Source organism: Pseudonocardia sp. D17 (genome assembly GCF_036984265.1).
GTDB classification, from domain to species: Bacteria; Actinomycetota; Actinomycetes; order Mycobacteriales; family Pseudonocardiaceae; genus Pseudonocardia; species Pseudonocardia benzenivorans.
Genome location: NZ_BPRG01000141.1, coordinates 151624 through 265006, shown reverse-complemented (window position 1 = coordinate 265006; position 113383 = coordinate 151624). Strand labels below are relative to the sequence as shown.

The following is a 113383-nucleotide window of genomic DNA, read 5'->3' as shown; positions in this document are numbered from 1 at the left end:
TTCGTCACCGGCGAGACCCTGCACGTCGACGGCGGCCAGGGCGCGGGGCACTGACGCCGGTCGCGTGCCCCGGCGGTACCGGTCGGGGCCTGCTGCGCGCAGCCTGGTGGGACCGACCACCCGGAGGACCGCCGTGTACGTCCCCGCCCACTTCGCCGCCACCGACGACGACGTCCGGGCCCTGCTCGCCCGTCCGGGGGCCGCCGACCTGGTCACCGCGGGCGAGCACGGTCTCGAGGCGACACTGCTGCCGTTCGTGCACGACCCCGGGCGCGGCGGACCCGGGCCGACCGGTGATCGCGGACAGGTCGAGGCCGACGGCGATCACGTCGACCGGGCGCCGTCGGGTGACATACGGTCCTGGGGTGGCGATCGTCGAGTCGGTCAACGTCGGTGAGGTCCGGGCGATCGCGGCGAAGTCCGGACGGACGGGCATCGACAAGCAGCCCGTCGTCGGGCCCGTGCGGGTCGACGTCCCCGGGCCCGCCGGCAGCGGGCTGGCGGGCGACCACATCTGCGACGTCCGCCACCACGGAGGTCCCGAGCAGGCGGTCTACGCCTACGCGCGCGAGGACCTCGACCGCTGGGAGCCCGAGCTCGGCCCGCTGCGGGCAGGGATGTTCGGCGAGAACCTGACGGTGCGCGGCGTCGAGGTGACCGGCGCGGTCGTCGGCGAGCGGTGGCGCGTCGGCGGCACGCTGCTGCTCGAGGTGTCGGTGCCCCGCATCCCGTGCAACACCTTCGCCGTGTGGCTCGACCGCCGCGGCTGGGTCCGGCGGTTCACCCAGGAGGGCCGTCCGGGCACCTACCTGCGTGTCCTCGTGCCCGGGCCCGTCCAGGCGGGCGACGCGATCGTGGTGGAGGACCGCCCCGCGCACGGCGTCACCGTGGGAGCGACGTTCCGGGCGTTCACGACCGAGCCCGAGCGCCTCGCCGCGCTCCTGGCCGTCGAGGACCTGCAGCCCGACGTGCGGGCCCGCGCCGCCCAGCGGGCCGGCGTCCACACCGCCTGACGGCCGACGGCCCCTCCCCGCGGGTGCAGGAAGGGGCCGTCGGGACGAGCCGGGAGATCAGCGGACGTCGTACCGGTCCAGGTCCATGACCTTGGCGAACGCGGCGACGAAGTCCTGCACGAACTTCTCGCCCGCGTCGTCGCTGGCGTAGACCTCGGCGACGGCGCGCAGTTCGGAGTTCGAGCCGAACACCAGGTCGGCACGGGTGCCGGTCCACTTGACCTGGCCGGACGCGTCGCGCGCCTCGAAGGCGTCGTCGTCACCGGCCACCGACGACCACGCGGTCTCCATGTCGAGGAGGTTCGTGAAGAAGTCGTTGGTCAGCGTGCCGGGCCGGTCGGTGAGCACACCGGCGGTCGAGCCGCCCGTGTTGGCGCCCAGCACGCGCAGGCCGCCGACGAGGACGGTCATCTCCGGCGCGCTGAGGTTCAGCAGGTTGGCCCGGTCGACCAGCAGGTACTCGGCCGGCAGCGTGTGGCCCTTGCCGCGGAAGTTGCGGAAGCCGTCGGCGGTGGGCTCCAGGTGCGCGAACGACTCGACGTCGGTCTGCTCCTGGGTGGCGTCCGTGCGGCCCGGGGTGAACGGGACGGTGACGTCGTACCCGGCGTCCTTGGCCGCCTTCTCGACCGCCGCGACGCCGCCGAGGACGACGAGGTCGGCGAACGAGACCTGCTTGCCGTACGAGGACTGGATGCCCTCGAGGCCCCGGATGACCAGGGCGAGCTCGTCGGGGTCGTTGACCTCCCAGCCGCGCTGCGGCTCGAGGCGGATGCGGCCGCCGTTGGCGCCACCGCGCTTGTCCGAGATGCGGAACGACGACGCCGCCGCCCACGCCGCCTTGACCAGCTGCGACACCGACAGGCCCGAGTCGAGGATCTTCGCCTTCAGGTCCGCGACGTCGGCGTCGGACAGGGTGTAGCCGTTCGCGGCGGGCACCGGGTCCTGCCAGAGCAGCTCCTCCTGCGGCACCAGCGGGCCGAGGTAGCGCTCCTTCGGGCCCATGTCGCGGTGGGTGAGCTTGTACCAGGCGCGGGCGAACGCGTCGTAGAACTCCTGCGGGTTTTCCAGGAAACGACGCGAGATCGGCTCGTAGATCGGGTCGAAGCGCAGCGCGAGGTCGGTCGTCAGCATCGAGATCGGCCGGTTGAGCTCGCCGGTCTCCGGGTCGGGGATCTGGTTGTCGCCCGAACCGGCCTTGGCCACCCACTGGTTGGCCCCGGCGGGGCTCTGGGTCAGCTCGTACTCGTAGCCGAACAGGTTCTCGAAGAACTTGTTGCTCCACTGCGTGGGCGTCTGCGTCCAGGTGACCTCGAGGCCCGAGGTGATCACGTCGCGGCCCTTGCCCTTGCCGAAGCCCTGCTTCCAGCCCAGGCCCTGCTCCTCGATCGAGGCGCCCTCGGGCTCCGGGCCGACGTTGTTGTCGACGTCGGGGTTGGCGGCGCCGTGCGCCTTGCCCAGGGTGTGGCCACCGGCGATGAGCGCGACGGTCTCCTCGTCGTTCATCGCCATCCGGCCGAACGTCTCGCGGATGTCGCGGGCGGCGGCCAGCGGGTCCGGGTTGCCGTTGGGGCCCTCCGGGTTGACGTAGATCAGGCCCATCTGGACGGCGCCCAGCGGCTTCTCCAGCTCGCGGTCACCGCGGTAGCGCTCGTCGCCGAGCCAGGTGCGCTCCGGACCCCAGTAGACGTCCTCGTCGGGCTCCCAGACGTCGGCGCGCCCGCCGGCGAAGCCGAACGTGGTGAAGCCGGAGACCTCGAGCGCGCGGTTGCCCGCGAAGACCATCAGGTCGGCCCACGAGATCTTCTTGCCGTACTTCTTCTTCACCGGCCACAGGAGGCGACGGGCCTTGTCCAGGTTGCCGTTGTCCGGCCAGCTGTTGAGCGGCGCGAAGCGCTGCATGCCCGCACCCGCCCCGCCGCGGCCGTCGTCGACCCGGTAGGTACCGGCGCTGTGCCACGCCATGCGGATGAACAGGCCCGCGTAGCTGCCGAAGTCGGCAGGCCACCAGTCCTGCGAGGTGGTGATGACCGCGTCGACGTCGGCGGTGAGCTCGTCGAGGTCGAGGCTGTTGAACGCCTCGCGGTAGTCGAACTCGCCGCCCATCGGGTTGGCGACCTCGGAGTGCTTGCGCAGGATGCGCAGGTTCAGCTGGTTCGGCCACCAGTCACGGTTGCTGCCACCCTCGGTCGGGTGCGACAAGCGGCCGTGCGCGACCGGGCACCCACCGGCCTCCTCCTCGTTCATCTCTCCAACAACGGCGTCGGGCTTGTCAGACACGGGGTTTCCTTCCGAGATCAGAGATCGCTCACGAACTCTTGGTGGTGGAGCAGTCGGGGCACAGCCCCCAGTACACGACCTCGGCCTCGTCGATCGTGAAGCCGTGGTCGTCCGAGGCGGTGAGACAGGGCGTCGTGCCCACGGCGCAGTCGACGTCCGCGATCGAGCCGCAGGACCGGCACACGACGTGGTGATGGTTGTCCCCGACCCGCGACTCGTAACGCGCCAGCGACCCCGAGGGCTGGATGCACCGGAGCAGCCCTGATGTGGTGAGCACCCGGAGCACGTCGTAGACGGCCTGGTGGGAGACGTCCCCCAGGTCCTCGCGTACGGCCCCGATGATCGAGGCCGTGTCGGCGTGCGGATGCCGGTGCACCGCGGAGAGCACGGCCAGCCGGGGACGCGTGACCCGGAGGGAGGCCCCCCGGAGCATGCGCTCGTGGTCCGGTGTCGTCGGCACGACGGGCAGCCTGGCCTAGATTCTGGAATGAGTCAAGAATGTTGCGGTGAACTCTCTCCGAACGAGTGCCGACGCATCAGGATCACGCTGCGCGCCTTGAGGTTACGGCCCGCACCGGACCTCGCGGACGAGTGCCCCGCGACTCAGCGGATTCGCCCCAGTACCGCCGCCAGCTCGTCGGGCATCGACGCCATCGGCTGGTGCGACGACGCCAGCCGTTCCACGTGGTCGGCCGCCGCGGCCCACTGCTCCTGGACAGGGGGCGGCAGCGCCTGGTCGTTCTCGCAGACGATGTACGTCACCGGGTGTGTCCGGTCCGGCGCCGCACTGGGGGTGCTCACACTGGCGGCCGACTGGGACACCATGCGCCGCAGCTCGGCCTCGGCCCGGTCCTTCTCGACATCCGCACAGAGCGTCTGCCGGACCAGCTCGAGATCGTCGACGGCCCGCGCCGTCCCGTCCGGCTCCGCGACCAGCCACGAGGGCAGCTCGCCGCCGAACAGGTCGACCATCGACTGTCCGCGTGCGGGCCACGCCGCCGCGAGATACACGCTGTGGGCGACGTCCGGGTGGTCGGCGAGCTCGGTGAGGAGCATGCCCGCGTACGAGTGCCCGACCAGGACGACCGGCTCGCCGGCGCTCTCCACGTGCCGGCGGACGACGGCCACGTCCTCGGCGAGCCCCCCGAGCGCCGCGGGGTCGCGCCCCGCGCTCGGCAGCTGCTCGACGACGTCCACCTGGTGGCCCGCCTTCTCGAGGAGGCCTGCGACGTCGTCCCAGTACCATCCGCCGACGAACCCTCCGTGCACGAGGACGTAGCTGGTCATCGGGCAAGAGTGACGTAGGTCACCAATAGCGACAATGGGTCGATGGGCCCCATGGCGGGGCCGACCGGGCATCCGGGCCGGCGTCGGCACAGGCGTTCACGGACCCATGACGGAGGGCGCGCGATCGCCGACGCCACGGCACCCGGCGTCATGGCACCCGACGCCGGCCCGGCCGGGACTTTCGACCCGAACCCCGCTGCACCGGGCACGACCCGGACGTACGGTGATGTGTGCTCGTCCAGCCGATGGCCTCACTGACCGACCTCGCGCTGGGGCTGTTCACGCTCTACCTCGTGCCCCGGCTGCCCCGAGACGTCGACGGGGCGCGGTACTGGCGCGCCGCGTTCGTCTGGGCGGCGATCACCGCCCTGGTGGGCGCCGTCTACCACGGCTTCCTCGTCGACCTGCCCCGGATCGGCGGGATCACCTGGGCCGTCATGAGCACGATGGTCGTCGTCGTCATGTCGTTCATGCTGGCGGCGTCGGTGATCCAGGTTCTCGGCCGCAGCCGGGCCGTCGTGTTCTGGCCGCTGCGGCTGCTGGGCGTCATTGCCTACCTCGTCTTCGCCGCCACCGGCAACTCCAGCATCACGGCGATCATGATGTGCGAGAGCATCACGATGGCCTGTGTCATCGGGCTCTGGGTCTGGGCGTGGCTGCGCGGGCACCCGGCGGGCCGTCCGATGCTGGTGGCCATCGGGGTGAGCATCGCGGCCGCGATGCTGCGCCTGGTCCCGGGTGCGGCGGCGCTGGTGGCGCTGGACCCCGACTCCGCCTACCACATCGGGCAGATCGTCGGGATGGTGCTGCTGTACCGCGCCGTCGCGCAGAGCGGACCGCCGCCCGAGGCCGTCGACGGGACCGGGTCCGGACGGGCGTCCGGGCCGGACGAGCCGTCGCCCACCCCGGCCGACGGCCGCCACCGGCCGGCCCGGTGGATCAAGGTGCCGCAGGTGCGGCGACACGGCTCCTGACGCGCGGACACAGCCGGGCCGCGCCCCGCGCACCGCACTCACCGGATCAGCTGCACGACGTAGGCGGTCGCGAGCCCGACCGCGAGCAGACCGAGCACGATCCGCAGCCCGGCCTCCGGTACGTGGGGCTGCAGGCGCGCTCCCAGGTAGCCGCCCAGCAGACCACCCGTCCCACAGAGGAGCCCGACGGTCCACACCGGCGCGACCGGGCCGTCGGAGACGAGCGACAGCACGCCGTACGCGCCGACACCGGCGACGGACGTCACGAACGTGCTCGCCAGCGCCGCCGGCGCCACCTCGACGACCGGCAACCCGAGGCCGACCAGGATCGGTCCGAGCAGCGACCCACCGCCGATGCCGTAGATGCCACCCACGACGCCGACGAGCAGGCCGAGGCCGGTGATCGTCCGTCGCCGCGGCGGCGGCCGCGACACGCCCCGGCGGGGACGGCTCACGAGGAGCCACAGCCCCAACGGCAGCAGCAGGCCGGCGGCCAGGGCCCGGAAGACACCGGCCCCCGGCGCGGCGAGCACCCGGACCACGGCCCCGATGACCACCCCCGGCACCGTCCCGGTCAGGAGTTGGAGCGTGAGCGGGCCGCGGAGCCGACCGGTGCGATGGTGGCGCAGCAGCGCACCCGGCGTGGACACGACGTTGTACATGAGGTTCGTGGGTGTCACGGCCGGGCTCGGGATGCCCAGCAGGTCGAGCTGGATCGGGAGCAGGAAGACCGCCCCGGACACACCGACCGGTGTCGTCACGACCGCCACGGCGAACCCTGCCGCGAGTGCACCTGCAGCGGTCGGCCAGTCGATCACGGACGGCATCGTGCGCGTCGCGACGTCGCCCTGTCACCTCGCTGCCGTGGCCATGACCTGGCATCTTCGGACCTGCGCCCGGCGTCGCTCCGAAGATCCGTCCGATCGCGTCCGCGCACGACGCAACTCCGACTCGAGCAGGTCGCCGACCTGCTCGGGATCAGGAGCGACACCCGTGCGAGCGGCCGCTCACCACCGGCCCCGCCGCGGCGGTCACGGCCCGGGTTCCGCCGTCCTCGGGTCGGACCGGGTGAGACCGGCCTGGAGATCACGGACGATCATGCCGATCCGGCCCGACGAGAGCAGCCCCGGCCCGAGAGGGCCCGACCGGTTCTCGCCGACGGGCGGCAGGGACCGCAGCGCGGCCCGGACCTCCGCGGTCATGTGGGTGAGCTGCCAGCGGACTTCCTCGTCGACGGCGTCCGGCCGGTCGGGAGCAGCCAGGCCGACGGCGTTGGCCGCGTACGCGGCGGCGCCCAACGCGTGCGCGCCCATGTGGGCGACGGCCACCGCTTGACCGGCGGCCCGGGCGGCGGCAGCCGCCGCGGGCGCCGTCACCTCCCCGGCCGGCACACCCCCGACGAACCGACGGCGGATCTCGTCGGCGGTGTCGAGCTCTCCTCGGGCGAACGCCCGGGCGCGGGCGATGGCGGCGCGCGGACGCTCGTCGGCCGGGGCGGCAGCCTCGAACAGTCCCAGAACACGCTCGGCGCAGTCGGCGGCCCACGCGGCGACACGGCGTCGGTCGGCCTCGCTCAACGTCTGCGGAGATCGCACGAGCCGGACTCTACGTATCTCGCCGGAGACGCCGCGTCCGTCCGGTGAACCTCGCCGGCTCGGGCGTCGCGCCGCGACCCCGGAAGGCCGGCGGCGGTCCGGCAGGCCGCGTGGAGATCAGCACCCGGCACCGTTCGCCGGTGTGCGTTGCCGGGTCCTGGCCGCGCCCGACCGCTTCGAGGCTCGGGCGATCCGCCCGGTCAGCACCGATTCCGGTGACTGCCGCGCCGGCAGGGGGCGGGTTATCCGGGTGCGGGCGCCGGGGTGCGGGGTCGAGGATCGGGGCGTGCACATCGAGTTCGCGAGGCGCGAGGGCGGGGGGTCTCTGGCCACGATCGACCGGCCGGACGGGGTCCGGCTGCTGCTGACCTCCTACGACCGGGCGAACAGCGTCCCGCACGATCTCGCCCACTTCGTCACCGAACGAGACCTCGGCCTGCGGCGGGGGTTGTGGGGAAGCATCGCCGACGGGGCGCTGTTCGACAGCGTGCAGTTCATCGCCGGTAAGCGGCGGCACGACGACGCGGCCCGATCACGGGCGGTCCGCCGGGCCAACGCGGACGAGCTGGCTCTCGTCGAGGTCCTGGTCGGAGCGATGTGCCGCGGCCTACCGATGGCTGACGCCGCCGCTGCACGCGAGATCGGGCGTGCGTGGTCGAGCGTCCGCGACTCACCGTGCCCGTTTCCGCCCGACCGCAGGACCGCCGCCGTCAACGAGCTGCGACGGCTCGGGCTCCTCTTCGGACAGCTGGACGCCTCCGCCACCCTGGCGCTCGACTGGCCCACCGCGCCGGCCGCCAGGACCGGTGGGCGACGACGGCGCCGCTGACTTCCGTCCACCGGTCGGAGCCGCACGCCCGACCCCGACCGCATCCGGCAGCGGGCCCGGTAGCCGGGCCCGCCGGCCGGGCGGCGCAGACGGCGGCGTCTCGACGGGAGAGAGACCACGATCAGTCCGTGAAGCGCCCGTGACCACCCAGGTTCCCGGGACCCACGAGAACGGCCCCTGAACCGCGTTTCCGCAGTTCAGGGGCCGTACCCACAGGGTGTGGCAGGTGAAGGATTCGAACCTTCGTAGGCTAAGCCGACGGATTTACAGAACACTGGCATTGTGGCTCTGACCTGCGACGAAGCCCCGCACCCCCGCGTTGCGTCCGTGCATAGTCCGCGGGCCTGTCTTTCGCCCTCACACGCTGGGTCCTGGTGCTGATCTCCTCGCGGCGCGGGTTCCACCCCTTCCGGCCCGTCGGTCGGGGTGCAAGGCACGCTGTCCCGCCTTGTGCCCCGGCCGGCGGGCCGGTAGCCGTCTCGGCGTGCCGTGAGGAGGTCAGCACCCCGCCGCACCCGACTGATCTCGGAGCGGTGCCGGGTTCGGGCGGAGCCCGTTGCGTTAGTCCTCACCATTCAGCCTGCGTCCGGGACAGCGAGAAGCCTGCCGTCAAGAACGCTTCCCTTGGCCGGGCAGCCCGCCCGAGACTTCCGACCAGTTGCGAGGAAGTTCGCCACTCTTCATCCGCTTCCTTGGAGCCCTCCGCGGCGGCGCGGGTTCTTTGACACTCAGCGACGTCGGAGCGACCTGCCCCCACGTGCGCGTGAGCACCTGCAAGCGCTCGGCCCTCGTGAGCACGTCCTTCCAGCGCGGGTCGCCCGACTTGCTTGCCCGACGTGATCCCCGAACCAGCTCTTGGACGGCGACGAAGCTCCTCCTCCGCGCACGGTGCTGCCCCTTGCTCAGGTCGGCCGTTGGCGTGCTGGCCTCGACCTGGCCCTCGACGCGATCGAGCACGGCCAGCGCCTCGTCGATCGTGGGGAGCGGCAGCATCTCAGATCGCGGACTGCTGCCCATCTGCCGATCGTCCCATCTAGGTGCGCAAACGGGCTAGGGCACGACTTGGGCGGGCCGGTGTCCGCGCGGGCCGGAGGCAGGAGCGCGGGCGCCGGGCCGCCCGACGGGGCGGGCCCGCGCCGCCGGAGGCGGCGCCTTGATCTTCTAGAGCCAGATTCGGCAGGATAGCGCGGAAGTCCGGAGCCACAGGTCCGTCGCATCAACCGAACGCAGAGGAGGCGACGTGCGATTCTACCGACGAAGCTACGGTAGCCGCGTCTACTCCGACGATTACCCGTTTGTGGTCCTATATGAAGACGACTGGGACGATTTTCGATTCAAGACAACGTTTGGCGTCGAGGTATGGCTCGGAAAAGACGACGTCGCTTCTTTAGGTGAGGTTAAGATTCTTGACCTGAACCAGCCTCCCGAGGGTGGCAAGGTTCGCATCCCTGAGGAATTCACGACACTTGGGTCACAGTTCGTCAGCCTAGGACAGGCATACACCTACTACGAGACTGTTCAATCCTTGGGCGCCGGAGTCTACGAGTCGTTCCTCGTCGGACTCCAAGACGTAATCTATCTTTCACAACAGCGAAGTGCCGCAGAGCAGCACCGCGGGTATCAAGTTTCGCTCCTGCGTAATGGCAGCGCCGTCCGCGCCCTTCAGGATTCGCCAAAACTCTTCTTCCACGGCTCAGACTACGGCGTTCGAGAGCTCACGAATCTGAGTTTCCGCTTCGTCTCTCAAGTCGGCGGGTCGGAGTTTGAAATTGATTTTGATTTCGGTGGAAGCAAGTACCTTCCCAATCGACTGAACGCGATCATCGGCTATAATGGAGTTGGCAAGACCACACTTCTCGCCAATCTCGCTATAGTATCAAGTGCTGACCAAAGCGAACGCGACAAAGAGCTACACCGCGAGCGCCACGGCCACTTTCCAGGCAACGAGGACCTTGCCTTCGGATCGACGATCGCGATCTCCTACAGCGCATTTGATACGTTTGAGCTTCCTGGCCGCACACAGGACGAACAGGCGCGGGTGAAAAAGCGTGGCGAGCTGTTCGGATATGCTTACTGCGGCTTACGTAAGGTCGAGATCGAACCGTGGAGGCCGAGGTCAATAGAGAAGCGGGCCCACACTATTGTTCGACGTACGACTTCCCTTAAGAACAGCGACGAGATCAGCGAAGAGTTCCAGAGTGCGCTCGCTCGATCCCATAAAGACTCAGTGCGCCGCGGAATTCTTCAACTTGCACTGGACACTCTTAGCCTAGAGCCTTCGTTTAGTAAAGTTGCTCTACGGGTCTTCACGCAGAATGAATCGACAACCGACGACATACTTCGTGAGCTCGATCGCCTGAGCACCGGCCACAAAATTGTCCTTAACATTGTTGTCCAGCTCATTGCGCATCTTCAGGAGCGATCTCTGGTCCTGATCGACGAGCCGGAGTCGCACCTCCACCCCCCTCTCCTTGCTGCCCTACTAAGAAGCGTTACTGTTGCCCTACAGCAGCGTGACTCATTCGGCGTCATTGCCACGCACTCACCGGTCGTGCTGCAAGAGATTCCGCGCCAGTTCGTGCGAGTTCTCGAACGGTACGGCGAACTAACTCGTGTGAGCTTGCCCGAGAATGAGACATTCGGCGAGAATGTCGGCTTTCTGACGCGCGATGTCTTCAATCTGGATAGCTCTCAAACTGATTATCACCGAGTTCTAGACTCGCTAGCGCAAAGATTCCCCCTGGAAGAGATCGAAGACATGTTTGGTGGGCGAATGAGTTCGCAAGCTAGAGCTTACGTCGTCGGCAGAATTCAAGGCCGCAAACAGACTTGATCCCGCTGCCGAGGCCGAGTCGCGACTACAGCGCCGACTACGAGGCCATCTCTGCACGCCGAAAGTCTCCTGAGGTCCGCGCTCAGTTGACTGCGGTAGCCCCCCAGGTCAAATCTGCGTATGCGCGGTACGCGGCCAGCATCGACAACTACACGTCGGGATTGTCGACTGCACCAAAGTCAGTGAAGATTGCGCTTCGCTCAAACTTCGACCTACTCGACACAGGTGCATCGTTCGAATTCATTCGCAACCAGCTCCTCGCGGAGGCTAGTGGCAGATGTCCGCTCTGCGCTCAGGGGACACCTGCATCGCTAGATCACTTCCTTCCCAAGGAACATTTCCCCGAACTATCGGTTCTGCCCTCGAACCTGATCCCAGCTTGCGAGCGCTGCAATCGACTTAAGCAGGATAAGCGACACGTTCCGGGTGGCCCCAGATTTCTTCACGCATACTTTGATCGCCTCCCCAATGAAGAGCTTCTCGTCGCCGCAGTAGACACCCGGAATTCTGTGACGGTGCAGTTCGAGATAGTGCACAGTAAGCACGGCGTGGACAGGAAGACGCTAGCCGATGTGCGCTATCACTTCCAAGAACTTAAGCTGGGAAAGTACTATGAGAGCGAAGCTAATGTCGAGCTGTTCGACAGACTAGCCGCTATACAGATGTACTTCGACGCAGGCGGAGAGGAAGCAGTTCAGGCGTATCTCGGCACTGAGCATCGAAGTTGCCTTGCAAAGCGCGGACCGAACTATTGGCGTACCGCGTTCTATCTTGGACTGTCCCGGAGCGACTCCTTCTGTTCCGGGGCGTTCCAGCAGCTGGTCTAGCGACTTAGCCAGTCGACTCGAACTCTCAACTAAGAGAACCGAACAGTCGCGATTGTCTTATCGTCGTGCCGCTTCGCTCGCGCCATCACAAGTCCGTCAGGATCAAAATCGCGCTCCCAGGCGTGTATCTCCTCAAGAAGGTGATCCAAATCCGACTCACTATATTGAGCGACCAAGGACCAGTCACGACGAGACCAATTTAGATAGTTCGACGCTCCATCGGTCGCGAGAACAGCCCAGTCGATCGAGTCCCTATCAACTGAAACCAAGATTCCGTTTTTAGCTGCGGAGGGAAGCGTCTCAGCTATCCAGTACCCACCTTCGACATTGCGCGAACGGCGTTCAGCTCGCTGTAGCGCTGCTAGCGCAACACGATGTTTGTCATCATATCCGTAGCCAGCTCGTAGGCGATCGCGATAGCGTTCCCGCTCAGGCTGACCAACTGCGGCGAGGCGCTCGTCCGACAACATCTGCGTAGCAGTAGATCTACCATAGTAAATCGGGGTATCGCCGAGAACATATAGGTCGATAGCGTTCTTACGTACCCGCAGAACGGATACGGTACTCGACGGTGACGCTCCCGGCTTGAGGCGAAGTTCCGTGTTGGCCTTTGCGATGGCGGTAGCAACCGCATCAGACACCGTGACGTGGTCACTTTTACTAAGTGAAGCCGTGAGGAATTTCCCGAGGGTCTTCACGTATGCGACCGGGGAGACGTCGACGGGCTCGAACGCGCTGGCGCCGTCGAGTAGGACCACACCGAACGGGGCGACGATCGCGAGGTCGGCGTAGTCGGCGCTGTCTCCGCCGGGGCGCCCGCAGACGGTTACGTCCATGTCGGCCTCACCAGGCCAGCGGGCCGGTCACGATCTCGCTGCCGGTGACCGTCGTGCCGTCGAGGTCGCAGCGCACGATCATGCTGAACGACTCGGTACCGTGGCCGGCGAACAGCTCGGGCAGGTGTCGACCGAGGTAGTGCACAACGCCACCAGAGCCGGGGCTGTGGATGCCGGCGATGTGCACGACGATCCGGTCGCCGTCGTGGCGGCGGGACAGGTACCCGATGTCCGCGGCGCCGGCGGGGTCGTCGCCCATCGGGGAGCCGTGCCGCTCCCCCGTCGTCTTGTCGACGATCCACCAGCGGCCGTCCTCGCGGACCATGGCGAGTCGCGGGTCGGAGTCGAGCAGTTCGGCGCCGATCGGAGCGGACTTGGGGCCGCAGATGATGACGACGTCGCCGTCGGGGATGGTGGTCGCGTCAGGTTCGATCGTGAACGGTTCGGCGGCCAGGGCGACCGTGGCGAGTAGGGCTTCGGTGGCCTGCTGGGTCGCGAGGTCGGCGGCGTCGACGTAGGTGCGCATCCGGTCGTCGGTGCCCACCCGCAGCGGGACCCCGACGGAGACGGGACCGACGCCGAAGAACGCGCGTTCCTTGGCGGGCGCACCGGAGCGGATCTGCGTGACTCGGCCCTTGGTGATACCGAGGGCGGTCGCGATCTCGGTGTAGGTCAGGCCGGCGCTGCGGTGGGCTTCCTCGATGGCCTCGCGGCGCAGTCGGGCCAGCTCGGTCGCGCGCTGCTGGTAGATCGCCATGAGCGCGGTGGCGCGCTTGCCGCGCCGGATCGGGTCCGGGTCGCGGCGGACGTCGTCGAAGTCGTCGAGGCCGGACACGCCGCCGAGTTTAGGGGGCCTTGACAGGTTCGCGCATCCCACCCTATCTTGATGTTTATTCCCCCTATACTACTCGCGGGTCAGACCGCCCGGCGAGTTTAGGGGCCTAAACGAAGGTGATGCAGATGGCGATCAAGAGCAGGTTCACCGTCACGATGGGCGACGTCTTCCCCCACGGCGCCTACGTGGTGTCCGAGGTCGAACCGGTCCGCGACTTCGACAAGTCCAGCGCCGGGCGTCCGGTGCAGCAGACCGACAAGGAGTCGGGCCTTCCCGTCTGGTCGGTCTCGGTCCTCGACGCGGACCCTGAGGCGCGTCGGGCGGACAAGACGGTGGTCGTGAAGATCGCCGCCACGCACCAGCCGGTGCCCCCGGAGGCGGCCGCCGGTCTTCCGTTCCGGCCGGTCGAGTTCGACGGTCTCACCGTCACCCCCTACGTCGCGGAGAACGGCGGACGCCCCCGCGTGGCCTACAGCTTCCGCGCGTCTGGGATGCGCGCGCCCGGCAACCACGGTGCGAAGCCGGCGCCGCACAAGGCCAACCAGGACGCGGCCTGACCCGTGATGCCCGGTGGGGACGAGCCGGAGAAAGGCCGGCTCGTCCCCGTTCTCCCTCGATCCGCGGATGCCCTGGCAGGCAACAGATTCCGGAAGGACATCGACCCTAGATGAGCACCCACACCACCCACCAGCACCACCGGCCGGATGACCAGCCACCGGTCGCCGACCGCGTCACGGCTGCCCTCGACGAGCTGACCGCCCGGTTCTCCGCGGTCGCGTCCGAGCGGCCCGACTCCGACCTCGCGCACGCGGTCCGCGCGGATCGGTTGGCGATGGTCTGCGCCCGACGCGCTGCCTGGTGGCAGCTGTTGATGGCCCGCCGGCACCGCGCGGGCATGTCCATGCTGTTCACCCGCGCCGTCATCCACGCCGCGAACCAGGAGCAGGACCGCGCCCGGTTCTGGCGCGACGCCGCCACCGACTGGCGCGCCCGCGCCGAACGCCGCCCCACCTCCGACGCCGCCGGGGCGATGTCGAACCACCACGACCTCGGGATCGCGTCATGAGCGGCCGTGAATGGCGCGCTGCCGCAGCCTGCGCCGGGGGTGTGGACCCGGAGCTGTTCTTCCCGCTCGACCTCGACCCCACCTCCCCGGCCGTCGCCACCGCCCGACAGGTGTGCGCGGGCTGCGGGGTGCGGGCGTTGTGCTTCGACGACGTCATGGGCTGGGAGGACCCGGCCCGCCGCTGGGGCGTCGTCGCCGGGTTCACCCCCGACGAGCGCACTGTCCTCGCCACCCGCTCCGGGACCGTCGTCGTGCTCCGCCCGACCGTCCGGGGCGGTGCCGCCGCATGACCGCCAAGCCCATCCCGGTCCGCTGCGAGGTCTGCCGGGCCGTCCTGGTCGATCGACCGGACCCGCGCCGGCGCCGCTGCGCCGATCACCTCGATCAGCACCCGTTGTTCCCGCTCTCGGCCGTGCCCGGCCGTCGCCGCACCGGAGGTTCCCGATGAGCCGCAAGGACTGGACCGCTCCCGCACCGCTGGAAGTCGAACGCCCCCGGCTGCCCTGGTGGGTCATGCTCCCGAGCAAGGCACTGTTCGTCGCGGCGCCCGTGATCGTCGGCTACCTCGCCGTCCGCCTGGTCGACCTCGTCGCGCGTCGGGTCTACCGCTACCCCGTCACACTCCTCGGTCTGGCGGCCGCGCTGTGGTTCGGGCTCACCGCCTCGTGGTGGTGGGTCGCTCTCGCCGTCGGCCTGGTCGTCGTCGCTGCGGCGGGGTGGCGGTGGCAGTGGCCGGACTCGTTCGACCGGATCGCCCGCCGGCAGATCGCGTCGGAGTGGCGCCGCGCCTGGGTCTACGGGCGGGTGTGGAGGCGCACGACCCGGTTCGCCAATCTCGTCCGCAAGGCGGGCTCGACCCACTACTACCCCCGCATCCGCCGCGTCCGCGCCGACGGCTGGCGCGATCGCGTCTCAGTTCGCCTCCTCCACGGGCAGAGCCCGGACGAGTTCGTCGCCCGCGCCGAATCGCTGGCCCACTCGTTCGGCGCCATGTCGTGCCGGGTGCGTCAGGACAAGCCGCGCCGCATCCGGCTCGATCTCATCCACTCCGACCCGCTGCGCGGCCCGATCGCGCCACCGGCCCTCGTCGAACTCGCTGCGGACGTCGACCTGCGCAAGGTGCCGGTCGGCTCGATCGAGACCGGACGCCCGTGGAACGCCCGCCTGCTCGGCAACCACCTCCTCGTCGTCGGCTCCACCGGCGCCGGCAAGTCGTCGGTGATGTGGTCGCTGCTGTGGCACCTCGCCCCGGCCATTGCTGCCGGACAGGTGCAGGTGTTCGGCATCGATCCCAAGGGCGGCATGGAACTCGGGCGCGCACCGCACCTGTTCGAGCGCCTGGTCTTCGACAACGGGTCCGACGCCGTCGACCTGCTCGACCATGTCGCCGGCCTCGTCCGGACCCGTGCCGACCAGCTCCGCCGCGCCGGTTCCGCCGCCTGGTCTGCTGCGTCCGGGACGCCGTTCGTGCTCCTGGTCGTCGACGAGCTCGCCGACGTCGTCGCCTACCAGTCCGACCGCGCCCTGAAGACCCGCGCCAACAACGCGCTGCAGGTCATCACCTCCCAGGGCCGCGCGCCCGGTGTCTGTCTGCTCGGGCAGGTCCAGGACCCCCGAAAGTCCGTCCTGGACTTCCGCCACCTCTTCCCGACCAAGATCGCGCTGCGCCTCGACGAGGCCGACCAGGTCGACCTCGCGCTCGGCGACGGCGCTCGGACCCGTGGCGCTGCCGCGCACGAGATCAGCGAGGACACCCCCGGCGTCGCCTGGACGACGACCGACGGACGCAAGGCAGTCCAGCGCGGCCGCGCCTTCCATCTGACCGACTCCCACCTCACCGAGCTGAACGGGTTCCTGAGTTCTGGCCGGCCGACTCCGCTCACCCTCGCTCCGACCGGCCCCGCCGAGCCCACCGACCCGCCCGCCCTCGGGGAGGCCGCGTGACCACCACCGAGGCGCCTGCCCCTCCACTGGTGACGCTGCCCGATGGGCCGATCGACCAGTCGACGCTCTCCCGGGCGCAGAAGGCCCTCCTGGCGCTGTCCGACGACGTCGCCGCCCAGCTCGCCGAGGACCACGGCGTCTGCGTCCGACCGATCGCCCTGCGCCGCATCGAACTCTCGACCGGCCGGGTCGACGTCGTCCCCGTTCCCTGCGGGTCGACGCGCGAGGACAAATGCCGCCCGTGTGCGGAGAAGGCGCGGCGGCTGCGGATGGTCCAGTGCCGGCAGGGCTGGCACCTCGAGGACGAACCGATCGTGAAGCCAGCTGATCCGACCGACGCGCAGAAGGACCTCATGGCGGTCCGCGCTGACCTGCACGCCGCGCACGCCCTCGCTCGGGAGGCCGGGGACGACACCGAGTGCGAGAACATCGCCGACGCCGTCGCCGAGATCGACACCGAGTTGCGTGCCCTCGGGGTTCGCGGCCGACTCGCCCCGCTCGACGGCCCCGACCGGCTGCCCGTCAAGCGCTCGACCCGCCGCCGTCAGGACGCACCGAACCTCCCTCGTCGGCCGGTGGAGAACCGCACCGTGGGCACCGTCTACGGCGGGCGCTACCGGCCGTCTACGTTCCTCACGCTCACGCTCGACTCCTACGGCCGGGTCGACAAGAACGGCGCCGCGCTCGACCCCGACCGCTACGACTACCGCCGGGCCGCCCGCGATGCGATCCACTTCCCCAAGCTGCTCGATCGGTTCTGGCAGAACACCCGCCGCTGTGTCGGATGGGACGTCCAGTACTTCGGCAGCGTCGAACCACAGCGCCGCGGGGCGCCGCACTTCCACGCTGCGATCCGGGGCACGATCTCCCGCGCCGAACTCCGCATGATCGCTGCGGCGACGTATCACCAGGTGTGGTGGCCTCCCCACGACCACCAGACCTACACCGGAGACCACGTCCCCCGTTGGGACGCCCTCGCCTCCGCGTGGATCGACCCGGACACCCGGGTTCCGCTCCCGACGTGGGACGAGGCGACCGACCCCGACGCCCTCGACGCCCCGGCGCACACGGTGACCTTCGGGGAGCAGGTCCACGTGAAGGGCATCCTCGGCGGCACCGAAGAAGCCGGGCGCCACATCGGCTACCTCACGAAGTACCTCACCAAGTCCGTGGGCCAGGCCGCCGGCCTCGACGACACCGCGACCACGCGGCAGCGCGCGCACGCCCGCCGCCTGGCCGCCGAGCTGGCCGTGACGCCGTGCTCTCCGCGGTGCCCGATCTGGCTCCTGTTCGGCGTGCAGCCCAAGGGCTCCCGGTCGTCGATGGTCCCCGGCGTCTGCAAGGGCAAGGCGCACCGACCCGAACACCTCGGCATCGCCGGACGCCGCGTCCTCGTCTCCCGCAAGTGGTCCAACAAGAGCCTCGCCGACCACCGCGCGGAGCGGTCGACGTTCGTTCGGCAACTGCTCGCCCGCGCCGGGGTGCAGCCGGCGTACGCCGTGGATGACGGGCCGTTCGAGTGGGAGACCACCAAGGCCGGCGACCCCGACGTCCCACCCCGACCCGTCCTCCTGCTCCACGCGATCCACCAACGCCAACGCTGGCGCGCCGACTACGACGCCGCCGTCCTGGCCACCACCGAGCCCGACCCCGACTGTTTGGCAACCGAGAGCGAGGCAGCATGACCCGCGCCGCGAAGATCGTCCGGACCGTCGTCGAACAGCTCACCGTCGACCAGCTCTGCGACGAGCTGCAGATCGCCCGGTCGACCTTCTACCAGTGGCGGCAGGTCGGGAAGGCGCCTCGTTGCGTCCGGCTCCCGAACGGTGCGATCCGCGTCCGTCGCGACGATCTCGACGTTTGGCTCGCCGCGCTCACTGATGCCGCATGAGCGACCGGGAGATCAGCTACGACGTCCGCGTCTGGGGAGTCTCCAAGCGGCCGTGGGCGTCCGGCGCCATCACCTACCGCGTCCGCTGGGTGGTCGCCGGCCAGACCTGGCACGACAGCTTCCGCACCCGCGCCCTCGCCGACAGCTTCCGCTCGGAGCTGCTGAGCCTGTCCCGCCAGGGCGAGCCGTTCGACGTCGCCACCGGACAGCCGGTCTCGCGGCTCCGCGTCGTGATGCCCTCGCAGAGCTGGTACGACCATGCCTGCGCCTACGTCGACATGAAGTGGCCGCACGCCGCGGGCAAGAGCCGGCAAGGGATCGCCGACTCCCTCGCGACCATCACGCCGGCACTCCTGACGTCCACGAAGAGCCGGCCCTCGGTTACCTCGATGCGGGCCGCTCTTTACGGGTGGTCGTTCAACGCTCGACGCCGGGCAGCCGGGCCACCGGACGAGCATCTACGACGGGCCGAACGCTGGGTAGCGGCCAACACCCGGCCGGTCTCCGATCTAGCCGACCCCGCCGTCCTGCGGCCGGCCCTCGACGCTCTCGCCCTGCGTATGGACGGGAAGCCGGCCTCTGCCTCGACCGTCAGCCGCAAGCGCGCGATCTTCTACAACTGCGTCGAGTACGCCGTCGAGCTGGGCCATCTGACCGGCAACCCCATCGCCTCGATCAAGTGGCGCGCTCCCAAGATCACCGAGGCGGTGAACCCGCGCGTCGTCATCAATCACGGCCAGGCCCAGGCGCTGCTCGCCGCTGTTCGGCAACTGCGCTCGGGCCCGCCGCTCGTAGCGTTCTTCGCGGTCATGTACTACGCGGCCCTGCGCCCCGGTGAGGCCGTGGACCTGCGCAAGGACGCGCTGTCGCTGCCCAAGTCGGGATGGGGTGAGCTGTACCTGAGCACCTCGGCGCCCTCGGCCGGCCGATCGTGGAGCAAGACCGGGACGCGTCGCGAGCCTCGACAGCTCAAGCACCGTGGCACCGAAGAGGTTCGCATCGTGCCGTGCCCGCCGGCGTTGACGACGATCCTGCGCGACCACCTGGACGAGCACGGCACCACGCCCGACGGCCGGCTGTTCCGTGGAGTCCGCGGCGGCCCTCTCTCGGAGAGCCTGTACGGGCGCCTGTGGGCCAAGGCCCGCGTCGAAGCACTGACCGACGAGGACACCGCCTCGCCGCTCGCGCGCCGACCCTACGACCTCCGACATGCGGCCGTGTCCACATGGCTCAACGGCGGTGTCCCTGCGCCTCAGGTCGCGGCCTGGGCCGGCCACTCGGTCGACGTCCTGCTCCGCGTCTACGCCAAGTGCATCGCGGGCCAGGACGACATCGCCCGCCGTCGGATCGAGGAAGCGCTCGGCGATGGCCGTTCATGATCGCGACCGCGTAGCGACCACGAACACCCGTAAACAGGGGTCCGGAGCCGGACACACCCGGACAACAGCAAAACGGCCCCTGAACCGCGTTTCCGCAGTTCAGGGGCCGTTCTCACAGGGTGTGGCAGGTGAAGGATTCGAACCTTCGTAGGCTAAGCCGACGGATTTACAGTCCGCTCCCTTTGGCCACTCGGGCAACCTGCCGGGGTGCGCTGGGCGCGGTCAGAAGGATACGACAGCACGTGATCGGCCCCCGCACAGGGGGGCCGCAGGAGGAGGTGCTCATGGCCGACCCGTCGTTCGACGTGGTGAGCAAGGTCGACCGGCAGGAGGTCGACAACGCGCTCAACCAGGCCGCCAAGGAGCTGTCGCAGCGCTTCGACTTCCGTGGGACCGGCACCTCGATCGCCTGGTCCGGTGAGGAGGCCATCACCCTGGAGTCCGAGACCGAGGAGCGCCTCAAGGCCGCGGTCGAGGTCTTCAAGGAGAAGCTCGTCAAGCGCAACATCTCGCTGAAGGCCTTCGAGGTCGGCGAGCCGGCGGTGTCCGGGAAGACCTACAAGGTCAGCGGCAAGATCCTGCAGGGCATCGCGTCGGACAAGGCCAAGGAGATCAGCAAGGCCATCCGTGACGAGAAGTTCAAGGGCGTGCAGGCCCAGATCCAGGGCGACCAGCTGCGGGTGTCCGGCAAGAAGAAGGACGACCTGCAGGCCGTGATCGCGCTGTTGAAGGGCAAGGACTTCGGCATCGCGCTGCAGTTCACCAACTACCGCTGACGCCCGGGCCGGCCGGCGATCACGCCGGCCGGCCCGCCGGCGTCAGAAGTTGATCAGCGCGATCCCGGTGACGACGACGGCCGCCGCCGCGATCCGCGACCTCCCGAAGCCCTCGCCCAGCACGAGGCTGCCGATGATCGCGCCGAAGACGATGCTGCTCTCCCGCAGCGCGGCGACGGCGGCGGTCGCACCGCTGGTCTGCGCGTAGAGCACGAGCCCGTAGGCCACGAGGGACACGACGCCACCGAGCAGGCCGCGCGACACCGTCGACATGCCGGCGGTCGCGACGGCCCGCCTGCGCACCGCGACCGCGACCAGCGGCAGCCACGGGCCCTGCAGCAGGAACATCCAGGCCGCGTAGCCGAGCACGTCGGTCGCCGCCACGGCCTGCGCGTCGACGACCGTGTACGACGCGATGCACACCCCCGTCGCGACCGCCGCGCCGATCGCGGGCAATTGGCGGCGCGAGGGGCGCCCGCCGTCCAGCGCGAGGCTGACCAGACCCGTCGAGATCACGAGCACGCCGACGAGCTGCCACGTCGGCAGGCTCCGGCCGAGCAGGGTGACCTCCACGAGCGCGACCAGCCACGGCGCCGTCCCGCGCGCGATCGGGTACACCTGGCTGAACTCGCCGAGCTGGAAGCTCGCGAGCAGCATCAGGTTGTAGACGACGTGCAGTGCCGCCGAGGCGAGGACGTACGGCCACACCCACGCAGGCGGCGGCCCGAGGACCATCGCCGCCGCTCCCCCGACGACGGTGTACGCGAGGCCGATCAGCCCGAACCCGACGAGTCGGTCGGACACGGTGTGCGCCATCGCGTTCCATGTCGCGTGCAGGAGCGCGGCGAACAGGGTGATGGCGACGAGCGGGCCGGTGAGGGCGGGCGAAGCGGCTGCGGCCATGCGGGCTCCCGGGCGTCGGTCCCGCCGGGGCGGGCACGTCGGATCGGAGCCCTCCGGGCTTTTGTCCCATCAGGTCTCGGCGGGCCGTGCGCGAGCGGCGGACCCGTCGTGGCGCCGCTCGGTCCAGACCCGGAACGCCCTCGTTGTCGGTCGTGAGGCGGGCGGCGGCGGAACCCTGGGCGCAACCACGTGCTGGTCCGGACCGTAACACCCTGGGCCGCAGGCCGCCGGGCGCCGACACCGGGCCGCAACACCGGGTCGCCGTGCGCCGGGTGCCAGGATGCGGCATGCGCATCGGGATCGCCCACCACTTCGGCTGGGCGGTCGCGGTGGCGGCCTCGGACGACCACCGGGTCGCCGACCGCCGCCGGATCGAGCTGGTCGAGCCCGGAACGCCGGTCGCGCCGGTGCACCACGACGGCGCCGGCCTCGACGACGCCGCGCTCGCCGAGATGCTCGCCGTCGTCCGGGCATCGGCGGCCAGGGCCACGGCACGGGCGCTCGACGCGATCGCCGCGGCGCTGGACGAGCCGGTGGTCTCGCTGTCGCTGCGCGCGTGGCCGGCCGGCTTCCCGACCGACCTCGCGACCGTGCGCCGCGCGCCGTACGAGTCCCGTGCCGACTCGGTCATGTACCTGCAGGTCCTCCACGCCGCGGCACGCGATCGCGGCTGGGCGGTGCACCTGTTCGACGCGAAGGACGCGCAGCCGCGGGCGGCGGCGCTCCTCGGCGACCGCGCCCACGACGTCCTGCACGGCCCCCGGGCCACACTCGGGCCACCGTGGACGAACGACCATCGGCTGGCGCTGGCCGCCACGGTGCTGGCCGCGCACCAGGGGGATGCCGGCGACCTCCGGCCCTAGGGGCCTCGCGCAGCTGGCCCGGGTCCTCCGCCACCCCCGACGACGCGCCGCGCGGGACGCTCCCGATCCGTGCCGCGGCGGCGAGCACCAGGCCGCGGGTGGGGCCTGCACCACCCCCGTCGCGGGGGGTGGCGCCGAGCCGATTCGGGGGGCTTCACCAGCGAATCCGGACGCTCACCGGGCGACCCTTTCCTGTGTACGAGGCACGGCGCGGGAAGGGGACGTCATGACCGGGACTACTGCCCGCTGGATCGTCGCGCGGCTGGCGTTCGTGGTGGTCGCGGCGTGCATCGCGCTGTACGTCGGCAACGAGGCGATGGCGTTCGGGCACATGGTCACCCACATCCGGCACGCGCACCCGCACTCGCACTCGGCCACGCACACACCCGCTCACGACCCGGCGACGCTCGTCGCCGTCGAACAACCCGATCCCGCCGACTGTGCCGCCTCGCTCGGCACCCTGCGCACGGGCGGCGACGGTCGCGCCACGGCCTGCGTCGCACCCGCCCACGGCGCGGTGACCCCGCACCGCTCGACGACGAACGTCGCCGAGGGCCGCGCCCGCTGATCAGGGTGGGGTGTTGGGCCGGAACAGCGAGCCGGGTTCCTCCGGGTCGTCGACCGCGCCGGGCCCGCTGCGTTGCCGCGGCACCTGCGGCGGGTCGCCCGCCGGGGGCTGCGGGGTGGGCGGCGCGGGCACGGGCCGCCGCGCCGACCGACGCCGGTCGAGCACCAGCAGGACCAGCCCGGCGACGACGCACACCGCGGCGATGACCAGCCAGGCGGTGAGGCTCACCCGACACCCCGGACGGCCACCGGGCGGGCCCGGCGTGGTCGGGAGGTCGGTGTCGTCATCGTCGCAGGGTCCGTCCGAAGGACGGGGCGGTCAACCGGAACGCGCAGGTCGTGGGCCGTCCGGCCGTCGTGCGCTGCGCCGATCGGCCGCTACGTCGCGATCGGCGCCTCCCTGCGGTGGCAGGCGCGGGCGTAGGCGGCGGGCGTCATCCCGATCGCGGCGGTGAAGTCGCGGATGAAGTGCGACTGGTCGAAGTAGCCCAGCTCGGCGGCGACCTCGGCCCACGGCCGATCGTGTTCCTCGGCCAGCCGGGCGGCGGCCTCCTGCAGCCGGTAGCGGCGCAGCACCCACTTCGGGCTCACCCCGACGTAGCGGGCGAACAGCCGCTGCAGCCGTCGAGACGGGATCGCGAACCGCGTGGTGACGTCGTCGACCCGGGTGGTCGTGCGGTCGTGCAGCAGGTCGGCCACGATCCGCCCGACGAGCGCGACGTTGGGGTCGGGCTCCGGCCACCGCGCCCGCAGGAACGCCTCGACCTGCGCGACGAGCTCGTCGACCGGGCCGGTCATCGACGCGGCGAGCGCCGCCGCGGGCGGGCCCCACAGCTGCTCGGCGAGCATCCCGGAGCCGGTGAGCGCGGAGACCGGCGACCCGAGGAAGGGCAGGAACGCCCCCGGCCGGAACTTGGTCCCGAACACCCGGCCGACGCCGCGGTAGGTGTAGGTGAACCGGTCGAGCCCCACGCCCGCGACGCTCAGCACCCCGCCGTCGAGCACCAGGTTGACGCAGGGGTGCGGCAGCAGCGTGACCGACGCGCTGCGCCCCTCCGGCAGCTCCCACGTGACCAGCCAGTGCCGCTCGACGAGCGACGCCAGATCGGGCGCGGGCGGGAACCTTTCGAGTGAGAAGTCGACGTCGCGCACGCCGAGCACGCCGTACTCGGTCGTGGTCGAGACGGTCGCCGGGTCCACCGGCACAGCATGGCCCACCGCACCGACGGTTTGCTGCGGAGGCGCGGGCTCACCGGCTCGGCGTCAGCTCCGGGATCTCGAGGTGACCGAGCGGCGGGCCGATCGACCGGGCCCTCGCGACGAGGTCGGACGCCTCGCGGCCCTGCGCCACCGCGATCTGCGCGAGCCGGGCGGCGGCCCACGACGCGAAGAGGGTCAGCGAGTCGCCGGCCACCCGGCCGGACTCGGTGAACTGGGCGCAGGCGCCGTCGAGGTCGCCGCGGGTCTGCAGGGCGATGCCGAGCGCGCGGTGGGCCGTGGCCGTCCAGCCACGGTGGCCGAGCGCGCGGGCGACGTCGAGCGCCTCCCGCGCGGTCGCCTCGGCCTCGTCGGTGCGGCCCGCCGCCGACAACGCCTCGGACCGGTGCCAGCAGGCGTAGGCGACGCCCTCCGGCGAGTCGAGCTCGCGCGCAAGCCGCAGCGCGGCGTCGGTCTCCGCGAGCCCCTCCTCCGGACGGCCCAGGAACACCAGACCGTGACCGCGGGTGGAGCGCGGGGTGACCACGCGCAGCAGGTCGCCCGATCCGGCGAAGAGGTCGGCGACCCGCCCGAACAGCTCCACCCCCTCGGCGATCCGGCCGTCGAGGAACGTGGCCATCGCCCGGCCGTCGAGGATGCGGGCGACGCCCTGTCCGTCCCCGAGCTCCTGGTAGAGGACGAGGGCCTGCTCGGAACGCGCGGCCGCCCGCTCGGCACGGCCGAGGTTCATGTCGAGGATCGCGGCCGTCTCCAGGGCCAACGCCCTCGCCGCGGGATCGTCACCGGCCTCGACGAGGGCCAGCTCTGCGAGGTCGGCCGCCGCCCACGGGTCCCGCGCGCCCGACGACAGCATGGCCAGCCGTGCCCGGCGCCGGGACCGGTCGGTGGGCGCACCCGTCAGCGCGGCGCGCAGGTCGCCGGCGGCGCCGTCGATGTCGCCGTGGGCTGCTCTCGCGGCCGCCCGGTACTCGTGCAGCTCGGCCGCGACGGCACCGCGCGGCTGCAGGCGCAGCCCCGCGTCGGCGAGTGCGGCCGCCTCGCGGGTCGCGTGCGCGTCGAGGGCGGACGCGGCGGCGCGCGCATAGGCGAGGGCGGCGGCGCCGGTGTCGCCCGCCTCCCGGTGGTGCCGCGCGACGTCGGACGGGTCCGCCTCGGCCGCCTCCAGCGCGCGGGCGAGCAGCCCGTGCAGCCGGCCGCGGTCGGCGCGGTCGAGACCGGCGACGACCGTCTCGGCGACGAGGTCGTGCGCGGTGGCCCAGCCCATGTCGCCCAGGCGGAGCAGGCCGTCCGCGGCCAGGGCGGCCAACCGGTCGAGGACGTCGCGGCCGTCGGCACCCAGCGCCGCGGCGACGGTCCCCGCGGGCACCTCCCGACCTGCGATCGCCACGAGCGCGAGCAGATCGGCGTCGCGGTCGCGGTACCGGGCCGCGCGGCGGGCGATGCCACGCCGCTGCCCGGCCCTGGCCAGCTCGCCCGCCCGGCCCGCGGCGTCCGGCGCGGTCGGCCGCCAGCGCCCGCCCACCTGCACGACGTCGCCCGCGGCGGCGAGCCCGCGGAGCACCTCGACGACGGCGAACGGCGTGCCGTCGGTCCCGTCGGTCAACGCGCGGACCAGCGCGGCGTCGTCGACCAGCCGTTCCAGCGCTGCCGCGCCGAGCGGGCGCAACGTCATCACGGGCAGGCCGCGGGCATGCCGGATCCCGTCGAGGGCGTCGCCGTCGATCTCGGCGGGCCGGAACGCGAGCACCGCGGGCAGCGTCGGGACGCGGGCGAGCACGGAGCCGAGCAGGGCCAGGCTGCTCGGATCGGCCCACTGCAGGTCGTCGACGAGCAGCGGCGCGCCGGCCGCCGTCAGCAGGCGCAGCCCGCCGGCGAGCAGGAGTGCGCGCCGGGTCTCGCCGTCCAGGACCACCGGCGGGCCCTCGGGGACGGGCAGGAGCTCGGGCAGCAGCTCGGCGAGGGCGTCGCGGACGCGGGCGGGCAGCGTGTCGACGATCCCCGCGTCCAGCGACACCGCCTCGCGCAGCAACGACCGCGCGAGACCCCACGTCTCCGTGCGCTCGGCCAGGTAGGCCTGCCCGGCGACGACGGGGACCCCGAGCGTCCGCGCCAGCTCGGCGAGCAGCCGCGACTTCCCCGCACCCGCTCCCCCGGCCAGCCCCACGACGCGCCCGGCGCCGAGGGCCGCGCGCAGCCGCCCGAGCTCGTCGTCGCGCCCGACGAAGGCGGTCCGGCCCACGGGCTCCCCCGCGGGGCGCCGGCGCCCCCGCCCGCCGGGCGACGGCACGCCGACACCCTTGCGCGCCAGGCGTTCCCGCAGCGACGTCACCGCGTCCGACGGTGCCACCCCCAGCTCCGTGCCCAGCGCCCGGCCCAGCTCGTCGAGGCGGGCGAGCGCACCGGCCCGGTCCCCGACCGCGGCGAGGGCCTCGGCCAGCAGGAGCGTCGACGACTCGCGCAACGGATCGGCGGCGACCGCGTCGGCGGCGTACCGGGCCGCGTCGCCGGGAGCGCCGACGGCGAGCGCTGCGCGCGCGGCGCCCTCGCAGGCCTCGACGTGTGCGCGCCGCAGCCGGTCGCGGACGCGTTCGGCCCAGTCGGCGTAGGCGTCCTCCGGGAGCGGCTCACCCCACAGCGCGAGCGCGGCGCGGTAGCGGTCGAGCGCCTCGCCGGGCCCCGTCGTGCGGGCCGCGGCGACGTGCCCGAGGAACTCGGTGACGTCGACGGTGCAGCGGCCCAGCGCGTACCCGCCCGCCCCGGTGAGCACGACGCCCGGGTCGCCGACCGCGCGCCGGGCCCGGTTCACCAGCACGCCGAGGTTCCCGGGCGGGTCGGCCGGCAGCCGCTGCGGCCAGAGCGCGTCGGCGAGCACGTCGTGCGGGACGAGGTCGCCGTCGTGGACGGCGAGCACGCGCAACATCGTCCGGACCTTGCGGCCGCCGAACGCCGCGGGCGCCACCTCCGCGCCCTCGCGATGCACCTGGAAGCGCCCCAGCAGCTGGAACCGGACACCGGGCGTCACGGCCGACATCGTCCTCGCGTCGCGCGACCGCCATCAGCCGCCATCCGGTTGCAAGGTCGGTACGCGAGGGTCGGCGCCCGGCCACCACCGAGGCGGCCACCACCAGGGAGGACGAGATGAGCCACGAGCAGCAGGACTTCGCCGCCCCCACCGAGACCCGGGAGTTCCCCCACGGCAGGCTCGACCTGCTGCGGGTCGCGGGCGCCGACATCGGCAGGCTGACGCTGCAACCCGGCTGGCGCTGGTCGACCGACGTCCGGCCGATCGCGGGCACCGAGCTGTGCGAGGCGCCGCACTTCCAGTACCACGTCAGCGGGACGCTGCGGGTGCGCACGGCCGACGGCACCGAGTTCGACGCCGTCGCGGGCCAGGTCACGGCGCTGCCGTCGGGACACGACGCCTGGGTGGTCGGCGACGAGCCCGTCGTGGTGGTCGACTGGTGGGGAGCATCCGACTACGCACGAGGTGAGTGACATGCAGGCAGCCGAGATCTACCGACGGGCGAGCGCCGACTTCGCGGCCCGCGTCCACCTCGCCGAGGGCCGTTGGGGCGCACCGACCCCCTGCCCCGAGTGGGACACGCGCGCCCTGGTCAACCATCTGGTCAACGAGGAGCGCTGGACCCCGCCGCTGCTCGGCGGCGCGACGATCGAGGAGGTCGGCGACCGGTTCGACGGCGATCTGCTGGGCGCCGACCCGATCGCGACGTTCGACGAGGCCGCGGCGGCGGCGCTGGCCGCGGTGGAGGCCGTCGACCCCGAGCAGCCGGTGCACCTCTCGTTCGGCGACCGGCCCGCCCGCGAGTACGTCACCCAGCTCGCCGCGGACCACCTCGTACACGCCTGGGACCTGGCGCGGGCGCTGGGCGAGGACGAGAAGCTCGACGTCGGCGCCGTCGACGCGGTGCTGGCCTGGTTCGGCCCGACCCAGGGCCTCTACCGCGAGATCGGCGTCATCGGACCCGAGACGCCCGTCGGCGCCGACGCGAGCGCGCAGGACCGGCTGCTGGCGATGTTCGGGAGGACGCCATGACCCCGCACCCCGACGGCGCCGCGGCCCTCGCCGCGGTCGCGCGCTTCAACGACGCGTTCGACCGCCGCGACGTCGACGCCGTCATGGCCGCGATGACCGTCGACTGTGTGTTCGAGGACACCGCACCCCCGGACGGCACCCGGCACGTTGGGCAGGAGGACGTGCGGGCCGCGTGGGAGAAGCTGTTCTCCGGCCCGGGCACGTTCACCACGGAGGAGGTGTTCGCCGCGGGCGACCGCGTCGTCGCGCGCTGGCGGTACGAGTGGGGCGACGGCCACGTCCGTGGCGTCGACGTCTTCACCGTCCGGGACGGCCTGGTCGCGGAGAAGCTGGCGTACGTGAAGGGCTGACTCGCCCCGCCCGTCAGCTCCGGCGGGCCATCTCCTCGAGGCGCCGGATGCGGTCCTCGATCGGCGGGTGCGTCGAGAACAGCCGGGCCATCTGCTCGCCCGCGCGGAAGGGGCTGGCGATCATCAGGTGCGACTGCGAGACCAGCTGCGGGTCGGGCGGCAGCGGGGCCAGCTGGGTGCCGCGCTGGAGCTTGCGCAGCGCCGACGCCAGGGCGAGCGGGTCGCCGGTGAGCTCGGCGCCCGACGCGTCGGCCTGGTACTCGCGGCTGCGGCTCACGGCCATCTGCACGACGGCCGCGGCGATCGGCCCGAGCAGCGCGAGCAGCAGCGTCGTGAAGACGCCGGGCCGTTCCTCGTCGCCGCCGCCGAAGAGTCCCGCGAACATCGCCATGTTGGCCAGGAAGCTCACCATCGACGCGAGCGCGCCCGCGACGCAGGAGATCAGGATGTCGCGGTTGTAGACGTGGCTGAGCTCGTGGCCCAGTACCGCACGCAGCTCGCGTTCGTCGAGCAGCTCGAGCAGGCCCGTCGTCGCGCAGACGGCGGCGTGCCGGGGGCTGCGACCCGTCGCGAAGGCGTTGGGCGCGCTGGTCGGGCTGATGTAGAGCTGCGGCATCGGCTGGCGCGCGGCGCCGCTGAGCTCCCGGACGATCCGGTACATCCCCGGCGCCTCGGGCTCGGTCACGGGCCGCGCGTGCATCGCCCGCAGCGCGAGCGTGGCCGAGTTGAAGTACGCGTAGGCGTTCATGCCGAGCGCGACGAAGACCGCGACGACCAGGCCCGTGCGCCCGAACAGCGACCCGACGAGCACGACGATCGCGCTCATCGCGCCCAGCAGCAGCGCGGTCTTCAGCCCGTTCATGTGCCTGTGCACGGCCCTTGCGTCCCTTCAGCGATCCGGTTCCACTGGTTGAACGGACAAGGGCCGGCCGGCGTTCCGCGGCGCCCGGGTCAGGGGTTCACGGGGCGCAGCCCCGGCTCCGCGCGCGCGGCGTCGACCTCGGCCCGGCGGCCCGCCTCGAAGTGCTCCTGCGGCACGACGATGAACAACGCCTCGGCCTCGGCGGCCAGCGGGCCGTCGGCGGCGCCGAGCCGACCGGTGGCGCTGACCCAGAGCTTGCGCCCCTCACGCCGGTCGAGCCGCGACGTCACGTGCAGCCGGGTGCCGACCGGGATCGGCCTGCGGTACTGCGTGGTCAGCGAGGCCGTCACCGCCGGCTCCTGGAGGAAGACCTGCAGTGCGCCCATGACCTCGTCGAACACCGCCGCCACGAGGCCGCCGTGGACCAGCCCCGGCGCGCCCTGGTGCTCGGTCGTGACCTCGAAGACCGCGGTCAGCGTGAGGTCCTCGCCGGCGACGATGTCCAGGTGCAGGCCGTCGACCCCGGTGCCGCAGGCGAAGCAGTCGACGTGGTGCTCCCCGAGGTGCCGGCCGGGCGCCGGGGCGTCGGGATGCGCGACGGGGCGTGGCGTGGCAGAGGTCTCGATCGTCGAACCGGGCACCATCGGACGGTAACCCGCCGGGCAGGATGTCGGCATGAGCACCGACGCCCACGCCGAGATCCGGACCGAGGTCACCGACCGCGTCGCCGTACTGACGCTGTCCAACCCGTCCCGCCGCAACGCCCTCAACCTGGACCTCTCCCGCAAGCTGGTCGACGCGGTCCACGCCGCCGAGAGTGACCAGGGCGTCGGTGCGATCGTCGTCACGGGCGAGGCGCCCGCCTTCTGCGCGGGCGGTGACCTGGCCGAGCTCGCCGAGGCCGACCACGCGGTGCTGCGTGAGGTGTACTCGGGCTTCCTCGCCGTGGCCAACTCGCCGCTGCCGACGCTCGCCGCGGTCAACGGCGCGGCCGTCGGCGCGGGGCTCAACCTCGCGCTGGCCTGCGACGTCCGGCTGGCCGGCCCCACGGCGCGGTTCGACACCCGCTTCGCCCAGCTCGGGCTGCACCCGGGGGGCGGCTACACGTGGATGGTGCAGCGGGCGCTCGGCGCGCAGGGCGCCGCGGCGATGACCCTGTTCTGCGACGTGCTCGACGCCGCCGAGGCGGAGCGCGTCGGGCTGGTGTGGCGCCGCTACGAGTCCGACGAGGCCCTGCTCGCGGGCGCGCTCGAACTGGCCGGCCGCGCCGCCGCGGCCGACCGGGGCCTGATCACGACGACCAAGTCCACGTTGCGGGTCACCGCGGACCTCACCCACGCGCAGGCGACCGAGGTCGAGGTCCGCGCGCAGGCCGTCACCGTGAACTCGGACGATTTCCGCGAACGGCTCACGGCGCTGCGGTCCAAGATCAGCACGCGGTAGCACACCGGACACGCCTGTGACCTCCCCTCTGCGAGGGGGACATCGGGGGGGTTGGGGAGTTAATCTCGGGTGACGGAATTCCCCGAACCCGAGGACTGACCTCGACATGACGACAGGCGACATCGACGTCGGTGACATCCCGCATTCTTCCGACGTCCCAGCGCCCCAGACCCGTGACCGCGTCGTCATCCGGTTCGCCGGCGACTCGGGCGACGGGATGCAACTCACCGGTGACAGGTTCACCTCCGAGACCGCGACGTTCGGCAACGACCTGTCGACGCTGCCGAACTTCCCCGCCGAGATCCGGGCCCCTGCCGGGACCCTGCCGGGGGTGTCGTCGTTCCAGCTGCACTTCGCGAACTACGACATCGTCACCCCCGGCGACCGGCCGGACGTGCTCGTCGCGATGAACCCGGCCGCGCTCAAGGCCAACATCGGCGACCTGCCGGCCGGCGGCATCCTCATCGTCAACACCGACGAGTTCACCAAGCGCAACCTCACCAAGATCGGCTACGACGCCGATCCGCTCGAGGACGGCTCGCTGGAGCCCTACCAGGTCCACCCCGTCGCGATGGCCACGCTGACCCGCGGCGCGCTGGAGGAGACCGGGCTCTCCAAGAAGGACGCCGAGCGCGCGAAGAACATGTTCGCCCTCGGCCTGCTCTCCTGGATGTACCACCGGCCCAGCGAGGGCACCGAGCGGTTCCTGCGCGAGAAGTTCGCCAAGCGTCCCGAACTGGCCGAGGCCAACATCCTCGCATTCCGCGCCGGACACGCCTACGGGGAGACGACCGAGTCGTTCGCGGTCACCTACGAGGTCGCGCCCGCGAAGCTGCAGCCCGGCACGTACCGCCAGATCACCGGCAACACCGCGCTGGCGTACGGGATCGTCGCCGCCGGCCGGGTCACCGGCCTGCCGGTGTTCCTCGGCTCCTACCCGATCACCCCGGCGTCGGACATCCTCCACGAGCTGTCCAAGCACAAGGCCTTCAACGTCACGACGTTCCAGGCCGAGGACGAGATCGCCGGCGTCGGCGCCGCCCTGGGGGCGAGCTTCGGCGGGTCGCTCGGCGTCACCACGACGTCGGGTCCCGGGGTCGCGCTCAAGTCCGAGACGATCGGCCTGGCCGTGGCGCTCGAACTGCCGCTGCTGATCGTCGACGTGCAGCGCGGCGGTCCCTCGACGGGGCTGCCGACCAAGACCGAGCAGGCCGACCTGCTGCAGGCCATGTTCGGCCGCAACGGCGAGGCCCCGCTGCCGATCATCGCCCCGCGCAGCCCCGGCGACTGCTTCGACGCGGCGATCGAGGCGGCCCGGATCGCGGTCACCTACCGCACCCCGGTGATCCTGCTCTCCGACGGGGCGCTGGCCAACGGCTCGGAGCCGTGGAAGGTGCCCGACGCCTCCGCGCTGGGGACCGTCGACCCGAACTTCGCGACCGAGCCGAACGCCCCGGACGGGTCCGACGAGTTCTGGCCCTACCTGCGCGACGCCGACACCCTGGCCCGGCCGTGGGCCGTGCCGGGCACCCCCGGGCTCGAGCACCGCATCGGCGGCCTGGAGAAGGCCGACGGCCGCGGCTCGATCAGCTACGAGCCCGACAACCACGACCGCATGGTCCGGCTGCGCGCGGAGAAGATCGGCGGCATCCGGGTCCCCGACGCGGAGGTCGACGACCCGAGCGGCGACGCGGACGTCCTCGTCGTCGGCTGGGGCTCGACGTTCGGCCCGATCGTCGCGGGGGCCCGCCGGGTCCGCGGCATGGGCCACAAGATCGCGACGTTGCACCTGCGCAACCTCAACCCGTTCCCGGCCAACCTCGGGGAGCTGCTGCGCAGCTACCGCACGGTGCTGGTGCCCGAGATGAACCTCGGCCAGCTCGTCATGCTGCTGCGGGCGCGCTACCTCGTCGACGCGCAGTCCTACACCAAGGTGTCGGGCCTGCCGTTCAAGGCCGAGGAGCTGCAGGACGTGTTCCTCGGCTACCTCGACGGCAGCCATCCGTCGTCCGGGGAACGCGGCCCCGCCCCACAGGGAGTGGACGAATGACCGACCAGCAGATCGCGCCGGCGCTCGGCGCGCTCGTCGACCTCGGGCTGCCCGGGATCGGCGGGCTCGACAACGTGCCCACGGCCGAGCATCCCCAGTCCGCCAAGGACTTCACCTCCGACCAGGAGGTCCGGTGGTGTCCCGGCTGCGGCGACTACGCCGTGCTCGCCGCCGTCCGGTCGTTCCTGCCGACGCTGGGGATCAAGCGCGAGAACACCGTCTTCATCTCCGGCATCGGCTGCTCGAGCCGCTTCCCGTACTACCTCAACACCTACGGGATGCACTCGATCCACGGGCGGGCCCCGACGATCGCCTCGGGCCTGGCCATCACCCGGCCCGACCTGTCGGTCTGGGTCGTCACCGGCGACGGCGACGCGCTGTCCATCGGCGGCAACCACCTGATCCACGCGTTGCGCCGCAACGTCAACCTCAAGATCCTGCTGTTCAACAACCGGATCTACGGGCTGACCAAGGGCCAGTACTCGCCCACCTCGGAACAGGGCAAGGTCACCAAGTCCACGCCCATGGGCTCGATCGACCACCCCTTCAACCCGATCTCGGTGGCGCTGGGCGCGGACGCGACGTTCGTCGGCCGGGCGATCGACTCCGACCGCAAGAACCTCACCGCGGTCCTGGGCGCGGCCGCCGCGCACCGCGGCACCGCACTGGTCGAGATCCTGCAGGACTGCCCGATCTTCAACGACGGCAGCTTCGACGTCCTGCGCAAGGACGACAAGGAGAACCGCCTCATCCCGCTGACCCACGGCGAGCCCATCCGCTTCGGCCCCGCGGCCGAGGACGGGCTGGGCACGCACGCCGTGGTGGCCGACGGGCTGACGCTGAAGGTCGTCGAGGCGGCGTCGGTCGACCCGTCGCGGATCCTCGTGCACGACGCGGGCAACCACGAGCTGGCCTTCGCGCTGTCGCGGCTGTCGGACCAGGACCTCAACCACACGGTCACCGGCATCTTCCGCGACGTCAACCGCAGCACCTACGACGACGCCGCCCGCAGCCAGGTGGCCGCCGCCAAGGAGAAGGGCTCGGCCGACCTGCAGTCGCTGCTCAACGGCCGCGACACCTGGACGGTCGCAGGCTGATCCACTCCTGCCGACGTCGGGCGCGTCTCCTCGGGGGGCGCGCCCGACGTGCGTCCGGGGTGGGCCCGCGCTCCTCGTCAGGCGTCGTGCGAGGCGGCGGGGCCGCGGTCGTTGTCAGGCGTCGTCCGCGGGACGGCGCGCGTCCGCGGGCTCGGGGCCGGCTTGCTCCCGGGGCCGTCCGACGCCCAGCTCGTCGAGGGCGCCGAGCGCCGCCTCGGCGCTGCCCGGGCGACCGCCGACGGGACCGTCCCAGGCGTCGAGAGCCGCGAGGGCCGAGCCGGGCCCACCCGGCGGCTCCGGCGTCGGCGTGGGTCGCGCGGTCACCGGCCGCGCGAGGCCCCGCGAGGGCGTCGTCGGGGCGGCTGCGGTCCAGCCGTGACCGAACGTCGCCCGACGACGCACCGCGCGCCGGGCCGGCACCACGAACGCCACCCACGTGACCGCCGCACCCAGCAGGAACGCCACCAGGCACAGGAGCCAGACCTCACCGAACAGCCACGCCATCCCCGACCTCCTACCCGACGCCGATCTCGACCCGCCTGCTCGCTGCCGGGGTGGGCAACGGGTCGGCGTCGCCCACCCCGCGGGCGCTGACGCGGGAGGGGTCGACACCGCTGGCGCGCAACGCCTCCGCGACCGCCTGCGCCCGTTGCTGCGACAGCGCCAGCGCCACCTCGGCCGGGCCGGGGGTGTCGGCGGCGTGGCCGGTCAGCCGGACCCGTACGTCGGGATGCGCGACGAGCCACCGCCCGACGCCGGCCACCGTCTCCGCGGCCGCGCCGTCGAGCACCGCGCTGTCGGCCGCGAACGTCACCGGCGCAGCCGCGACCAGTGCCGCCAGCTCGGCCGCGGCTCCCGGCGGCGCGGGTGCCGGCAGCCCGTCCGGTACGCCCGGGGCCGCCTCGACCGACCGCACGCCGGCGACCCCGGCCACGATCTCGCGGGCCCGGTCGACGGCGCCCGAGGGGACCTCGGTGAGCGCGACGTCGCGGCCCGAGACCGCGACGCGGACCCCGGCGAGCCCGGCCGCGGTCAGCGCCGCCGACGCGCGGGAGCCGACGTCCTCCCCGATCCGCGGACCCGGCCACAGCAGCGCGACCCCCGCCAGCACCGCGGGAACCAACACCACCGCGGGCAACCACACCGAGAGGAACCGCCCGGAGCGCGCGGCGTGCGAGCCCATCGAGTCCCAGTCCTCCCGCCGGCCGTCCGGGTGACGGCGCTCACGCGCATCCCACCATGTCCGGGTTACGACGACATCACGCTCCGCTGTCGTCGGCGTCCTGTCGGTTCCGTTCCTCCCGCGGTTCTCGTTCGTCCACGACGGCCGGCCCCGGGCCGGGCAGGGTGGCTCGCATGAGCAGCGTTCTCGTCGTCGGAGCCGGGGTGATCGGGCTGACCGCCGCCGTCACCCTCGCCGAGGCCGGCCACGACGTCACCGTCCGCGCCGACCGGCCTCCCCTGGAGACGACATCGGTGGTCGCCGGGGCCCTGTGGGGGCCGTCGTTCCAGGAGCCGATGGCCGACACCCACGCCTGGACCGTGCACTCGCTCGGCGTCTTCCAGGAGCTCGCCACCGACCCCGCGTCCGGCGTCCGGCTGATCCCCTCGTTGTCGGTGAGCGCCGTCCCCGGCTTCGACGAGATCCCCCCGCAGGCCCGGATCATCCCCGACCTGCGCGCCGTCGACCCGGCGGCCGTCCCCGCGGGCTTCACGAGCGCCGCGCGCGCGACGCGGAGCGGCTGGGGTCCGCGCTCGTCGTGCACGACTACGGCGACGGTGGCAACGGCGTCAGCCTCTCCTGGGGTTGCGCCGCCCGCGTCCGCGAGCTGGTCGAGGGGGGTGGGCCGCACCGGCTGAGAGGCCGCCCGAGCACGCCCGGGTCCGGCCGGTGACCGGCTTCACGACGGCGCGGCACCCACCCGGATGTTCTGATGGACCGGTGAGTTCCGACGCCCCGCCCGGTCCCCGCGGCGGTGCCGTCGCCACCCGGCTCGACGGCAGGGGCATCGCCGCGGCGGTCGTCGCGAACACGCTGTGGGGGCTGCTCCCGGCGTTCTGGGCCGCCATGGCCCCCGCGGGCCCGGTGGAGATCCTCGCCCAGCGCATCGTGTGGACGACGCTGATCATGTTCGGGGTCCTGACCTTCGTGCACGGCTGGGGCGAGCTGCGCGGCCTGCGCGCCCGCACCTGGTCCGCGATCGCCACCGGCGCGCTCCTCATCACCCTGAACTGGGGCGGGTTCATCGTCGCCGTGCAGCTCGGGTGGGTGCTCGACGCCGCGCTCGGCTACTTCGTCAGCCCGCTCGTCAGTGTGCTGCTGGGGGTGTTCGTGCTGCGGGAGCGGCTGCGGCCCGCGCAGTGGGTGGCGGTCGCCGTCGGCGCGGTGGCCGTCGCCGTCGTCGCGATCGAGAACGGCCGGATCCCGTGGATCGCGATCGTGCTCTCGGTGTCGTTCGGCCTCTACGGGCTGATCAAGAAGACGGTGCCGGTCGGCGCCACCGCGGGGCTCACCGCCGAGGGCATCGTGCTGGGCCCGATCGCACTCACCGTCGCCGTGGTCCTCGTCGTCACCGGGCACGGCACCTTCGCGACGCACGGCGCGGGCCACGCGGCACTGATGGTCGCGTCCGGGTTCGCGACGGTGGCTCCGCTGCTGCTCTACGGCATCGGGGCGCGCCGCGTGCCGTTGACCGTCACCGGCCTGCTGATGTACGTGAACCCGGTCCTGCAGTTCCTCTACGCCGTCGTCGTGGCGCACGAGGACATGCCCGCCGGCCGCTGGATCGGGTTCGGCCTGGTCTGGGTGGCTCTCGCGGTGTTCAGCGTCGACATGCTGCACACCGACCGCCGCCGACGCGCCACCGCCGCCTCGCCGCCGCGTGACCAGCGGCGACCGCGGTCGCGCGCCGAAACGGCACGCCTCCGGCGCTCGTGATCAGCCCGTGCGTTCGACGACGTAGGCCGTGAGCGTGGCCAGTGCGCTGGTCGCCGCGCAGTCGGGGAGGATCGCGAGCTGCTCGCGGGAGGCCTCGGCGTAGCGCGCCAGGGTCTCGCGCGAGCGGTCGAGCCCGGGGCCCGTGCGCAGGAGGTCGAGCGCCTCCTCGACCTCGGCGTCGTCGCTGATCGGGCGCGCCAGCAGCTGCCGCAGCCGGCCGGCCCGCGGCTCCTGCAGCGCGTAGAGCATCGGCAGGGTCTGGACACCCTCGCGCAGGTCGGTGCCAGGGGTCTTGCCCGAGTCGTCGGAGGGCGACGCGATGTCGATGACGTCGTCGGAGATCTGGAAGGCGGTACCGATCGTCGCGCCGAAGCGGCGCAGCGACTCGGTCTGCTCCGGCGTGCAGCCGGAGAACATCCCGCCGTAGCGCCCGGAGGTCGCGATCAGCGAGCCCGTCTTCTCGGCGACGACGCGCAGGTAGTGCTCGACCGGGTCGTCGCCCTCGGCCGGGCCGCGGGTCTCGCGCATCTGACCCGTCACCAGCTCGGCGAACGTCTCGGCGATGATGCGCACCGCGTCGGGCCCGAGGTCGGCCACGAGCCGCGACGCGTGCGCGAACAGGAAGTCGCCGGTGAGGATGGCGACGGTGTTGTCCCAGCGCGAGTTGGCGCTCTCCGCGCCGCGGCGCATCGTGGCGGAGTCCATCACGTCGTCGTGGTAGAGCGTGGCCAGGTGCACCAGCTCCACGACGGCCGCCGCGGTGATCACGTCGTCGTTGTCCGGATTCGGGCCGACCTGCGCCGAGAGCAGCGTGAACAGCGGCCGGAACCGCTTGCCCCCGGCGTCGATCAGGTGCAGCGACGTCTCCGCGACGAAGTGGTAGTCGGCCTGCACCTCGCGGTGCAGGAGGTCTTCGACCCGCTTCAGGCCGTCGGTCGTGACGGCGGCCAGTACGGGGTCTCCGACCTCGACTCCCGCGACGATGTGCGTCTCCACCCCTTCAGCCTACGAAGTCATCCGACGAACGGGCCGCCCGAGGCCATCCCGAGCGCCAGCGACGGGACGATGCCCAGCAGCAGCGTCACAATGACACCGAGGGTGATGGCGGCCGTGGTGAAGGCTCCGGGGACGGTGACGGTGGGCCCGTCGGGCGCCGGCTCGTTGAAGTACATGAGCACGATGACCCGCAGGTAGAAGAACGCCGCCACGGCGCTGGCCACCAGCGCGATGACCACCAGCGGGGCCATCCCGTCCTGGAGGGCGGCGGAGAACACCGCGAACTTCGCCGTGAAACCGCTGGTCAACGGGATTCCTGCGAGCGCGAGCAGCAGGAACGACATCACCCCCGCGAGTAGCGGTGATCTCTTCGCCAGCCCTGCCCACTGGGACAGGTGCGTGGCCTCGCCGTCGGCGTCGCGGACCAGCGAGATGACGCCGAAGACCGCGAGCGTGGTGAACCCGTAGGCCAGCAGGTAGAACAGCGTCCCGGAGACGCCCTGCTCCGTGATCGACATCGCACCGAGCAGCAGGAAGCCCGCGTGCGCGATCGACGAGTACGCGATCATCCGCTTGACGTCGGTCTGTGTGAGACCGAGCACGGCACCGATCACCATGGAGACGATCGCCACGGCCCACAGCACGCCGCGCCACTCCCAGCGGGTGTCGCCGAACGCGACGAAGAACACGCGGGTGATCGCGCCGAACGCGGCGACCTTGGTGCAGGCGGCCATGAACGCCGTGACGGGCGTCGGGGCGCCCTGGTAGACGTCCGGCGTCCAGGTGTGGAACGGACCGACCGAGCCCTTGAACAGCAGCCCGACGACGAGCAGCGCGAGTCCGCCGAACAGCAGCGTGTCGGAGCGGTCGGTGCCGGCGGCGGCCTGCGCGATCGCGGTGAGCCGCACCGAGCCCGCGTAGCCGTAGAGCAGTGCCAGGCCGTAGAGGAAGAACGCCGACGCGAACGCGCCGAGCAGGAAGTACTTGACCGCCGCCTCCTGCGAGAGCAGCCGGCGCCTGCGCGCCAGCCCGCACATCAGGTACAGCGGCAGCGAGAGCACCTCGAGACCGATGAACATCGTCAGCAGGTCGTTGGCCGCGACGAAGGTCATCATGCCGCCGAGCGCGAACAGGGCGAACGGGAAGACCTCGGTCTGCATCGTCGGCGCGGTGCCGGGCTCGCCGTAGTCGCGGTCGTCGTCCGCGGCGCCGCCGACCCCGGCCGAGCCGCTGGTGCCCGTCCCGCCACCGGCGACGGCCGCCCTGGCCACCGACGACGCGATGAACGCCCCGCCGGGCTCCACCGAGCGGTCGGCCAGCAGCAGGATGCTGCCCAGCCCGAGAATCAGCAGCGTGCCCCACAGGAACAGCGTCGGCTGGTCGACGGCGAGCGCGTCGCCCAGCGTCGTCAGGCCGGTGGGGCTGCCGCCCGCGTAGACACCGAGGGTGATGCCCGCCGCGGCGAGCACGACGAGGCTCAGCGCGACCTGGACGGGCCAGCGCTGGTGCCGGGGCAGGAACGCCTCGACGAGCACCGCGACGCAGGCGCCGCCCAGCACGATCAGCACCGGCGCGATCGCCGCGTAGTCGATCGCCGGCGCCGAGATCGGCGCGGGCGCCTGCGCGAGAAGAACCGGGGTCACCGGGACACCCCTCCCACCGGGTCGGCGAGACCGACCTCGGACATCGTGGCGGCCGCCGTCGGGTTGATCACGTCGAGCACCGGCCCGGGCAGGAAGCCCAGCACCAGGATCAGCACGACGAGCGGCGTCAGGACCCCGATCTCCCGCTTGGACAGGTCGGGGAAGCCGGTGGCGCCGCGGTCGGCGGCGACAGCCGGGTCGATCATGGTGCCGGGGCCGTCGCCACGGCCGCCGCCGAGCGCGGCGAGCACGGCGTTGCCGCGCAGCGGGCCCTGCATCGTGCGCTGGTACATCCAGAGCACGTAGAGCGCCGCGAAGATGATGCCCACCGTCGCGAGGATCGTGTAGACGGGCTGACGCGGGAACGAGCCCAGCAGCACCAGGAACTCGCTCACGAACGAGTTGGTGCCCGGCAGCGCCAGCGACGACAGCCCGGCGAGGAGGAACACCCCGGCCAGCAGCGGCGCCACCTTGTGCACGCCGCCGTAGTCCCCGACGAGCCGCGACCCGCCGCGGGCGATGACGAGCCCGACGACGATGAACAGCATGCCCGTCGAGATGCCGTGGTTGACCATGTAGAGCACCGAGCCGCTGAACGACTGCGTCGAGAAGGCGAAGATGCCGAGCGCGATGAAGCCGAAGTGCGCGATCGAGGTGTAGGACACGAAGCGCTTCATGTCGGTCTGACCGACGGCCAGCAGCCCGCCGTAGAGGATGCCGATCACGGCCAGCGTCAGCACCAGGGGCGCGAGCTTCTGCGAGGCCAGCGGGAACAGCGGCAGGCAGTAGCGCAGGAAGCCGAACGTGCCGACCTTGTCGAGGACGCCGACGAGCAGCACACCCGCGCCGACCGGTGCCTCGGCGCCGGCGTCGGGCAGCCAGGTGTGGAACGGCACCAGCGGCGCCTTGATCGCGAACGCGACGAAGAAGCCGAGGAACAGCCAGATCTGGGTGCTCTCCGGCAGCGACGCCGCCATCTTCTGCAGCTCGACCCAGGTGAACGTGCCCTGGCCCAGCTTGTTGCCGCTGACGACGTAGAGCCCGATCACCGAGGCGAGCATGATCAACCCGCCGAGCAGCGAGTACAGGAAGAACTTCACCGCGGCGTACTGCCTGCGCGGGCCGCCGAAGCGCCCGATCAGGAAGTACATCGGGATGAGCATCGCCTCGAAGAACACGTAGAACAGGAAGACGTCGGTCGCCGCGAAGACCCCGACCAGCAGGCCCTGGGTCGCGAGGATCAGCGAGAAGAACCCGCCCTGCGTGCGCCCCTCCGGGAGCTTCTCGTTCCAGGAGAACGCGAGCACGATCGGCACGAGCACCGCGGTGATCGCCAGCATGACGAGCGCGAAGCCGTCGATGCCGAGCGCGAAGCGCGTACCGAACGCCGGGATCCACTCGACGGAGAGCTCGAGCTGGAACCGGGCGCCGTTCTGCGCCGCCGGCACCGAGTACGCGAACCACGTGATGACGACGAGCACCAGCTCGACGACCGAGACCACGACCGCGGACCACTTGGCCGTGGCCTGGTCCTTGATCGGGCCGACCAGCGCCGCGCCGACGAGCGGCACGAGCAGCAGGACGACGAGAAGCACGGAGCCCCCACTCATGCGAACCTCACCGCCAGCAGCGCCGCGATGACGAGGACGGACCCGCCGAGCATGCTCAGCGCGTAGGACCTGACGAAACCGGTCTGCAGCCTGCGCAGCCGGCCGGACGAGCCGCCGAGCGTGGCGGCCGTGCCGTTGACGATGCCGTCGACACCCTTGTTGTCCAGGAACACCAGCGCCCGGGTGAGCCAGACGCCCGGCCGCGCGATCAGTGCCTCGTTGATCGCGTTGGCGTAGAGGTCCCTACGGGCGGCCTGGACGGGCAGCGAGACGTGCACCGGACGTTCGACCGGGGTGGGCCGGCGGCCGACGAACAGGTAGGCCAGCAGCACACCGAGCGCCGAGAGCCCGAGTACCAGCCACGGGACGACGGCGTGCGGCATGCCCCCGCCGGGGGACTCCTCGAGCGGGCCGAGCGTCGGCGTGAGCCACGTCGCGAGCCGGCCGCCCTGGGTGAGCAGGAAGCCCGCGAACACCGAGCCGATGGCCAGCACGATCATCGGGCCGGTCATCGCCGGGCCCGCCTCGTGCGGGTGGTAGTCGTGGCCGTCCGGGGACTTGATGTCCTGCCAGCGCTTCTTGCCGAAGAACGTCATGATCATCAGTCGCGTCATGTAGAACGCGGTCAGACCCGCGGCGATCGCCGCGACGAGCCCGAACACCCAGCCCTGCCAGCCCGGCTGGCCGAACGCGGCCTCGATGATCGCGTCCTTGGTGTAGTAGCCGGACAGGAACGGGAAGCCGATCAGCGCGAGGTAGCCCAGCCCGAACGTCACGAACGTGATCGGCATGAACCGTGCGAGGCCGCCGTAGCGGCGCATGTCGACGTCGTCGTTCATGGCGTGCATGACCGAACCGGCGCCGAGGAACAGCCCGGCCTTGAAGAAGCCGTGCGCCAGCAGGTGCGCGATGCCCAGCGCGTAGCCGGCCGGCCCGAGCCCGACGGCCAGGATCATGTACCCGATCTGACTGACCGTGGAGTAGGCGAGCACCTTCTTGATGTCGTCGTAGGCGCAGCCGATGATCGCGCCGATCAGCAGCGTGATCACCCCGATGAGCGCCACGACCAGCCTGCCGTTCGTCGACAGGTCGTAGATCGGGTTGGCGCGGGCGATGAGGTAGACGCCCGCGGTGACCATCGTCGCCGCGTGGATGAGCGCCGAGACCGGCGTCGGGCCCTCCATCGCGTCCGGGAGCCAGGCCTGCAGCGGGAACTGGCCGGACTTACCGCAGGCACCCAGGAGCAGCAGGATCGTGATCGCCAGGACCGTGCCCGGCGGGACCTCGCCGATGCGGGCGAAGACCTCGGTGTACTGCGTCGTGCCGAGGTTCTGCCAGATCAGGAAGATCGCCAGCGCCAGCCCGACGTCGCCGACGCGGTTCATCAGGAACGCCTTCTTGGCGGCCGTCGCCGCGGAGGGGCGGTCCTGGTAGAAGCCGATCAGCAGGTAGGACGCGAGACCGACGCCCTCCCAGCCGAGGTAGAGCATCACGAAGTTGTTGCCGAGGACCAGCACGAGCATCGCCGCGACGAACAGGTTCAACTGCGCGAAGAAGCGCCGCCGGCCGGGGTCGTGGCTCATGTAGCCGGTCGAGTAGATGTGGATCAGCGCACCGACGCCGGTGATCAGCAGCACGAACGTCAGCGACAGCGGGTCGAGCCGCAGTCCGAAGTCGACGTGCAGGCCGCCGACCGACATCCACTCGTAGACCGACACCTCACGGGTGCGCTGCGCCGGGTCGAGCGAGGTGGTGTCGAGGAAGATCAGCAGGCCGACGACGAACGCCGCGACGACCGTCAGGACGCCGAGCCAGTGGCCCCAGCGGTCGGCGCGCCGTCCGGCGAGGAACAGGATCAGCGCGCCGAGGGCCGGCAGTACCACGAGCAGCCACGCGAGCGAGGCGACACCGCTCGCAGCCGCGACTTGCCCCGCTTCGGGGAGCTGGGTGGGCACGGGGAGCTCCTAGTACTTGAGCAGGTTGGCGTCGTCCACCGAGGCGGACCGGCGCGTGCGGAAGATCGACATGATGATCGCGAGCCCGACGACGACCTCGGCCGCGGCGACGACCATGACGAAGAACGCCATGACCTGGCCGTTGAGCTGGCCGTTGATCCGCGAGAACGTCACGAGCGTCAGGTTCACCGCGTTGAGCATGAGCTCGATGCACATGAACACGACGATCGCGTTGCGGCGCACCAGCACACCCACGGCGCCGATGGCGAACAACAGCGCCGAGAGCAGCAGGTAGTACGTCGGGGTCATCGGTCACCGTCCTGCGAGGGGGTACCGCCGGTGAGGGCGTGCGGGTCGGCGGGCGCCTGCTCGATCTCCTCGACGGGCGTCGACTCGATGATGTCGGAGAGCGACTCCGGGGCGACCGAACCGTCGGGGAGCAGGGCGGGCACCGCGACGGAGTTGGCCGTCGCGAACACACCGGGGCCCGGCAGCGGCGAGACGCGGGCGTGCTCGCCGCGCAGCCGGGCCAGCACCGTCGCGCGCTGGCCGCGCTTCTCGTGCGACTTCGTCTGCGCGTGCGCGAGGACCATGGCGCCGAGCGCGGCGGTGATCAGCAGCGCCGACGTCAGCTCGAACGGGAGCAGGTAGTCGGTGAAGATCAGCCGGCCCAGGCCGGGCAGGTTGTTGTTCGATCCCTGCAGGTTCGCGCCGAGGCCGGCGGGGGTGACCGAGGTCAGCGACCGGGCGACCGCCGCGACGAGCAGGAGGGCGAGTCCCAGGCCCAGCAGCAGGCCCGCGATCCGCTGTCCGCGCAGCACCTCGACGACGGAGTCGGAGCTGTCGCGGCCGACCAGCATCAGCACGAACAGGAACAGCATCATCACGGCGCCCGTGTAGACGATGATCTGCACGAACCCGAGGAACGGCGCCTGCTGGACGATGTAGAGGATGCCGAGGCTCAGCATCGTCATGACGAGGAAGAGCGCCGAGTGCACGGCGTTGCGCGCGAACACCATCCCGAGCGCGCCGCCGAGCGCGACGATGCCGAGGATCCAGAAGGCGATGGACTCGCCGAGCGTCATCGGCCCGCCGGAGTCGGCGGCCGCCTGCGCGAGCGTGGTGATCATCGGACCTGCTCCCCGACAGGGTCGTTGTCGATCTTCTCGCCGGCCGCGGAGGCGCGGGCGAGCTTCGGCCCCTGCACGTAGTAGTCCTGCTCGTCGTCACCCAGGCGCATCGGGTGCGGCGGCTGCTCCATGCCGGGCAGCAGCGGCGCAAGCAGCTGCTCCTTGGTGTAGATCAGGTCCTGCCGGTTGTCGTCGGCGAGCTCGTAGAAGTTGGTCATCGTCAGCGAGCGCGTCGGGCACGCCTCGATGCACAGCCCGCAGCCGATGCAGCGCAGGTAGTTGATCTGGTAGTCGGCGCCGTAGCGCTCACCCGGGGAGTAGCGCGCCTCCTCGGTGTTGTCCCCGCCCTCGACGAAGATCGCGTCAGCCGGGCAGGCCCAGGCGCACAGCTCGCAGCCGACGCACTTCTCGAGGCCGTCGGGATGCCGGTTGAGCTGGTGGCGGCCGTGGTAGCGCGGGGCCGCCGGCGGGAAGTCCTCCGGGTACTCCTCGGTGACGACCTTCTTGAACATCGTCGAGAAGGTGACGCCGAAGCCCTTGAAGAAGTCGACGAACTCGGACATCTACTCGTTCTCCTTCCCGTGCTCGCCGGCGGCGACCGAGGCGGGCTCGCGGCCGGCCGCGGGGGCGACGGGCCGGGTGCGCGCACGTGGTGGCGTCGGGACCGAGAGGTCCAGTGGTGGCACCGGGTAGTCGGAGCCGAGCTCGATCGGCTCCGGGTCGGAGCTCTTGCGGTCGGGCACCAGGAAGGCGACGACCAGTACGACGGCCAGCACGATCCCGCCCGCGACCAGCAGGGTCGGGACGTCGCCCGCCGGGCTCTGCCGCCACGCCCGGACCGCGAAGATCAGCAGGATCCACAGCAGGCTCAGCGGCACCAGGCACTTCCAGCCCAGGCGCATGAACTGGTCGTAGCGCATCCGGGGCAGCGTCCCGCGCAGCCAGATGAAGACGAACAGGAACGCCAGCGTCTTCACGATGAAGGCGAGGAACTGGAACCAGCCGTTGTCGAAGCCCGACCAGATGTGGCCGAGCCACGGGATCTGGCCGCCGCCGAGGAACAGCGTCGTGGCCATCGCCGAGACGGTCACCATGTTGACGTACTCGGCCAGGAAGAACAGCGCGAACTTCAGCGACGTGTACTCGGTGTGGAAGCCGCCGACCAGCTCGGACTCGGCCTCGGGGAGGTCGAACGGCGCCCGGTTGGTCTCGCCGACCATCGAGATCACGAAGACGACGAAGCTCGGGATGAGCAGCCACACGTACCAGCCGCCGCTCTGCGAGGCGACGATGTCGGCGGTCGACATCGAGCCGCTGTAGAGGATGACGGCGACGATCGACAGGCCGAGCGCGATCTCGTAGGAGATGACCTGCGCGGCCGAGCGGAGCGCTCCCAGCAGGGAGTACGGCGAGCCGGAGGCCCAGCCGCCGAGCACGATGCCGTAGACGCCGATCGACGAGCACGCCAGCACGACGAGCACGCCGACAGGGAGGTCGACCAGCTGCAGCACCGTGCGCTCGCCGAAGATCGAGACCTCACCGCCGAACGGGATCACCGAGAAGGCGATGAACGCCGGGATGCACGAGATCGCCGGGGCGATGAAGTACACCCGCTTGTCGGCGAGCGTCGGCATGATGTCTTCCTTGAAGGCCAGCTTCAGGCCGTCCGCGAGGGACTGGAGCCAGCCACCGGGCCCGACCCGGTTCGGACCGGGACGCTGCTGCATCCGGCCGACGACCTTGCGCTCCCAGTTGATCATGAAGAGCGTCAGCACGACGCCGAGCGCGAAGAGCCCGACGACCTTGATGATGATGATCCAGATCGGGTCGTCGGCCAGCAGCTGCTGGGTGGGGGTCACGCCGCACCTCCGTCAAGGTTGCCGGCGCCGGTGACGCCGACCAGGTCGCCGTGGCCCGCGCCGAGGACCGAGCGGACGCCGGGAGCGTCCACCGGGTTCGCCGGGAGCCACACCACGCCGTCGGGCAGGTCCGCGAAGGCGACGGGCAGGGTCACCGCACCGCGGGCGGTGCGAACCGTGGCGGGCGCACCCTCGGCGAGGCCGAGCCGCTCGGCCGTCGCGCCGTTGACCCGCACCACCGCGGGCCGGGCCGTGCCGGCCAGGTGTGGCTCGTCGATCGACAACGAGCCGCTGCCGACGAGCTGGCGCCACGTCGCGAGGACCGCCTGGCCGTAGCCGGGGGCGGCCGCGTCGGCCGCACCGACCGTCGGCACCGCGCCGGACGCGGCGACCGACCCGAGCCGGGCCATGTCGCCGCCCGCGGCGGCCGAGGTCTGAGTGAACAGGTCGACGTCCATCTCGACGGCCAGGGTGTCGAGCACCCGGCAGTCGGGCAGCACGCCCGTCGCGTCGAGGGTGACGCCGAACTCGCGGCGGCGGCCCTCCCAGTTGACGTAGCTGCCGGCGCGCTGCACGTCGGGCGCCACCGGGAGCACGACGTCGGCGAGCTCGGTCACCGCCGACCGCTGGATCTCCAGGCTGACGACGAAACCGACCGCCGCGACGGCCTCCAGCGCCGCCGCCGGGTCGGCCAGGTCGTGCGGGTCGACCCCGCCGACGACCAGGGCCGACAGCACGCCGTCGGCCGCGGCGGCGAGGATCTCGTCGGCGTCGCGACCGGGCTCGGCCGGGATCGTCCCGGCCGCCAGGCCCCAGGCCTGCTCGACCTCGGCGCGCGCGGCCGCGTCGGTGACCGCGCGGCCGCCGGGCAGCAGCGTCGGCACGGCTCCGGCCTCGAGCGCGCCGCGGTCGCCGGCCCGGCGCGGCACCCACGCGATCTTCGCGCCGGTGCGCGTCGCGAGCTCCGCGACCGCGGAGTAGAGGCCCGAGACCTCGGCCGCCCGCTCGCCGACGAGCACGACCGCGCCGGTCGCGCTCAGCGCGTCGACGAGCTCACCGCCGCCCGCGGCCAGCTCGCGCAGCACCGCGGCCTCGCCGCCCGGCACTGCCGGGATCAGCGTCGCCTCGGTCTTCTCGACGCCCGGGGTGCTCCACTGGCCCAGCTGGAACACGCGCTGGCCGTGCTTGCGGACGGCCTTGCGCAGCCGGAGGAAGACGACCGCCGCCTCCTCCTCCGGGTCGAGCCCGACGGTGAGCACGGCCGGAGCCGCCTCCAGGGCCGAGAAGGTCACGCCGGTCTCCGGCGTCGTCCCGACGACGGTGGCCGCCAGGAACTCCAGCTCCTCCGCGCTGTGCGGGCGGGCGCGGAAGTCGACGTCGTTGGTGTGCGCGGCGGCGCGGGCGAACTTGGCGTAGGCGTAGGCGTCCTCGACGGTCAGCCGGCCACCGGGGAGCACCCCGATCCCGCCCTCGGCCCGCGCGGCCAGCAGGCCCTCGGCCGCGACGCGCAGCGCCTCGGTCCACGACGCCTCGGCCAGCACCCCGTCGGCCCCGCGGACCAGCGGCCGGGTGATCCGCGCGGGCGAGGTGAGGTAGCGGAACGCGAAGCGGGTCTTGTCGTCGATCCACTCCTCGTTGACCTCGGGGTCGTTGCCCGCGAGCCGGCGCATGACGGTGCCCCGCCGGGAGTCGGTGCGGATCGCCGCGCCGCTGGAGTCGTGCTCGGTCACCCCCGGTGTCGACACCAGGTCGAACGGGCGGGAGCGGAACCGGTACGCGGCGCTGGTGAGCGCTCCGACCGGGCAGATCTGGATGGTGTTGCCGGAGAAGTAGGACTGGAACGGCTTGTCCGCGGCCACCCCGATCTGCTGCTGCGCGCCGCGCTCGAGCAGCTCGATGAACGGGTCGCCCGCGATCTGCTCGGAGAACCGGGTGCAGCGCTGGCACAGGACGCAGCGCTCGCGGTCGAGCAGCACCTGCGTCGAGATCGGCAGCGGCTTGGGGAACGTCCGCTTGGTCTCGACGAACCGCGAGTCGGTCCGGCCCGTCGACATCGCCTGGTTCTGCAGAGGGCACTCGCCGCCCTTGTCGCAGATCGGGCAGTCGAGCGGGTGGTTGATCAGCAGCAGCTCCATGACGCCCTGCTGGGCCTTGTCGGCCACCGGCGACGTGTGCTGGGTCTTCACCACCATGCCGTCGGCCACCGTCATGGTGCAGCTGGCCTGCGGCTTGGGCATCGGCCTGCCGCCCATCTCCACCTCGACCAGGCACTGCCGGCAGGCACCGGCCGGCTCGAGCAGCGGATGGTCGCAGAACCGCGGGACGATGATGCCGAGGCGCTCGCACGTGCGGATCAGCAGCTCGCCCTGCGGGGCGTCGACCTCGATCCCGTCGATCGTCAGCCGGACGTGGCCCTCGGGAACGGGCCTGGTCTCGCTCTTCTCGGGAGAGAGAGTCACGCGCTCGCTCCAGTCAGGTCGGCCAGCTGCTCCGGACGGGCCACCGCCGGCTGCGCGGCGATCAGGTCGAGGAACTCCTGGCGGAAGTACTTGATGGCGCTGGTGATCGGGCTCGTCGCGCCGTCACCGAGAGCGCAGAAGGAGCGGCCGAGGATGTTGTCGCAGATGTCGAGCATCGTGTCGACGTCCTCGGGCGTGCCCTCGCCGTGCACCATCCGTTCGAGGATCTGGACCAGCCAGTAGGTGCCCTCGCGGCACGGGGTGCACTTGCCGCAACTCTCGTGCTTGTAGAACTCGGTCCACTTCATGACCGCCCACGGGACCGAGACGGTCTCGTTGAAGATCTGGACGGCCGTCGTGCCGAGCATCGACCCGGCCGCGGCCGCGCCCTCGAAGTCCAGGGGGACGTCGAGGTGCTCGGCCGTGAACAGCGGGGTCGACGACCCGCCCGGCGTCCAGAACTTGAGCGGGATGCCGTCCTTCATGCCGCCCGCCAGCTCCAGCAGCTCGCGCAACGTCGTGCCCAGCGGCGCCTCGTACTGGCCGGGCCGCTCGACGTGCCCGGACAGCGAGTAGATCTTGGGGCCGGGGCTGCGCTCGGTGCCCATCGTCCGGAACCACGCGCTGCCGCCCGCGACGATGTCGGGAACCGACGCGATCGTCTCGACGTTGTTCACCACTGTGGGAGACGCGTACAGGCCCGACGTGGCCGGGAACGGCGGCTTGAGCCGCGGCTGGCCACGCCTGCCCTCCAGCGAGTCGAGGAGCGCCGTCTCCTCACCGCAGATGTAGGCGCCGGCCCCCGCGTGCACGACGATGTCCAGGTCGAACCCGCTGCCCAGGATGTCGCGGCCCAGGTAGCCCTTGGCGTAGGCCTCCTCGACGGCACGGCGCAGCCTGCGGATGCAGTGCAGTGCCTCGCCCCGCACGTAGATCGCGCAGAAGTTCGCGCGGATCGCGTAGCTGGTGATGACGCAGCCCTCGATGAGCGAGTGCGGGTCGGCCATCATCGTCGGGATGTCCTTGCACGTGCCCGGCTCGCCCTCGTCTGCGTTGATGACGAGGTACTTGGGCTTCGCGCCGGCGCCCGTCGGGCCCTGCGGGATGAACGACCACTTCATGCCCGTCGGGAAGCCGGCGCCGCCGCGTCCGCGCAGCCCCGAGTCCTTGACCAGGTTGATCAGCTGGTCCGGGTGCGCGGCCAGCGCGGTGCGCAGTGCCGTGTACCCGTCGGTCCGCTCGTAGGTGTCGATCGACCACGAGCGGTCCAGCTGCCACCGGCGGGTCAGCACCGGGGTGAGCGGGTCGGGGCGGGACTCGGTCCCGGTGGTGTCCGTGTTCTCGGTCATGACTTCTTCTCCGGGAGCGGCGGCAGTGCCGGGTGCTCGGCGGGCCGGGCCGGGGCCTGCCAGCCGCGCTCGTCGGCGAGTGCGGCGCCGCGGACGGTCTCCGGCGCGATCGACGGGCCCTCCGCGACGGCGGCCAGGTCGGGGTGGAAACCGGCCAGCTCGAGCTCGACGGTCCGCAGGTCGGTGAGCGGCGCGCCGCGCGTGGGGTGCGGCTTCTCGCCGCGACGCAGCGCGTCGACCAGCTCCTCGGCCGACTCGACCGTCTGGTTGTCGAAGTACTCGTAGTTGACCTGGATGACCGGCGCGAGGTCGCAGGCCGCGAGGCACTCGGCGTGCTCGAGGGTGATCGACCCGGGCGTGCCGGGCTCGCCCGCGGTCTCCTCGTGGCCCAGCGGCCGGTCCTCGGTGCCGAGGCGGGCCTGCAGCCGGGCGTAGATGTCGTCGCCACCCAGTGCGGCGCAGAGGGTGTTGGTGCAGACGCTCACGAGGTGCTCGCCGCACGGGGTGCGCTTGTACATCGTGTAGAACGTCGCGACCGCGGAGACCTCGGCCGTCGTCAGGTCGAGGAGCTCGGCGCAGAACCGGATGCCCTCCTGGCTGACGTGGCCCTCGACCGACTGCACCAGGTGCAGCATCGGCAGCAGCGCCGAGCGTGACTGCGGGTAGCGCGCGATGATCTCCTTCGCGCGCTGCCGGGTCACCTCGTCGTAACTCGGGGAGACGATCGGGCCGTCGGCGGCCACGGGCGTCCACGTCACCTCGACGGGCCCGGTCACCTCGCGGCTGTTCATCTCGGGGTTGCCCTCGGGCAGTGTCATCGCGGCACTCCGCTGCGTTCGGTGGCCGGTGTCACCGGTCCACACCTCCCATCACCGGGTCGATCGACGCGACCGCGGCGATGACGTCGGCGACCATGCCGCCCTCGCTCATGGCGGGCATGGTCTGCAGGTTGACGAAGCTGGGCTCACGCATGTGCACGCGCACCGGGCGGGTGCCGCCGTCGGAGACCAGGTGCACGCCGAGCTCGCCGCGGGGCGACTCGACGCACGTGTAGACCTGCCCGGCCGGGACGTGGAAGCCCTCGGTGACCAGCTTGAAGTGGTGGATCAGCGACTCCATCGACTGACCCATGATCTTGCGGACGTGCTCGAGGGTGTTGCCCATCCCGTCCGAGCCGATCGACAGCTGCGCGGGCCAGGCGATCTTGCGGTCCTCGACCATGACCGGCCCGGGCTCCAGCCGCTCCGCGGCCTGCTTGATGATCTTCAGCGACTCGTGGATCTCGTGCAGCCGGACCAGGTAACGGGAGTAGCAGTCCGCGCCCGTCTCGGTGGGCACCTCGAAGTCGTACTGGTCGTAGCCCCAGTACGGCTCGACCTTGCGCTGGTCCCAGGCCAGGCCCGCGGAGCGCAGGATCGGCCCGGTCGCGCCGAGGGCGAGGCAGCCGTCGATCGGGAGGTAGCCGACTCCCTGCAGGCGCTGCTTCCAGATCGGCTGGCCCGTCAGCAGGCGGTCGTAGTCGCCCAGCCGGGAGTGGAAGACGGCGAGGAACTCGTCGATCTTCTCCTTCCAGTCGACCGGCAGATCCTGCGCGAGCCCGCCGGGCCGGAAGTACGCGTGGTTCATCCGCAGCCCGGTCAGGTACTCCAGGAGGTGGAGCACCTCCTCGCGCTCACGGAAACCGGCCGTCATGCCGGTGAGCGCGCCGAGCTCCATGCCGCCGGTGGCCAGGCACACCAGGTGCGAGCCGATCCGATTGACCTCCATGAGCATCACGCGGATGATCTGCGCCCGCTCCGGGACCTCGACGCCGAGCAGCTTCTCGACGCCCTTGACGTACGCGGCCTCGTTGAACAGCGGCGCCAGGTAGTCGGCCCGCGTGACGAACGTGACGCCCTGCGTCCACGTCCGGTACTCGCAGTTCTTCTCGATGCCGGTGTGCAGGTAGCCGATCACCGAGCGGGCCTGCGTCACCGTCTCGCCCTCGAGCTCGAGCACGAGCCGGAGCACGCCGTGCGTCGACGGGTGCTGCGGGCCCATGTTGATGACGATGCGCTCGTCGTGCTCGCCGTCGGTGATCGTGTCCCAGTCACCACCGGTGACGGTGTAGACCGTGCCCTCGGTGGTCTCGCGTTCCGGGGCGTAGGCGTCGGTCTCGGGAGGGGTGCTCACGAGTAGGCCCGCCTCTCATCGGGCGGAGGGATCTCCGCGCCCTTGTACTCCACGGGGATCCCCCCGAGGGGGTAGTCCTTGCGTTGCGGGTGGCCGTCCCAGTCGTCGGGCATGAGGATCCGGGTCAGCGCCGGGTGGCCGTCGAAGACGATCCCGAACATGTCCCAGGTCTCGCGCTCGTGCCAGTCGGCCGTCGGGTACACCTCGACGACGCTGGGCAGGTGCGGGTTCTCCGCGCCGCCCGCCCAGTCGAGGGCGACCTCCAGCCGGATGCGGCGCCGGTAGGTCATCGACAGCAGGTGGTAGACGACGTGCAGCCGTTGCGGCACGTCGACGCCGTAGTCGACCGCCGAGACCGCCGAGCACAGCTCGTAGCGCAGCGACGGGTCGTCGCGCAGCGTCCGGCAGACCTCGAGGATGCGCTCGGCCGCGATGTAGAAGGTGATCTCGCCGCGGTCGATCGTGACCTGCTGGATCGCGCCGCGGGTGCCGCGCTCGTCGAGCGCGGCGACGAGGTCGTCGGCGACCTCGTCGAACCAGCCGCCGAAGGGGCGCTCGGCCGGGGCCGGCGCGTGGGCGGGCAGCCGGAGGCCGCCGAAGCCCGACGTGTCGCCGGTGCCGTGGACGCCGAACATGCCCCGCCGCTCGCGGCCCGCGGGCGCGGGACGGGTGCCGCCCTCGACCGCCTGGTCGCCGAGCCCCGCGAGCTCGACCTCGCTCGGCTCGGGCGCGGTGCCGCCGCTCGCGGCGTGCTGCTCGTCGGCGGCGCCGCCACGCTGGGCGGACGACTGCTCGCCGCCGGTCGGCTCCGCGCCGCCCTCGCTGTCCTTGGAGGTGCCGGCGGTGCCGCCGGGACCCGTGCGTTCCGTCATCGCAGGCTCACTTCTTCTTCGCGAACTTGATCGACGACGGGACGAGCTCGGTCTTGTGCCCGCTCGCCGCCAGCTCGGCCGCGCGCTTGGGCCCGAGCGGCTCGTCCATGATCTTCGCGTGGATCTTGAGGATCGCGTCGATCAGCATCTCCGGCCGCGGGGGGCAGCCCGGCAGGTACATGTCGACGGGCACGACGTGGTCGACGCCCTGCACGATCGCGTAGTTGTTGAACATCCCGCCCGAGGACGCGCAGACACCCATCGCCAGCACCCACCGCGGCTCGGGCATCTGGTCGTAGATCTGGCGCAGGACCGGCGCCATCTTGTTGCTGACCCGGCCCGCGACGATCATCAGGTCGGCCTGCCGCGGCGACGCCCGGAAGACCTCCATGCCGAACCGCGCGAGGTCGTAGCGCGGGGCCCCGGTGGTCATCATCTCGATCGCGCAGCACGCCAACCCGAAGGTGGCGGGCCACAGCGACGACTTGCGCGTCCAGTTCACCAACTTCTCGACGTTGGTGAGCAGGACGCCGCTGGGCAGCTTCTCCTCGAGACCCATTACTCCGCCTCAGTTCCAGTCCAGGCCGCCGCGACGCCACACGTACACGTACGCGAAGCCGACCGTGACGATGAACAGCACGATCTCCACCAGCCCGAACAGGCCGAGCAGGTCGGCACTGATCGCGAACGGGTAGAGGAAGACCATCTCGATGTCGAAGAGGATGAACAGCATCGCCGTCAGGTAGTAGGCGACCGGCATCCGGCCGCCGCCCACGACGGGCTGCGGCGAGGGCTCGATACCGCACTCGTACGCGTCGAGCTTCGCGCGGTTGTAGCGGCGCGGTCCGACGAGCGGCGCGGCGGCGACGGATCCGATGGCGAACGCACCGGCCAGCACGGCCATCAGCACCAGCGGGAGATAGGGATCGAGCATCGGGGCAACCCTCGCCGTTTCTTCGTGCGGTGACTTGTGATCAGCGTCTTCGGGATCGATACCGCCTGGTGGGGGACCATATGTCTGGTCGACCGCACCACGGCAGTCAGGACAGCCTTAGTTCAAGCTCGGTGACAACCGGGTCATCGTGGCGAGGACCCGGTCCGACAGCCCTCCTTCACTCGGGTCGTAGAGGTTGGCCATCAGCTTGAGCAGCACGGCCATCACGGTCCGGCGCGGCAGTCCGTGCCGGCGCGCCACCCGCATCACCGACGGGTTGCCGACGAGGCGGGCGACGGCGGTGCCGAGCCGGTAGTACCGGCCCAGCGCCTCGGCCAGCCGCACGGGGTACGACGCGAGCGCCGCCTCCCGGGATGCGCCCTCGCGGGCCATCCCCTGGATCGCGCAGCCCGCCGCGAGCACCGCCGACTCCATCGCGTAGGCGATGCCCTCGCCGTTCAGCGGGTTGACCGTGCCTGCCGCGTCACCCACCAGCAACATGCCGGGCCGGTACTGCGGTGTCCTGTTGAGGCCCATCGGGAGCCCCGCGCCCGCGGCCGGGCCCGTCGCGGTCTGCTCGGACAGGCCCCACTCGCCGGGCAGGCCGGCGACCCACGACGCCAGCAGCCCCCGGTAGTCGGTGCGACCGCCGGCTGCGCGTGTGGTGGACAGCACGCCGAGGCCGACGTTGGCGGTCCCGTCGCCCATCCCGAAGACCCAGCCGTAGCCGGGGAGCAGGGCGGGGTGCGCGGGATCGGCGCGGTCCCACAGCTCGAGGTGCGTCTCGAGGTACGCGTCGTCGCTGCGCGGGCTGGTGAAGTAGCGACGCACGGCCACGCCCATCGGCCGGTCGTCGCGGCGGGTGATGCCGACGCTCTGCGCGACCCTGGCGGAGACGCCGTCGCAGGACAGGGTGAGCGGCGCGCGGAAGGACACCGGCCGCCGGTCGGTCCCGGCGCGCTCGTGGCCCGCGACACCGACGACACGACCCGTCCGCTCGTCGGTGACGGCCCCGGTGACGGTGGTGTTCTCGCGCAGCCGCGCGCCCGCGCGCTGGGCGGTCCGGGCCAGCAGGTCGTCGAGGTCGGCCCGTGGCCGGACGGCGCCGAAGTCGGGGAACACCGCGGAGGTCGGCCAGTCGAGCTCGACGCCGACCCCGCCGCCGACCACGCGCAGCCCGCGGTTGTGCACCCACCCCGCGGCGCGCGAGCAGTCGACGCCCAGGTCGATGAGCTGCTTCATCCCACGCGGGGTGAGCCCGTCGCCGCAGACCTTCTCCCGCGGGAACGTCGCCTTCTCCAGCAGCAGGACGTCGAGCCCGGCGCGGGCGAGATGCGTCGCCGCCGTCGATCCCGCCGGCCCGGCACCGACGACGATGATGTCCGCATCGGCGTCGGGCCTGCCGCGGTGTGCGGCAGCGCCGGTGGTGGTGGGCGCGCGCATCAGGCTCCTTGTGAACAGTTTCACGAAGTCCGCAGCAGTCTAGGCTCCACGTCCAGCCCTGGACGCGGATGGTCTGTGATTTCGTCGGCGGACCCCGGGGTTCGGCAAGACTGCCTGCTCCCGACCCCGCCGGCCTCCCCCGGAGAGGGGGCCCGGAAGGTCATCACGGGACGGGCCCGCGGACCCCGCCCGACGCGGGTCAGGGACGGCGCGCGCGGTGCAGCGCGACGGCGCCGAGTGCCAGGTCGCGCCAGGCGACGCCCGTCCAGCCGGCCTCGCCGATGATCCGCGCCAGGTCGGCCTGCGCCGGCCAGTCGCGGATCGACTCCGCCAGATAGGTGTAGGCGTCGGGGTTCGACGAGACGCGTCGCGCGACGGCGGGCAGCACTGTCGCGAGCATCACGTCGTGGTAGGCGACGCGAAACGGGGCGAACGTCGGCGTGCCGAACTCGCAGACGACCAGCCGCCCGCCGGGCCGCGTGACACGCGCCATCTCCCGCAGCGCCGCGCGGGTGTCGACGATGTTGCGCAGCCCGAAGGAGATCGTCACCGCGTCGAACGAGGCGTCGGCGAACGGGAGGTGCAGCCCGTCGGCGGCCACCTTCGGCACGTCGCGGCGCGCGCCCGCACGCAGCATCCCCAGCGAGAAGTCCGCCGCGACGCACCAGGCGCCGGAACGGGCCAGCGACACCGTCGAGACCGCGGTGCCCGCGGCGAGGTCGAGGACCTTCTCCCCCGGGCGCGGATCCAGCGCCGCGCGGGTCAGCGAGCGCCAGCGCCGGTCCTGGCCGGCGGTGAGGACGGTGTTGGTCAGGTCGTAGCGGCGCGCGACGCCGTCGAACATCGCCGCGACGTCGTCGGGTCGCTTGTCCAGGTCCGCGCGGGTCACCCACCGAACGCTACGCGGCCGTGCCCGGCGGGCTCCCCAGGGCCGCGAGCATCGCGGCGACCGCGGTCGGCCAGCCGAACTGCTCGGCCCTGGTGCGGGCGGCCGCGCGGCCCGCCTCCGGATCGGCGACGAGCAGGCCGGCCACCGCCGACGCGAACGCGGCCGCGTCGTCGGGCGCGGCCGCCCCCGCCCGGCCCTCGACGATCTCCGGCAGTGCCGAGGACGCCGACACCACGACGCGCGTCCCGCTGGCGAGCGCCTCCAGGGCGGAGAGCCCGAACGTCTCGTGCGGGCCGGGCGCGAGCGACACGTCGGCCGACGCCAGCAGCGTCGCGAGCCGGGCCCGGTCGGGTACGAACCCCGTGAACGTCACCGGCAGCCCCGCGGCGCGCCGGGCCATCGCCGCCCGTCGCGGGCCGTCGCCGACGACGACGAGCCGGGCGTCGACGCCGTCGCGGCGCAGCGCGGCCAGGGTGTCGACGCTGCGCTCGGGGTGCTTCTCCGGGGAGAGCCTGCCGCAGTGCACGAGCAGGGCCTCGGCGCCGCCGGCCAGGTCGCGGCGCAGGGCGCCGTCGCGGCGGCGGGGGCTGAACGTCGCGAGGTCGACACCGAGCGGGACCTGCGCGACGTTCGCCGCGCCGATGCGGTCGAACTCCGCCCGGGCGAACCCCGTCGTGCACACGACGGTGTCGTACGCGGCCGCCATTCGCGCGTTGGCCGCGTCGGCGACCACGACGGCCGCGCGGGCGGGCAGCAGGAACTGGGCGAGCAGCCGGTCGAGCCGCTCGTGGGAGATGACGACGCCCGGCACCCCCCGCCGCGACGCCCACTCCCCCAGCCCGCGCAGCGTCAGCCGGTCGGAGACCTCGATCGCGTCCGGCGCGAGGAGGTCGAGCAACCCCCGGACCCGCCACGGGTCGACCGCCCGGTAGCCGCCGGTCCCCGGCAGCCGGGGCGCCGGGACCGTGATCCGGCGCACGCCCGACCCGAGCCGCTCGTCGGTCCGCCGGTGGCCGGGCACGACGAGGACGACGTCGTGGCCGTGCGCGACGTAGCCCGCGCCGAGGTGGGTCAGTGCGGTGCGCAGGCCGCCGGACCGCGGCCCGTAGAAATTGGCGAGCTGGACGATGCGCACGGGCTCACGCGGCCCGCTGTGAGCGGGAACGGTCGCCATGGCGACCATTCCCGCTCACGACCTGCGCGGCGACGACCTCGGCGTAGTGGGCCAGCAGCTCGTCGCACACCGACGACCACGTCCGGCGCAGCACCGACCGGCGTGCCGCGGCGCCGAACGCGGCACGCCGCTGCGGGTCGCACAGGCTCGCGACGGCCGCCCGCAGCTGCGCGTCGGCCGCGTCCGCGGCGGGATCGCCCGCGTCGGTGCCGGCGGGCCGGGGTGGGACGAGCAGGCCCGTCCGGCCGGGGAGGACCAGGTCGCGCGGCCCGCCCGCGTCAGGGGCGACGACGGGCAGCCCCGACGCCAGCGCCTCCTGCACGGCCTGGCAGAACGTCTCGGACGGGCCGGTGTGCACGAAGACGTCCAGCGAGGCGTAGATCGCGGCGAGGTCGTCGCCGTCGCGGAAGCCGAGGAACGCGGCGCCCGGCAGGGTCGCGCGCAGCCGCTCCTCGCTCGGCCCGGCCCCGACGACGACCAGCCGCACCCCCGGCAGTCCCGCGAGCGCGGCGAGCCGTTCGACCTGCTTCTCCGGCGCGAGCCTGCCGACGTAGCCGACGAGGACCTCCGCGTCGGGTGCCAGCTCCGCGCGCCGGGCCGGCGAACGCCGCGACGGGGTGAACCGCCGGGTGTCGACCCCGCGTGCCCATCGGTGCACCCGCGGCACGCCGCGCCGGCGCAGCGCCTCGGCCGCCCAGCTCGACGGTGCGAGCGTGCGGTCGGCCTGCGAGTGCAGCCGGCACGTCCAGCGCCACGCGGCGCGCGCGGTCAGCCCGAGCCCGTAGGACGACGCGAACCCGGCGACGTCGGTCTGGTAGACCGCGACCGTCGGGATGCCGAGGCGGCGGGCGGCGGCCAGCCCGCGCGCGCCGACGACGAACGGCGCCGCCAGGTGCACGACGTCGGGGGCGAAGGCCCGCAGCGCGGTGAGGATGCGCCTGCTCGGCACCCCGACCGGCATCGAGTTGACGACGGGCAGCTCCACGGCCGGCACCCGTACGACCGGCACGTCGCCCCAGCGATCGGGCTCACCGGTCCCGGGTGCGACGACGAGCGCTTCGTGCCCGGTCTCGCCGAGGTGCTCCAGCACCCGCAGCACCGAGTTCGTGACGCCGTTGACGACGGGCAGGAAACTCTCGGAGACGATCGCGACACGCACGCCCCGACCCTGCACCGGCCCGGTCCCCGCGGGCCGACGCCCGCGCGACACGTCGCGGAACACCCGCCCAACAGCGGGTGCCCGTCCTGGGCGCCCCGTGAGAGCGGCACCTGCGAGCTGCGCCCTTCCCGGCCGCGTAGGGGTATCCGGCCACGCAGGGGATCCCCGGCGGCGCGCGGGTTTTCCGGTCGCGCAGGGGTTTCCCGGCCGCGCGCGGACCGGCCAAACCGCGCGCGCACCGTCCTGGCCGCGCGGGGACCTCCACGGCCGCGCGGACGGGGTTGGTCGAGTGCTCCGTGTCACGTCATCCGCGCGTCGCACCCGGGACACCCTGGTCGCCGAGCCTTCACAGCCATGACGGTCCTGCCCCGCCCCGACGCCGCCGCGCACCGGATGCCCGTGCCCGCACCGGTCGAGCCCGGTCTGCTGTCCCGCGCGCTGGAGGTCGCCGGGCGGCTCGCCAACGACGCCGCCGAGGTGATCGCAGCGACGGCCGGCCGGTCGGTGGCGGGCGGCCTGCCACCCGGCGCGACGAGCAAGGCCGACCCGTTCGACTGGGTCACCGACACCGACCGCACCCTCGAGCGCCACACCCGGCGAGTGCTGGCCGCCGAGTTCCCGGGCGTGCCCGTCGTCGGCGAGGAGTACGGGCGCGACGCAGGTGCCGCGGACGCCGCCCTGCGCTGGGTCGTCGATCCCGTCGACGGCACGGCCAACTTCGTCGCCGGGTTCCCCTGGTGCGCCTACAGCCTGGCGCTGGTCGACCACGACGGCCCGGTCGTCGGTGTCGTCGCCGATCCGGGCCGGTCCCGGCTCTACGCCGCCGCGCGCGGCCGCGGGGTGCGCGCCAACGGCGTCGCCGTCCGCGTCTGCGACCGCGACGACGCCGCGGGCGGCCTGGTGTGCGCCGAGCCCCCGACCGACACCCTGCTGCGCGCCGCCCGCGCGGGGCACGCGGGGGTCCGGGTGCTCGGCTCGTCGGCCCTGGCGATCACGCAGGTCGCCGGCGGACAGGCCGTGGCCGCCGTGCTCCAGGGCTACCAGGAGTGGGATGTCGCGGGGGCGCTCGCCCTGGCGCTGGCGGCAGGCGCGGTCGTCGTCGACGTCGACGGCAGGCCGGACCCCATGCCCGCCGACGGGATGGTCGTCGCGGCGCCCGGCGTCGTCGGCCAGGTACTGGGCTGGTGGCGGGGCTGACCTAGTGTCGGTCCATCGCCACCTCCTCCGCCTCCTCGTCGTCGGGAACCTCGTCCTCCGCGTCCGGCGCCTCGCGGCCCAGGACCTCACCGTCCGGGGCCTTCCTCGCCGTCCGGGCGACGCCGTTCCTGTTCGTCCTGATCTGGTCGTCGGGGTTCGTCGTCGCCCGACTGGCCGCGCCGCACGCCGAGCCGCTCACGTTCCTGCTGGTCCGGTACGCGGGCGTCGTCGTGCTGATGCTGGCGCTGGCGGCGGTGGCCCGGGCCCCGTGGCCGTCGTGGCGGCAGGCCGGGCACATCGCCGTCGCGGGCATCGGCATCCAGGCCGGCTACCTCGGCGGGGTCTGGGTCGCGGTCGCCGAGGGCATGCCGGCGTCGGTGACGGCGCTGGTGGTGAACCTGCAGCCGGTCCTCACCGCGCTGGTCGGCTGGGTCGCCGGCGAGCGGATGGGCCCGCGCCGGGCGACGGGGCTGGTCCTGGGGTTCGTCGGGGTGGCGCTCGTCGTGTCCGAGAAGCTCACGACGTCGGGCGTCACGACGCTCACGCTCCTGCTCTCCGGTGGCGCGCTGCTCGCGATCACCGCGGGCACCCTGTACCAGAAGCGCTTCTGCCCCGAGTTCGACCTGCGCACCGGGCAGGTCGTGCAGTTCGTCGCCGCGCTCGTCGTGACCGCGCCGTTCGCGCTGGCGTTCGAGCCGATGCGGATCGACTGGACCCCCGAGGTGATCGGGGCGCTGCTGTGGTCGGTGCTCGTGCTCACCGGCGGCGGCATCTCGCTACTGTTCGTGATGCTGCGCCGCGGCGCCGCGACCCAGGTGACGACGTACTTCTACCTCGTGCCCGCGATCACCGCCGTGCTGGCGTTCGTAATGTTCGGCGAGCGCCCCGGCTGGGTCGCCGTCGCCGGGATGGCCGTGACCGTCGTCGGGGTGGCGCTGGCCGCGCGTTCTCAGACGCGCGCGACCTCGACCGGACGGCTCTCCGCCGCCTGACGCGCCTGCCGGCGACGGCGCAGCCACCACGCCCACGAGCCGAGGACCGCCCACGTCCCGGCGACCGCCCCCAGCAGGATCGGCAGCCGGTCGAGCGCGGTGCGGCCCGCGACCCGGACCAGCGACGGGTGGTCGGTCGCGTACTCGACGACGATCGTCGTGCCCGACTGCAGGCCACGCGGGTACATGACGCCGCGCTCCGGGACGACGGCCTGCCCGTCGGCAAGGGTGAACCGGACCAGGGTGCGGCTGAAGCTCGACCCGTCGAGCACGGTGGCGGTGGTGAAGGCGCGGTGCGCCGCGATGGCCCGGTCGTCGAGCATCGCACCGACGAACGCCAGCGCCGCCAGCACGGTGACCAGCACCGCGAGCCCCACGACCAGCTCCGGTTTGCGCCCGCGCAGCCAGGAGACAGCGGCGCGGCCCGAGGTCCCGATCGCCTCGATCAGCTCGCTGCCGCTGCCCGACACCCGACCGAGTGTAGGCACCGCAACCGTTGTGTCGTGGCCCGCACCTTCCGGGGCGGGCGCGCACGGTCGCCCCGAGCGGCCTACCCTCGGTGGACGTGACCGTCGCTCCATCACCGTCTCCGCTTCGCGTGCGGACCCGCACGGTGGACGACCCGGGCCGCCTGCTCGACCTGCTGCCCGACGACCGTCCCCTGTCCTGGGTCCGCGAGGGCGAGGGGCTCGTCGGCTGGGGCGAGGTCGCGCGGTTCACCGGGACGGGTTCCGGCCGGTTCGCCGAGGCCGACGCGTGGTGGCGCTCGTTCACCGCCCGGCTCGACGTGCGCGACGAGGTCGGCGTGCCCGGCACCGGGGCGGTCGCCTTCGCGAGCTTCACCTTCGCCGATCGGTCCCCCGGATCGGTGCTGGTCGTGCCGCGGGTCGTCGTCGGGCGCCGTGACGGACGCACCTGGATCACCGAGTTCGCGGGCGACGGCGTGCGTACCGCGATGCGCCAGGCCGTGCCGGTGCGGGTGGGCGGCGCCCTGCGCTACGACGACGGCGACATGACCGTCGCCGACTACCGCGGCGCCGTCGCCGAGGCGGTCCGCCGGATGCGCGCCGGCCAGCCGCAGAAGGCCGTGCTGGCCCACGACCTGCTGGCCGTCGCCGACCAGCCGCTCGACGCGCGGTTCCTGCTCGCCGGGCTCGCCCACCACTACCCGACGTGTTGGGCCTACTCCGTGGACGGTCTCGTCGGCGCCACGCCCGAGCTGCTGCTGCGCCGCGAGGGTGAGGTCGTCTCCTCGAGGGTGCTGGCCGGGACGATCTGGCCGGGCGACGACCCCGCCGGCGCCGGCACCGACATCGGCGCCGCCCTTCTCGCGTCGGCCAAGGACCAGCGCGAGCACGCGTTCGCGGTCGACTCCCTCGCCGCGACGCTGCGTCCGCACTGCCGCACGCTCGACGTCCCGTCCGAGCCGTCGATCCTGGCGTTGCACAACGTCTCGCATCTCTCCTCCGACGTGCGCGGCGTGTTGCGCGACGGCGCGTCCCTATTGACCCTCGTCGCCGACGTGCACCCCACCGCCGCGGTCGGCGGCACCCCGCGGACCGAGGCGCTGCAGGTCATCGCCGAGCTGGAGCGGATGGACCGCGGCCGCTACGCCGGTCCCGTCGGGTGGATCGACGCCGCGGGTGACGGGGAGCTCGGCATCGCGCTGCGGTGCGCGCAGCTCGACGGCAACACCGCCCGGCTGTTCGCCGGTTGCGGCATCGTCGCCGACTCCGACCCCGACTCCGAGGTCCGCGAGGCCGCGGCGAAGCTCGTCGCCGTCCGCGAGGCCCTGGAGGGCACGCTCGTCGGCGGCTGAGCCCGGCACCCGCCGCGCCGCGGCAACCTCGGTGCCGTCGACCGGCCTGGGAGCGACGGCGAGGTTGCGCCCGACAGCCGAAACGCAACCCCACTGCTCTCCCGAGGCCCGCACGCGACGCTCAGGTTGCGCCCGAGCTTCCGCGCGCAACCTCACCGCTCTCCCGAGGCCCGAACACGACGCCCAGGTTGCGCTGAAGCGGGTCGAACTCGGGCGGCCGGGGCGGTCGGCGGCACCGGCAGGCAGGTCAGAGCCCTGACAGTGCCGCGTCGATCCGGGCGCGCAGCCGGGCGTGGCCGTCGCGCAGGTCGCCACGCTCGGCGCGGACCTCGACGAGCGTCCGCCCCGCGGGGACCCCCAGCACCTCGGCGAGCTTCGCGGGATCGTCGACGGCCGTGTGGGCGACACCGACCGCCGCGCACAGCGCCGCGACGTCGACGGTGTGCGGGGTCCCGAAGACCCGCTCGAAGGACGCCGCGTGTGCGGGAGCGCCCTGTTCGAGCAGGCTGAAGATGCCACCCCCGCGGTCGTTGAGCACCACGAACGTCAGGTCGGGGGCGGGCTCGTCGGGGCCGAGCACGAGCCCGGTGGTGTCGTGCAGCAACGTCAGGTCGCCGAGGAGGGCGAAGGTCGGTCCGTCGTGGGCGAGTGCCACACCGGTGGCGGTGGAGACGGTCCCGTCGATACCCGCGACGCCGCGGTTGGACACGACGGTCAGCCCGGCCCGCGGCGCCCCGGCCAACGCCATGTCCCGCACGGGGTTCGACGAGCCCAGGACCAGCGCGGCACCGTCGGGCAGCGCCGCGGCGAGGGCGTGCGCGAGCCGCAGCCCGGTGGGCGCGTCGTCGGCGAGCGCGGCGTCGAGGGCGACGGACGCGGCCCGGTCGGCCGCCTGCCAGCGGGCGAGCCAGCCCGCGTCGGGCCGCATCGCCGGCAGCGACCCGACGGCGCGGACGGTTGCGGCGACGTCGGTCCAGGGGGCGCCGTCGCCGATCGCGTGGACGGCGACGGCGGGGTCGGCGAGCAGCCGTTGCACGGGGCGGTGCAGCGTCGGCCGACCGGCGACGACGACCTGGGCCGGCCGCAACGACGGATCACCCAGCAGCCAGGGCCCCGCGCGCAACCCCGCGCCCCAGTACCCCGACGACGGCTCGGCGACGACCGGTAGGCCCGCGAGGTCGAGCCCGGCGGGCGCTCCCGGCCCGACGACGACGACCGTCGGCGCGGCCGGGTCGAGCGGCAACGGCTCGGAGGCGGCCGGCATCCCCGGGGCGACAGCGGTCCACGGGCGGCCGCCGGCACGGCCGTCCAGGGGGTCGGGCCAGGACGTGTCGTCGTCGGGCACGAGGGGCTCGGCGAACGGGACGTCGAGGTGCACCGGGCCCGGTTCCCTGAGGGCGGCGGCCAGCGCCCGGTCGACCGCGGCGCGCCAGCGGCCCTGCTGCCCCGCCTCCGAGCGCGCGACGGCCAGCACCGCGGCGTGCCGCACGGCGTCGCCGAAGATCCCCGGCTGCACGACGGTCTGGCTGGCGCCGGTGCCGACCAGCTCGGGCGGCCGGTCGGCGGTGAGCGCGACGAGCGGCACCCCGGCGTACGACGCCTCCAGCACGGCCGGGTGCAGGTTGGCCACCGCGGTGCCCGAGGTCGTGCAGACGGGGACGGGACGGCCGGAGCGCAGCGCGAGCCCGAGCGCGAGGAACGCGGCCGTGCGTTCGTCGATTCGGACGTGGAGCCGCAGCCTGCCGGCGGCGTCGGCGTCGTGCAGCGCGATCGCGAACGGGGCGTTGCGCGACCCCGGGCAGAGCACGACGTCGCCGACGCCGCATCGCACCAGCTCGTCGACGATGACCCTGGCCTGGGCCGTCGAGGGGTTCACCCACGCGAGTCTACGAACGGACGAACCGCGGACGGCGGCGCGGCGCATATCGTCGGCTGGATCACCCCGACGGAGGCGTGCATGGGCGAGGACGGTTTCTGGGACGACGTCGAGCGGCACCTGGTCCGCTACGGGGGGCCGTTCACCCCGGCCGTGATCGAGAGCGCGGCGGGCTCGTTCGTCCGAGACTCCACGGGCCGGGCCATCCTCGACTTCACGTCGGGCCAGATGAGCGCGGTGCTCGGGCACTCGCACCCGGACGTCGTCGCCACGGTCCGCGAGTCGGTCGCGACGCTGGACCACCTCTTCAGCGGCATGCTGTCGCGCCCGGTCGTCGACCTGGCCCGCGAGCTCGCCGCGACGCTGCCCGACCCGCTGGAGCGCACGCTGCTGCTGACGACGGGCGCGGAGTCGAACGAGGCGGCGCTCAAGATGGCGAAGCTCTACACCGGCGGCTGGGAGGTCGTGAGCTTCGCGCAGTCGTGGCACGGCATGACCGGCGGCGCCGCGTCGGCGACCTACAGCGCGGGCAGGCGCGGCTACGGCCCGCCGATCCCCGGCAACCTCGCGATCCCGGCGCCCTACGCCTACCGCAGCGTGTTCGGCGACGACTGGCGCACCGAGCTCGACGTCGCCTGGGACCTGGTCGACCGGCAGTCGGCGGGCGCGCTCGCGGCGTGCCTGGTGGAGCCGATCCTGTCGTCGGGCGGGGTCGTCGAGCTGCCGCCCGGATACCTGGAGGCGTTGCGGCGCAAGTGCGACGAACGCGGGATGCTGCTCGTCCTCGACGAGGCGCAGACCGGTGTCGCCCGCACCGGCACCATGTACGCCTTCGAGCGCGACGGCGTCGTCCCCGACATCCTGACGTTGTCGAAGACGCTCGGCGCCGGGCTCCCGCTCGCCGCGACGATCACGTCCGCCGAGATCGAGGAGCGCTGCCACGAAGGCGGCTTCCTCTTCTTCACCACGCACGTCTCCGACCCGCTGCCCGCCGCCGTCGGGCTGACCGTGCTCGACGTGGTCCGCCGCGACGGGCTGGTCGCGCGGGCCGCCGAGCTGGGCACCCGGCTGCGGGCCGGGCTGCGCGAGCTGGCCGCCCGGCACGACTGCATCGGCGACGTCCGTGGCCGCGGGCTGCTGCAGGGCATCGAGCTCGTCACCGACCGCACGACGAGGGAGCCCGCCGACAAGCTGGGCCGCGCCGTCACCGCCGAGTGCCTGGCGCTCGGGCTGCACATGAACGTCGTGCAGCTGCCGGGCATGGGCGGGGTGTTCCGCATCGCGCCGCCGCTGACCGTCGCCGACTCCGAGGTCGACCTCGGGCTGGACATCCTCGACCGGGCTCTGACGAACGTCGCCACGGGGTGACGTAGTTTCGGGTCGTCATGAGCGCGACCCTGCAGGCCACCGATCTCGCCGCCGGCCACGGCGCCCGCGTCCTGTTCTCCGGGCTCGATCTCGTCGTCGCGCCCGGCGACGTGGTCGGACTCGTCGGCGCCAACGGCGCCGGCAAGTCGACGTTGCTGCGGCTGCTGGCCGGCGAGGATCGGCCCGAGGAGGGCTCGGTCGCCCTCAGCCCGCCCGACGCGACCGTCGGCCACCTGCCGCAGGAACCCGACCGGCGGCCCGGCGAGACCGTCGCCGCGTTCCTGTCCCGGCGCACCGGGGTCACTGCCGCGCAGGAGCTGATGGACGCCGCCGCGGCCGCGCTGTCCGACGGTGCCGCGGGCGCCGACGACCTGTACGCCACCGCGCTCGACCGCTGGCTCTCCCTCGGCGGCGCCGATCTCGACGAACGCGCCGGCGCGGTGAGCGCGGAGGTCGGCCTCGGCGTCGACCTCGACACCCCCATGACGGCCCTCTCGGGTGGGCAGGCCGCCCGCGCCGGTCTCGCGGCGCTGCTGCTCTCGCGCTACGACGTGCTGCTGCTCGACGAGCCCACCAACGATCTCGACCTCGACGGGCTCGAACGCCTCGAACGCTTCGTGACGGGCCTGCGCTCGCCCGCCGTGATCGTCTCCCACGACCGGGAGTTCCTGGCGCGCACGGTGACCCGCGTCGTCGAGCTCGACCTCGCCCAGCAGCAGGTCGGTGTGTACGACGGCGGCTACGACAGCTACCTCGCCGAGCGCGAGGTGGCCCGCCGGCACGCCCGCGAGGCCTACGAGGACTACGCCGACACCCTCGGCGGACTCAAGGACCGCGCCCAGATGCAGCGCAACTGGATGGCGCAGGGCGTGCGCAACGCACGTCGCAAGTCGACCGACAACGACAAGATCGGCCGCAACAAGCGCGCCGAGACCAGCGAGAAGCAGGCCGCCAAGGCCCGGCAGACGCAGCGGATGATCGAACGGCTCGACGTCGTCGAGGAGCCCCGCAAGGAGTGGGAGCTGCGCATGACGATCGCCGCGGCCCCGCGCTCGGGAACCGTCGCGGCGTACGCCGACGCGGCCGTCGTGCACCGCGGGTCGTTCACCCTCGGCCCCGTGAGCGTCCAGGTCGACTGGGCGGACCGGGTCGTCGTCACCGGGGCCAACGGCTCGGGCAAGACGACGCTGCTCGCCGCCCTGCTGGGCCGCATCCCGGTCGACTCGGGAGCCGCCGGGCTCGGGTCCGGGGTCCGGGTCGGGGAGGTCGACCAGGCGCGCGGGCTGTTCATGGGCGACGCGTCGCTGGCCCGCGCGTTCGGCGAGGCGGTCCCGGACTGGAACGACTCCGACGTCCGCACGCTGCTCGCGAAGTTCGGGCTGACCCGCGAGCACGTGCCGCGCCCGGCGTCGTCGCTGTCACCCGGCGAGCGGACCCGCGCGGCGCTGGCGCTGCTGCAGGCCCGCGAGGTCAACCTCCTGGTGCTCGACGAGCCCACCAACCACCTCGACCTGCCCGCGATCGAGCAGCTCGAACAGGCCGTCGAGAACTTCCCCGGGACCGTACTGCTGGTGACCCACGACCGCCGGATGCTCGACACCGTCCGCGCGACGCGGCGCTGGCACGTCGACGCGGGGAAGGTCGACGAAGCACAGTGAGTGGCAATCGTCGCCATGGCGACGATTGCCACTCACGAGGGTGGTCAGGACTCGGGCGTGGGTTCGGCCTGCGGGCCGATCGCGAAGCGGAGCTCCTGGCCTTCGGAGGTCTCGACCGGCTGCACGTCCAGCACCTTGTCGTCGAGGACCTCCGCGGCCGCGGGCTCCAGGAACACGGTCACCCCGTCGCCGGTGAGCACCGTGTCGCTCTCGACCGGCTGGGCCGCGAGCGACAGCTCCAGGCCCTGGTCGGGCTCGGTGGAGGCGATGCGCAGACCCCCTCCGTCGGGGAGTTCTGCGTCGGCCGTCAATGACTTGATGGCCTCTGCCGCGGTCTCGGTGATTGCCAACATTCACCCCACACTAGGCACGTGTCCGGGCGCTCGCACGCCCGCCGAGCCGCCGGTCACGTCGATTCAGCCGAACCGGTCGGGGTCCGGACCCAGTCGGGTGCCCGCGTCGAGCGAGCTCACCGTCGCCATCTCCTCGTCGGAGAGCGCGAAGTCGAAGACGTCGATGTTCTCCCGGATCCGCGACGGCGTCACCGACTTGGGGAACACGATGTTGCCCAGCTGGATGTGCCAGCGCAGCACGACCTGGGCCGCCGACTTGCCGTGCGCCTGCCCGATCGCGACCAGCCGCTCGTCGGACAGCAGCTCGCCGCCCTTGGCGATCGGCGCCCACGCCTCGGTGAGGATCCCGTGCGCCGCGTGGTATTCGCGCAGGTCGGCCTGGGTGAGCAGCGGGTGCAGCTCGATCTGGTTGACCGCGGGGACGGTGCCGGTCTCGGCGGCGAGGCGCTCGAGATGCGCAACCTGGAAGTTGGAGACGCCGATCGCGCGGGCGAGGCCGTCCTTCGCGCACCGCTCCAGGCCCTCCCAGGTCTCGACGTAGACGTCGGCCTGCGGGCGGGGCCAGTGGATCAGGTAGAGGTCGACGTGGTCGAGGCCCAGCTTCTCCAGGCTCTCGCCCAGCGCCGCGACCGCGGAGTCGCGGCCCTGCCGGTCGTTGGCCAGCTTGGTGGTGACGAAGACCTCGTCGCGCGCGAGTCCCGACTCGGCCAGGGCGCGGCCCACCTCGGCCTCGTTACCGTAGGCCTGGGCGGTGTCGATGTGCCGGTAGCCGGCGTCGAGCGCCTGGCGGACCGCCTCGACCGTCTCGCCGGGACCGACCTGGAAGACGCCGAAACCGAACTGCGGTATCGCGACGCCGTTGTTCAACGTCAGGTTGGGGACAGAGCTCATACGACCGGTCTACCCGATGCGGCGCCGCCACACCCTGTCGCCTGCGCACGATCGTCCGACGATGCGCGCGGGCCCTCTGTGGCCCTGGACCGCCGCGACCGGGGTGCCCGGCGCGCCGGGCTGACCACTCCTGGTTCGCCGGGTGCGGCCGCGCCCGGCGTGATCGCAGTCGGGGTGACCGCACCCGGCGTGGCCCGCGTTCAGGGTGGCCGCGCGCGGCCGCGTTCAGGGTCGGCCGCGGGGGAAGCGCTCGTGGTGGCCCCGCCCGGGTGATCGCCGAATGCGGGACATGCGCGACATCCTCCGCTGTGATCAGCGTTCGAGGGACATGCGCGCACCAGGATGCGCCCATGTCCCTCGCTCGACGATCACCACGGGGCCACGGCCCGTCGGGACACCTCACGCGCGGGCCGGCTCGACGACCGTCCCACCCGGCGCCACGGCCTTCGCCGGCGGCCCCGCCGCCCGGGCCGCCCACACCGCCAGCGTCGCGACGAGCAGCACCTCGGTCAGCGCCAGCCCCCGCTCGACCAGGCCCAGCGGGATGGTGTTCCACCACGAGCGGCCGGTGATCGGGCGGAGCGCGAAGCCCCACAGGATCGGCAGGAACCACCCCAGCGACGCCAGGGCCAGCACCCGCGTCCAGACCCGGGCGGCGAACGACTCCGACCTGCCGCGCTGCCCGCGCGCGACGAGCAGCCCCCCGATCGGCAGCGCGAGGAAGGCGACGAGGCTCGCGTAGCGGTGGATGTAGCCGCCGACGCTCGGTCCGACCGCCCAGTTCGTCTTCTCGAACACGACCACGGTGACCATGCCGAGGACCCACACCGCGAGCATGACCGTCGCCCCGGAGAGCGGCCGCAGGACCCGGGTGCGCGCCAGCGCCACCAGCACGGCCAGCGACCCGACGGCGAGCGCGATCACGCCGACGTCGAAAAACCAGGCGTCGGGGCCGAGGGCGTACTCGCTGATCGTGCGGCGGACGGGGTCGACGCGACCGGCGGAGACGACGTGCAGCGCCCCGACCAGCACGATCGCCAGCGCGACGCCGAGCCCGCCGACCGCGGCCAACCCCCGCGACACGGTGTCCCTGGGCACACGGCTCCCCCTCGTCGCCCTCCTGTTGAGAAGTCAACGATCGGAGACCGGCCCCGAGTTCCCCCGGTGGAGGCCGAGGGCGCGGGCCGCGAGCTGGGCGAGGTGGACGGGTTCGCGGGTCCCGGCCTGACGCAGCTGGGTCCGGCAGCTGAAGCCGTCGGCCAGCACCGCGACATCGGCGTCGGCCGCCCGGACGGCCGGCAGCAGGACGCGTTCGGCGCACGCCATCGAGACGTCGTAGTGGCCGTCCTCGAACCCGAAGTCGCCGGCGAGCCCGCAGCAGCCCGAGTCCAGCACCTCGGCGTCGATCCCCAACGCGCGCATGACCGTCCGGTCGGCGTCGACGCCCAGCTCGGCGTGCTGGTGGCAGTGCACCTGCACGAGCGCGCGGCCGCCGGGCGCGGTGACCAGTCCGGGGAGCTCGTCGGCGTGCCGGGCAAGGACCTCGGCGAACGTCCGCACCCCGTCGGCGAGCAGCGCGACGTCGGGGTCGTCGGGCAGCAGCTCGGCCGCGTCGGCGCGCAGCGCGGCCGTGCACGACGGCTCCAGCCCAACCACCGGCACACCCGCGGTGAGCCACGGACGGATCGTGCGCAGGCTGCGCGCCACCACCTTCCGCGCGGTGTCCAGCTGTCCGGTGGACTTCCAGGTCAGCCCGCAGCACACCGCCCGCGGCGGGAGCTCGACGGCGTAGCCCAGGGCTTCCAGCACCGCGACCGCGTCGGTCGCGATCGCCGGGTCGAAGTGGTCGGTGAACGTGTCCGGCCAGAGCAGCAGCCGCCCACGTCGGGCTCGTGCGGGACGGACGGCACGCAACGGGCGGCGGGCGGCGCTGCGGGTGAACGAGGTCCGGGCGATCGGCGGGATGGCGCGTCGGGGGTCGATCCCGGCGAGGCGCTTCGCCGGCGCCGCCAGCGGCCCGCGCGCCGCCGCGTTGAGGGCGTCCACCAGCCGCGCCGGCAGCCTGCCGACGATCCCCAGCCACCGCGGCAGCGCGCCCATCGAGTAGTGCGAGGCGGGTCGGCGGCGTCCGGCCCAGTGCTGGGCGAGGAACTCCGCCTTGTACGCGGCCATGTCGACGCCGACCGGGCAGTCGCGCTTGCAGCCCTTGCAGGACAGGCAGAGATCGAGCGCCTCGGCGACGTCGGGCGAGTCCCACCCACCACCGACGACCTGCCCGTTGGCCATCTCGAACAGCAGTCGCGCCCGGCCGCGGGTGGAGTGCATCTCCTCGCCGGTCGCGCGGTAGCTGGGGCACATGACCCCGCCGGATCCGGTGACGCAGCGCCCGACGCCGAGGCAGCGCCGCGTGGCGCGGGTGAAGCTGCCGCGGTCGTCGGCGAACGCGAGCTGCGGTGTGTCGGCGATGGACGGCATCCCGACGAAGACGCGCAGGTCGTCGTCGAGCTTGGCGGGGCGCACGAGGCAGCCGGGGTTCATCCGGTCGTCGGGATCCCAGACTGCCTTGAACTCCTCGAACCCCTCGATGATCGACGGCGGGTACATGCGCGGCAGCAGCTCTGCACGGGCGGTGCCGTCGCCGTGCTCGCCGGAGAGCGACCCGCCGTGCGCGACGACGAGGTCGGCCGCGGCCTCCATGAAACCCCGGAAGTTGGCGATCCCGCTGCGCGAGAGCAGATCGAAGTCGATGCGCACGTGCAGACAGCCGTCGCCGAAGTGCCCGTAGTAGACGCCGCGGCGGCCGTGGTCGGCCAGCACCCGGTCGAACTCGCGCAGGTAGGCGCCGAACCTCTCCGGCGGGACCGCCGCGTCCTCCCAGCCGGGCCACGCCTCGCCGCCGTCGGGGCTGCGGGTGAGGATGCCCGCGCCGTCCTCCCTGATGCGCCACAACGCCTTCTGCGCCGCCGGGTCGCCGACGACGACGCTCGTCGCCCCGTAGGACCGCATCGCCGCCGCCACGGCTGCCGCGGCGGCCTCGGCCTCCCGCCGCGTCGCCCCACCCGTCTCGACGTAGAGCCAGCCACCGCCCTCCGGCAGGGCCTCGGTGGCCCGCTCGAGGGGGTCGTGCGCACGCAGGGCGGCGACCAGCCCGGCGTCCATCCCCTCGATCGTCAACGGGGCGTGCTCGCGGACGACCATGACGTGGTCGGCGGCGACGTAGGCGTCGGGGAAGCCGAGGACGGCCAGTGCGCGGGCCGGCGGGGACTCGACGAGGCGCACCGTGGCCTCGGTGACGACCGCGCAGGTGCCCTCCGTCCCGACGAGCGCCTTCGCCAGGTCGAAGGCACCGGGCACGAGGCTGTCGAGGTTGTACCCCGAGACCCGGCGCGTGAGCTCCGGGACCGACGACCGGATCTCACCCGCCAGCCGGGACCCCAGGGCGCGCAGCCGGTCCGGGATGTCGCCGGTCGAGGCGGGGCCGGCGGTGAGCCGCTCGCCGCGGTAGGTCAGGACGTCGAGCGACACCGTGTTGTCGACGGTCTTGCCCCACGCGACCGAGTGCGACCCGCAGGCGTTGTTCCCGATCATGCCGCCGAGCGTGCAGCGCGAGTGCGTCGACGGGTCCGGGCCGAAGGTCAGACCGTGCGGTCGGGCGGCGTCGCGCAACGTGTCGAGCACGACCCCTGGCTGGACGCGGGCGGTCCCGGCCTCGGGGTCGATGTCGAGGACACGGTTCATGTGCGCGCGGAAGTCGAGCACGACGGCGGTGTTCACCGCCTGCCCGGCGATCGACGTGCGCGCCCCCACCGGCAGGACCGGGACGTCGTGGCGGCGGCAGACCTCGAGCGCGGCCTCGACGTCTGCGGCGTCGCGGGGGGCGACCACGCCGATCGGCACCCGCCGGTAGTTCGACGCGTCCGCCGACCACATCGCGCGGTGCGCGGCATCGAACCGGACGCCTCCGGACACGGCTGCGGCAAGGTCGGCAGCGAGGTCGGCGGCGAGGTCGGCAGCGAGGTCGGCGGCGAGGTCGGCAGCGAGGTCGGCGGTCCCGTCGGTGCGCACGTCCCCCAGTCTCTGCTCCCGACGCCGTGCCGCGCCCACCGGGCCGCCCCGACCCCGACCGCGGCGGTGCGCCGAGCCGCTCCTGCCGCCGGCGGCCACAGCGGGCGCGCGACCGGCCGGCTCCCGCCCGCGCAGCCCGTCCCGGTGCTTCGCCGAGCGGGAGCAGCCGCTCCACCCGTCGCCCGCACTTGGTAACGTCGCCCGGCGCAGGTCCAGCAGCGTGGCCCGCGGTCAGAACGCCGAGACCGAGCCCGCTGGACAGGTGCCCATGCACGACGACCTCGATCCGTCCCCGACGATCGAGGCCCTCAGCCGACCCGCGACCGCCGACCACGTCGGCCGGTTCAGGCTGGACCTCGCCACGGGCGCGTGGACATGGCCGGTGCTCCCGGCCGGCCCCGCACGTCACCTCGACCCCCGCGACGTGCTCTCCCTGTCGACGGCGGACGGCGCGGCCACGATCGCCGAGGCCGTCACGAAGGGCGCGCCCGTCTGCGGGATGTTCCGGGTCGCCGACGGCTCGGGGCCCGCGCGCAGTCTGCTGGTCCTCGTCGAGCCCGACCTCGACGGGGCGGAGGTGGTCGCGGCCGTGGGGACCGTCGTCGACCTGGGCACCGAGCGCGACGAGCTGCTCGGACGCGCCGACCAGTTGGAGACGGCGTTGCGCAGCCGCCCGGTGATCGAGCAGGCCAAGGGCATGCTGATGCAGCTGAAGGGATGCTCGGAGGACGACGCGTTCCGGCTGCTGATCACGCTCTCGCAGGCGGTCAACCGCAAGCTGCGCGACGTCGCGGTCGAGATCGTCGGTGCGCTCCCCGCGGGAACCCCGCTGCCCCGCGACATCGCCCGCGCCCTCTCGAGTGAGCTCGGAACGACCCGGCGCGACGGCGACACCGCGAGCCGCCGCGACCGGGACGGGCAGGCCTGGCACTGAACCGGCAGCGCCGGCGCGAGGTGCCGGCACCGCGGCGCGGCGTCCGCGCCCGTCCGGGCAGGACCGGTCAGGAGCCGCTGACACCGACGACCGTCCGGGACGACGTGTGTCGGCTGGGACGGCGGGGAACGCTCGACTGCGGCCCCGCTTCACCGGACCCGCTCCTGCCGGTCTACCCCGACCCCGGCGGTCGGTCACCGAGCCGCACGGCCCGGGTCGCGCGGTTGGTCAGGTCGAGTTCGTAGTCCTGGCCGACGAGGTCGGCTCCGAAGCTGTGATGCGGCCTCTCGGCGACGAGTCGGAAGCCGGCGTCGAGGTAGATCCGCCGGGCGGCGGCGAGCACGTCGTTGGTCCAGAGCCGGAGGCGCTCGTAGCCCTCGGTGCGGGCGAAGTCGACGCAGGTGGCGACGAGCCGGGTGCCGAGCCCGTGGCCGCGTGCGGCGGGGTCGACGAGCAGAAGGCGAAGGACTGCGGTCGAGTCCCGTCCGGGGACGCAGAAGACGCAGCCGACGCGGCGGCCCTCCAGCTCGGCGATCCACGCACGAGACCCCGCCGCGCCGGCGCCGAAGTCGGCGACGATCCGTGCGACGAGCGCCTCGAACGACGCGTCCCAGCCGAACTCCCGCGCGTACTGCTCGCCGTGCGCGGCGACGACCCAGCCGAGGTCACCCGGCCTGCCGAGTTCTCGGATTTCCATGACCTCCCCCTTTCACTGAAACACTCGTTTCAGTAGGGTGGACCGCGTGCCCCGGGATGCGCAAGGGTCGGCCCGCCGGGCCGAGCTGCTGGAGAAGGCGTACGCCTACGCCCTGCAGCACGGCCTCGCCGGCATGTCGCTGCGCCCGCTCGCCGAGGCGATCGAGACCAGTCCGCGCGTGCTCCTGTATCTGTTCGGCTCGAAGGACGGCCTGGTCAGGGCCCTGCTGGCGCGGGCTCGCGAGGCCGAGCTCGACGGGCTCCCGCCGGGTGAGGTCCCCGTGGCGGCCGTCTGGGAGTGGCTCGCCGCCCCGGAGCACCGCGGTCTCCTGCGGTTGTGGGTCGAGGGCTACGCCCGCTCGCTCGTCGAGCCCGACGGGCCGTGGGCGGGCTTCGCCGAGGCGACGGTGGCGGACTGGCTCGCCGTCCTGCGCCGGACCCTCACCGAACCCGCCGCGACCGCCGCACTGGCGCTCTTGCGTGGCGCGCTCCTCGACCTCCTCGCCACGGGTGACCGAGCCCGCACCACCGCCGCTGTGCAGGCCTTCGCTCCCTAGCCCCAGGTGCCACCGGACAGTGCGGACATCGGCGGCGTCGACCGGTCGCGGGCCCGAACCCGGGCGCGACGTAGGGTCCGCTGCGTGAGCGACGCCGTCTCCGAGCTGTTCGATCCCGAGGCCTGGACGGCCGTCCCGGGCTTCGACTTCACCGACATCACCTACCACCGGGCCGTGTCCACGGGCGCGGTGCGGATCGCGTTCGACCGCCCGGAGGTGCGCAACGCGTTCCGTCCGGGCACGGTCGACGAGCTGTACACCGCGCTCGACCACGCCCGGCAGAGCTCCGACGTCGGCTGCGTGCTGCTGACCGGCAACGGCCCGTCCCCGCGCGACGGCGGCCGGGCGTTCTGCTCGGGCGGCGACCAGCGGATCCGCGGCCGCAGCGGCTACCAGTACGCCTCGGGCGAGACGGCCGACACCGTCGAGCCCGGCCGGGCCGGCCGGCTGCACATCCTGGAGTGCCAGCGGCTCATCCGGTTCATGCCCAAGGTCGTCATCGCCGTCGTCAACGGCTGGGCGGCGGGCGGCGGGCACTCGCTGCACGCGGTGGCCGACCTGACGCTGGCCAGCGCGGAGCACGCCCGGTTCAAGCAGACCGACGCCGACGTCGGCTCCTTCGACGGCGGCTACGGCTCGGCGTACCTGGCCCGGCAGGTCGGGCAGAAGTTCGCCCGCGAGATCTTCTTCCTCGGGCAGGCCTACACCGCCGAGGAGATGCACGCGATGGGCGCGGTGAACCGGGTCGTCCCGCACGCCGACCTGGAGAAGGTCGCGCTGGAGTGGGCCACGCTCATCAACGGCAAGTCACCGCAGGCCCAGCGGATGCTGAAGTACGCGTTCAACCTGGCCGACGACGGGCTCGTCGGCCAGCAGCTGTTCGCCGGTGAGGCGACGCGGATGGCGTACATGACCGACGAGGCCGTCGAGGGGCGCGACGCGTTCCTGGAGAAGCGCGAGCCCGACTGGGCGCCCTATCCCTGGCACTACTGAGCGCCGTCGCGCCCACGCCCGGTCGCAACCTCATCGTCGTCGGAGCCGCTCGGCAGGACGCTCAGGTTGCGCTCGGGGCGGGGCGGGTCAGCGCAGGCGGCGGAGCGGGTCAGCAGGCGGGGGCCGTCCCGCCCGCGCGGATCGTGTCGAGGTCGGCGACGGCCTCGTCGAGCCGGTCGACCTTGACCAACGTCATCCCCGCGGGCGCCGCGGCCTTGGCCTCCGCACAGTTGGCCGACGGCACGAGGAACACCTGCGCTCCGGCGTCCTCGGCCGCGATCAGCTTGAGCGGGATGCCCGCGATCGCGCCGACGTCGCCGGTCGCGGTGATCTCGCCGGTGCCCGCGATGAACTTCCCGCCGGTCAGCTCGCCCGGGGTGAGCCGGTCGACGACGGCGAGGGAGAACATGAGCCCCGCCGACGGTCCGCCCACACCGGTGAGCGAGATGGTGATCGAGTCGTCGGGCGCCGCGGGCCGGGCTACGGGGGCGATGCCCAGCCCGCCCTGGGTGCTGCCGCTGAGCTGGATCAACGTGACGGTGACGGTCTGCTGGGCGCCCTCGCCGCGGACGATGTCGACGGGGACCTGCTGACCCGGCGCCGTCCCGGTGAGCGCGGCGCGGATGTCGGCGATCTTCGTGATCGGCTTGCCCTGCACAGAGACGATCCGGTCGCCGGGCCGCAGCACGGGGTTGACCGGGATCCCGGGGATGTCGGGGCCGACGATCACCTGCGCGGGCAGGTTGAGGAAGGTCAGCGCGGCCGAGACGGCGTCGGTCTCCGAGCTGTCGAAGTCGGCGTCGTTCTTGGCGTCGACCTCCTGCTGGGTCTGGCCCGGCGGGAAGACCGCGCTGCGCGGGACCACCTGCTGGTCGGGGTTCGCCCAGGCCCCGAGGACCTGGAACATCGTGAGCCCGTCGGTGACCGACACCGTCGTCATGTTCAGGTGCCCGGACGTCGGGTAGGTGGGCAGCCCGGAGATGTCGACGACGGGCTTGCCGTCCTGTGTGTCGAGGGTGTTGAACGTCGGGCCGGGGCCGAGGGCGACGATCGGCACCGGGACCGTCGCACCGAGCACGCAGACCGCCAGCAGGCCGGCGACGGCGAGCAGCAGCCGCACGGTGCTCGGACCGGGACGGCGAACCCGGGGCGTGGGCGGGGCGGGGGTGGCGCTCACCGGACACCTGACACGTGCGGACTCCCTGGAATGCCTGGGTGGGACGGCGCCCCCGACCGCCCGATCACCCCGGACGATACGACGCGTCCCTGAGCACGGCCGCGCGGCCCGGGTCGCACGATCAGGTCCGACGCCGCGGCCCCCTGCCGGGAGTGGCCGTCAGCGGGTCGACGGGCCAGTCGTGCTTGGGGTACCGGCCGCGCAGCTCGGCGCGGACCTGCGGGTACCCGCCCGTCCAGAACGAGGCGAGATCCGCGGTCACCGCCGCGGGCCGGCCCGCGGGCGAGAGCAGGTGCAGCAGCACGGGGAGCCGCCCGCCCGCGACGGTCGGCGTCGCCGTCCAGCCCAGCACCTCCTGCAGCCGCACGGCGAGGACGGGCTGGTCGCCCGACCAGTCCAGGGCGATGCGCGAGCCCGTCGGCACCTCGAGGCGTTCGGGGGCGAGCTCGTCGAGCCGGTGGGCGACGGCCGGGTCCAGCAGCATCCGGACGATCTGCCCGGCCTCGACCTTCCCGAGGTCGGCGCGGCGGCGGGCGCGGTCGAGCGGGCCGGTCCACCAGCGGTCGGGGTCGGCGAGCAGGGCCTCGTCGGACACGTCGGGCCACGGGTCGCCGAGCACCCGGTGCAGGGTCGCGACGCGGTCGCGCAGCGCTCGGGCGGACGCGCTCCAGTGCAGGAGGCCGAGCCCCTCGGTGCGCAGGCCGTCGAGCAGCGCCGCGCGGACCGCCGACCGGTCCGGGGCGGGCAGCGGGCGTTCGTCCAGGACGATCGCGCCCAGCCGCCGGACCCGGCGGGCGCGGACGTCGCCGTCGACCCACGCGACCTCGTCGGTGTCGGCGAGCAGGGTGGCCGCGACGCGCTCGGCGAGCTCGCGGTCGGCGGCCGCGGCGAGCCGGACCCGACCGTGCTGGACGCCGGGCGTCCGGTCGGCGGTGGCGACGGCGAGCCACTCGTGGTCGGCGAGCGGGCCCGGCGGCACCTCGACGGCCGTCCCGCCGGCCATCAGGAACACCGGCCCGCCGCCCGCACGACGACGCGCGAGCCGCTCGGGATGCGCGAGCGCGACGACCTCGGCCGCCCCGGAACGCACCCCGGAACGCCCGGCCGTCTCCCGGTCCACCAGCCGTTCGAGCCGCCGCGCCTCGGCCCGCCAGCGGCCGGCGCCGGGGGCCGAGCCCGTCCGCAGCCCGCGCAGCACGTCGTCGACGTCGCTGCCGGTCGCCAGAGTGTCGTCGTCGAGCAGCGCGACGACCTCGGCCGCGGCCCGCCTCCCGACGGCCGCGGCGCCGTCGAGCAGGGCCCGGGCGAGCCGGGGGTGCAGGCCGAGGCCGGCCATGTCGCGCCCGCGCGGGGTGATCGCGCCGCCGGCGTCGACGGCACCGAGCGAGCGCAGGACCTCGCGGCCGGCGGCGAGCGGACCGTCGGGCGGCGGGTCCCACCAGGTCAGCCCGGTCCCGTCGGGGGTACCCCACTCGGCGAGGTCGAGCGCGAGCCGGGTCAGGTCGGCCGTGCGGATCTCCGGCTCCGGGAACCACGCGAGCACCTCTCCCGCGGCCCAGCAGCGCACGGCCCGGCCGGGCGCCTCGCGACCGGCACGGCCCGCCCGCTGCTCGGCCACGGCCGCCGACACCCTCGTGGTGACCAGCCCCGCCAGGCCGCGGCGGTGGTCGACGCGTGGGACGCGGGCGAGCCCGGCGTCGACGACGGCCCGCACCCCCGGGACGGTCAGGCTCGACTCGGCGACGGCCGTCGCGAGCACGACGCGCCGCCGTGGTCCGGGGGTGAGCGCGCGGTCCTGCTCGGCGACGGGCAGGCGCCCGTGCAGGGGCACGACGTCGGCGTCGACACCGTCGAGTGCGGCGGCGGTGCGCCGGATCTCCGCCACACCGGGCAGGAACGCGAGCACGTCACCCCGGTCCAGCACCGCACGGACGGCACGGGCCACGCAGGCCTCGATCCTCTCCCCACGCGCGGGCGGCGCGTAGGAGACCTCGACCGGGAACGTGCGCGCCGCGATCTCCCGCACGGGAGCGCCGCCCAGCACCGCGGCGAGCCGGGTCGCGGCGACGGTCGCCGACGTCGCGAGCAGCCGGAGGTCGGGTCGCAGGCCGGCGCGGGCGTCGAGCAACAGCGCGAGCAGCAGGTCGGCGTCGAGATGCCGCTCGTGGCACTCGTCGAGGACGACCGTCGTCACCCCGGCGAGCTCCGGGTCGGCGGCGAGGCGGCGCAGCAGGAGGCCCGACGTCACCATCTCGACGCGGGTCCCCGCCGACACCTTGCGGTCGCCGCGCACCGCGTACCCGACGGTCCCGCCGACCCGCTCGCCCAGCAGCGAGGCCATCCGGGCCGCGGCGGCGCGGGCCGCGAGCCGGCGGGGTTCGGCGACGAGGACGCGGCCCGGTTCGGCGGCGGCCAGCGCGAGCGGGACGAGCGTCGTCTTGCCGGTGCCCGGGGGTGCGACGAGGACCGCGGTGCCGTGCGCGGCGAGCGTCGCCACGACGTCGTCGAGGTGCCTGCGCACGGGCAGGTCGGGGAGGTCTGGCAGGCGCATCACCGGGGAGTCTCCCCTGCCGGACGGGGCGGGGCCCACGGGGCGGGTCCGGCCGCATGAGACGCTGGTCCGGCCCCCTGCTCGACCGGAAAGGGAACGATGCTGCGCTCCGTTGTCGTCGACGGCTCCCCCGGGTCCGTCGCCGGGCTCGCCGCCGCGCTGGCCGCCGCACTCGACGGGACCGGTCCCGCGGTACGGCCGGTCGCCGTGCCCGGCCCCGACCCCGGCGGAGAGCTCCCGGAGGGCGCGGCCGTCGTCGTCTCGACGTCGGGCTCCACCGGCGAGCCAAAGCACGTCGTGCTCACCGCCGCGGCGCTCACGGCATCGGCGCGCGCGACGGAGGACCGGCTGGGCGGGCCCGGCCGGTGGCTGCTCGCCCTGCCCGCCGAGCACGTCGCCGGTATCCAGGTCGTGGTGCGGGCGCTGCTCGCGGGCGCCCCGCCGCAGGTGCAGGACGTGCGCGAGGGGTTTCGGCCCGAAGGCTTCGCCCGGGCGACCGAGCGGCTGCCGCACGGCGACCGGCGCTACACGAGCCTGGTCCCGACCCAGCTGCTGCGCCTCCTCGACGCCGGGGGCGCGCCGCTGGAGGCGCTGCGCGGGTACGCCGCGGTACTGGTCGGCGGCGCCGCGCTCGATCCGGCCCTGCGCGCCAGGGCCCTCGACGCGGGTGTGCACGTCGTCACGACCTACGGGATGAGCGAGACCGCGGGTGGCTGCGTCTACGACGGGGTGCCGCTCGACGGGGTGAGCGTCACCCTCGAGGACGACGGGCGCATCGTGCTGGGCGGGCCGACGGTCGCGGCCGGCTACCTCGGCGACGCGGCCGCGACGGCGGCGGCCTTCGACGGCGGCCGGTTCCGGACCGGCGACCTCGGGCGGCTCGACGACGGCAGGCTGACCGTGCTGGGCCGCGCCGACGACGTCGTCGTCACCGGCGGCGAGAAGGTCGCCCCGGCGGCGGTCGAGCGGGTGCTGGCCGCCCAGCCCGGGATCGCCGACGCCTGCGTCGTGGGGGTGCCCGACGAGCACTGGGGCGCGGTGGTGGCCGCCGCCGTCGTGCTCGGGCCCGACGAGAATCTCGACGACCTGCGCGCATCCCTGCGCGCGGCCGTGCGCACCACCCTCGGTCGCGCGGCCGTGCCCCGACGGTGGCTCGCGGTCGACGCGGTTCCGTTGCGCGGCATCGGAAAACCGGATCGTTCCGCCGTCGCACGACTGCTCAGCGCGACGAGCAGCTCGGAGCACACTCCCCCGATCCGGTGACGATCGGGGCCACACGTTCGGTGATCGTCACTCTCCGTCGGTTGACCCGCCCCCGCATCATCCGGTCTGCTTCGCGTCAGGCGGCACATCCACACCGGCCGTCACAGCAGTCACACGGCTGACACGAACAGGCTCGACCGTCGGGGGGACGCCGCATGCGAACGGGACTACGCGCCGCGCTCATGGCCTCCGTGGTGGCGGCGCTCGCCGCGGCCACGGTGACCCCTGCCGCCGCGGCCGCGGTACCCGCGAACCGGTCCTGGTCGGCCGACCTCGCGGCCGGGGACGGCAGCGGCGTGCGGACCGCGTCCGGCGCGGTGACCCTCGACAACGCCGACGCCCATCCCGCCCCGCACGACGCCGCCACCCCGCGCGGCGCCGAGGGCGGCCCCGACCTCGCCCCCACCGGCTACCTGACGCTCGACCCGAGGACGCTCGCCCGGCCCACCGACCAGGTCGACTCCACCGTCGCGGGCACGACGCCCGCGGGGAGCTCGGTCGTCGTCGACGTCCGCGGCAGGCGTGCCGACGGCGGCTGGACCGAGTGGATCCCGAGCACGCCCACGTCGGCGACCGGCAGCACCGCGCAGCTCCCCGAGACGACGACCGTCGTGCAGAGCCGGCTCGTTCTCACGGGCGGACCCGGCGCGGAGCCCGTCGTCACCGGGCTGCAGCAGGACGCCCGGCCCGTCGCCGCGACCGAGGGCGTGCCCGACCAGGCCCGGACCGAGAGCGACCCGCTCACCTACTCCGTCTTCGCCACCCGCGAGGGTCTCGTCGGCGGCACCACGTCCAACGGCCACGTCATCACCGACCGGGACCACTTCGTCGCGCTGCCGTCGCGCCGGGCGCTCTCGGCCCGCGACACCTCCGACTACTCCGTCAAGGTCTGCGCCGCCAACGGCCGGTGCGCCTTCGCGCCGGTGTGGGACGTCGGCCCGTGGAACACCCGCGACGACTACTGGAACCCCGGGAACGTCCGGCAGAACTGGGGCGACCTGCCGCAGGGCACGCCCGAGGCGCAGGCGGCCTACCGCACGGGCTACAACGGCGGCAACGACCAGTTCGGCCGCAAGGTCTCCAACCCCGCGGGCATCGACCTCGCCGACGGCGTCTTCTGGGACGACCTGGGGCTCAAGGACAATGCGACCGTCACCGTCACCTACCTGTGGACCGGGTCGGTGCGCACGTCCAAGATCGACACCGAGGCCGCCGCGGGCGCCGTCGAGGCGAAGGCCGGGTCGGTGCAGATCCGCTCGGCGCCCAGCACCGACGCGCCCGTCGTCGGCGGCGCCGCGAACGGCGCGGCCGTGCCCGTGGTGTGCACCGCGGCCGACGGCTGGCTGCAGATCGGCGACGCCCAGTTCCTGCCCGCGTCGGCGATCCCGGGAGCCGGCGTCGTGGGCGCCTGCGGGGGTACGGGTCCGGATTCCGCGACCAGTTAGGTTTTCTGCGTGGCCACACCGGCGCAATGGCTCGAGGGAGCCCGTCCGCGCACCCTCCCCACCGCGATCTCCCCCGTCCTCGTCGGAACCGGAGCCGCCATCGGCGCGGGCGTCGTGGCGCCGGGGCGAGCCCTGCTCGCGCTCGTCGTCGCCGTCAGCCTGGTCATCGCGGTGAACTTCGCCAACGACTACTCCGACGGCATCCGCGGCACCGACGACGACCGCGTCGGCCCGCTGCGGCTCGTCGGGTCGAGGGCGGCAGCTCCCGCCCAGGTCAAACGGGCCGCGTTCATCGGCTTCGGCGTCGCAGCGGTCGCCGGCCTCGCGCTCGTCGCGCTCAGCGGTCAGTGGTGGCTCATCGCCGTCGGGGCCGTCTGCATCGCGGGAGCCTGGTTCTACACCGGCGGCAAGCGGCCCTACGGGTACGCCGGGCTCGGCGAGGTCGCGGTGTTCGTGTTCTTCGGTCCGGTCGCCGTGCTGGGCACCGTCGTCACCCAGAGCGGGGCGCCGAGCCCGATCGCGATCGTCGCCACCGTCGGTGTGGGGCTTCTCACGTGCGCGGTGCTCGTCGCCAACAACCTGCGCGACATCCCGACGGACGCGATGACCGGCAAGCGCACCCTCGCCGTCGCGCTCGGCGACGCCGACACCCGCAAGCTCTACGCCGGCCTGATGCTCGTGCCGTTCGTGCTGACGATCGGGGCCGGGACCCGCAGCTGGCCGCTGCTGCTGGCCCTGCTGGCCGCCCCGGTGGCGATCGCGCCGGTGCGCCGTGTGCTGCGGGGAGCCGACGGCCGCAAGCTCATCAAGGTGCTGCAGGAGACCAGTCTGGCCCTGCTGACCTGGTCATTCCTGACGGCGGTCGGGCTCGCCCTCAGCGGGTGGTTCTGACGGGTCGGGCACCTGCGCGGGGCCGTCGTCGCCGCGCAGCCGGGCACGGACCTGCGCCCGCCGCGCCCGCGACGCCTCGACGGCGCGGTCGAGCCGCGCCCGCAGACCCCGGAACAGGAACATCGACAGCGGTAGGGCGACGATGATCCCGAGGAGAACGGACAGGAGCAGGGGCACGCCGGCGGCCACGAGGAGCGCGGCCACGACGGCCACGACAGCGATTCTCGCCACAGCGTAAAGGGCGATCGTGGTGGCGAGGCCCGGACCGTCACCCGTGGGGTCGGTGTCGGGAGGCGTGGGCCCTGGCGTGGACATGACGCGAGCGTACGTCGACCCGTCCCGAGCCGTGCACACCCACGTCTACCTGCGACGACGCGGTTCGGGAACTTTTGCGGGACAGTCGTACGTTGGCGAAGCGGCTGCTTGACTCGGCCGGAGTCTTCCGTCCGATTCGTCCTTTAAGAGCCCTTTACCTTCCGACAACCGTTCGAGTACCCGGTATCCCAGGTGTCACGATGGCCCGGTAATCGACGAATGTGGGAGGCCCCAATGTCCACCCCGACCCAGAACCAGAGCGAGCGGCTCCTCACCCCCGGTGAGGTCGCCACCCTGTTCCGCGTCGACCCGAAGACCGTGACCCGGTGGGCGTCCGCCGGTCGCATCGGCTCGATCCGCACCCCCGGTGGCCACCGCCGCTTTCGCGAGTCCGAGGTCCGCGGCATGCTCGCCGACCTCACGAGCGAGGCGACCGTTCCGCACCAGCACTGAGGCCGTCCGACCGGCCGTGCGAGGCGATGCCCACGCGGCGTCGCCTCGCACGGCCGGTCGCCGGTTTCGGGCTCCCGCCAGGGACCCGGTGCGCGGTCCTCGGTTTCACCGACGCTTCGCCCGCGCTCCGCTAGTCTCGTGAGCGGAGGTGGTAGTGGTGGTGGTCTTTCTCGTCGCGTTCCTCGGCGCCGCTGTGATCGCGCTGCTGATGTGGCGGGCGATGAACACCGAGCGGACCTCCGAGCGCACCGGGGTGCCGGGTCCGTCGCGGTCCGCGCCCGTGCGGCCCAGCGGTCGACGGGCCACCGGCCCCGACGACGATCCCGACTTCCTGCGCAAGCTCGACGAGGCCGTCAAGCGGCGCGAGGACCCGCCGACCGACCAGCAGGCCTGAGCCCTCCCCCGGATCCCCGGGGACCGGGAGTCACCCGGACGCCCCCTACGACGGGAACCCGTCCGCGACCGACGCCGCGAGCTCCAGCAGTGCCATCCGCGTGTGCGGTTCGAGCCGGTCCAGGTCGATCTCGGCACCCTCCTCGAGGTGCCCGTCGAACGGGATCCGCACGACGGCCCGGCAGCGCAGCGCGAAGTGCTCGGCCACCCGGTCCAGATCCACCCCACCCGACGAGCGGTGCACGCAGTTGATGACGGCCACCGCGTTGGACACCAGGTCGGTGTGGCCGTGCGCGTCGAGCCAGTCCATCGTCGCCGACGCGGAGCGCGCGCCGTCGATCGAACCCGACGACACGATGATCAGCTGGTCGGCCATCCCCAGCACGCCGTACATCGCGGAGTGCATCAGTCCGGTGCCGCAGTCGGTCAGGACGATGTTGTAGAAGTGCTCGAGCAGGTTGACCGTGCGCCGGTAGTCGTCCTCGCTGAACGCCTCCGACACGGCCGGGTCCTGCTCGCTGGCGAGCACCTCGAGCCGCGACGGGCCCTGTGAGGTGTAGGCCCGGACGTCGGTGTAGCGGCGCACGCGCTGGGCGTCGCGCAGCAGGTGGCGGACGGTGGCCGTCGTCTCCAGCGGGATCTTCTGGCTCAGCGTTCCGCGGTCGGGGTTGGCGTCGACGGCCACGACCCGGTCACCCCGCAGCGAGGCGAACGTCGCGCCGAGCGTCGCGGTCACCGTCGTCTTGCCGACGCCGCCCTTCAGGCTCAGCATCGCGATCTTGTAACAGCCCAGCAGCGGCTGGTTGACCCGCACGGTCAGCTCACGCCTGCGGATGTCGGTCGGGCTCTCGCCGGGGTTGATCAGCTTGCCGGACAGCACGTAGACGGCGCGCCGCCAGCCGGACTGCGGGGGCCGCTTGCTCGGGCGCAGCAGCCGTGCCGAGGTCAGGTCGGCGCTCCCACCCACGTCGACCTGCCCGATCCGCGCGCGCTGGGCCTCCTGCGCGGCCACGGCAGCGGGATCGGTCCAGCCCGCGGGGCGGCGCGGCGCCTGCTTGGGTGGCCGTGGCCACGACGGCGGCGGCGGGGGCGGCGGCCACGACTGCTCGACGCGCGAGCCACCGGGCTGGTCGGCCGCGCCCTGCCCGTCCCGTCCGGGCGGCTCCGTGGCCGCGCCGTCGGGGCCCGGCCCGGACGTCCGAGGAGCCGGGGCCGGATGCTCGGCCGCCGCCCGGTCCGGCGTGCGGGGGTCCGCCGCTCGCGGGTCCGCGGCCGGGCCGTACGCCGCCGCGCGGTCCGCGCCGGAGCGGCCGGGGGCCGGCCGGTCCGGCGCCGGCGGCACGGCCTCCGGGTCCACGGCCGGACGGGCCGGGGCCTGCGGGTCCGGACCCTGCGGCGCGGGCACGCCCGCCTCGGTCGCCGACCGGGCGACCGCGCCGCCACGGGGTGGTGTGAGCAGGTGCCGACGGGCAGGTCCGTCGGGCATGTCGTCGCGCACGGGCGGTCCGCCGCGCGACGGGGTGACCGGGGTGTTCTCCCGGGGCGGCGGCACCGAGCCGGTCCCGCGCGCCGGCGTCGCGGGGCCCCGCGCGGGAGCGCTCCCCCGGGCAGGCGTCGTCGGGGCTCCGGTCCCGGCCGCGGCGACCGCCGCGTCGGGGGCCGCGGCGCCGGCCACGTCACGGGTGGCAGGCGGTGGTGTCGGGGCACCGTTCGGTGCCCCGTCGGGAGTGGGGCCGGCGTCCGGAACGCGCGCACCTCCACGGGGCGGTGTCGCCGTGGAGCTCGGCCGGGCACCGGCGGCATCCGTGCGGATGGTGCTGCCGTTCGGCGGCGTCGGAGCGCCCTGCGACGCCGCAGCCGCGGCCGGCCCGGGTCGGGTGCCGCCGCCGTCGGCGGATCGCGTGGGTGCGTCGGTGGCCCACGCGGCGGCTGCCCGGACCGCCGCCGAGGACGGCGTGGCGGTTCGCCCGGGACGGGCGGTGGCGTCGGCGGGCGCGTCCGGGCCGCGGCGGGCGGCCTCGCGACCGGGCCGGTCGGAGCCGGGCGCGACGCCGTCCTGCGCCGCCGCGATCGTCGGCGGGATGGGCTGTCCGCCCGTGTCGGGCGCGGTGCCGGATCGGCCATCGCCCGGACGAGCGGCACCGTCACGCGCGCCGTCGAGGGCCGCGGCGCGTTCGTCGGCCTCGCGGCGGGCGACCTGGGCGGCGCGGGCGGCCGCCTCGACGCGGTCTGCTCCTGCCTCACGGCGGGCCTCGGCGCCGTCGCCCCGGCGGGCGTCGGTGCCGACACCGGCCGACCAGCCCGAGGACGCCGCCGGCGGGCGCATCGACGCGGGCGGGCGCCGGGTTGCGGCGGCCCGGGCCGCCTCGGCCGCGCGACGGGCCGCGGTGACGCGGGCGGCGGCGGCGTCGCGGTCGGTGCCGCCGTGTGTCGGCGCGGCGCGCAGGTGCGGCACCGAGCGGTCGCCACCCGTCCCCTGGTCACCGGGCGTCCGGCCACCGGTCGCCTGGCCACCGGGGCCCGTGGTCGGCGCGGTACCGAGGTCGGCGTCGGCCGCCGGTTCGGACGTGCCCGGCGCCGACGTCCGGGGCGGGGACGGGTAGAACTCGCCCGCGTCGGGTCCCCGCGGGGCGGCCGGGGTGCGGGACGCCGTGTCGGCCGGACCGTCGACGGCCGGTATCCCGTGGCCGGGGGTCATGGGATCGATCTCGGACTCGAGGTCCTCGGCGGGCAGCTCGGGGATCGAGGCCCCCCAGACCGCTCCGGCGCCGCGGACGGGCTCCTCGTGCTCGACGGCCCGTGCGGCGGGGCGCTCGGGCTGCTCGACGGGCGCCGCCGCGGCGGTCTCCCGCGCGGGCGGGCGGGCCGCGTCCCGGCGGCGGTACAGCGGTTCGGCCTCGGTCGGCGCGGGCGCGGTGACGCCGGGTCGGAGCTCTGCCGGCTCCGCCGCCGGCGGCGTCGGTGCCGTGGCGGTCGTCTCCCGCGCGGACGTCGTCTCCGGCACGGACCTCGTCGGCATGCGCGATGCCTCGGCGGCAGGCGGTGCCTGACGATCGTCGGCCGGTTCGTCCTCGTCGGCAGGCGGCGACGGCCGACCGGCGTCACCGGTCGACTTCCCCCAGCGTTCCTGGACGTAGCGGCCCACGGAACCGTCCGGGTACTCCGACGCTGCCTTACTCACGTGCACCCACGGTAGTCGCGCGTGCGTCGCTGGTCGAGGTGAACTCCGCGAGGGCGGCGCCGCCACCGGTCGGCGTCGCGACCCGCCGGCTACGCCGTGCTCACCGTCAGCCGAGCCCGGCGTACGAGTGCAGCCCCGCGACGACCATGTTGATGAAGAAGAGGTTGAACACGATCGTGGCGAACCCGAGGACGTTGATCCACGGTGCGCCGGTCGTGCGCCAGCCCGACGTCGCGCGGGCGTGCAGGTACGCCGCGTAGACGACCCACGCGACGAACGCCACGGTCTCCTTGGGGTCCCAGCCCCAGAACCGGCCCCAGGCCGACTCGGCCCAGATGGCGCCCGCGATGACCGCGAACGTGTAGATCGGGAACCCGACGACGGTGACGCGGTAGGCCAGTCGGTCGAGCGCGTCGATCGGGGGGAGCTTGGCGGCGAGCTTCCCCGCCCTCCCGAACTTCACGAGGAGGTAGAGGATGCTCGCGACGCCGGCGACCATGAGCAGCCCCGAGGCGATGGTGACGGTGGTCACGTGGATGGCCAGCCAGTACGACTGCAACGCCGGCACGACGGGCGCTGCCTGGGCGTAGAGGACCGTCCCGCCGAGGAACATCAGGATGAAGACGGGCGGCAGCACGAAGGCGCCGACGGGCCGCAGCGACGGCGACTTCTTCAGCACGACGAGCCAGCAGACGACGGCCGCGAAGCAGATCGCCGAGACGAACTCGTACATGTTGCCCAGCGGCCAGCGCTCGGTGGCCAGCCCACGCAGGACGATCGCCCCGAGGTGCACGAGCAGCCCGACGATCGTGACCGCGACGGCCATCCGGCCGCACGTGTCGCCGCGGCTGCGGCGCTTCGGCGTCGACGGACCGTCGGCGCCCGCGGGGTCGTTGTCGGTGTCCTCGACCGCGTCGACGGCGGAGGCCTCGGCCCCTGCCCCGACCAGCGCCTTCGCACGTACCGGCCGCGTCGATCCGACGTACTCGAACGCGTGGAGGAACATCGCCAGCACGTAGACGGCGACCGCACCGAGGTAGAAGCGGTCGCTGTAGGCCGCCAGAACCGGATCGATGGGCATCAGGTCTCTCCCCTGTCGGTGGAGTCGGAGGTGTCCGTGGGCCGGCGGTCGGTCGGGACCGTGCCGGCAGCGGGGTCGGGAGCGTCCGGGTCGGCAGCGTCCGGCTCAGGAACTTCCGGGGCGGGGCCGTCCGGGTCGGGGACGGCCGCGTCGCGAGCGGCCGGGCCGGTGGCATCGGTGACCGGAGCGTCGGGGTCGGGCGCGTCGGAATCGGGCCCGTCGGTGTCCGGCCCGCCCGAGTCCGGCCCGCCCGAGTCCGGCCCGCCTGAGTCCGGCCCGCCTGAGTCCGGCGCGGTGCCGAGCAGCTCGGCGCGCAGCCGCTCGAACTCCTCGCCGTAGCCCGCCTGGTCGGTGCGGGCCAGCCCGCCGAGCCTGACCTCGGTGCGCCCGTCGCCGGCAGGCACCAGCCGCACCCAGAACCGGCGCCGCTTCACCGCGAGCGAGGTCCCGAGGCCGAGCAGCAGCAGGATGGCGAAGATCAGCACCGACTCCTGGCCGGGGTCGTGGCTGACCTGCAGCGACACCCAGGAGGTGACACTGTCGAACCGGACCTGCGTGCCGTCGTCGAGCGTGACCGACTGGCCGGGGGTGAGGTTGGCCCGTGCGACCTGCTTGAGCGCGCCGGAGTCCACCTTCGACTGATCGACGGTGAAGATCGACTGGCCGCGGCCGTCGTCGAGCCCGAGGTCGCCGCGCATGACGTCGATCGCGACCTCGGGGTTGCGCAGGTCGGGGTAGATCGAGGTGACGACGTCGCCGCCCGAGCTGGTCGGCGCGAACAGGCCGGTGACCGCCAGTCCGCTGTCCTGCCGCTGCGTCGGGTCGGTCACGCCCGGGCGCTCGAACTTGGTCGCGCCCTCGGACAGGAACGTCGTCTGGTCGACGGGCCGCCACTGGATGACGCCCGTCCGCTGCTGGCCGTCGGGCCAGGTGACGGTGAACTGCGGCGCGTAGCCGTGGCCGAGCAGGTAGACACGCGCGCCGTCGAGCCGCAGCGGGTGGTTGACCTGCAGCTCGTAGGGCTTCCAGTGCGACGCGTCGCCCGCCTCGACGTCCTCGGCGGTCTGGTAGCCGATCTGCGCGCGGTAGGTGTCGGGCTGGCCGTTGGGCAGGTAGTCGGCGGTGAAGTCGTTCACCTGCACGCAGAACGGCGCGAGCTCCGTCCCGTCGACGCGCAGCCCCGCGCGGAACGAGTCGTAGCCCAGGATCGAGGAGTTGCAGAACTGGTTCCCGCCCGTCAGGACGATGACCTGGCCCTCGTAGCCGAAGAGCTTGCCGAGCGCGATGCCGACGAGCAGTCCGACGAGGCTGAGGTGGAAGACCAGGTTGCCGGCCTCCCGCAGGTGCCCCTTCTCGGCCGAGACGGTGCGCACGCCGCCGGTCTCGTCGCGTTCGACGGTGCGCCAGGCCGTGAGCCGGTTGCCGCCGAGCAGGGTCCGGACGCGCGCGAGGACCGCGTCGGTGTCCTCGTCGACGGTCACCGCGGCGTGGTGCGGCAGCCGGCCGAGGTTGCGCGGGGTGGCGACGGGAGCCGCCCGCAGCGTCCGCAGGAAGTCGAGGTTGCGCGGCAGCAGGCAGCCGACGAGCGAGATCATCAGCAGCAGGTAGATGGCCGCGAACCACGGCGTCGAGAAGACGTCGAAGAAGCCGAGCCGGTCGAGCGTCGGCGCGATCGCCGGGTAGTCGGTCTTGTACTGCTCGACGAGCTGCTGGTTGAGCGAGTTCTGCGGCAGCAGGGCACCGGGCAGCGCGGCCAGCGCCAGCAGGAACAGCAGGATCAGCGCCGTCCGCATGCTGGTGAGGCCGCGCCAGGTGTTGCGCAGGAACGCGAGCACCCGGCGGATCGGCGACTGCCCGGGCGGCGGTGGGGCACCCTCGGCGACGACGGGGCTCTTCGGCGGAGCGGTGGGCGGGGAGGTCATGTCACAACGCCGGGGTGAATCCGGCGACGGCGGTCTGCAGGCCGACGAGCAGCCCGTTCCACACCCCGCTCAGCAACAGGGCACCCACGACGACGAGCAGCACGCCGCCCGCGATCTGGATGTGCCGGGTGTGCGCGCGCAACCAGCCCAGCGCCCGCACCGCCCGCGACGCCCCGAGGGCGATCAGCACGAAGGGCAGGCCGAGCCCGGCGCAGTAGGCCAGCGTCAGCACGACGCCGCGCAGCGAGCCCCCGCCCGTCCCGGCCGCGACGGCGACGACCCCGGCCAGCGTCGGGCCGATGCACGGCACCCAGCCGAGGCCGAAGACCGCCCCGAGCAGCGGCGCACCCCAGATGCCGGCGCGCGGCACCCAGTGCACGCGGCGCTCGCGCTGCAGGAACGGCACCAGGCCGACGAACGCCAGCCCCATCACGATCAGCACGATCCCGCCGATGCGCTGCAGCACGTCCATGTTGCGCACGAGCGCGTCGGACAGCCAGACGACACCGACGAGGATCGCCCCGAACACCACGGTGAAGCCGGCGACGAACAGCGCCGCGGCCCCGGCGACGCGGAACCGGCCGCGCCGGGCGCCCGCGTCGGCCACGGTGACCGCGGGGGTGTCCGCGCCGACCAGCCCGGCGAGATACGCGAGATAGCCCGGGACCAGCGGGACGACGCACGGCGAGGCGAAGCTGACCGCGCCCGCGAGCACGGCGACCACCGCTGCGACCAGCAGCGGTCCCGATATCGCGAGGGTGGTCGACGCGTCCATCACCGATCAGGGTAGGTCTGCGGGTGCGGCGGCCCCGCACCGGGTTCTACAGCGTGTAGTGCGTCGCGCACCGGGCTCGTCGCTCACGGCGCCGGTTCCTCCGCGACGCGCTGGACCTGGGAGATCAGGTCGCTGGGCCGGATCGTCGTCAGGTAGACCGCGGCGACGCGGTGCTGGCGGTCGAGCACGATCGTCGACGGCACCGTGTTGCGCGGGTAGCCCGACAGCGCGGCGAGCACCCGGCCCGGCGGGTCGAAGATCGACTCGTACGTCAGGCCGCGGTCCTTGACGAAGTCCGTGGCCGCCGCGCGGTCGTCGCGCACGTCGATGCCGAGCAGCGCGACACCCTGCGCCTGCGTCTGGTCGAGCACGAACTCCAGGTCGGACGCCTCCGCCCGGCACGGGCCGCACCACGAACCCCAGATGTTGACGACGAGCACCTTGCCCGCGTAGTCCTCCGTGCCGACGTCGGTGCCGGGCCGCAGCAGGCTGTCCCCGGTCAGCGCCGGCAGCTTCGCGCGTGAGGACGGCGGGTCGTAGAGGATCGTCGTCTTCCCCCCGGGGGCGACGAACTGGAACTCCTGCCCGGTCTCGACGGCGTCCTTGCCCGTCGTCGCGCAGGCGGCGACCAGCAGCACCGCGGCGAGCGCGGCGAGCGCCGGGAGCAGCCGTCTCATGCCCCGGTCACCCTCGGGTCGCCGGCGCCCGCGGGTTCGCGGTAGCGCAGGCCGGTGAGCTCCTGGTCGGTGAACTCCAGCGTCGTCAACGAGGCGAGGGCGCACTGCCGACGCCGCGGGTCGTGCCAGAGCCGCTGCCCGAGCAGGTAGCGGCGCAGCGTCCAGATGGGCAGCTGGTGGGACACGCACACGGCCTCGTGGCCCGTGGCGAGCTCGCGGGCGCGGTGCGCGGCGGCCAGCATCCGATGGGCGATCCGCAGGTACGGCTCACCCCACGACGGCGTGAACGGGTCGCGCATCAACGGCCAGTTCGCGGGCCGCCTGAGCGCACCGTCGCCGACCCCGAAGCGGGTGCCTTCGAACCTGTTGTCCGCCTCGACGAGCCGGTCCTCGGTGACGATGTCGACCCCGTGCGCGGCGGCGATCGGCGTCGCCGTCTCCTGCGCTCGCTGCAGCGGTGACGCCACGACGGCCACGACGTCGTTGTCCACCAACGACTTCGCGACGGTCTCGGCCTGCGCCCTGCCGCGCTCGGAGAGGTGGAAGCCGGGCAGCCTGCCGTAGAGGATGCCATCGGGGTTGTGCACCTCGCCGTGGCGCAGCAGGTGCACGAGCGTCCGGGTGCTCACGAGGCGGGGGTCGCCGCCGCGGCGGCCGCGGCGGCCGCGGGCAGGGCGTCGGCCACCACGGAGAACGCGTCGTCGTCCAGGGCCGCGGAGACGAACCAGGCCTCGAATGCGCTCGGTGGGGCGTAGACACCGCGGTCGAGCAGCGCGTGGAAGAACGCCGGGAAGCGGAACGTCTCGGCGGCGCGCGCGCCCGCGTAGTCGACGACCTCGTCGGCGGTGAAGAACACCGACAGCAGGTTGCCCGCGTACTGCACGCGATGTGCGACGCCGGCGCCGGTGAGGGCGTCGCCGATCAGCCCGCCGAGCCTGCGCGAGTTCGCGTCCAGCGCCGCGTACACCGAGGCGTCGGCCGCCCGCAGCGTCGCCAGACCCGCGGCGACGGCCACGGGGTTCCCCGACAGCGTCCCCGCCTGGTAGACCGGCCCGGCCGGGGCCAGGTACGACATGTGCTCGCGCGAGCCCCCGAACGCCGCCGCCGGCAGCCCGCCCGACATCACCTTGCCGAACGTGTAGAGGTCGCCCGCGACACCGTCGAGGCCGTACCAGCCCGCGGCGCTGACCCGGAAGCCCGTCATGACCTCGTCCATGACGAGCATGGCGCCGTGCTCGCGGGTGATCTCGCGCAGCCCGGCGTTGAAGCCCGGAACCGGCGCGACCGCACCCATGTTGCCCGCCGCGGCCTCGGTGATGACGCACGCGATCTCGGGCCCGCGGGCGGCGAACACCGCCCGGACGGCCTCGATGTCGTTGTAGGGCAGGACGATCGTGTCGGCCGCCGACGCCCCCGTCACGCCGGGGCTGGTCGGCAGGCCGAACGTCGCGACACCCGAGCCCGCCTCGGCGAGCAGCGCGTCGACGTGGCCGTGGTAGCACCCCGCGAACTTCACGACGACGCTGCGCCCGGTGATCCCGCGGGCCAGCCGGATTGCGCTCATCGTGGCCTCGGTGCCGGAGTTGACCAGCCGGACCTGCTCGACGGGCGCGACGCGGCCCAGGATCTCCTCGGCGAGCTCGACCTCGCCCGGCGTCGGCGCGCCGAACGACAGCCCGTGCGTGGCGGCGGCCTGCACGGCCTCGACGACCGCCGGGTGCGCGTGCCCCAGGACCATCGGGCCCCACGAGCAGACGAGGTCGACGTAGCGGGCGCCGTCGGCGTCGGTCAGCCACGGCCCCTGCGCGGAGACCATGAACCGCGGCGTGCCGCCCACCGCGCTGAACGCGCGCACCGGCGAGTTGACCCCACCGGGGATGGCCGCTCCCGCCCGCTCGAACAGCCGGGACGAGACCTCCGGGACCTTGGACACGACGCGCGTCGACGGCGAGCTCACGGCCTCCAGTCTGGCAGCCGCCCTGGTGAGGTGACGGTGGGGTCCGGTGGTGACGTGGCGCTCAGCGCCGCCCGCGTCCGCCGGGACGGACGGAACGCCGGTTCAGCGCCGCCTGGAGCGGAACCAGGTCGAGGCCCCGCCCGCGTACAGCAGGATGACGCCGACGATCGCGAGCACGAGGGGGCCCACCCCGATCGCGAGACCGAGCGGGTCGACGGCCAGGTCGACCGTCACGCCGCGCTGGCCTGCCAACGCGAACAGCGACGCGACGCCTCCCGCGATCAGCAGCGTGTAGAGCACGACGAACACCGTCACCGCGACCCGGCCGCCGTTGCGGCCCATGAACGCCGCGATCGACAGCGCGATGTGCAGGACGGCGAACGCGATCAGGACGACGCCCGCGATCAGGGCGATCTGGGTGAGGTTGATGTTGGCCTGCTGCAGTTTGGCGAGGTCGTCGGTCGAGATCCGGGACGTGAGCTGGTTGCTGGCGAGCGCGATGACGACCCCGTACGCGAGGTAGGGCAGGGCGCTGATGACCAGCAGGATCATGCCGACCCACACACCGGCCGGGCGGGCGACGGGCGCCGCCGCACCCCCGCTCGGTCCGCTGCCACCGTCGGCGTAGGGGTTGTAGACGTTGTAGGCGGGCGCGCCCCCGTACTGGTTGGCCCCGTACTGGTTGGCCCCGTACTGGTTGGCCCCGTACTGGTTGGCCCCGTAGGGGTCGGGCTGCTGCCCGTACTGCGGCTGGCCGTACTGCTCTTGGCCGTACTGCGGCTGTTCGTACTGCTGGCCGTACTGGGGCTGGCCGTACTGGGGCTGGCCGGAAGGGGCGCCGTACTGCTCGCCGCCGTAGGTCGGGCCCGGCGCGGAACGGTCGTCGTCGGCACGCCCGTGCCGACCGCCCTGCTGCTCGTACCCCTGCTGCTCGTACCCCTGCTGTCCGTACCCCTGCTGCCCGTACTGCTGGGCCCCGTACTGCTGGGCTCCGTACTGCTGCTGCGGGGGCTGCTCCTGCTGCGGCTGCGGGTACGCGCTGCCCTCGTACGGGTTCGCCGCGGCCGCCGGGGGCTGCCACTGCGGGGTGCTCCCCGCCTCGTGCGCACCCTGGTCCGACGCCGGAGCGCCGGTGTCCCCGCCGCCGTCCGGCTGCTCGCGCTGACGCTGGTAGCTGCCCGGGAGGTAGCCCGTCGGCTTGTCCTCCCCGCGGTCCGAGGGACCCGACGGTGTGCTCACGGCGCCCACCGTAGGGCGGCCTGCGAACGGCTGTCCACGAACCGGACGCCCGGGACGTCGCCCGGGCGTCGCGGACCATGGGCGTCGATCCGGCAGGATCGACGTCTCCGCACGTCAGCGGCGGTGATGGATGTCCTCCGACATGCGTACGACCGCATAGAAGAACTCCAGTGTCACCCTGAAGAGGATGAGGTAGAAAAGCGCGACCACAGCGCCGACGACGATCGCCACGATGCCGGCGACAGCGCTGTTGAGGAACCCGCTGACGATCGCCGCCAGCCAGCCGAGCGCGATCACGACGATGCCGATGATGTAGAGCACCTTCACCACGACGGGCGTCGCGAAGTAGTTGAACTCGACGTCGAACAGCGCGCCGAGGAAGTTCTTGCCCGGGGGCATCTGGCCGCTCGGGCCACCCCCGACGCCGCCGGGCCCGCCGTATCCGGGCGGCGGAGCGCCGTACCCGGGCGGCGGACCGGCGGGGGCGCCGGCGGGCGGGCCGTAGCCGGGTGGAGGCTGCTGGGCCTGCCAGCCGGCGTTGTACTCGGTGGGCTGGTCCTGCCAGCCGCCCCCGGGCTGCTGCTGCCCGCCCTGGTTCTCGGACGATCCTGGGTCCTGGCTCATCTCGCTCCCATCGCGGAGGGTGCCGGTCGGGGCGAATCATGCCGGGAAATCGTGACGGCGGTCTCGTTCTGCACCCTGATCGTGTCGTGGCGCGTCGCTCGCCCCCCTCGCCGACGAGACCGCCCCGGCACCGTCGAGAGGTGCCGGGGCGGCGGGCGGAGCGTGCCGGGGATCAGCCGGACTTGATGACGATCGTCTTGGCCCACTTGTCGTGCAGCGCGTGCCGCAGGGGCTGGTCGGTGATCACGAAGATACCGTCGACCAGCGTGAAGATGCCGACCGCCAGCGAGATGATCGTGTAGCTGCCGATGTCGAGGAACGCGAGCAGGCCGGTCAGCGCGAAGACGCCGGGGTAGATCGCCGAACGCTTGAGCAGCGTGGCGTTGTCCGGCTTGCTGCCGTCGGGGGCGACGACGCGGGTCTTCATGACCATCTTCCCGACGGTCTGACCGTTACGTGAGTGCATCAGGTAGTCGTAGGCCGCGTAGAGCAGGCCCGACAGCACACCCGCGATGACGACGATGATCACTGCGCCGCCGTAGCCGTACGAGCCGATGCTCGCGCTGGAGATGGCGCTCGAGATCGCGATGGAGACCGCGATGCTCATGATGATGCCGGCCGCGATCCCGTAGATGATGTTGTCGATGATGCGGCCCACGAGCCGCTCCCACCACTCCGGGATCGGGCCCGGTGCGCCCGGCGGGACGGGCTTGGGCGCCATTCCGTAGCCGGGCTGGCCGTACGGCTGCTGCCCGTAACCGGGCTGGCCATAGGGCTGCTGGCCGTAACCCGGCTGGCCGTAGGGCTGCTGCGGGTAGCCCTGTTGCTGGTAGGGCTGCTGCTGGTAACCGGGCGGCGGGTAGCCGGGCTGCTGCTGCCCGTAGCCGGGCGGCGGCGGATAGCCACCCTGCTGGGGAGCCCCCTGACCAGGGGGCGGACCGTAGCCCGGCGCGGGCTGACCCTGCCACTGAGGGTCGGAGGGTGACGTCATGCGCCGAAAGGTATGCAGGCGTCCGATGCGTGTCCAGATGCCTGCACGAACCGTGACGTCGAGCGTTAACGTTCACCCAGTCGAGCGGCGATTTCGACGGCCCAGTACGTCACGACGACGTCGGCGCCCGCTCGCCGGATCCCGGTGACCGTCTCGACGACGGCCCGCTCCCGGTCGATCCAGCCGTTGGCCGCGGCCGCCTCGATCATCGCGTACTCGCCCGACACCTGGTAGGCGGCGACGGGCACGTCGGCGACGTCGGCGACCGACCGCAGCACGTCGAGGTAGGCCATGGCTGGCTTGACCATCACCATGTCGGCGCCCTCCTCGAGGTCGAGCGCGAGCTCACGCAGCGCCTCGCGGAGGTTGGCGTTGTCCTGTTGGTAGGTCTTGCGATCGCCCTGCAGTTGGGACTCGACCGCGTCGCGGAACGGCCCGTAGAACGCCGAGGCGTACTTCGCGGTGTAGGCGAGGATTCCGGTGTCCTCGTGGCCGGCACCGTCGAGCGCCTCGCGCAGCACCCCGACCTGGCCGTCCATCATCCCGCTGGGCCCGAGCAGGTCGGCGCCCGCTGCCGCCTGGGCGACACCCATCTCCGCGTAGACGGCGAGCGTCGCGTCGTTGTCGACCCGCCCGCGCTCGTCGAGGACCCCGCAGTGGCCGTGGTCGGTGAACTCGTCGAGACAGGTGTCGGCGATCAGCACGGTGGCGTCGCCGATCTCGGCCTTGACGTCGCGCAGCGCCACGTTGAGCACGCCGTTCGGGTCGACGCCGCCGGTGCCGCGCGCGTCGCGGACCTCCGGGACGCCGAAGAGCATCAGGCCCCCGATCCCCGCCTCCACCGCCTCGACGGCCGCCTTGCGCAGCGACTCCCGCGTGTGCTGGACGACGCCGGGCATCGAGCTGATCGGGATCGGCTCGGTGGCGCCCTCCCGGACGAACATCGGCAGCACCATGTGGCGCGGGGCGAGGTCGGTCTCGGCGACGAGCCGGCGCATCGCGGGGGTGGTGCGGAGCCGGCGGGGGCGCTGCGCGGGGAAGGCCATGACCCGAGCCTACGACCGTGGGGAACCCACCCCGCCGACGCCCGCCGACGCCCCTCGAATGCCGCGACCCGCTCCCGCGCGGACGAGATCCGCGCGCAACCTCAGTGCTGCAGAATGCGCGCGGAGCAGCGCTGTGGTTGCGCGCGGATGTGTGGGCGGGCCCGCAGGAGCGCCGGCACGGAGCAGCGACTCGGGCAGGAGCGGGAGCACCGGCAGGGAGCAGCGACTCCCGCAGGAGCAGGAACGTCGGGAGGGCCGGGACGCCGACGGGCGGCGACCCCGCGAGGGAGCCGCCGCCCGTCGAGGACGTAAGCGGGTCAGCGCCTGCGCGCCTTGGCCTTCTTCGGCGGCGGCAGGGCGCCCTCGGCGCGCAGCTTGGCGGCGTGCGCGGCCAGGGCGTCGACGAGCGTCGGCACCCGGGCCTCCTCGGGCTGCACGTCGACACGCAGCCCGAACTCGCGCGCGGTCTCGGCGGTGGCCGGGCCGATGCAGGCGACGATCGTGCGGGCGTGCGGCTTGCCCGCGATGCCCACCAGGTTGCGGACGGTCGACGACGAGGTGAAGCACACCGCGTCGAAGCCGCCAGTCTTGATGGCCTCGCGGATCGGCGCGGGCGGCGGGGCGGCCCGGACGGTCCGGTAGGCGGTCACGTCGTCGATCTCCCAGCCGCGGTCGCGCAGACCGGCGGCGAGGGTCTCGGTGGCGATGTCGGCCCGCGGGAGCAGCACCCGGTCGACCGGGTCGAGGATGTCGTCGTAGGGCGGGAAGATCTCCAGCAGGCCCTCGGAGGTGGACTGCTGCGCCTCGTCGATGTCCGGCACGATCTCCGGGACGATGCCGAAGGCGCGCACCTTCTCCGCCGTCGCGGCGCCGACGCAGGCGATCTTCACGCCGGAGAACGCACGGGCGTCGAGGCCGAACTCGGCGAACTTCTCCCAGACCGCACGCACCGCGTTGGTCGAGGTGAAGACGACCCACTGGTAGCGGCCGTCGACCAGGCCCTTGACCGCGCGTTCCATCTGCGTGGGCGACCGGGGCGGCTCCACCGCGATGGTGGGCACCTCCTCCGGGATCGCGCCGTGCACGCGCAGCCGGTCGCTCATCGCGCCCGCCTGGTCCTTGGTGCGCGGGACGAGCACGCGCCAGCCGTAGAGCGCGCGCGACTCCCACCAGGACAGCTCGGCGCGCTGGGCGACGTCGCGCCCGACCGAGAGCACGAGCGGGCCCTCGAGGTCGGCGCCGTCGGCGGCCAGCCCGGCGAGGGTCGAGTCGACGGTCTTCTGCGTGTTGCGGGTGCCGCCCGCCGTGATCGCGACCGGGGTCTCGGCGGCGACGCCCTGGTCGGTCAGCGCGACGGCGACCTCGCCCAGGTGCGCGGCGGTCGCGTGCAGCACGAGGGTGCCGGGCACCGACGCGATGCGCGCCCAGTCGACGCCCGCGCGGACGTCGGCCTCGACGTGGCCCGAGCCGAGCGGTACGCCGGCGTACGCGGGGACCGCGGTGCCCGCGGGCACCCCGGGGACGACGTCGAACGGCACGCCCGCCTTGGCGACGGCCTGCGCCTCCGCGATGACGGCGTCGGTGGTCAGCGGGTCGCCGCTCACCAGGCGCGTGACCGCGCGGCCCGCGGTGGCCTCGGCGACCAGCTCGGCCGCGACGTCGGCAGGCTGCCCGACGGCGGGGCGCAGCTCGGCGCCCTCGGCCACGAGCGCGGTGATCTCCTCCGCCACGTCGGGGTCCATGACGACCAGCGGCGCCGCGGCGAGCGCGGCACGCGCGCGCACGGTGAGCAGCCCGGGGTCGCCCGGGCCACTGCCCACGAAGGCGATCCGGCCGGGCGTTGGTGTTGCCTTGTTCATTCGGAACTCCCGATCCAGCGGTTCTCCTGGCGCCCGGCCGTTCCCGGCAACGTGTCGGCGCCCATGTCGAGAAGCTCCGCGGCCAGTGCCGCGCCGAGCTTCTCGGCGTCGTCGATGTCTCCTGTGACGGAGGCGCGCAGCAGCGCTCCGTCCGCGGTGCCGACCACCGCGCGCAGCGACAGCCGGTCCACCACCCGTCCCGCGTCGTCGAGGTCGGACACGACGTCGGCGAGCGCGCCGATCGGCGCGGTGCAGCCAGCCTCCAGGGATGCGAGGACGGCGCGCTCGGCGGTGACGGCCGCGCGGGCCGCCGGATCGTCGAGCAGCGCGGTGAGCGCGAGCGCGAGCCCGTGCTCGGTGCTGCCGGGCACACCGGCCCGGCACTCCACGGCCAGCGCGCCCTGGGCGGGCGCGGGCAGCATCTGCACGGGTTCGAGCAGCTCGGTGGCCTCGCCGATGCGCCCGAGACGGCGCAGCCCGGCCGCGGCGACGATCACGCCGTCGAGCTCGCCCGAGGTGACCTTGCCGATCCGGGTGTCGACGTTGCCGCGGATGGGCACGACCTCCAGCCCCAGGCCGAGTGCCTGCAGCTGCGCGGTGCGCCGCGCCGAGCCGGTGCCGACGCGCGATCCCGCCGGCAGCTCGCCGAGGACCTTCCCGTCGCGCGCCACGAGCGCGTCGCGCGGGTCCTCCCGGCCGGGGACGGCCACGAGCGTGAGCCGGGGGTCGGGCGCGGTCGGCAGGTCCTTGTACGAGTGGATGGCGACGTCGACCTCACCGGAGGCGACGGCATCGCGCACCGCGGAGACGAAGACGCCGACGCCCAGCTCGGCGACGGGCGCGCCGGAGCGGTCGCCCACCGTCGAGACCGGGACGAGCTCGACGGTGTGGCCCGCCGCCCGCAGCCGGTCGGCGATCTGCCCGGACTGCGCCATCGCGAGCGCGCTCGGCCGGGTGCCGATGCGCAGCACGGGGGTCATGTGGCCGCCTCCCCGTCGCCCGCGTCGCGGAACTCGACGCCCAGCGCGGCGGCGACGTCGTCGCCGGGGCGGGCGGTGGTCCCGGACAGGCCGGGGGTCGCGACGGCCGCGGTGGTCTGCGGGTCGAGCTCGAAGAGCATCCGCAGCGCCTGGGCGTAGGTGTCGCCGTCGGGGCCCTCGGCGAGACGTTTGACCTGCACCGTCGGGGTGTGCAGCAGTTTGTCGACGACGCGGCGCACAGTCCGCGCGAACTCCGCGCGCACGGCGGGCTCCACGTGCGGCAGCCGCGAGTCCAGCCGCAGCAGCTCGGCGTCGACGACCTCGGACGCGCGGCGGCGCAGCGCCGTCACGGTCGGCGTGACCTCCGCGGACCGCTGCGCGGCGAGGTAGGCCTGCGCCTCGTCGGCGACGATCGAGCGGGCCGCGGCGACGGCGTCGACGCCGGTGACGTCGATCCGGTCGGTGAGCCTGCGCTGCAACGTCTCCAGATCGACGACGGCGACCCCGGGGACACCGGCGACCGCCGGGTCGACGTCGCGCGGCAGACCCAGGTCGCACACGACGAGCGGGCGGTCGGCGCCCGCCCGGGCCGCGGCGACGTCGGCCGCCCCGACGACGGTCCCGATGGAGCCGGTGCACGTGACGAGCACGTCGGCGTCGGCGAGCTCGGCACGCAGCGCCTCGAGCGCGCCGGCCCTCGCGGGGGTGCCCGCCTCCAGGGTCTTCCCGGCCAGCCGCTCGGCGCGTTCCGGCGACCGGTTGAGCACGACGATCTCGGCGGCGCCCGCGCGGCGCAGGTGGGCGGCGGCCAGCGCACCCATCGCGCCGGCACCGACGACGACCGCCTTGACCCCGAGCAGGTCGCCGGGCTCGCGGTCCAGGTCGCGGGCGGCGTCGGCCAGCGCCTCGGAGACGACGGACGCGCCGGCGTCGTCGATCCCGGTGCTCGCGTGCACCCGCTTGCCGACGCGCAGCGCCTGCTGCGAGAGCTCGTGCAGCACGCGCCCGACGGTGCCGGCCTCGTCGGCCACCGCGTAGGCGGAGCGGAGCTGGCCCAGGATCTGCGACTCGCCCACGACCATCGAGTCGAGGCCCGACGACACCGCGAACAGGTGCTGTACCGCCGACGCCGCGTAGTGGACGTAGAGATGGTCGGTCAGCTCGGCGAGCGGGAGGCCCGAGTGCCGGGCCAGCACGCCGGAGACGTCGGTCAGCCCGCCGTGGAACGCGTCGACGACCGCGTAGGCCTCGATCCGGTTGCACGTGGCGAGCAGCACGACCTCGCTGACGTGCTCGGCACGCAGCATCTCGTCGAGCAGCTTGGGTACGTCGTCGGCCCCGACCGTCGCCCGCTCGAGGAGCGCGACGGGCGCGGTCCGGTGGGACATACCCACGACCAGCACACTCACCGCTACGACACCGCCGTTCCGTTGACGGCCTCGTGACCCCCGGTGGGCCCGCTGCCGTTGGTGGGCAGGGCGGCGACGGGCGCGGCCGAGCCCTCGAGCACCCCCGCGGCCTCGGCCTCGCGGCGCCGGGCGACGTGGAAGGCCAGGACCTGCAGCTCGACGGCCAGGTCGACCTTGCGCACCTCGACCTGCGGCGGGACCTGCAGGACCACCGGGGCGAAGTTCAGGATGCACCGCACACCGGCCGCGACCAGCTGGTCGCACACCGACTGTGCGGCGGGGCCGGGCGTGGCGACCAGACCGATCGTCACCCCCCGCTCCCCGCACACCCGCGGGATGTCGCGGACGTGCTCCACCAGGATTCCGTTGATGTGGATACCCACGAGATCGGGATCGATGTCGAAGAGGGCGGTGACGGGGAACCCGCGGCCGCCGAAGCCGCCGTAGCCCGCCAGCGCGTGCCCGAGGTTGCCGATCCCGACGACCGCGACGGCCTGCTGCTCGTCGAGACCGAGGGTGCGCTCGATCTGGTGGTGCAGCGAGCGCACCTCGTAGCCGACGCCGCGGATGCCGTACGACCCGATGTAGGACAGGTCCTTGCGCAGCTTCGCGGAGTTGACCCCGCTGACGGTGGCCAGTTCCTCGCTCGAGACGGTGTCCGCGCCCTGCTCGGCGAGCTCGCCGAGCATGCGCAGGTACACCGCGAGCCGGGCGACGGTGGCTTCGGGGATCGCGCGCGTGACCGGGGCGGCAGTGCCGGTCCGACCGGCCCTGCCGTCGATGCTGCCCGTGCCGTTCGCGCCGGTCCCGGGGCGACCGGCGTGCGGCGGCAACGTCACGCTGGCGTCTCCTCGAGTTCGCCCGGCCGCATGCTTCCGCGACCGGTTCCGGCTCGCCGCACCCTGCAGGAGGACGCCCGGGGAACCGGGGCCTGCGGGCGGCGATGCCGACACGGTAGCCGCTTGTGAAGGCCCGCACAAAGTTGCGATCTTGGTCCGCGACGTGCTCCTCCACGCGCGGCGCGCCCGCGACCGGTGGGCGTGCCGAACGTGCCGCTCACCGCCGTGTGACAGCGGTGCTCCACGCCGGGCGTGACGGGCCTCGCACCCCGCTCACGCGCGACTCCCGCCGGCCGCGAGGGCGGCCGGCGGGAGCCGGAGGGCAGTGCGCGAACGTCAGCTCGCCGGCATCAGGACCTTGTCGATGACGAAGACGGTGGCGTTCTTCGTCGGGATGTTGCCGCAGAGGACGGTGGCCGTCTCGCCCTTGCCGTCGGTGATCGTCGGCGCGGTCGGCGTGCCCCCGATCTTGAGGGTGCCGCCGGCGAGCTGGGTGGTCCGGCCGGCGGCGACGAGCGACTCGGCGTCGTAGCGCGTGCCGACGACGTGGTACTGCAGCAGCGCGCCCAGCTTGTTGGGGTCGGCCAGCAGCGCGTTGAACGCGGTGTCCCCGAGCTGCTGCTGCACGGCCTGGAACGCGGGGTCGGCCGGGGCGAAGACGGTGACGCCCTGCTGGGCGTTGAGCGTGTCCGCGAGGCCCGGCACCGCGCCGATGGCCTTGGTCAGCGTGGTGAGCAGCGGGTTGCTCGACGCCGCGGTCGCGACGGGCTGCGCGCCCATGTCGCTGAGCGAGCCGGGGGCGTCGCCCTGCGGCAGCTGCGAGCAGGCCGGGCCGAAGACGTCGGCCTGAGTGGTGACGCCGTCGTCCGGCGTGGTCGCCGGGGCGCTGGGCGCCGCGGGGGCCACGGCCGACGACGATGCGGCCTGGGTGGACGGGGCCTCGTTGTTGGAGCAGGCGGCGACGGCGACGGTCAGGGCTGTCATGACACCGACCGCGGCGATCCTGGAGAGCGTGCGCACGGGTTCCTCCTCGAGCGGGACCGGGCCGTCCGGCCTCGTGTCATGGCGTTCGATTTCGCGTCAAAGGTGGTTCATTCTGGTTGGTAACGAATCGGCAACGCCGACGCGGCGCCCGGCTCACCGCACCGTGAAGATCGTCGCGGGCCAGCCCGTCGCACCGTCGGGGACCGGGTCCGCCCGCTGCTCGACCTGGGTCTGCCCCTCCCCGTCGGTGGCCCTGCACTGCACCGTGTGACTGCCGGGGCCCAGGTCGAACGTCGTCCGCCACATCCGCCATGTCGCGCCCGAGACGTCGGCCGCGAGCGCCGCCTGCTGCCAGGGCCCGCCGTCCATGCGCACCTCGACCTTCGACACCCCGCGCGGCTGCGACCACGCGATGCCGGCGACCGTCACCTGCCCCGCGGGCACCGTCGCGAAGCCGCCGGGGAGATCGATGCGCGCCTCCGTCTTGATCGGCGCCTCCTGGGCCCAGCCGTTGTCGACCCAGTAGCCCTGCTGCGCGGCGAACGTCGTCAGCTCCATGTCGGTGATCCACTTGGTGGCCGACACGTACCCGTAGAGACCCGGCACGACCATCCGCACCGGGAAGCCGTGCTCGGGCGGCAGCGCCTCACCGTTCATGCCGACGACGAGCATCGCGTCACGGTCGGGCTCCATCACGACGTCGGTCGGGGTGCCGCAGGTCCAGCCGTCGCTGCTGGTGCAGAAGATCTGGTCGGCGCCGGCCTGCACGCCGAGCTCGGTCAGCAGGTCACGCAGCGGCGTCCCGACGAACGTCGCCGTCGAGATCAGCGAGCCACCGACCTCGTTGGACACGCACGTCATCGTGACGGTCTTCTCGATCATCGGCCGCGACATCAGGTCGTCGAAGCTCAGCGTGCGCTCCGTCCCGACCATGCCGTGGATCCGCAGGCTCCAGTCCGACGCCTGCAGCGCGGGCACCCGCAGCGCCGTGTCGATCCGGTAGAAGTCGCTGTTCGCCGTGACGAACGGGGTCGTGCCCAGCTCGGCCGCGAAGTCGGCGCCCGGGGGGATCGCCGGGGCGCGCCGCACGACGTCCAGACCGGCCAGCCGGGCCGTCACGTCCGCCCTGGACTGCCCGACGCCGCGCCCGAGCGCGACGCCGCCGGCACCGGCCAGGAGCGCGCCGATCCCGACGGCCGCCGAGGTGCCCACGAGCATCCCGCGCCGGGAGACGGCCGGACCGCCGCCCTTCCCCGTGCCGGACGGCCGGGTCCCCGGCGTGCCGGTGGCCGGCGTCCCGAGGCGGCCGTCGCCGGAACTGCCCTCCGCGGCGCCGCCGTGCCGGCGGCCGTCCTCCCGGGTGCCACTCGTCTCGGCCGCCGCGGCGCCTGCCTTGTCCGTGCCGGTCGTCTCCGAGGCGGTCCGGTCCGTCGCGGCCCTGTCCGTGCCGGTCGTCTCCGAGGCGGTCCGGTCCGTCGCGGCCCGGTCCGTCGCGGCCCTGTCCGTCGCGGCCCTGTCCGTGGCAGAGCTCTCGGTGGCGGCCCGCTCGGCGGCGACCTCCAGCGCCAGCCGGTGCAGCCGCCGGAACACCGGCACGCCGACGGCGATCGAGGCCGCTGGGGCGATGACGTCGAGCGGTGCGAACGTCGGCGCCACCGCGACGGCGGCCAGGCCGAGCAGCCCGAGCACGCTGATCGTCACCACACCCGGGCGCGGGACCCGCCGCGAGGCGAACCCGGCCAGCGCGGACACGACCAGCATCACGACGGCGATCCCCACGAGCAGGACCGTCTTGTCGTGCGTGCCGAACGCCGACTTGGCGAACTCGACCAGTGGCTGCGGCGAGAGCCGGATGACCTCGTCGCCGACGGCGACATAAGGGGAGGAACCCGGCGAGACGAACCCCGCCACCAGGTGACCCGCGCCGACGGCCGCCGCGACGGACAGCACGCCGATGCCGGCGGCGAGTGCGCCGGGGATCGTCGGAGGCGTCGCCGTGCTGCCGGACGGGCGTCGCGCTGCCGTGGTCGTCATGGGAGATCCTTCGGACGGGGGCCGCCCGCGGTTCGGAACGGCCCGATCCGGAGCAGGCCCGCGCGGCTCCCGGTCAGCGTGCGAGGGCCGCGCGCAGCTCCTGCTCGTCGACCTTCCACGTGCCGTGCTCGGCACCGTCGACCAGCACGACCGGGATCCGGTCGCCGTACTCCGCGCGCAGCTCCGGGTCGGAGTCGACGTCGACCGCCGACCAGCTGACACCCAGGTCGCCGCAGACCCGCGCGACCTCCGCCTCGGCCCGCTCGCACGCCGAGCAGTTGACCCGCGTCAGCACCGTCACCCGGGCGTCCGTCATCACTGCACCTCTCGTACACACGTCTCACTACGGAACGGACTCACGTCCGGCTCAGAGTGTGCGCCTGGCGACCTTGCCGGTCGGCGTCCGGGGCAGGGCGGCCACGAACTCGACGACCGCCGGCACCTTGAACCGGGCCAGTCGGGCGCGGCAGTGGTCGCGGACGGCGTCGACGGTGAGCTCCGCCCCCTCCGCCGCGACGACGACCGCCTTGACGGCCTCGCCCGCCCGGTCGTCGGGCACACCGACGACCGCAGCCTCCACGACGCCGTCGAGCTCGGCGAGCACCCGCTCGACCTCGCGCGGGTAGACGTTGAAGCCGTTGACGATCACCAGGTCCGACGACCGGTCCACCAGGTGCAGGTCGCCGTCGGCGTCGAGGTAGCCCACGTCGGCGGTGCGGAACCAGCCCTCGGCGCCGGGGCCGCCCTCGCCGTCGGGCCAGTACCCGGAGAACAGGTGCGGGCCGCGGGTCGCGACGAGGCCGGTGTCGCCGTCGTCGCTCCCGTCCTCCAGCTCCACGTCCTCGTCGGCATCGGCCGGGCGGGCGTCGACGGGGACCCCCTGCGCGTCGACCAGCCGGATCTCGACGCCGGGCAGCGGCCGCCCGACCGAGCCCGGCTTGGCCACGCCACCGACGAGGGTGCTGGTCAGGACGGGGCCGCACTCGCTGAGCCCGTAGCCCTCGAAGAGGTCGAGGCCGGTGGCGTCCCGGAAGGCGGCGAGCCATTCACGTGGCAGCGGCGCCCCGCCCGACGTGCACAACCGCACGCCGGCGAACGCGGCGCGCAGCGTCTCGGCGGGCAGGTCGAGCAGCGCCCGGTACATCGAGGGCACCCCGGCGACGACGCTGACCCGGTGCTCCGGGATCAGCTGCGCCGACCGCTCCGGGTCGAAGCGGTCGGTCAGCACGACGGTCGCGCCGGCCCAGCACACCTGCAGCAGCCCGGCCGCCAGCCCGAACACGTGGAACAGCGGCAGGGAGAGCAGCACCCGGTCGACGGCCGTGACCGGCGCCGGCCGCAGGGCCGCCTGCTGGGCCCGGTTGGCCAGCAGCGCGCGGTGCGAGAGCCGCACGCCGCGCGGCGTCCCGGTGGTCCCGGAGGTGTAGACGAGCAACGCGATCGCCTCGCCGCCGCGCGCCTCGCCGACACCCGCGCCCACGCCGTCCGCGACACGCTCAGGACCGCTGCCGCTCACCGATCGTTCGCGACCGCTGCGCGCACCTCCCGTCGACGACACGTCGGGCGGCGCGAGGAACGTCGCCACCGAGCCGCCGTTGATCGACTCGGGGATGCGGCCGTCCGGGTCGCCGACGACCACTCTGGGTGAACAGCTCGACACCACGGCGCCGAGCTCTCGCGGGACCGAACGGGGCGCGACGGGCACCGCGACCGCGTCCGCCCGCAGCGCCCCGAACAAGGCCACGCACAGGGCGGCGCCGTTGTCGAGGCCGACGATCACCCGGTCCCCGGGCGCGACGCCGGCCGCCCGCAGCCGCGCCGCCTCGTCGTCGACGGCGGCGTCGAACTCGGCCCAGGTCAGCGTGAGCGCGGCCGAGACGTCGACGATCGCAGGGGCGTCGGGTGCCCGCTGCGCCGCGCGCCGGACGAGATCGGCGAGATGGGTCGGGACGTCGGCGCCGACCGTGCCGGGCGCCTCGTCCGGTCGGCTCTGCACGGCGGTTCTCCCTCGGTCGCGCGACGGTCGGAACAAGCCCTGGCGAGTGTGGCAGAAGCCGGCGAGGAGGCTCGCCCGGAACGGCCCAACCGGCGCCACCCAGAGTGACGACGACCACTCGACGGCGCCAGAACCGTTCACCGTAAGTAGTCGTCCACTCACCGGATACCGCCGAGGACGACCGGCGGTGCGCCCTTGGGGGCCCCTCGATCGGTCGTATGCTCCGCCGCTACAAACGACCCAACGGCGGACCGGACGGTTCGACGCGAGAACTCACCCGAGGGAGTGGCATGCAGCCTGTCACCAGCGCACCGCCGGCGTCGCCGCCGTGCTCTGCCTGGGGGGCCGCCGCGGCCGGTGAGGCACGCCGCGAGCCATGACCCGCTCGATACGACCGCCGCGGCTCGTCCGCGAGGACCCCGCCCGCCGCGAGGCGGACCCGGGCCCCGTGACACCCCGGCCGCGGCCGACGGAGCCGGCTCCGGCCGGGTGCCCCGACACCCGGCCCTCCGGCGGCCCGGCCCCGATGCCGGTGCAGCGGCCCGGAGCGGGGCCCGCGCCGCAGGGGGCCGACCCGGGACGCCCCGCCGCCGGCGCCCCACCCGCATCAGCCCGGCCTCCCGTGCCGGCACCCCACCCGGCCACGCAGCGGGAGGAACCGAACGTGACGGCAGCCGCCGAGCTCCCCGTGCCGGAGCCCGAGGAGGACGGCGAGGGTTCCTGGGCACTCGTCAAGGCCGCCCAGGCGGGTGACATGGCCGCGTTCGGTCGGCTGTACCAGCGGTACCAGGACGTCGTCTTCCGATACATCGTCTATCGGATGGGCGACCGTGGCACCGCCGAGGACCTCACGCACGAGACGTTCGTCCGGGCCTTGCGCCGCATCGGCACCGTCACCTACCAGGGCCGCGACATCGGGGCCTGGTTCGTCACGATCGCCCGCAACCTGGTGCTCGACCAGGTCAAGTCGAGCCGCTACCGCCTCGAGTCGACGACGGACAACATCGTCGAGCTCGCGCCGCCGACCACGAGCGGCCCGGAGTCACAGGTCCTGGAGAGCGCGCAGCGCGATGCGCTGCTGCGATGCATCGACATGCTGAACCCGGATCAGAAGGAATGCATCACGCTGCGGTTCCTGCACTGCCTCTCGGTGGCGGAGACGGCCGAGAAGATGGACCGCAACGAGGGCGCGGTCAAGGCACTGCAGCACCGGGCCGTCAAGCGGCTCGCGCAGCTCATGCCCGACGGCTTCAAGCCGGACGGCCCCACGTGAGCCCCCGGAACGCGGGGCGGCGCCATATCGCCCCGGCGCCGCGAGTTGTTACGCGAGCGGCGAGTGACATCCCCGATGCGGTGAACGGTCTGAACGACGTAACCACCTGCCCTTTCCGTCGTTGGGCTCTACAACGTCGGGAGAGCGCAGCGATGTGCGACAGCGCAGGGATGCAGTGAGGACGGCCAACATGCCCGCCGGACAGGGCAAGGACCCCAAGCGGTACGCCGCGTGGGAGGAGCCGGGGTCACCCCTCGGCCCGCCCGCGGAGGACGAGCTCGAGCACGAGATGGCACTGGCCGCCGCGCTCGACCGCAACCTGAGCTCGCTGTCGCCCAGCGCCGACGAGTCGGCACGGATGCACGCCCGCATGGAGGCGATGCTCGCCGGCCTCGCCGGAGGGGGCCCCGCCGGCCCGCGGGCCGGTGCGTTCCCCGAGGCGCTGTTCGCGGAGACCTCCGTCCCCGGGACGGCGTTCCCGGAGCGCGACACCGAACGCACGATGCGGATCGAGCCGGTCCGCGACGTGGCCGCGCCCACGGCGCGCGCCGCGGCCGCACAGCCGGCGGCCGGGTCGGCGGACCCCACCGCCGACGGGCCCGCCCACACCGCCGACGTCCCCGCCCACGGGGAGCCGGCCGCTGCCGGGGCCGCCGCTGCTGGGACCGCCACTGCCGGGACCGATGGCGCCGAGACGGTCGTCGCTCGCACCGACGCCGTCCGCTCAGGCGGAGCGGCCCACGCTCCCGGTGTCGCCCGCTCCCGCAAGGCCCGCCACGTGCTGCCCCGCGGCTACCGCGACCGTCCGGACGATGTCCCCGGGTCCCGACGTCCCGAGCGCCCGTCCGGCAGGCGCCGCATCACCGTCGTGGCCGCGGCCGCGCTGCTCGTCATGATCGCGCTCACCGGCGGCGGCATGCTCGCCAGCCGCGACGCGCTCCCCGGCGACTCGCTCTACGGCGTCAAGCGCGCCGCGGAGTCGTTCGGCTCTGTGTTCACCTTCGGGTCCGACGCCAAGGCCCGCCGTCAGCTCGAGCTGGCCTCGGCCCGGCTCAGCGAGATCGAGCAGCTCGCGGCGCGCGGCGGCGGCGACCCCGTCGTCCTCGCCTCCGCGATCGACGACTTCGACAGCGCGACCACCGAGGGCAGCAGGCTCGTCCTCGACGGGGCCGAGGGCTCCGGCGGCGCCGGGATGAGCGACCTGTCCACCTGGGCGGGCCAGGCGTCGACGCGGTGGAGCGCGCTGCGCTCGTCACTGCCCGACCCGGCCGACGCCGACAGGTCGATCACGCTGCTGCACCGCATCGCCGACCGCTCGGCCGCGCTGCAGAGCCGGATGAACTGCTCCGAGGTCTCCGACGGCTCCGACGACCTCGGGCCCATCCCGGCGACCGGCGCGTGCGCCCCGCGCAGCACCGGGCCGTCGAGCGGGCCGACCGCGGGCGACAGGGGGACGTCCCAGTCCGCGAGGGCCGGGGCGTCGACCCAGCCGGACAACGGCTCCGAGGAAGCCACCGCGAGCGCCACCCCCGAGTCCGCGACGACGACCAACGGCGGTGTCCTGCCCGGCCTCGGCACCGACGGTCTCCCGCTGCCCAACCCGGCGACGGGCACGGGCTCCGGGGCGGGCGACAGCAGCCCGCCGACGACCACGACGTCGGCGCCGTCGCAGAAGGGGCTCCTGCCGCCCATCACGCTGCCCCCGCTGCTGCCGGGCCAGTCCGGCATCACCCTGGGCGGCTGAGCCTCCACCGCACGCCGCTCCCTCGCGCCGCCGAGGCCGTCGCGTCACCGCGACGGCCTCGCGGCGTTCCCGGCCACGGCCACCCGTCGCGACCGGTCGACGACGCTACGCTGAAGCCTGCCCGTCACACGCGATCCGGAGGCGCCCGAGTGGTTGGACAGCCTGACGCCGAACCCGGCGACGGTCGTCCCGAGGTGGCCGGCATCGCCGAGTCGCACGACGTGCTCGATCGCGTCACCGCGCTCGACCCGGCCCGGCGGGCGGGCGAGGCGTCGGCAGCCGCTGCCGTCGCGGCAGGCACCGACGCCACCGCGGAGGCTCCCGCCACCGACCTCACCGCGGCGGCGTTCTTCGACGTCGACAACACGATGATGGTCGGCGCGTCGATCTTCCACTTCGCCCGCGGCCTCGCCGCCCGCAAGTTCTTCACGACGTCGGACCTGCTCGGGTTCGCCTGGCAGCAGGTGAAGTTCCGGGTCGGGGGCCGGGAGACCGACGTCAGCGGCCACCGTGACACCGCCCTGTCGTTCGTCGCCGGCCGTCCGGTGGCCGAGGTCGTCGCGCTCGGCGAGGAGATCTACGACGAGCTCATGGCCGACCGCATCTGGGCGGGCACGCGCGCGCTCGCCCAGATGCACCTCGACGCCGGCCAGCGCGTCTGGCTCGTCACGGCGACGCCCGTCGAGCTGGCGCTGATCATCGCCCGCAGGCTGGGCCTCACCGGTGCGCTCGGCACCGTCGCGGAGAGCGTCGACGGCCACTACACGGGTCGCCTCGTCGGCGAGATCCTGCACGGCACGGCCAAGGCGCACGCGATCCGCGCGCTCGCCGTCGCCGAGGGGTTGGACCTGCGCCGATGCAGCGCGTACAGCGACTCGGTCAACGACGTGCCGATGCTGTCCGCCGTGGGCACCGCGGTCGCCGTCAACCCCGACTCCGAGCTGCGCGACACCGCCAAGGAACGCGGCTGGCAGATCCGCGACTTCCGGACCGGCCGCAAGGCGGCGAAGATCGGCGTGCCGTCGGTGCTGGGCGCGGGTGTCGTCGCGGGCGCGATCGCGGCGGGCGTGGCGCACCGCCGACGCTGAGCGTCCCCGCGGGACGTCGACCGCTCCGGCCGCGGCGGGGTCGGCGTGCCCGCGCCGTCAGCCGAGGAAGGCGTTGCGTCGCTGCGACAGCAGCCGGTACAGGGTGTGCTGGATGCTCTCCCGGACCTGGTCGGTCAGGTTGAACACGAGCATCGGGTCGTCGGCGTCGGCCGGCTCGTGGGCGTCGGTGCGGATCGGCTCGCCGAACTCGATGTACCACTTCGACGGCAGCGGCACGGCGCCCAGCGGTCCGAGCAGCGGGAACGTCGGCGTCACCGGGAAGTACGGCGCGCCGAACAGCCGTGCGAGCGGCTTGATGTCGCCGATCTTCGGATAGATCTCCTCGGCCCCGACGATCGAGCACGGGATGATCGGGACACCGGTGCGCAACGCGGCCGAGACGAACCCGCCGCGACCGAAACGCTGCAGCTTGTAGCGGTCCTTGAACGGCTTGCCGATGCCCTTGAAGCCCTCCGGCCACACGCCGACGAGCTCACCGGAGGACATCAGCCGCTCCGCGTCGGGGTTGCACGCCAGGGTCGCGCCCTGCTTGCGGGTCAGCGCACCGAGGACGGGCAGCCGGAACACCAGGTCGGCGCCCAGCATCCGCAGGTGCCGGCGCGCGGGGTGCTCGTCGTGCAGCGCGACCGCCGTCATCAGCGCGTCGAGCGGCAACGTGCCCGAGTGGTTGGCGACGACGAGCGCGCCGCCCACGTCGGGCACGTGGTGCATCCCGATCGTCTCGACGCGGAACCACGACCGGTACAGCGGCCGCAACGCCGGGATGATCACGTTGTCGGTGAGGTCGGGATCGAAGCCGAACTCGTCGACCTGGTAGTCGCCGTCGACACGCCTGCGCACGAAGGCGGCGAGCCGCTCGATCGACTCCTCGAGGACGCTCGGTCCGGTCGGCTCGGCGGCCTCCGGGCCGGGAGCCTCTGGCGACGCGGGCCCCGCCTCGGAACGCTCTCCCCGTGTCCGCCTGGCGCTCTCGGCGCGCAGCGGGATGACCCGGGCGCCCGACCCGTCCGGCGGCTGCTCGGAGGTCTCCACGGGGTCCCCGTCCTCGGGACGCCGCGTCCCGCGGCGGGTCGTCGCCGTCTCGCGCTCGCCGCTCTTCGCCACGCCACCCGCCCCCGCAGTCGTGCCCGTCGTCGTGCCCTTCGTCCGGTCCGCGTCGCCGGCCCCCGACCCGGTGGTGTCCGGCGTCGACCCGGCTCCGCCCCGTGCGGGCGTGCGCGGGCTCCGGGCCGAACCGTTCCGCTCACCGCCGTCCCCGGCCCGCGTGCGATGTCTGCCCGTGCCGGACGTCACCGGCGCCGCGGTGTCGGGGCGGCGGCCGTTGCGGCCGCCGGGACCGTCGTCGCGGCCCGTCGCCGACCGGGCGGCGCCGGGCCCGCGGACCGCCGTCGCGTCGCCGGCACGCGGGCGTCCCTCGACGCGTCC

107 protein-coding genes, 1 tRNA gene and 1 pseudogene (1 of these 109 cut by a window edge) are annotated in these 113383 nt (G+C 73.4%); 42 read left to right on the top strand and 67 right to left on the bottom strand.

Going from position 1 to position 113383, the window contains the following annotated elements; all coding sequences use genetic code 11:
* From PSD17_RS22830 to PSD17_RS22820, 3 genes are all read left to right on the top strand, one after another.
* A protein-coding gene (locus PSD17_RS22830; protein ID WP_013677545.1) for an SDR family NAD(P)-dependent oxidoreductase crosses the window boundary here: on the top strand, positions 1–54 show its final stretch. The gene continues 660 nt to the left of window position 1, outside the view; the window shows 54 of its 714 coding nt (coding positions 661–714); its start codon lies beyond the left edge, outside the window; it ends in the stop codon at positions 52–54.
* A 79-nt stretch (positions 55–133) separates the two neighbouring features.
* Positions 134–397, top strand: coding sequence for an FMN-binding negative transcriptional regulator (locus PSD17_RS22825; protein WP_013677546.1), 264 nt, complete (start codon positions 134–136; stop codon positions 395–397).
* A complete protein-coding gene (locus PSD17_RS22820; protein WP_103382080.1) occupies positions 366–1013 on the top strand; it encodes an MOSC domain-containing protein in 648 nt (215 codons plus the stop codon). Before PSD17_RS22825 ends, PSD17_RS22820 begins: the two co-directional genes overlap by 32 nt.
* 57 nt (positions 1014–1070) lie before the next feature.
* Here the strand turns inward: PSD17_RS22820 and katG are convergent, their stop codons facing one another.
* The 3 genes from katG to PSD17_RS22805 form a co-directional block, all read right to left on the bottom strand.
* Entirely contained in the window at positions 1071–3290 is a 2220-nt protein-coding gene (gene katG / locus PSD17_RS22815; protein WP_013677548.1) for a catalase/peroxidase HPI, read from the bottom strand.
* Between the two features lie 28 nt (positions 3291–3318).
* Entirely contained in the window at positions 3319–3750 is a 432-nt protein-coding gene (locus PSD17_RS22810; protein ID WP_013677549.1) for a Fur family transcriptional regulator, read from the bottom strand.
* A 143-nt stretch (positions 3751–3893) separates the two neighbouring features.
* On the bottom strand, positions 3894–4577 hold the full coding sequence (locus PSD17_RS22805) for an alpha/beta fold hydrolase (RefSeq protein ID WP_339124454.1): 684 nt from the start codon (positions 4575–4577) through the stop codon (positions 3894–3896).
* Positions 4578–4822: 245 nt separating this feature from the next.
* On the opposite strand from PSD17_RS22805, the gene PSD17_RS22800 reads away from it, so the two are divergent.
* A complete protein-coding gene (locus tag PSD17_RS22800; RefSeq protein ID WP_013677550.1) occupies positions 4823–5551 on the top strand; it encodes a DUF6962 family protein in 729 nt (242 codons plus the stop codon).
* 38 nt (positions 5552–5589) lie between these two features.
* On the opposite strand, the gene PSD17_RS22795 is transcribed toward PSD17_RS22800, so the two are convergent.
* Together PSD17_RS22795 and PSD17_RS22790 are read right to left on the bottom strand one after the other, a co-directional pair.
* Positions 5590–6378 (bottom strand): TSUP family transporter, encoded by a 789-nt coding sequence (locus tag PSD17_RS22795; protein WP_379653191.1) that lies wholly within the window; start codon positions 6376–6378, stop codon positions 5590–5592.
* A gap of 204 nt (positions 6379–6582) precedes the next feature.
* Entirely contained in the window at positions 6583–7146 is a 564-nt protein-coding gene (locus tag PSD17_RS22790) for a putative immunity protein (RefSeq protein WP_339124452.1), read from the bottom strand.
* Positions 7147–7432: 286 nt separating this feature from the next.
* Between PSD17_RS22790 and PSD17_RS22785 the strand changes: the two genes are divergently transcribed.
* Positions 7433–7975: a hypothetical protein gene (locus PSD17_RS22785; RefSeq protein ID WP_339124451.1), complete on the top strand. Its 543-nt coding sequence runs from the start codon at positions 7433–7435 to the stop codon at positions 7973–7975.
* A 609-nt stretch (positions 7976–8584) separates the two neighbouring features.
* Here the strand turns inward: PSD17_RS22785 and PSD17_RS22780 are convergent.
* Entirely contained in the window at positions 8585–8992 is a 408-nt protein-coding gene (locus tag PSD17_RS22780) for a hypothetical protein (protein ID WP_339124450.1), read from the bottom strand.
* 223 nt (positions 8993–9215) lie between these two features.
* Between PSD17_RS22780 and PSD17_RS22775 the strand changes: the two genes are divergently transcribed.
* From PSD17_RS22775 to PSD17_RS22770, 3 genes and pseudogenes are all read left to right on the top strand, one after another.
* Complete coding sequence (locus PSD17_RS22775; protein ID WP_339124449.1) at positions 9216–10808, top strand: AAA family ATPase; 1593 nt, start codon at positions 9216–9218, stop codon at positions 10806–10808.
* Positions 10809–10990: 182 nt separating this feature from the next.
* Positions 10991–11206 (top strand): annotated as a pseudogene (locus tag PSD17_RS35420) (HNH endonuclease); the annotation flags it as partial.
* 111 nt (positions 11207–11317) lie between these two features.
* Positions 11318–11635 carry a hypothetical protein gene (locus tag PSD17_RS22770; RefSeq protein ID WP_339124448.1) on the top strand — a complete coding sequence of 106 codons (318 nt, stop codon included), beginning with the start codon at positions 11318–11320 and terminating at the stop codon, positions 11633–11635.
* Between the two features lie 29 nt (positions 11636–11664).
* Here the strand turns inward: PSD17_RS22770 and PSD17_RS22765 are convergent, their stop codons facing one another.
* Both PSD17_RS22765 and PSD17_RS22760 read right to left on the bottom strand, forming a co-directional pair.
* Positions 11665–12471, bottom strand: coding sequence for a PP2C family serine/threonine-protein phosphatase (locus PSD17_RS22765; protein WP_339124447.1), 807 nt, complete (start codon positions 12469–12471; stop codon positions 11665–11667).
* 7 nt (positions 12472–12478) lie between these two features.
* Positions 12479–13306 (bottom strand): hypothetical protein, encoded by an 828-nt coding sequence (locus PSD17_RS22760; protein ID WP_339124446.1) that lies wholly within the window; start codon positions 13304–13306, stop codon positions 12479–12481.
* 125 nt (positions 13307–13431) lie between these two features.
* On the opposite strand from PSD17_RS22760, the gene PSD17_RS22755 reads away from it, so the two are divergent.
* The 7 genes from PSD17_RS22755 to PSD17_RS22725 all read left to right on the top strand — a co-directional run bounded on the left by PSD17_RS22755 (position 13432) and on the right by PSD17_RS22725 (position 19586).
* The gene (locus PSD17_RS22755; protein ID WP_296149513.1) at positions 13432–13863 is read left to right on the top strand and encodes a plasmid replication, integration and excision activator; all 432 of its coding nucleotides are present in this window, start codon (positions 13432–13434) and stop codon (positions 13861–13863) included.
* 110 nt (positions 13864–13973) lie between these two features.
* The gene (locus tag PSD17_RS22750) at positions 13974–14372 is read left to right on the top strand and encodes a hypothetical protein (protein ID WP_339124445.1); all 399 of its coding nucleotides are present in this window, start codon (positions 13974–13976) and stop codon (positions 14370–14372) included.
* Entirely contained in the window at positions 14369–14662 is a 294-nt protein-coding gene (locus PSD17_RS22745; protein ID WP_339124444.1) for a WhiB family transcriptional regulator, read from the top strand. The genes PSD17_RS22750 and PSD17_RS22745 overlap by 4 nt, the downstream gene beginning before the upstream one ends.
* Positions 14663–14816: 154 nt before the next feature.
* Positions 14817–16316, top strand: a complete 1500-nt coding sequence (locus PSD17_RS22740; protein ID WP_339124443.1) for an FtsK/SpoIIIE domain-containing protein — start codon at positions 14817–14819, stop codon at positions 16314–16316.
* Positions 16313–18001, top strand: a complete 1689-nt coding sequence (locus PSD17_RS22735) for a replication initiator (protein ID WP_339124442.1) — start codon at positions 16313–16315, stop codon at positions 17999–18001. The genes PSD17_RS22740 and PSD17_RS22735 overlap by 4 nt, the downstream gene beginning before the upstream one ends.
* A complete protein-coding gene (locus PSD17_RS22730; protein ID WP_339124441.1) occupies positions 17998–18207 on the top strand; it encodes a helix-turn-helix transcriptional regulator in 210 nt (69 codons plus the stop codon). Before PSD17_RS22735 ends, PSD17_RS22730 begins: the two co-directional genes overlap by 4 nt.
* On the top strand, positions 18204–19586 hold the full coding sequence (locus PSD17_RS22725) for a tyrosine-type recombinase/integrase (RefSeq protein WP_339124440.1): 1383 nt from the start codon (positions 18204–18206) through the stop codon (positions 19584–19586). The genes PSD17_RS22730 and PSD17_RS22725 overlap by 4 nt, the downstream gene beginning before the upstream one ends.
* A gap of 122 nt (positions 19587–19708) precedes the next feature.
* Here the strand turns inward: PSD17_RS22725 and PSD17_RS22720 are convergent.
* A tRNA-Tyr gene (locus tag PSD17_RS22720) sits at positions 19709–19790 on the bottom strand.
* An 80-nt stretch (positions 19791–19870) separates the two neighbouring features.
* Here PSD17_RS22720 and PSD17_RS22715 point away from each other — a divergent pair.
* Positions 19871–20362: a YajQ family cyclic di-GMP-binding protein gene (locus PSD17_RS22715; RefSeq protein WP_103382100.1), complete on the top strand. Its 492-nt coding sequence runs from the start codon at positions 19871–19873 to the stop codon at positions 20360–20362.
* Positions 20363–20404: 42 nt separating this feature from the next.
* Here PSD17_RS22715 and PSD17_RS22710 read toward each other — a convergent pair whose 3' ends face one another.
* Positions 20405–21265, bottom strand: coding sequence for a DMT family transporter (locus PSD17_RS22710; RefSeq protein ID WP_339124439.1), 861 nt, complete (start codon positions 21263–21265; stop codon positions 20405–20407).
* A gap of 287 nt (positions 21266–21552) precedes the next feature.
* Here PSD17_RS22710 and PSD17_RS22705 point away from each other — a divergent pair, with 287 nt between their 5' ends.
* On the top strand, positions 21553–22128 hold the full coding sequence (locus PSD17_RS22705; RefSeq protein WP_013677568.1) for a hypothetical protein: 576 nt from the start codon (positions 21553–21555) through the stop codon (positions 22126–22128).
* 226 nt (positions 22129–22354) lie between these two features.
* Positions 22355–22696 carry a hypothetical protein gene (locus PSD17_RS22700; RefSeq protein WP_013677569.1) on the top strand — a complete coding sequence of 114 codons (342 nt, stop codon included), beginning with the start codon at positions 22355–22357 and terminating at the stop codon, positions 22694–22696.
* Here PSD17_RS22700 and PSD17_RS22695 read toward each other — a convergent pair whose 3' ends face one another.
* The 3 genes from PSD17_RS22695 to PSD17_RS22685 form a co-directional block, all read right to left on the bottom strand.
* Positions 22697–22924 carry a hypothetical protein gene (locus PSD17_RS22695; RefSeq protein WP_013677570.1) on the bottom strand — a complete coding sequence of 76 codons (228 nt, stop codon included), beginning with the start codon at positions 22922–22924 and terminating at the stop codon, positions 22697–22699.
* Between the two features lie 149 nt (positions 22925–23073).
* Positions 23074–23895, bottom strand: coding sequence for an AraC family transcriptional regulator (locus tag PSD17_RS22690; RefSeq protein ID WP_103382073.1), 822 nt, complete (start codon positions 23893–23895; stop codon positions 23074–23076).
* Between the two features lie 49 nt (positions 23896–23944).
* On the bottom strand, positions 23945–26935 hold the full coding sequence (locus tag PSD17_RS22685; RefSeq protein ID WP_339124438.1) for a BTAD domain-containing putative transcriptional regulator: 2991 nt from the start codon (positions 26933–26935) through the stop codon (positions 23945–23947).
* Between the two features lie 116 nt (positions 26936–27051).
* Between PSD17_RS22685 and PSD17_RS22680 the strand changes: the two genes are divergently transcribed.
* The 3 genes from PSD17_RS22680 to PSD17_RS22670 are packed head-to-tail and all read left to right on the top strand — an operon-like array spanning position 27052 to position 28317.
* Positions 27052–27408 carry a cupin domain-containing protein gene (locus PSD17_RS22680; protein ID WP_013677573.1) on the top strand — a complete coding sequence of 119 codons (357 nt, stop codon included), beginning with the start codon at positions 27052–27054 and terminating at the stop codon, positions 27406–27408.
* A 1-nt stretch (position 27409) separates the two neighbouring features.
* Positions 27410–27967, top strand: coding sequence for a TIGR03086 family metal-binding protein (locus PSD17_RS22675; protein WP_339124437.1), 558 nt, complete (start codon positions 27410–27412; stop codon positions 27965–27967).
* Positions 27964–28317 (top strand): nuclear transport factor 2 family protein, encoded by a 354-nt coding sequence (locus PSD17_RS22670; RefSeq protein ID WP_013677575.1) that lies wholly within the window; start codon positions 27964–27966, stop codon positions 28315–28317. Before PSD17_RS22675 ends, PSD17_RS22670 begins: the two co-directional genes overlap by 4 nt.
* 13 nt (positions 28318–28330) lie before the next feature.
* Here PSD17_RS22670 and htpX read toward each other — a convergent pair whose 3' ends face one another.
* Both htpX and PSD17_RS22660 read right to left on the bottom strand, forming a co-directional pair.
* A complete protein-coding gene (gene htpX / locus PSD17_RS22665; RefSeq protein WP_041760061.1) occupies positions 28331–29191 on the bottom strand; it encodes a zinc metalloprotease HtpX in 861 nt (286 codons plus the stop codon).
* Positions 29192–29268: 77 nt separating this feature from the next.
* Positions 29269–29823, bottom strand: coding sequence for a PaaI family thioesterase (locus PSD17_RS22660; protein WP_339124436.1), 555 nt, complete (start codon positions 29821–29823; stop codon positions 29269–29271).
* A gap of 31 nt (positions 29824–29854) precedes the next feature.
* On the opposite strand from PSD17_RS22660, the gene PSD17_RS22655 reads away from it, so the two are divergent.
* The 3 genes from PSD17_RS22655 to PSD17_RS22645 all read left to right on the top strand — a co-directional run bounded on the left by PSD17_RS22655 (position 29855) and on the right by PSD17_RS22645 (position 33769).
* On the top strand, positions 29855–30622 hold the full coding sequence (locus PSD17_RS22655) for an enoyl-CoA hydratase (RefSeq protein WP_013677578.1): 768 nt from the start codon (positions 29855–29857) through the stop codon (positions 30620–30622).
* Positions 30623–30728: 106 nt separating this feature from the next.
* A complete protein-coding gene (locus tag PSD17_RS22650; RefSeq protein WP_339124435.1) occupies positions 30729–32672 on the top strand; it encodes a 2-oxoacid:acceptor oxidoreductase subunit alpha in 1944 nt (647 codons plus the stop codon).
* Positions 32669–33769 (top strand): 2-oxoacid:ferredoxin oxidoreductase subunit beta, encoded by a 1101-nt coding sequence (locus PSD17_RS22645; protein WP_103381004.1) that lies wholly within the window; start codon positions 32669–32671, stop codon positions 33767–33769. Before PSD17_RS22650 ends, PSD17_RS22645 begins: the two co-directional genes overlap by 4 nt.
* Positions 33770–33883: 114 nt before the next feature.
* Here PSD17_RS22645 and PSD17_RS22640 read toward each other — a convergent pair whose 3' ends face one another.
* The gene (locus PSD17_RS22640; protein WP_103381003.1) at positions 33884–34273 is read right to left on the bottom strand and encodes a hypothetical protein; all 390 of its coding nucleotides are present in this window, start codon (positions 34271–34273) and stop codon (positions 33884–33886) included.
* Positions 34274–34283: 10 nt separating this feature from the next.
* Complete coding sequence (locus PSD17_RS22635) at positions 34284–34952, bottom strand: OmpA family protein (protein ID WP_339124434.1); 669 nt, start codon at positions 34950–34952, stop codon at positions 34284–34286.
* 173 nt (positions 34953–35125) lie between these two features.
* Here PSD17_RS22635 and PSD17_RS22630 point away from each other — a divergent pair, with 173 nt between their 5' ends.
* Together PSD17_RS22630 and rarD are read left to right on the top strand one after the other, a co-directional pair.
* The gene (locus PSD17_RS22630) at positions 35126–35629 is read left to right on the top strand and encodes an FAD-dependent oxidoreductase (RefSeq protein WP_339124433.1); all 504 of its coding nucleotides are present in this window, start codon (positions 35126–35128) and stop codon (positions 35627–35629) included.
* A gap of 82 nt (positions 35630–35711) precedes the next feature.
* Entirely contained in the window at positions 35712–36707 is a 996-nt protein-coding gene (gene rarD / locus PSD17_RS22625) for an EamA family transporter RarD (RefSeq protein WP_339124432.1), read from the top strand.
* Here rarD and PSD17_RS22620 read toward each other — a convergent pair whose 3' ends face one another.
* The 19 genes from PSD17_RS22620 to PSD17_RS22530 form a co-directional block, all read right to left on the bottom strand.
* Complete coding sequence (locus tag PSD17_RS22620; protein ID WP_379653149.1) at positions 36708–37703, bottom strand: polyprenyl synthetase family protein; 996 nt, start codon at positions 37701–37703, stop codon at positions 36708–36710.
* A 17-nt stretch (positions 37704–37720) separates the two neighbouring features.
* Positions 37721–39346 carry an NADH-quinone oxidoreductase subunit NuoN gene (nuoN, locus tag PSD17_RS22615; RefSeq protein WP_013677585.1) on the bottom strand — a complete coding sequence of 542 codons (1626 nt, stop codon included), beginning with the start codon at positions 39344–39346 and terminating at the stop codon, positions 37721–37723.
* Complete coding sequence (locus tag PSD17_RS22610; RefSeq protein WP_013677586.1) at positions 39343–40956, bottom strand: NADH-quinone oxidoreductase subunit M; 1614 nt, start codon at positions 40954–40956, stop codon at positions 39343–39345. The genes nuoN and PSD17_RS22610 overlap by 4 nt, the downstream gene beginning before the upstream one ends.
* The gene (gene nuoL / locus PSD17_RS22605) at positions 40953–42911 is read right to left on the bottom strand and encodes an NADH-quinone oxidoreductase subunit L (protein WP_013677587.1); all 1959 of its coding nucleotides are present in this window, start codon (positions 42909–42911) and stop codon (positions 40953–40955) included. Before nuoL ends, PSD17_RS22610 begins: the two co-directional genes overlap by 4 nt.
* A gap of 9 nt (positions 42912–42920) precedes the next feature.
* Positions 42921–43220: an NADH-quinone oxidoreductase subunit NuoK gene (gene nuoK, locus PSD17_RS22600; RefSeq protein WP_013677588.1), complete on the bottom strand. Its 300-nt coding sequence runs from the start codon at positions 43218–43220 to the stop codon at positions 42921–42923.
* Complete coding sequence (locus PSD17_RS22595) at positions 43217–44041, bottom strand: NADH-quinone oxidoreductase subunit J (protein ID WP_013677589.1); 825 nt, start codon at positions 44039–44041, stop codon at positions 43217–43219. The genes nuoK and PSD17_RS22595 overlap by 4 nt, the downstream gene beginning before the upstream one ends.
* Positions 44038–44604 carry an NADH-quinone oxidoreductase subunit NuoI gene (gene nuoI, locus PSD17_RS22590; RefSeq protein ID WP_013677590.1) on the bottom strand — a complete coding sequence of 189 codons (567 nt, stop codon included), beginning with the start codon at positions 44602–44604 and terminating at the stop codon, positions 44038–44040. The genes PSD17_RS22595 and nuoI overlap by 4 nt, the downstream gene beginning before the upstream one ends.
* Positions 44605–45900, bottom strand: a complete 1296-nt coding sequence (gene nuoH, locus PSD17_RS22585) for an NADH-quinone oxidoreductase subunit NuoH (protein ID WP_339124431.1) — start codon at positions 45898–45900, stop codon at positions 44605–44607.
* Positions 45897–48359: an NADH-quinone oxidoreductase subunit G gene (locus tag PSD17_RS22580; RefSeq protein WP_013677592.1), complete on the bottom strand. Its 2463-nt coding sequence runs from the start codon at positions 48357–48359 to the stop codon at positions 45897–45899. The genes nuoH and PSD17_RS22580 overlap by 4 nt, the downstream gene beginning before the upstream one ends.
* Positions 48356–49708, bottom strand: a complete 1353-nt coding sequence (gene nuoF, locus PSD17_RS22575; RefSeq protein ID WP_013677593.1) for an NADH-quinone oxidoreductase subunit NuoF — start codon at positions 49706–49708, stop codon at positions 48356–48358. The genes PSD17_RS22580 and nuoF overlap by 4 nt, the downstream gene beginning before the upstream one ends.
* Complete coding sequence (nuoE, locus tag PSD17_RS22570) at positions 49705–50526, bottom strand: NADH-quinone oxidoreductase subunit NuoE (RefSeq protein ID WP_013677594.1); 822 nt, start codon at positions 50524–50526, stop codon at positions 49705–49707. Before nuoE ends, nuoF begins: the two co-directional genes overlap by 4 nt.
* A gap of 31 nt (positions 50527–50557) precedes the next feature.
* Positions 50558–51880, bottom strand: coding sequence for an NADH-quinone oxidoreductase subunit D (locus PSD17_RS22565; RefSeq protein ID WP_013677595.1), 1323 nt, complete (start codon positions 51878–51880; stop codon positions 50558–50560).
* On the bottom strand, positions 51877–52752 hold the full coding sequence (locus PSD17_RS22560) for an NADH-quinone oxidoreductase subunit C (RefSeq protein ID WP_013677596.1): 876 nt from the start codon (positions 52750–52752) through the stop codon (positions 51877–51879). The genes PSD17_RS22565 and PSD17_RS22560 overlap by 4 nt, the downstream gene beginning before the upstream one ends.
* A gap of 7 nt (positions 52753–52759) precedes the next feature.
* Positions 52760–53311 (bottom strand): NuoB/complex I 20 kDa subunit family protein, encoded by a 552-nt coding sequence (locus tag PSD17_RS22555; protein ID WP_013677597.1) that lies wholly within the window; start codon positions 53309–53311, stop codon positions 52760–52762.
* Positions 53312–53320: 9 nt separating this feature from the next.
* A complete protein-coding gene (locus PSD17_RS22550; RefSeq protein WP_013677598.1) occupies positions 53321–53686 on the bottom strand; it encodes an NADH-quinone oxidoreductase subunit A in 366 nt (121 codons plus the stop codon).
* A gap of 117 nt (positions 53687–53803) precedes the next feature.
* Complete coding sequence (locus PSD17_RS22545) at positions 53804–55129, bottom strand: geranylgeranyl reductase family protein (protein WP_339124430.1); 1326 nt, start codon at positions 55127–55129, stop codon at positions 53804–53806.
* A gap of 199 nt (positions 55130–55328) precedes the next feature.
* Entirely contained in the window at positions 55329–56018 is a 690-nt protein-coding gene (locus PSD17_RS22540; RefSeq protein ID WP_013677600.1) for a demethylmenaquinone methyltransferase, read from the bottom strand.
* A gap of 10 nt (positions 56019–56028) precedes the next feature.
* Positions 56029–57153, bottom strand: coding sequence for a glycosyltransferase (locus tag PSD17_RS22535; protein ID WP_339124429.1), 1125 nt, complete (start codon positions 57151–57153; stop codon positions 56029–56031).
* Between the two features lie 4 nt (positions 57154–57157).
* Positions 57158–58351 carry a glycosyltransferase family 4 protein gene (locus PSD17_RS22530; protein WP_339124428.1) on the bottom strand — a complete coding sequence of 398 codons (1194 nt, stop codon included), beginning with the start codon at positions 58349–58351 and terminating at the stop codon, positions 57158–57160.
* A 354-nt stretch (positions 58352–58705) separates the two neighbouring features.
* Here PSD17_RS22530 and PSD17_RS22525 point away from each other — a divergent pair, with 354 nt between their 5' ends.
* Entirely contained in the window at positions 58706–59548 is an 843-nt protein-coding gene (locus PSD17_RS22525; protein ID WP_013677603.1) for an inositol monophosphatase family protein, read from the top strand.
* Position 59549: 1 nt separating this feature from the next.
* Here PSD17_RS22525 and PSD17_RS22520 read toward each other — a convergent pair whose 3' ends face one another.
* Positions 59550–59747, bottom strand: coding sequence for a hypothetical protein (locus PSD17_RS22520; RefSeq protein ID WP_339124427.1), 198 nt, complete (start codon positions 59745–59747; stop codon positions 59550–59552).
* Between PSD17_RS22520 and PSD17_RS22515 the strand changes: the two genes are divergently transcribed.
* On the top strand, positions 59677–60540 hold the full coding sequence (locus PSD17_RS22515) for a DMT family transporter (protein WP_339124481.1): 864 nt from the start codon (positions 59677–59679) through the stop codon (positions 60538–60540). The genes PSD17_RS22520 and PSD17_RS22515 overlap by 71 nt on opposite strands.
* Here PSD17_RS22515 and PSD17_RS22510 read toward each other — a convergent pair.
* Positions 60498–61010 carry a DUF3592 domain-containing protein gene (locus tag PSD17_RS22510; protein WP_013677604.1) on the bottom strand — a complete coding sequence of 171 codons (513 nt, stop codon included), beginning with the start codon at positions 61008–61010 and terminating at the stop codon, positions 60498–60500. The two genes, PSD17_RS22515 and PSD17_RS22510, sit on opposite strands and share 43 nt — an antisense overlap.
* A gap of 143 nt (positions 61011–61153) precedes the next feature.
* Here PSD17_RS22510 and PSD17_RS22505 point away from each other — a divergent pair, with 143 nt between their 5' ends.
* The gene (locus tag PSD17_RS22505; RefSeq protein WP_013677605.1) at positions 61154–62359 is read left to right on the top strand and encodes an isochorismate synthase; all 1206 of its coding nucleotides are present in this window, start codon (positions 61154–61156) and stop codon (positions 62357–62359) included.
* 247 nt (positions 62360–62606) lie between these two features.
* Here the strand turns inward: PSD17_RS22505 and menD are convergent, their stop codons facing one another.
* Positions 62607–64235, bottom strand: a complete 1629-nt coding sequence (gene menD, locus PSD17_RS22500) for a 2-succinyl-5-enolpyruvyl-6-hydroxy-3-cyclohexene-1-carboxylic-acid synthase (protein WP_041760069.1) — start codon at positions 64233–64235, stop codon at positions 62607–62609.
* Positions 64236–64316: 81 nt separating this feature from the next.
* On the opposite strand from menD, the gene PSD17_RS22495 reads away from it, so the two are divergent.
* Positions 64317–65603, top strand: coding sequence for an aspartate aminotransferase family protein (locus tag PSD17_RS22495; protein WP_339124426.1), 1287 nt, complete (start codon positions 64317–64319; stop codon positions 65601–65603).
* Positions 65604–65620: 17 nt separating this feature from the next.
* Positions 65621–67261 (top strand): ABC-F family ATP-binding cassette domain-containing protein, encoded by a 1641-nt coding sequence (locus PSD17_RS22490; protein ID WP_339124425.1) that lies wholly within the window; start codon positions 65621–65623, stop codon positions 67259–67261.
* Positions 67262–67305: 44 nt separating this feature from the next.
* Here the strand turns inward: PSD17_RS22490 and PSD17_RS22485 are convergent, their stop codons facing one another.
* The 4 genes from PSD17_RS22485 to PSD17_RS22470 all read right to left on the bottom strand — a co-directional run bounded on the left by PSD17_RS22485 (position 67306) and on the right by PSD17_RS22470 (position 72570).
* Positions 67306–67614 carry an adhesin gene (locus tag PSD17_RS22485; RefSeq protein WP_013677618.1) on the bottom strand — a complete coding sequence of 103 codons (309 nt, stop codon included), beginning with the start codon at positions 67612–67614 and terminating at the stop codon, positions 67306–67308.
* A 63-nt stretch (positions 67615–67677) separates the two neighbouring features.
* The gene (locus PSD17_RS22480; RefSeq protein ID WP_339124424.1) at positions 67678–68505 is read right to left on the bottom strand and encodes an aldo/keto reductase; all 828 of its coding nucleotides are present in this window, start codon (positions 68503–68505) and stop codon (positions 67678–67680) included.
* A 399-nt stretch (positions 68506–68904) separates the two neighbouring features.
* Positions 68905–69603 carry a DUF998 domain-containing protein gene (locus PSD17_RS22475; protein ID WP_339124423.1) on the bottom strand — a complete coding sequence of 233 codons (699 nt, stop codon included), beginning with the start codon at positions 69601–69603 and terminating at the stop codon, positions 68905–68907.
* A 33-nt stretch (positions 69604–69636) separates the two neighbouring features.
* Positions 69637–72570, bottom strand: coding sequence for an FAD-binding and (Fe-S)-binding domain-containing protein (locus PSD17_RS22470; RefSeq protein WP_445261032.1), 2934 nt, complete (start codon positions 72568–72570; stop codon positions 69637–69639).
* 220 nt (positions 72571–72790) lie between these two features.
* Between PSD17_RS22470 and PSD17_RS22465 the strand changes: the two genes are divergently transcribed.
* Positions 72791–73504, top strand: a complete 714-nt coding sequence (locus tag PSD17_RS22465; RefSeq protein ID WP_049803525.1) for an ANTAR domain-containing response regulator — start codon at positions 72791–72793, stop codon at positions 73502–73504.
* 172 nt (positions 73505–73676) lie between these two features.
* Here the strand turns inward: PSD17_RS22465 and PSD17_RS22460 are convergent, their stop codons facing one another.
* The gene (locus PSD17_RS22460; RefSeq protein WP_339124422.1) at positions 73677–74201 is read right to left on the bottom strand and encodes a GNAT family N-acetyltransferase; all 525 of its coding nucleotides are present in this window, start codon (positions 74199–74201) and stop codon (positions 73677–73679) included.
* A gap of 46 nt (positions 74202–74247) precedes the next feature.
* On the opposite strand from PSD17_RS22460, the gene PSD17_RS22455 reads away from it, so the two are divergent.
* Positions 74248–74757: a TetR/AcrR family transcriptional regulator gene (locus PSD17_RS22455; protein ID WP_339124421.1), complete on the top strand. Its 510-nt coding sequence runs from the start codon at positions 74248–74250 to the stop codon at positions 74755–74757.
* 84 nt (positions 74758–74841) lie between these two features.
* Positions 74842–75750 (top strand): 1,4-dihydroxy-2-naphthoyl-CoA synthase, encoded by a 909-nt coding sequence (locus tag PSD17_RS22450; protein ID WP_013677625.1) that lies wholly within the window; start codon positions 74842–74844, stop codon positions 75748–75750.
* 109 nt (positions 75751–75859) lie between these two features.
* Here the strand turns inward: PSD17_RS22450 and PSD17_RS22445 are convergent, their stop codons facing one another.
* Both PSD17_RS22445 and hrpB read right to left on the bottom strand, forming a co-directional pair.
* The gene (locus tag PSD17_RS22445; RefSeq protein ID WP_013677626.1) at positions 75860–76927 is read right to left on the bottom strand and encodes a YlbL family protein; all 1068 of its coding nucleotides are present in this window, start codon (positions 76925–76927) and stop codon (positions 75860–75862) included.
* A 121-nt stretch (positions 76928–77048) separates the two neighbouring features.
* Positions 77049–79478, bottom strand: coding sequence for an ATP-dependent helicase HrpB (gene hrpB, locus PSD17_RS22440; RefSeq protein WP_339124419.1), 2430 nt, complete (start codon positions 79476–79478; stop codon positions 77049–77051).
* A gap of 99 nt (positions 79479–79577) precedes the next feature.
* Between hrpB and menE the strand changes: the two genes are divergently transcribed.
* The 3 genes from menE (at position 79578) to PSD17_RS22425 (ending at position 83077) form a co-directional block, all read left to right on the top strand.
* The gene (menE, locus tag PSD17_RS22435; protein ID WP_339124418.1) at positions 79578–80741 is read left to right on the top strand and encodes an o-succinylbenzoate--CoA ligase; all 1164 of its coding nucleotides are present in this window, start codon (positions 79578–79580) and stop codon (positions 80739–80741) included.
* Positions 80742–80896: 155 nt separating this feature from the next.
* The gene (locus PSD17_RS22430) at positions 80897–82186 is read left to right on the top strand and encodes an SH3 domain-containing protein (RefSeq protein ID WP_339124417.1); all 1290 of its coding nucleotides are present in this window, start codon (positions 80897–80899) and stop codon (positions 82184–82186) included.
* Positions 82187–82195: 9 nt separating this feature from the next.
* Positions 82196–83077: a 1,4-dihydroxy-2-naphthoate polyprenyltransferase gene (locus PSD17_RS22425; protein ID WP_013677630.1), complete on the top strand. Its 882-nt coding sequence runs from the start codon at positions 82196–82198 to the stop codon at positions 83075–83077.
* Here the strand turns inward: PSD17_RS22425 and PSD17_RS22420 are convergent.
* Complete coding sequence (locus PSD17_RS22420; RefSeq protein ID WP_103380982.1) at positions 83033–83392, bottom strand: DUF4229 domain-containing protein; 360 nt, start codon at positions 83390–83392, stop codon at positions 83033–83035. The two genes, PSD17_RS22425 and PSD17_RS22420, sit on opposite strands and share 45 nt — an antisense overlap.
* 234 nt (positions 83393–83626) lie before the next feature.
* Here PSD17_RS22420 and PSD17_RS22415 point away from each other — a divergent pair, with 234 nt between their 5' ends.
* The gene (locus PSD17_RS22415; protein ID WP_013677632.1) at positions 83627–83845 is read left to right on the top strand and encodes a BldC family transcriptional regulator; all 219 of its coding nucleotides are present in this window, start codon (positions 83627–83629) and stop codon (positions 83843–83845) included.
* Positions 83846–84002: 157 nt separating this feature from the next.
* Complete coding sequence (locus tag PSD17_RS22410; RefSeq protein WP_325051385.1) at positions 84003–84239, top strand: hypothetical protein; 237 nt, start codon at positions 84003–84005, stop codon at positions 84237–84239.
* Between the two features lie 45 nt (positions 84240–84284).
* Here the strand turns inward: PSD17_RS22410 and PSD17_RS22405 are convergent, their stop codons facing one another.
* The 19 genes from PSD17_RS22405 to PSD17_RS22315 form a co-directional block, all read right to left on the bottom strand.
* Positions 84285–85724: a MinD/ParA family ATP-binding protein gene (locus PSD17_RS22405; RefSeq protein WP_083845492.1), complete on the bottom strand. Its 1440-nt coding sequence runs from the start codon at positions 85722–85724 to the stop codon at positions 84285–84287.
* A gap of 1801 nt (positions 85725–87525) precedes the next feature.
* A complete protein-coding gene (gene ccsB, locus PSD17_RS22400; protein ID WP_013677635.1) occupies positions 87526–88500 on the bottom strand; it encodes a c-type cytochrome biogenesis protein CcsB in 975 nt (324 codons plus the stop codon).
* Positions 88500–90422, bottom strand: coding sequence for a cytochrome c biogenesis protein ResB (locus PSD17_RS22395; RefSeq protein WP_339124416.1), 1923 nt, complete (start codon positions 90420–90422; stop codon positions 88500–88502). Before PSD17_RS22395 ends, ccsB begins: the two co-directional genes overlap by 1 nt.
* 1 nt (position 90423) lies before the next feature.
* Positions 90424–91197 carry a cytochrome c biogenesis CcdA family protein gene (locus PSD17_RS22390; RefSeq protein WP_013677637.1) on the bottom strand — a complete coding sequence of 258 codons (774 nt, stop codon included), beginning with the start codon at positions 91195–91197 and terminating at the stop codon, positions 90424–90426.
* A gap of 83 nt (positions 91198–91280) precedes the next feature.
* On the bottom strand, positions 91281–91874 hold the full coding sequence (locus tag PSD17_RS22385) for a TlpA family protein disulfide reductase (protein WP_013677638.1): 594 nt from the start codon (positions 91872–91874) through the stop codon (positions 91281–91283).
* Positions 91871–92503, bottom strand: a complete 633-nt coding sequence (locus PSD17_RS22380) for a histidine phosphatase family protein (RefSeq protein WP_339124414.1) — start codon at positions 92501–92503, stop codon at positions 91871–91873. Before PSD17_RS22380 ends, PSD17_RS22385 begins: the two co-directional genes overlap by 4 nt.
* Complete coding sequence (hemL, locus tag PSD17_RS22375; RefSeq protein WP_339124413.1) at positions 92500–93831, bottom strand: glutamate-1-semialdehyde 2,1-aminomutase; 1332 nt, start codon at positions 93829–93831, stop codon at positions 92500–92502. The genes PSD17_RS22380 and hemL overlap by 4 nt, the downstream gene beginning before the upstream one ends.
* Before the next feature lie 102 nt (positions 93832–93933).
* Positions 93934–95070 carry a hypothetical protein gene (locus PSD17_RS22370; RefSeq protein WP_339124412.1) on the bottom strand — a complete coding sequence of 379 codons (1137 nt, stop codon included), beginning with the start codon at positions 95068–95070 and terminating at the stop codon, positions 93934–93936.
* A gap of 114 nt (positions 95071–95184) precedes the next feature.
* Positions 95185–95694, bottom strand: coding sequence for a DUF4282 domain-containing protein (locus PSD17_RS22365; protein ID WP_013677642.1), 510 nt, complete (start codon positions 95692–95694; stop codon positions 95185–95187).
* 172 nt (positions 95695–95866) lie between these two features.
* The gene (locus PSD17_RS22360) at positions 95867–96685 is read right to left on the bottom strand and encodes an RDD family protein (RefSeq protein ID WP_339124411.1); all 819 of its coding nucleotides are present in this window, start codon (positions 96683–96685) and stop codon (positions 95867–95869) included.
* 65 nt (positions 96686–96750) lie between these two features.
* Positions 96751–97731 carry a porphobilinogen synthase gene (hemB, locus tag PSD17_RS22355; RefSeq protein WP_013677644.1) on the bottom strand — a complete coding sequence of 327 codons (981 nt, stop codon included), beginning with the start codon at positions 97729–97731 and terminating at the stop codon, positions 96751–96753.
* Positions 97732–98048: 317 nt separating this feature from the next.
* Positions 98049–99590, bottom strand: a complete 1542-nt coding sequence (locus PSD17_RS22350; RefSeq protein WP_013677645.1) for a bifunctional uroporphyrinogen-III C-methyltransferase/uroporphyrinogen-III synthase — start codon at positions 99588–99590, stop codon at positions 98049–98051.
* Positions 99587–100570, bottom strand: a complete 984-nt coding sequence (gene hemC / locus PSD17_RS22345) for a hydroxymethylbilane synthase (RefSeq protein ID WP_013677646.1) — start codon at positions 100568–100570, stop codon at positions 99587–99589. The genes PSD17_RS22350 and hemC overlap by 4 nt, the downstream gene beginning before the upstream one ends.
* Complete coding sequence (locus tag PSD17_RS22340; protein ID WP_103383552.1) at positions 100567–101979, bottom strand: glutamyl-tRNA reductase; 1413 nt, start codon at positions 101977–101979, stop codon at positions 100567–100569. The genes hemC and PSD17_RS22340 overlap by 4 nt, the downstream gene beginning before the upstream one ends.
* A 2-nt stretch (positions 101980–101981) precedes the next feature.
* Positions 101982–102818, bottom strand: a complete 837-nt coding sequence (locus tag PSD17_RS22335; RefSeq protein ID WP_013677648.1) for a redox-sensing transcriptional repressor Rex — start codon at positions 102816–102818, stop codon at positions 101982–101984.
* Positions 102819–103154: 336 nt separating this feature from the next.
* Positions 103155–103838, bottom strand: coding sequence for a fasciclin domain-containing protein (locus PSD17_RS22330; protein ID WP_379652987.1), 684 nt, complete (start codon positions 103836–103838; stop codon positions 103155–103157).
* A 117-nt stretch (positions 103839–103955) separates the two neighbouring features.
* Positions 103956–105836, bottom strand: coding sequence for a molybdopterin-dependent oxidoreductase (locus PSD17_RS22325; RefSeq protein ID WP_339124410.1), 1881 nt, complete (start codon positions 105834–105836; stop codon positions 103956–103958).
* A 73-nt stretch (positions 105837–105909) separates the two neighbouring features.
* Positions 105910–106152 carry a glutaredoxin family protein gene (locus PSD17_RS22320; protein WP_013677651.1) on the bottom strand — a complete coding sequence of 81 codons (243 nt, stop codon included), beginning with the start codon at positions 106150–106152 and terminating at the stop codon, positions 105910–105912.
* A gap of 51 nt (positions 106153–106203) precedes the next feature.
* A complete protein-coding gene (locus PSD17_RS22315) occupies positions 106204–107832 on the bottom strand; it encodes a class I adenylate-forming enzyme family protein (protein WP_339124409.1) in 1629 nt (542 codons plus the stop codon).
* A gap of 664 nt (positions 107833–108496) precedes the next feature.
* Between PSD17_RS22315 and PSD17_RS22310 the strand changes: the two genes are divergently transcribed.
* The 3 genes from PSD17_RS22310 to PSD17_RS22300 all read left to right on the top strand — a co-directional run bounded on the left by PSD17_RS22310 (position 108497) and on the right by PSD17_RS22300 (position 111937).
* Positions 108497–109105: a sigma-70 family RNA polymerase sigma factor gene (locus PSD17_RS22310; protein WP_013677653.1), complete on the top strand. Its 609-nt coding sequence runs from the start codon at positions 108497–108499 to the stop codon at positions 109103–109105.
* Positions 109106–109295: 190 nt separating this feature from the next.
* Positions 109296–110849, top strand: coding sequence for a DUF5667 domain-containing protein (locus PSD17_RS22305; RefSeq protein WP_339124408.1), 1554 nt, complete (start codon positions 109296–109298; stop codon positions 110847–110849).
* 194 nt (positions 110850–111043) lie between these two features.
* Positions 111044–111937 carry an HAD family hydrolase gene (locus PSD17_RS22300; protein WP_379652988.1) on the top strand — a complete coding sequence of 298 codons (894 nt, stop codon included), beginning with the start codon at positions 111044–111046 and terminating at the stop codon, positions 111935–111937.
* A gap of 57 nt (positions 111938–111994) precedes the next feature.
* On the opposite strand, the gene PSD17_RS22295 is transcribed toward PSD17_RS22300, so the two are convergent.
* Positions 111995–112990, bottom strand: coding sequence for a lysophospholipid acyltransferase family protein (locus tag PSD17_RS22295; RefSeq protein ID WP_379652989.1), 996 nt, complete (start codon positions 112988–112990; stop codon positions 111995–111997).
* Between the last annotated feature and the right edge of the window lie 393 nt (positions 112991–113383).

Excerpts from the sequence above, each read along its gene's own strand:
- PSD17_RS22805 (WP_339124454.1), bottom strand. The coding sequence starts at position 4,577 with ATGACCAGCTACGTCCTCGTGCACGGAGGGTTCGTCGGCGGATGGTAC.
- PSD17_RS22800 (WP_013677550.1), top strand. The coding sequence starts at position 4,823 with ATGGCCTCACTGACCGACCTCGCGCTGGGGCTGTTCACGCTCTACCTC.
- PSD17_RS22795 (WP_379653191.1), bottom strand. The coding sequence starts at position 6,378 with ATGCCGTCCGTGATCGACTGGCCGACCGCTGCAGGTGCACTCGCGGCA.
- PSD17_RS22780 (WP_339124450.1), bottom strand. The coding sequence starts at position 8,992 with ATGGGCAGCAGTCCGCGATCTGAGATGCTGCCGCTCCCCACGATCGAC.
- PSD17_RS22765 (WP_339124447.1), bottom strand. The coding sequence starts at position 12,471 with ATGGACGTAACCGTCTGCGGGCGCCCCGGCGGAGACAGCGCCGACTAC.
- PSD17_RS22755 (WP_296149513.1), top strand. The coding sequence starts at position 13,432 with ATGGCGATCAAGAGCAGGTTCACCGTCACGATGGGCGACGTCTTCCCC.
- PSD17_RS22750 (WP_339124445.1), top strand. The coding sequence starts at position 13,974 with ATGAGCACCCACACCACCCACCAGCACCACCGGCCGGATGACCAGCCA.
- PSD17_RS22745 (WP_339124444.1), top strand. The coding sequence starts at position 14,369 with ATGAGCGGCCGTGAATGGCGCGCTGCCGCAGCCTGCGCCGGGGGTGTG.
- PSD17_RS22740 (WP_339124443.1), top strand. The coding sequence starts at position 14,817 with ATGAGCCGCAAGGACTGGACCGCTCCCGCACCGCTGGAAGTCGAACGC.
- PSD17_RS22730 (WP_339124441.1), top strand. The coding sequence starts at position 17,998 with ATGACCCGCGCCGCGAAGATCGTCCGGACCGTCGTCGAACAGCTCACC.
- PSD17_RS22725 (WP_339124440.1), top strand. The coding sequence starts at position 18,204 with ATGAGCGACCGGGAGATCAGCTACGACGTCCGCGTCTGGGGAGTCTCC.
- PSD17_RS22715 (WP_103382100.1), top strand. The coding sequence starts at position 19,871 with ATGGCCGACCCGTCGTTCGACGTGGTGAGCAAGGTCGACCGGCAGGAG.
- PSD17_RS22710 (WP_339124439.1), bottom strand. The coding sequence starts at position 21,265 with ATGGCCGCAGCCGCTTCGCCCGCCCTCACCGGCCCGCTCGTCGCCATC.
- PSD17_RS22705 (WP_013677568.1), top strand. The coding sequence starts at position 21,553 with ATGCGCATCGGGATCGCCCACCACTTCGGCTGGGCGGTCGCGGTGGCG.
- PSD17_RS22700 (WP_013677569.1), top strand. The coding sequence starts at position 22,355 with ATGACCGGGACTACTGCCCGCTGGATCGTCGCGCGGCTGGCGTTCGTG.
- PSD17_RS22680 (WP_013677573.1), top strand. The coding sequence starts at position 27,052 with ATGAGCCACGAGCAGCAGGACTTCGCCGCCCCCACCGAGACCCGGGAG.
- PSD17_RS22675 (WP_339124437.1), top strand. The coding sequence starts at position 27,410 with ATGCAGGCAGCCGAGATCTACCGACGGGCGAGCGCCGACTTCGCGGCC.
- PSD17_RS22670 (WP_013677575.1), top strand. The coding sequence starts at position 27,964 with ATGACCCCGCACCCCGACGGCGCCGCGGCCCTCGCCGCGGTCGCGCGC.
- PSD17_RS22660 (WP_339124436.1), bottom strand. The coding sequence starts at position 29,823 with ATGGTGCCCGGTTCGACGATCGAGACCTCTGCCACGCCACGCCCCGTC.
- PSD17_RS22655 (WP_013677578.1), top strand. The coding sequence starts at position 29,855 with ATGAGCACCGACGCCCACGCCGAGATCCGGACCGAGGTCACCGACCGC.
- PSD17_RS22650 (WP_339124435.1), top strand. The coding sequence starts at position 30,729 with ATGACGACAGGCGACATCGACGTCGGTGACATCCCGCATTCTTCCGAC.
- PSD17_RS22645 (WP_103381004.1), top strand. The coding sequence starts at position 32,669 with ATGACCGACCAGCAGATCGCGCCGGCGCTCGGCGCGCTCGTCGACCTC.
- PSD17_RS22640 (WP_103381003.1), bottom strand. The coding sequence starts at position 34,273 with ATGGCGTGGCTGTTCGGTGAGGTCTGGCTCCTGTGCCTGGTGGCGTTC.
- PSD17_RS22635 (WP_339124434.1), bottom strand. The coding sequence starts at position 34,952 with ATGGGCTCGCACGCCGCGCGCTCCGGGCGGTTCCTCTCGGTGTGGTTG.
- PSD17_RS22630 (WP_339124433.1), top strand. The coding sequence starts at position 35,126 with ATGAGCAGCGTTCTCGTCGTCGGAGCCGGGGTGATCGGGCTGACCGCC.
- PSD17_RS22610 (WP_013677586.1), bottom strand. The coding sequence starts at position 40,956 with ATGAGTGGGGGCTCCGTGCTTCTCGTCGTCCTGCTGCTCGTGCCGCTC.
- nuoK (WP_013677588.1), bottom strand. The coding sequence starts at position 43,220 with ATGACCCCGACGTACTACCTGCTGCTCTCGGCGCTGTTGTTCGCCATC.
- PSD17_RS22595 (WP_013677589.1), bottom strand. The coding sequence starts at position 44,041 with ATGATCACCACGCTCGCGCAGGCGGCCGCCGACTCCGGCGGGCCGATG.
- nuoI (WP_013677590.1), bottom strand. The coding sequence starts at position 44,604 with ATGTCCGAGTTCGTCGACTTCTTCAAGGGCTTCGGCGTCACCTTCTCG.
- nuoF (WP_013677593.1), bottom strand. The coding sequence starts at position 49,708 with ATGACCGAGAACACGGACACCACCGGGACCGAGTCCCGCCCCGACCCG.
- nuoE (WP_013677594.1), bottom strand. The coding sequence starts at position 50,526 with ATGACACTGCCCGAGGGCAACCCCGAGATGAACAGCCGCGAGGTGACC.
- PSD17_RS22560 (WP_013677596.1), bottom strand. The coding sequence starts at position 52,752 with ATGACGGAACGCACGGGTCCCGGCGGCACCGCCGGCACCTCCAAGGAC.
- PSD17_RS22555 (WP_013677597.1), bottom strand. The coding sequence starts at position 53,311 with ATGGGTCTCGAGGAGAAGCTGCCCAGCGGCGTCCTGCTCACCAACGTC.
- PSD17_RS22550 (WP_013677598.1), bottom strand. The coding sequence starts at position 53,686 with ATGCTCGATCCCTATCTCCCGCTGGTGCTGATGGCCGTGCTGGCCGGT.
- PSD17_RS22545 (WP_339124430.1), bottom strand. The coding sequence starts at position 55,129 with ATGCGCGCGCCCACCACCACCGGCGCTGCCGCACACCGCGGCAGGCCC.
- PSD17_RS22525 (WP_013677603.1), top strand. The coding sequence starts at position 58,706 with ATGACGGTCCTGCCCCGCCCCGACGCCGCCGCGCACCGGATGCCCGTG.
- PSD17_RS22495 (WP_339124426.1), top strand. The coding sequence starts at position 64,317 with ATGGGCGAGGACGGTTTCTGGGACGACGTCGAGCGGCACCTGGTCCGC.
- PSD17_RS22490 (WP_339124425.1), top strand. The coding sequence starts at position 65,621 with ATGAGCGCGACCCTGCAGGCCACCGATCTCGCCGCCGGCCACGGCGCC.
- PSD17_RS22485 (WP_013677618.1), bottom strand. The coding sequence starts at position 67,614 with ATGTTGGCAATCACCGAGACCGCGGCAGAGGCCATCAAGTCATTGACG.
- PSD17_RS22480 (WP_339124424.1), bottom strand. The coding sequence starts at position 68,505 with ATGAGCTCTGTCCCCAACCTGACGTTGAACAACGGCGTCGCGATACCG.
- PSD17_RS22460 (WP_339124422.1), bottom strand. The coding sequence starts at position 74,201 with ATGGAAATCCGAGAACTCGGCAGGCCGGGTGACCTCGGCTGGGTCGTC.
- hrpB (WP_339124419.1), bottom strand. The coding sequence starts at position 79,478 with ATGCGCCTGCCAGACCTCCCCGACCTGCCCGTGCGCAGGCACCTCGAC.
- menE (WP_339124418.1), top strand. The coding sequence starts at position 79,578 with ATGCTGCGCTCCGTTGTCGTCGACGGCTCCCCCGGGTCCGTCGCCGGG.
- PSD17_RS22430 (WP_339124417.1), top strand. The coding sequence starts at position 80,897 with ATGCGAACGGGACTACGCGCCGCGCTCATGGCCTCCGTGGTGGCGGCG.
- PSD17_RS22420 (WP_103380982.1), bottom strand. The coding sequence starts at position 83,392 with ATGTCCACGCCAGGGCCCACGCCTCCCGACACCGACCCCACGGGTGAC.
- PSD17_RS22415 (WP_013677632.1), top strand. The coding sequence starts at position 83,627 with ATGTCCACCCCGACCCAGAACCAGAGCGAGCGGCTCCTCACCCCCGGT.
- PSD17_RS22405 (WP_083845492.1), bottom strand. The coding sequence starts at position 85,724 with ATGCCCGACGGACCTGCCCGTCGGCACCTGCTCACACCACCCCGTGGC.
- ccsB (WP_013677635.1), bottom strand. The coding sequence starts at position 88,500 with ATGCCCATCGATCCGGTTCTGGCGGCCTACAGCGACCGCTTCTACCTC.
- PSD17_RS22395 (WP_339124416.1), bottom strand. The coding sequence starts at position 90,422 with ATGACCTCCCCGCCCACCGCTCCGCCGAAGAGCCCCGTCGTCGCCGAG.
- PSD17_RS22390 (WP_013677637.1), bottom strand. The coding sequence starts at position 91,197 with ATGGACGCGTCGACCACCCTCGCGATATCGGGACCGCTGCTGGTCGCA.
- PSD17_RS22385 (WP_013677638.1), bottom strand. The coding sequence starts at position 91,874 with ATGAGACGGCTGCTCCCGGCGCTCGCCGCGCTCGCCGCGGTGCTGCTG.
- PSD17_RS22365 (WP_013677642.1), bottom strand. The coding sequence starts at position 95,694 with ATGAGCCAGGACCCAGGATCGTCCGAGAACCAGGGCGGGCAGCAGCAG.
- PSD17_RS22360 (WP_339124411.1), bottom strand. The coding sequence starts at position 96,685 with ATGACGTCACCCTCCGACCCTCAGTGGCAGGGTCAGCCCGCGCCGGGC.
- hemB (WP_013677644.1), bottom strand. The coding sequence starts at position 97,731 with ATGGCCTTCCCCGCGCAGCGCCCCCGCCGGCTCCGCACCACCCCCGCG.
- PSD17_RS22350 (WP_013677645.1), bottom strand. The coding sequence starts at position 99,590 with ATGAACAAGGCAACACCAACGCCCGGCCGGATCGCCTTCGTGGGCAGT.
- hemC (WP_013677646.1), bottom strand. The coding sequence starts at position 100,570 with ATGACCCCCGTGCTGCGCATCGGCACCCGGCCGAGCGCGCTCGCGATG.
- PSD17_RS22325 (WP_339124410.1), bottom strand. The coding sequence starts at position 105,836 with ATGACGACCACGGCAGCGCGACGCCCGTCCGGCAGCACGGCGACGCCT.
- PSD17_RS22320 (WP_013677651.1), bottom strand. The coding sequence starts at position 106,152 with ATGACGGACGCCCGGGTGACGGTGCTGACGCGGGTCAACTGCTCGGCG.
- PSD17_RS22305 (WP_339124408.1), top strand. The coding sequence starts at position 109,296 with ATGCCCGCCGGACAGGGCAAGGACCCCAAGCGGTACGCCGCGTGGGAG.